Below are 115,343 nucleotides of genomic sequence, written 5' to 3' on the forward strand. Positions count from 1 at the left end.
CTCGTCCTCGGTCATGTCTCCGTCGGCGGCCACCTGGGTGAGCGCCTCGTTGATCAGCGGGAAACCGGCGGCCAGGTCGAACGTCCACCCCGAATCGGTGCGAACGAACTCCCAGTCCGCGCCCGCGGGCTCACCGTCGACCAACATCGGTGCATAGGCGCGGTCCCCGTCGACACGCACCTCGCCGATGGAGTTTCCTTCCAACGCATCGGAGTCGATCATGCCCTCGTCTACGCCGTAGACCAGCAGATCGGTCCCGTCCATCGAGTCGAAATCCGGCGGCACCTCGACCCGCATGCGGGCGATCATCAGGCGGTCCATCATCCCGACGGTGGCGACCTCGGCCGGTCCGGCCGTCCGCGCCAGCTTCACCACCGTGTCGTAGTGCGCGATGGTGTCGGGACTGATCAGCGCCGGGACCGCCGCACCGTTCTGCGCCGCGGCCTCGTCCCGGTACTTGTCGAAGACCGTCTGCACGGCCTTGGCATCAGCCTCTGGATCGACGACGGGTTCAGCGGCGGTGCTCGCGGAGCCGACCGGCGAACCCTGGACCTCCCGGTCTCCGCCGCAACCGCTGAGCAGCGCAGTCAATGCCAGGAAACCCGCCGCCAGGTGCAGACGCACCGGAACCACCTCCGCGTCACAGATATCGTCACGATGTCGTTGCCATCGCAAACTCTAACGCGTCCTCACATCCCGATGGGACCCAACATGACAGCGGGCCTGGGCACCCGCCACCGCGCACACCCGTCATCGATGGACTCATCGACCGCCGACGCCATCGCCATCAGCTGGTGCTTCTCGGCGCGCAGCCAAGTCCCGGCCGAACCGCCGGCCAGACTCATCCGCGTCACCTCCACGCCGTCACGGCGGAGGCCGGCGATGTGCCCCAGCAACCGATGCGCGGCGGCCGCCCAGGCGTCGGGATCGGCGGAGGCGACGGTGACATGCATGCCGACCACATCGACACCCGCGGGCGGGCCGCCGGCCAACAGGCAGTCCGGGTCGAGATGCACCGACGCCACCCCGCCGGCCAGGTCGGACAGGATGGTCAGATGTCGGCGCGTCGACGCCACGAAGCGGGTGACACCGCAGGCCAGCGCTCCCGAGGTGGCCACGGCAGACTGGCCGCACCGCCACAAGACCTGATCGGCCGGCACACCCCCGGCCCGCACCAGACCCAGTTCACCGGCATCACCGACATGCACCGTCACGCCATGGGCGCGGACCCATGCCGAGACCAGCGGGTCGATCAACAGGGCCGCAGGCAGCCCACAACCAGATTTCGGCAGCACTCGTCGCACAGTGCGCACGGCGACCCGCAGCCGGTGCGGATGTCCCGCGTGCGTATCAAGATCGGTCATCAATCCGGTCTACGCCCGCAGACTGTCCGCAGGCTGTGCGCAGACCAAGACCACGCCCAGAACGCCGCGGGTGTAGAGACCGCGTAAAGATGCCGGTGCCACCCGTCAAGGAACCGTCAATGCCCAGCTCAGCGGCCGAACACGGTCGTAGCTTTGCCTTCGCCCCCACGCCGTTCCGGCCGGGGGTGTCAACAAAAAAGCAGGAGTGCTGATCCGTCGTGACGACCCTCGCGTCCACCCTCGTCTTCCTTGCGCTGACCATCGCGGTCTTCGCGCTGCTCGGCCTGGTGCAGAAGCTGGTCGAGCGGCTGTGAACCTCGCCAACAGCGTCGGCCTGGTGCTGGCGATCCTGACCGCGGTTTTCCTGTTCGCCGCACTGCTGTTCCCGGAGAGGTTCTAGTGTCCACGACCACCGCGGGGATCGTCTTCCTCGCCGCCCTCGTCCTCGCGCTGGCCCTGACCCACGTGCCACTCGGCGACTACATGTACCGCGTCTACACCCGCGCCGAGGACTCCCGCCTGGAACGCGGCATCTACCGGCTCATCGGGGCAGACCCGAAAGCCGAACAGACCTGGGGCGCCTACGCCCACAGCGTGCTCGCCTTCTCCGCGGTCAGCATCCTGTTCCTGTTCGTTTTCCAGCTGGTGCAGGGCAGACTGCCCCTGCACCTGAACGATCCGGCGACCGAGATGACACCGGCCCTGGCCTGGAACACCGCGGTCAGCTTCGTGACGAACACCAACTGGCAGGCCTATTCCGGCGAGACGACCCAGGGTCATCTGGTGCAGATGGCGGGCCTGACGGTGCAGAACTTCGTCTCCGCCGCCGTCGGTATGGCCGTCGCCATCGCATTCGTGCGCGGCCTGGTCCGGCGCAGCACCGGTGACCTCGGCAACTTCTGGGTCGACCTGGTGCGTGGCAGCCTGCGAATCCTGCTGCCGCTCTCGGTGATCGGCGCGATCGTCCTGATCGCCGGGGGCGTCATCCAGAACTTCGCGCTGCATGATCAGGTGGTCGACACCATCGCCGGCGGACAGCAGACCCTGCCCGGCGGCCCGGTCGCCAGCCAGGAGGTCATCAAGGAGCTCGGCACCAACGGTGGCGGGTTCTACAACGCGAACTCCTCGCACCCCTTCGAGAATCCGACGCCGTGGACGAACTGGGTGCAGATCCTGCTGATCTGCCTCATCCCATTCGCACTGCCCCGCACGTTCGGCCGGATGGTCGGCAACAAGAAACAGGGTCTGGCGATCGTCGCCGTGATGGCGACCATCGCGACACTGAGCGTCGGCGTGCTGATGCTGGTGCAGCTGCAGGCTCACGGCACCGTACCCACCGCGGTCGGCGCGGCCACCGAAGGCGTGGAACAGCGTTTCGGCGTCGCCGATTCGGCGGTGTATGCCGCCGCCACGACGTTGACCTCCACCGGCGCGGTCAACTCGTTCCACGACTCGTACACCAGCCTCGGCGGGCTGATCACCATGTTCAACATGCAGCTCGGCGAGGTCGCACCCGGCGGCGTCGGGTCGGGTCTCTACGGCATGCTGATCCTGGCCATCATCACCGTCTTCGTGGCGGGCCTGATGGTCGGGCGCACCCCGGAGTACCTCGGCAAGAAGATCACACCGCGGGAGATCAAGTTCGCCGCAACGTATTTCCTGATCACACCGCTGCTGGTGCTCACCGGGACCGCGCTGGCGATGGCGATGCCGGGCCAACGCGACGGCATGCTCAACACCGGACCGCACGGTCTGTCCGAGGTGCTCTATGCCTTCACCTCGGCATCCAACAACAACGGATCGGCCTTCGCCGGTATCAGCGTCAACACCGAGTGGTACAACACCGCGCTCGGTCTGGCCATGGTGTTCGGCCGCTTCCTGCCCATCATCCTTGTGCTGGCGCTGGCGGGATCGTTTGCCGCGCAGGCCCGCACACCCGAATCCGCAGGCACCCTGCCCACCCACCGTCCGCAGTTCGTCGGGATGGTCACCGGCGTCACACTGATCCTCGTCGCCCTGACCTTCCTGCCGATGCTCGCGCTCGGCCCCCTCGCCGAAGGAATCCACTGATGTCCACCGCGACCGTCGACACCGCTGCCACCACCGCGCCGCACACCCCGAAGCGGTCCGTGCAGAGCGGGCTACTGGACCCGAAGATGTTGTGGACCTCGGTTCCCGACGCGCTGCGCAAACTCGATCCCCGCACGTTGTGGCGCAATCCGGTCATGTTCATCGTCGAGATCGGGGCCGTGTGGAGCACGTTGCTGGCCGTCACCGATCCGTCCTGGTTCGCCTGGCTCATCGTCGGATGGCTCTGGCTGACCGTGGTTTTCGCCAATCTCGCCGAGGCCGTGGCCGAGGGTCGCGGCAAGGCGCAGGCCGATAGCCTACGCAAGGCCAAGACCGACACCATGGCGCGCCGGGTCACCGCCTCGGGTGGTGAGGAACAGGTGGCCGCACCGCTGCTGCAGCAGGGCGACGTGGTGATCGTCGAGGCGGGACAGACGATTCCGGGCGACGGTGATGTCATCGAGGGCATCGCCTCGGTGGACGAATCGGCCATCACCGGCGAGTCGGCACCCGTCGTCCGGGAGTCCGGTGGTGACCGGTCCGCGGTGACCGGTGGCACCACGGTGCTCAGCGACCGCATCGTCGTCAAGATCACCCAGAAGCCCGGCGAGAGTTTCATCGACCGGATGATCGGCCTGGTCGAGGGCGCCAACCGGCAGAAGACACCCAACGAGGTGGCGCTGAACATCCTGCTCGCCTCGCTCAGCATCATCTTCGTCTTCGCCGTCGCCACCCTGCAGCCGCTGGCCATCTACTCCAAGGCCAACAACCCCGGCGTGCCGGATTCGTTGTCCCTCACCGGTGACGGGATCACCGGCATCGTCCTGGTGGCCCTGCTGGTGTGCCTCATCCCAACCACCATCGGTGCGCTGCTGAGCGCCATCGGCATCGCCGGGATGGACCGGCTGGTGCAGCGCAATGTGCTGGCGATGTCCGGCCGCGCCGTCGAGGCCGCCGGCGATGTGAACACCCTGCTCCTCGACAAGACCGGCACCATCACGCTGGGCAACCGGCAAGCCGCGGCGTTCCTGCCGCTGTCCGGTGTCGGCGCGGACGAGTTGGCCGATGCGGCGCAGTTGTCCAGCCTGGCCGACGAGACACCCGAAGGTCGTTCGATCGTGGTGTACGCCAAGCAGGCTCATGGCCTGCGCACCCGCGCACCCGGCGAACTGAGCCACGCGCACTGGGTCGAATTCAGCGCCACCACAAGGATGTCCGGCGTGGACATCACCGATGACGGGTCCGAGCGCAAGTTGCGCAAGGGTGCGGCCGGCTCCCTGGCCGACTGGATCCGCGCCGAGGGCGGCACGGTGCCCGCCGAACTCGGCGACCTCGTGGAGCAGATCTCGGCGGCAGGTGGCACCCCGCTGTCGGTCGGTGAGGTACGTGACGGCCGGGCCCGCGCGCTCGGCGTCATCCACCTCAAGGATGTGGTCAAGCAGGGCATGCGGGAACGATTCGACGAGATGCGCCGCATGGGCATTCGCACCGTCATGATCACCGGCGACAACCCGACGACCGCCAAGGCCATCGCCGCCGAGGCCGGGGTCGACGATTTCCTTGCCGAGGCGACGCCCGAGGACAAGATGGCGTTGATCAAGGCCGAACAGGCCGGCGGCAAGCTCGTCGCGATGACGGGCGACGGCACCAATGACGCACCGGCATTGGCCCAGGCCGATGTCGGAGTGGCGATGAACACCGGCACATCGGCGGCCAAAGAAGCAGGCAACATGGTCGATCTGGATTCCGATCCGACCAAGTTGATCGAGATCGTCGAGATCGGCAAGCAGCTGCTGATCACCCGAGGAGCGTTGACGACCTTCAGTATCGCCAACGACATCGCGAAATACTTCGCCATCATCCCTGCGCTGTTCGTCGCGGTGTTCCCCGGGCTGGACCTGCTGAACATCATGCGGCTGCACAGTCCGCAATCGGCGATCCTGTCCGCGGTGATCTTCAACGCGATCGTGATCGTCGTGCTGATCCCGCTGGCCCTCAAGGGTGTCCGCTATACCCCGAGCAGTGCCTCGAAGCTGTTGAGCCGCAACCTGTTCATCTACGGTCTCGGCGGTGTGGTCGCGCCGTTCATCGGCATCAAACTGATCGACCTCGTCGTCCAAATCTTCCCAGGAATGTGACATGAATTTCGCCAATCTGCTCCGTCAGCACACCGCGGCGCTGCGGGCGCTGCTGGTACTCACCGTGATCCTCGGGCTGGCCTACCCGGTCCTGATCTGGCTGGTGGCCCAGTTTCCCGGCCTGCGCGACAAGGCCGACGGCTCGCTGCTGGAGGCCGACGGAAAAGTACTGGGCAGCAGCCTGATCGGGCAGCCGTTCACCGATGCCGCAGGAAACCCCCTGCCGCAGTACTTCCAGTCCCGCCCTGGCGGTTACGACCCGCTGGCCACCGGCGCATCCAACCTGGGGCCCGAGGACATCATCGACACGGCCACCGCCGCCGATCCCACCGGTGGTCGCACCAGCATGCTGACCGAGGTGTGCACCCGCAGCCTGGCGGTCGGCGAACTGGAGGGGGTCAACGGTGCCCGGCCGTTCTGCACGGCCGAGGGTGTCGGCGCGGTGCTGTCGGTCATCGGTCCCCGCGATGCGCGCGGCACCGTCACCGAGCCGGTCAGGGTGGTCAGTGTGAACCAGGTCTGCCCGGCCGTCCCGTTCGTCGCCACCTACGAGGGGGTTCGGGTCGAATGCGCCGAACCGGGCGCGGACTATGCGATCGGCCAGATCGTGCCGGTGGCCGGTACCGCGGCCGACCCGGCGGTGCCTGCCGACGCCGTCACGGCCAGTGGCAGCGGACTGGACCCGCACATCTCCCCCGCCTATGCGGCGGTACAGATCGACCGGGTCGCCGCGGCGCGCGGTATCAGCCCCGAGCAGGTGCGCACACTGGTCGACGAGCACACCGAGGGCCGCGCGCTGGGCTTCTTGGGCGAACCGCGGGTCAACGTGGCGCAGCTGAACCTGGCGTTGGATCGGTTGGGGGGATGATGGGCTGGTGACCGACCGACCGAGACGTGGGGAGCTGCGCATCTACCTCGGCGCGGCTCCCGGCGTCGGCAAGACCTACGCCATGCTCGGCGAGGCGCACCGGCGACTGGAGCGCGGCACCGACCTGGTGGCCGCCGTCGTCGAAACACATGGTCGATCCAAGACCGCCGAGCTCCTCGACGGTATCGAGATCATCCCGCCACGACTGGTCGAGTACCGCGGCGCCACGTTCGGTGAACTCGATGTCGACGCGGTGCTGGCCCGCCGCCCGCAGGTGGTCCTGGTCGACGAACTGGCCCACACCAACACCCCGGGCAGCGCGAACCCGAAGCGCTGGCAGGACATCGAGCAGCTGCTCGCGGCGGGCATCACGGTGATCACCACCGTCAACGTGCAACATCTGGAAAGTCTCAACGATGTCGTCGCCCAGATCACCGGTATCGAGCAGCAGGAGAAGGTGCCCGATGAGGTGGTGCGCGCCGCCGATCAGATCGAGCTGGTCGATATCACCCCGGAAGCGCTGCGCCGCAGGCTTTCCCACGGCAACGTCTACGCACCGGACCGGATCGACGCGGCGCTGTCGAACTATTTCCGGCGGGGTAACCTCACCGCGCTGCGCGAGCTGGCGCTGCTGTGGCTGGCCGACCAGGTCGACGCCGCGCTGGCAAAGTACCGCTCCGACAACAAGATCACCGCGACCTGGGAGGCCCGCGAACGGGTCGTCGTCGCGGTCACCGGTGACAAGGAATCCGAGACCCTGGTACGCCGGGCGTCGCGCATTGCGTCGAAATCCAGCGCCGAACTGATGATCGTGCACGTGGTGCGTGGTGACGGGTTGGCCGGTGTCTCGGCCCCGATGATGGGTGCGGTCCGCGATCTGGCGACCAGCCTCGGAGCCAGCGTGCACACCGTCGTCGGCGATGACGTGCCCGCCGCCCTTTTGGATTTCGCGCGCGAGATGAACGCCACCCAGCTGGTGGTCGGGACATCACGGCGCACCCGGTGGGCGCGCATCCTCGACGAGGGTATCGGCGCCGCGGTGGTGCAGAACTCCGGCAGCATCGACGTGCACATGGTGACCCATGAGCAGACCGGGCGCGCGACCGAGCGATCCGGGCATCGGAACTGGCAGCAGCACGCCGCGTCCTGGCTGGCCGCCGTGGTGGTGCCCACTGCACTGGCTGCCGTCGCGGTGCTGTGGCTGGACCGCTATCTGGGCGTCAGCGGCGAGAGCGCGTTGTTCTTCGTGGGCGTGCTGGCGGTGGCACTGCTGGGCGGCGTCGCGCCCGCCGCGCTCTCGGCGGTGCTGTCGGGCCTGTTGATCAACTACTTTCTCGCCGAACCGCGCTACACGTTCACCATCTCCGAACCCGACAGCGCGATCACCATCGCGGTGCTGCTGATGGTCGCCGTCGCGGTGGCCGCGCTGGTCGACAGCGCCGCCAAACGGGCCCGCGAGGCGCGCCGCGCCTCCCAAGAGGCCGAGCTGCTGGCGCATTTCGCCGGTTCGGTGCTGCGCGGTGCCGACCCCGCGGCCCTGCTGGAGCGGGTGCGCGAGGTGTACTCGCAGACCGCGGTCAGTCTGCTGCGCGAGCGCGCCGGTGACACCGAGGTGGTCGCCTGCGCAGGCACCGATCCCTGCACCGATGTCGACGACGCCGACACCGCCATTGAGGTCGGTGACGACGAGTTCTGGCTTTTGCTGTCCGGCCGCAAGCTGCCCGCCAGGGATCGCCGGGTGCTCAGCGCCGTCGCCAAACAGGCCGCCGGACTGGTCCGGCAGCGCGAGCTGATCTCCGAGGCGGGCCGGGCCGAGGCCGTCGCGCGGGCCGACGAACTGCGCCGCTCACTGCTCTCGGCGGTCAGCCACGATCTGCGCACCCCGCTGGCCGCCGCCAAGGCCTCGGTATCGAGCCTGCGCAGCAGCGATATCGACTTCTCCCCCGAGGACACCGCCGAGCTACTGGCCACCGTCGAAGAGTCCATCGACCAGCTGACCGCACTGGTGGGCAACCTGCTGGACTCCTCCCGGCTGGCCGCCGGGGTGGTCAAGCCCGAACTGCGCCGGGTGTACCTGGAGGAGGCCGTGCAGCGGGCTCTGCTCGGAATCAGCCGCAGCTCCAAGGACTCCGGCTGGGATCGGGTCAAGGTGGACGTCGGTGACGCGGTCGCACTCGCCGACCCCGGTCTGTTGGAACGAGTGTTGGTCAACGTGATCGACAACGCGCTGCGCTACGGGGGCGACAACCCCGTCCGGGTGAACGCCGGACGCGTCGGTGAAAGGGTGTTGATCACCATCGCCGATGAGGGACCGGGTATTCCGCGCGGCGCCGAAGAGCAACTCTTCGCGCCGTTCCAGCGTCTCGGGGATCAGGACAACAGCACCGGTGTCGGGCTCGGCCTGTCGGTGGCCAGCGGCTTCGTCACCGCGATGGGCGGCACCATCTCGGCGACCGACACCCCCGGCGGCGGGCTGACGGTGGTCATCGAACTGGCGGCACCCCAGGAAGGACCGCAGCCGTGACACGGGTTCTGGTGATCGATGACGAACCGCAGATCCTGCGGGCATTGCGGATCAATCTGTCGGTGCGCGGGTACGAGGTGCACACCGCGGCCACCGGCGCCGAGGCGTTGCGCGCGGCCGCCGATCACCGGCCCGACGTGGTGATCCTGGACCTCGGTCTGCCCGATATGTCCGGCATCGACGTGCTGGCCGGGTTGCGCGGCTGGTTGACCGTCCCGGTGATCGTGCTCTCGGCGCGGACCGACTCCTCGGACAAGGTGGAGGCGCTCGACGCGGGGGCCGACGACTATGTGACCAAGCCGTTCGGCATGGACGAGTTCCTGGCTCGGCTGCGCGCCGCGGTCCGACGGGCCAGCGCGGCCACCGAGGATGATCAGCCTGTCATCGAAACATCTTCGTTCACAGTCGATCTGGCCGCTAAGAAGGTCACCAAGAGCGGCACCGAGGTGCATCTGACCCCGACCGAGTGGGGCATGTTGGAGATGCTGGTGCGCCACCGCGGCAAGCTGGTGGGCCGCGAGGAGCTGCTCAAGGAGGTGTGGGGTCCGGCCTATGCCAAGGAGACCCACTATCTGCGGGTGTACCTGGCACAGCTGCGCCGCAAGCTGGAGGTCGACCCGTCGCGGCCCAAACATCTGATCACCGAGGCGGGGATGGGATACCGCTTCCAGGAGTAGCCCCGCGGGGGATGATGGGCGGGTGAGCATCCTCGGTCGCAAACGCGCGGATCTGCGCATCTACCTGGGTGCCGCGCCCGGCGTCGGCAAGACGTACTCGATGCTCGGCGAGGCGCAGCGCCGGATGAGCCGCGGCACCGATGTCGTCGCCGCGGTGATCGAGACGCACGGCCGCCGCCACACCGCCCAGCAGCTCGCCGGTATCGAGGTGGTCCCGCCGATCGTCATCGAGTACCAGGGCGCCCGGCACGCCGAAATCGACGTCGAGGCGGTGTTGGCGCGGCGGCCCCAGGTCGTCCTGGTCGACGAGCTGGCCCACACCAACACCCCGGGCAGCCGCAACGCCCATCGCTGGCAGGATGTCGAGGAGTTCCTCGATGCGGGCATCACGGTCATCAGCACCGTCAACGTCCAGCACCTGGAGAGCCTGCACGATGTCGTCGGTCATATCACCGGCATCACCGAGCAGCACCGCATTCCCGACGGGATCGTGCGCGCGGCCGACCAGATCGAGCTGGTGGACATCACCCCGGAAGCGCTGCGGCGCAGGATCACTCACGGCAATGTGTTCGGCCGTGACCGTATCGAGGCGGCTCTGGACGACTACTTCCGGCCCGGCAACCTGTCGGCGCTGCGGCAGCTGGCGCTGCTGTGGCTGGCCGATCAGGTCGATGCCGCGCTGGCCAAATACCGCACCGACAAAAACATCACCGATACCTGGGAGGCCCGCGAACGCGTGGTCGTCGCGGTCTCCGGCGGGCCCGAATCCGAGACGCTGGTGCGCCGCGCCTCGCGGATCGCGTCGCGCTCGGGCGCGGAGCTCAAGGTGCTGCACATCGTGCAGGGTGACGGATTGGTGGCCATCACCCCACAGCAGAAGAAAATGCTGCGCGAACTGGCAGCCAGCCTCGGTGCGACCATGCACACCGTCGTCGGTGAGGATGTCGCGGCCACCCTGCTGGACTTCGCCCGCAGCGCCAATGCCACCCAGCTGGTGATCGGCACATCGCGGCGCTCGCGCTGGGCGAGGATGTTCGACGAGGGTATCGGCGCCCAGGTGATCGCCCAGTCCGGCAATGTCGACGTCCACATGGTGACCCACCCGGAGGCCCATACCGGCATCTCGTGGTCGCGATCGTCGTTGCACCGCAAGCGGTTCTGGTCCTGGCTGACCGCGGTGGCCATCCCGGCGATCATCTGCGCGGCCACCACCGGACTGCCCGAGGGCACGCTGGGCATCGGCGGACAGAGCGCGCTGTTCTTCACCGGCGTGGTCGCCGTGGCACTGATCGGCGGGATCGCCCCCGCCGCGCTGTGCGCCGTGCTGTCCGGTGTGTTGCTCACCTATTTCCTGGTCAGCCCGGTGCACAGCTTCGCGGTCTACGACAGCGACAGCGTCGTCACCATCGCGGTGCTGCTGGTGGTCGCGGTGGGCGTCGCGTTGGTGGTCGACCGTGCCGCCCATCGGGCAGCCGAGGCGCGGCGGGCGGCCCGGGAGGCCGAACTGCTGGCGCTGTTCGCCGACGCGGCGCTACGCGATGCCGATCTGCACGTACTGCTGGATCGGTTGCGGGAGGCCTACGGGCAGCGCGCGGTGAGCATCGTCGCGGCCGACGGGACGGTGTGGGCCGGTGTCGGGCACGATCCCTGCACCGATGTCGAGGCCGCCGATACCGCGATCGATGTCGCCGATCACGACCACTGGCTGCTGCTGTCGGGAAAGACGTTGACCACCAGGGACCGCCGGGTGCTCAGCGCCGTCGCCGAGCAGGCGGTGTCGATGATCAAACGTCAGTCGGCGTAGCGGGCCGCGAACGCACCCGGCGTCTGTCCGGTGACGCGGCGGAAGTCGCGGCTCAGGTGCGCCTCGTCGGCGTAGCCGAGATCGGCCGCCACCGCCGCCATAGTGGTGGCACCGGTGCGCAGCCGCCAGCTCGCGTCCTGGATGCGGCGCCGGCGCACCAGCCACTTCGGGCTCAGCCCGATCCGGTGCCGGGTCAGACGTTGCAGACTGCGCTCGGAAATCCCGAACTGTGCACACACATCGGCCACCCGGCTGACCTCGGGGTTGTCCTCGATATGGGCGACGATGTCGTTGACCGTGCGCCCCTGCTCGTCGACCGGGCCGAAGCGGCGCAGGAACGCCGCATAGCAGTCGACGGCCGCCGATTGTGACTGCGGCGCGGCGGGATCATCCGCCATGATCGAACGGATCTGCGCGGTCAACGCGGCGCCCGCGGCACCGAGCAGGTCGGCGAGCTCGACGTGGGTGTCGGTCCATCGGGACACCGCGCCTCCGGTGATCAGGGTGCCCGCGGCCGGCTCGAACATGACCCCGGCGGCCCAGCCGTCCCCGGTCAGCGGGGTGCCGGCCAATCCCGAGGCGGGCCCGTAGAAGCGGGCGTATACGTCGGTGATCACCATCAGGCACACCGGGTACTGCAGTACCTGTTGGGTGAAGGTCTGCCCCGCAGGCACCCGCCACACCGGGAACCAGAACCGCCGCACCAGACCGTCGAGATCGGTGGGCGCGGCCGGTCGAGCGATGTGGATGGCGGCGCGGTGTGCCGGGTCGAGCAGGTGCGCGGGTTCGTCGGCAACGGTGTTGTCGGTTCTGTCGGGTTTGTCCAATCCGCTCGCCATCTCGCCGCCTAACGTCTGGCCCATGACGGATTCGAGTGTTGCAGAAACCTATGCCGACCTGGCCGACGGGATGGCAGGCGTAATCGCCTCGGTGGCCCCGCAGCAGTGGGACGCCGCCAGCGCCTGCGCGGGCTGGTCGGCCCGCGATGTAGTGGCCCATCTGATCGACACCCAGCGCGAGTTCTTCCAGCGTCACGAATTTCCGCTGCCACCGCGACCGGACCTTGCCGATCCGGTGGCCGCCTGGTCGGCCCACACCGCCGCGATCGGCCAGATCCTGGCCGACCCGCAGGTGCCCGCGCGCCCCTTCGACGGCCATTTCGGTCCGACCACCATCGGCGAGACCCTGCTGCGTTTCTACGGATTCGACCTGATCGCGCACCGCTGGGATATCGCCGCGGCGACCGCGTCGCACTACCGATTCACCGACGCCGAACTGGATCGGTTGCAGGACGGCATCGCCGCGTTCGGTGACGGCATCCGCATGGAGGGTGTCTGCGGCCCGGCCGTGGAGGTCGGCCCCGACGCGGACCGGCAGAGCCGGGTGCTCGCGGTGCTGGGCCGGCACGGCTGACGGACATGCCGTCAGAGCGCTGGGGCGAGATCGGCACCAGGGTCGTCCGTGGGCGGCGCCGCCGCTCATACCGCGACCCTCATGCCGATCTCGGTCGAGCATGCGTGGGGGTATACCGGACCCGGACGCGGTTTCCGACCGTTGCAACCACGTTGCAACGTGACTCAGATTACGGTTCTCCCCATGTCCGGATACCGCGCGATCTTCGACGCCTCCATCTCCGACCCGGAGACGTTCTGGGCCGACGCCGCCAAGGCCGTCACCTGGACCAGGGAACCGCAACGGGTGCTCGACGACAGCAATCCGCCGTTCTACCGCTGGTTTCCCGACGGTGAGCTCAACACCTGCGCCAACGCGCTGGATCGACACATCGACGAACGCGGTGACCAGGCCGCGCTGATCTACGACTCGCCGGTGACCGGGACCAAGCGGACCTACACCTATCGCGAACTGCTCGAGGCGACCGCCCGGTTCGCCGGTGTGCTCAAGGGTCTGGGCGTCACCAAGGGCGACCGGGTGGTCATCTACATGCCGATGGTGCCCGAGGCGGTCATCGCCATGTTGGCCTGCGCCCGGCTCGGCGCGGTGCACTCGGTGGTGTTCGGCGGTTTCGCCGGCCATGAGCTCGCGACCCGCATCGACGATGCCCGGCCGACCGTGGTGGTATCGGCCTCCTGCGGTATCGAGCCGACCCGCACCGTCGAGTACAAGCCGATGCTGGACACCGCGCTGGAACTGGCCGAGCACTCCACCCCGAAATGCGTGATCCTGCAGCGCGAGCAGCATCCGTGCGAGCTCGTGGCGGGCCGCGATATCGACTGGGCCGAGGCCATGGCGACGGCCGAGCCCGTCGACCCGGTGCCGGTGGCCGCGACCGACCCGCTCTATGTGCTCTACACCTCCGGCACGACCGGCAAGCCGAAGGGCATCGTCCGCGACAACGGCGGACACGCGGTCGCGCTGTTGTGGACCATGCGCAACATCTACGACCTCAATCCCGGTGAGGTGTTCTGGGCCGCCTCCGATGTCGGCTGGGTGGTCGGGCATTCCTATATCGTCTATGCGCCGCTGTTGTTCGGCGCCACAACGGTTCTCTACGAGGGCAAACCGGTCGGCACCCCCGACGCCGGCGCGTTCTGGCGGGTGGCCGCCGAGCACAAGGTGAAGGCGTTGTTCACCGCGCCGACCGCGATCCGGGCCATCAAGAAGGACGATCCGGACGCCCGCCATCTCGGAGACTACGACCTGTCCGGGCTGAAGTACCTGTTCCAGGCGGGCGAGCGGCTGGACCCGGGCACCTACGAATGGGCCTCGGACAAGCTCGGCATCCCGATCATCGACCACTGGTGGCAGACCGAGACCGGGTGGGCCATCGCCGCCGATCCGATGGGCATCGAGCAGTTGCCCGTCAAACCGGGCTCGGCGACCGTACCGATGCCCGGCTACGACGTCCGGGTGGTACGCCCCGACGGGTCCGAATGCGATGCGGGCGAAGAGGGTTCGATCGTGGTGAAGCTGCCCTTACCCCCCGGCACGCTACCGACGCTATGGGGTGAGGACGACCGCTTCGTGTCGTCCTACCTGCGCGCGTTCGACGGCTACTACCTGACCGGCGACGGCGGGCACATCGACTCCGACGGCTACCTGTTCGTGGTCGGCCGCACCGACGACGTCATCAACGTGGCAGGCCACCGGATGTCGACGGGGTCCATCGAAGCCGTGCTGGCCACCCATCCGGCGGTCGCCGAGTGCGCGGTGATCGGTGTGGCCGACGATCTCAAGGGACAGGTGCCGCGCGCGCTGGTGGTGCTCAAGTCCGGGTTCAGCGCCGACGGACTCGATACCGAACTGGTCGAGGCGGTCCGCAACGACATCGGTGCGGTCGCCAGCTTCAAGCTCGTGGATGTCGTTGCCGCGCTGCCCAAGACACGCTCGGGCAAGATCCTGCGCAAGACCATGCGGGGTATCGCCGACGGCAAGGACGAGCCGGTGCCCTCGACCATCGAGGACCCCTCGGTGCTGGAGGCGCTCAAGCAGACGTTGCGTCCTCACCTCGGATAGGCCAGCACCGGCCCGTCCACCACGAGTCCGACTCGCTGCCCGGCCGAACAGCCTCGGGTGGCGGGCATACGCAACACCAGTGCGGTCCCATCGCCCAGCACCACGTGCACACCGAGTTCCGGTCCGTAGAAACGGCATTCGGTCACCACGGCCTGTGCGCCGCAGGCCGGGTCGACGACGTGCACCCGTTCGGGGCGCACCACCACCGTGACCGGTCCGTCGGCCGGCGCGACGTCCGGTCGGTGCGTGCCCAGCGCGCAGGTGAGCGTGCCGCCGCGGATATCGCCGTCGAGTTCGACGGTGCCCCCGACGAATCGGGCCACCTCCAGATTCACCGGCCGGTCATACAGCTGCGCCGGCGGCCCGTGCTGGGCCACCCGCCCGGCGATCAGCAAGGCCACCGAGTCCGCCAGCGAGAGCGCCTCGGCCTGATCGTGGGTCACCAGCAGCGCGGTGGTCTGTGTCGCGCGCAGAATGGTCGCGATCTCCTCGCGAACGCGCACCCGCAGCCCGGCGTCGAGTGCGGCGAACGGCTCGTCGAGCAGCAGCACGCTGGGTTCTGCGGCCAACGCGCGCGCCAGCGCCACGCGCTGTTGCTGGCCGCCGGAAAGCTGATGTGGCCGGGCGTCGGCGAGGCCGTCCAGGCCGACCACGCCCAGCCAGTGTTCGGCGATGGCGGTATCGGATCGGCGCGCGCGGGGCAGGCCGAAGGTGACGTTTCGCCCCACACTCAGCTGCGGGAACAGCGCACCCTCCTGCGGCATCAGCCCCACCCGCCTGCGGTGGGCGGGTACCGAGCCGTCCCGGCGGCCGGTGCCCGCGCCCACCACCGGCACACCGCCGACGCTCACCGCACCGCCGTCGGGTTCCTCGAATCCGGCGATGACACGCAGCAGCGTGGTCTTACCGCATCCCGACGGCCCGAGAACCGCGGTGATGTGGCCGTTCGCCACCTCCAGATCGATCCCGTCCAGGACGGTGCGATCCGCGAAGGATTTTCTGACACCCTCGACCCTGATACCACTGGGTAACCCGGTCGCCGGCTCAGTCACGGCCATCTCCGGTACCGATGTCGGCGCTCCACAGGCCGAGGACGGCGGTGGGGATGGCGGCGAACACCAACAGCGCGGCCGCATACGGTGCGGCGGCCGCGTAATCGCTGACGAAGCTGTGTCCCCACAACTGGGTGGCCAGTGTGCTGGTCCCGGTGGGATGCAAGAGCAGGGTGACGGGAAGCTCCTTCATGCAGGTCAGCAGCACCAGGGCGGCACCGGCCGCGACGGCGGGTGCCGCGCCGCGGGCGGTGACGGTGCAGAACGCGGAAAGTGGGCTGCGGCCCAGCGATCGGGCCACCTCCTCCAGCCGGATGGGTGCGGCTTCCACCGCCGAGCGGATCGACCCGACGGCCAGCGGCACGAACAACACGGCGTAGGCCAGGATCAGCAGCGGCTCACGCTGATAGATGGGGCGCAGCAACAACACCCCGACCGAGACCATGGCGATCGCCACGACGATCGAGGGCAACCCGTGGGACAGATAGGCCGCCCCCTCGAGCATCCGGGTGGTGCGGGTGCGGTACCGCGCGGCGAGCACGCCGAGCGGCAGGGCGGCCGCGGTGCACACCACCGCGGCGACACCGGACAACCAGACCGTCGCACCGAGTGCCGACCACCACCGCTGCGCGTCGAAGCGCACACCGCCGGCCAACAACCAGTCCCCCAGCGCGACGAACGGCACGATCAGAGCCGCGGTCAGCACCACCGCCACCGGCAACCACGCGAGAACCGTCCAGCGCCCGAGGCGATTGACCGGCGCCGGCCGCGGCGCGCCCGATCCGATCCGCGCGGCCGCCGCCCGGCCGCGCGCCCGGTGCTCGGCCAGCACCAGCGCGACCGCCAGGACCAACAGCACCAGTGACAGCACCGCAGCCCTGGCCGGATTGAATCCCGACCGGTAGGACCCGTAGATGACAAAGGTGAAGGCTTCGTATCGCATCGCGGCCACCGCCCCGAAGTCGCTGAGAACGTAGAGCGCGACCAGCAGCGCCCCGGCGGCGACGGCCGCCCGAGCCTGCCGCAGGGTGACGCGGCACAGCACGGCAAAACCGTTGAGTCCCAACGACCTCGCCACCTCCTCTTGGGCCGGGTCGCTGCGCGCCAGCGCGGCCAGGGTGGGCATCATGATCAGCGGATAGCTCACCAGCGTCAGGACCAGCGCGGCTCCCCAGAAGCCGGCGATACCGGGGGCGGTGGACACCCACAGGTAGCTCAGCAGATAACTCGGCATGGCCAACGGCAATGTCAGGGCGATCGTCAGCGCCCGGCGCGCCGGGATATCGGTCCGCCGGATCAGGACCGCGAACCCGACGCCGAGCACCACACAGGCGACGGTGACCACGACCACCAACAGCGCCGACCGTCCCACCAGTGCCGCGGTGCGCGGCTGGATGAGTTCGCGGACAACGAATCCGAGACCGCGCTCGTTGGCGCGCTGAGCCAGATACCACAGCGGCAACAGCAACCCGGCCACGACGACGGCGGCCGCGGCCACCAGTGTCAACGGTGCCCGCGGCCGCCCGTCGCGGCGCGATCTGATCAGGTTCAGTTGGTGAGCAGCCCGGTCTCGACCAGCAGCTCCTGCGTCGTCTCGACATCGTCGAGTTGCGAGAGATCGACGGCGGGAGGCTGTAACTGGGCCAGCGGGGGCAGCGCCGCGCTGGGCGTGACGCCCTCGATCAGCGGGTATTCGGCGGTCTCGGTCGCGAAATACTCCTGCGCGGCGGTGCCGACCAGGTAGGCGGCGAATTCGTTGGCCTGCTCGGCGTGCGGCGCGGACTTCAGCACACCGACCCCGGCCACGTTCACCAATCCGCCCGGATCCCCGGCGGCCATGAACTGGTTCTTGGCGACGACGTCGTCGGCGGAGGTGCTGTCGATCAACTCGTAGAGGTAATAGTGATTGGTCAGACCCATGGGCAGCTCGCCGGAGTTGATCGCGTCACGCATCGGTCCGTTACCCTCGAACGCGCGAGGATCCTGTGCCGCAAAGGCTTCCAGCCAGTCCTTGGCACCCTGCTCACCGCGCAGGACCCGCAGACCGGTGACGAACGACTGCCAGGATGCGTTGCTCGGCGCGTAGCCGATCTTGCCTCGCCACTGCGGGTCGAGCAGACCGTCGATCGTATCGGGCACGGTGGGGGCCAGTTCCGGGTTGTAGGTGAGCACCCGCGCCCGGCCCGACACCCCGACCCACGTCCCGTCGGCCGCCGAGTACGCCGCGGGCACCGCCGCCAGCGTCTCGGCTTCGATTGGCGCGAACAGTCCGGCCGCCGACACCGCCCCCAACGCGCCGGCATCCTGGGAGAGGAACACATCGGCAGGTGACGCGTCGCCCTCGGTGATCAGCTGTGCCGCAAGCTCTCCGGATCCGGCGTAGCGCACCTCGACGCCGATACCGGTGGCCTCGGTGAAGCGTTCCAGCAGCGGGCCGACCAGATCCTCACTGCGACCCGAGTACACCACCAGCTGATCGCTCGCGTCGGCCTGCGCACCTTCGGACTGCCCGGAGTCCGAGCCACATGCGGTCAGCGCGACGGCGAGCGCGGCGACTCCGGCCAGCGCGGTGGCTTTGGCGGCCGAACGAATTCTCTTCACCGACATATGGGCGCAGTGCCACCTTTCGCGGAAAGCCGATCACGGTTGAACATGGCTAGCCTATCCGAACAAGCCGTTCGTTCCTGAGTGTCTTCTCAGCGGGCAGGCGCCCCATATCCGGCCCGACAGCGGGTTTCGGCGCCACCGCGTGACTGACGAACGGCCATGAACCAGGCCCTGTCCCGCAACAGCCGCAGTCCGTTGAGCGCGACGATGATGGTCGATCCCTCATGCCCGGCGACGCCCAGCGGCAGCGGCAGATGCCAGAACAGGTCCCACACCACCAGCACCGCAATGAAGCTCGCGGCGATGACGAGATTCGCGATCACCACCCGCCGCGCCCGCCGGGCCAGCGCCAGCGCGGCGGGGATGGTCGCCAGGTCGTCACGCACCGTGATCGCATCGGCGGTCTGTAGCGTGACGTCGGAACCGCTGCGGCCCATGGCAATCGAGACATGGGATGCGGCCATGGCCGGGGCATCGTTGACACCGTCGCCGACGACCAGGACCCGCTCGGCATGTGCGCGCACCGCGGCGACCTTCTGGCCGGGAAGCAGCTCGGCACGTACCTCCATACCGAGTTCGTCACCCAGTCGTGCGGCGGCACAACGGTTGTCACCGGTCAGCAGCAGCGGTGGACACCCGGTGGACCGATGCAGATCGGCGACGACATCGGCGGCACCCTGGCGCACCGTGTCGCGCAATCCGATCACCCCGGCACATTCACCGTCGACGGTCACCACCACCGCGGTGTCGCCCGCGGACTCCAACGCGGCCACCGACTCCGGCGCCGGCCTGCCGAGCGCGGCCGGACTCACCACCTCGACCCGCCGCCCGCCCACCAGCGCGCTGACACCCCGACCCGGGAGCGCGCGGAACCCAGTTGCGGGCGCTATCGGCAGTGCACGTTCGTGCGCCGCTGCCACGATGGCTCTACCCAACGGGTGCTCGCTGAGTTGTTCGGCGGCCGCCGCGAGCGCGAGCACCGCCGCCGGCGGCTCGCCGACCACCCTCGGACGGCCGGTGGTCAGCGTGCCGGTCTTGTCGAAGGCGACGGCCTGGACGGTGGCCAGTCGCTCCATCACCACGGCCGATTTCACCAGCACCCCGTGCCGGCCCGCAGTGGCGATGGCCGACAGCAGCGGCGGCATGGTCGCCAGCACCAGCGCGCACGGGGAGGCAACGATCATGAACGTCATCGCCCGCAGCAGCGCGCTGCGCAGATCCGCCCCGAACAGCAGCGGGACCGTGAACAACGCAAGGGTGGCGCCGACCATCACCATCGAGTAGCGCTGTTCGATCTTCTCGATGAACAGCTGCGTGCGCGCCTTGGTCGCCGAGGCCTGTCCCACCATCGCCACGATGCGCGCCACCACGCTGTCGGACGGATCACGGATGACCTCGGCGGCCAAGGCACCCGTCCCGTTCAGCGTGCCCGCGAAGATCTCGTCGCCGACGTGCACCGCTACCGGCAGCGGTTCGCCGGTGATGCCGGCCTGGTCGACATCGCTGGCACCCTCGATCACGGTGGCATCGGCGGATACCCGTTCGCCGGGCCGGACCAGGATGCGGTCCCCGACCCTCAGCTCCGACACCGGCACCTCGGTCTCGACGCCGCGGTCGACGCGAACAGCGCGCTCGGGGGCGAGGTCGAGCAGCGCCCGCACCGAGTCCTCGGTACGCCGGGTGGCGACGTCTTCGAGGGCACCGGAGGTCGCGAAGATGACGATCAACAGCGCACCGTCGAAAACCTGACCGATGGCGGCGGCACCGAGGGCGGCGAGCATCATCAGCAGATCCACGTCGAGCCGGCGCTGCCCAAGCTCGGTGAGCCCGTCGACGGCCGACCGCCAACCGCCGGCCAGGTAACACCCCAGATAGGCTGTCCACCAAATCAATTCGGGCGCGCCACTGATCTGCAGAACCAACCCGGCAACGAAGAGCGCGAGCGCACCGGCCGCCCAGCGCACCGAATCCAGCGACCATGCCGACCGGCGCCGTTGGGCACCGACCAGCCTTTGCGAACGTTCCACCCCGGTCATCACACACACATCCAAACATGTAGAGTTCTACATGTCTAAATGTGCGGGTCACACGTGGTTCAATTGAGCACATGGGTCACGGAGTCGAGGGACGCACACCGCCGGTGGCATCACTCGACGCCGCCGCCGCGGTCAAGGTCGCCGAGACACTGCAGGCCCTGGCCTCCCCCAATCGGCTGCTGATCCTCACCCGACTGCGCCAGGCGCCGTGCACGGTCACCGAACTGTCCGGCGCCGTCGGCATGGAGCAATCGGCGGTGTCCAACCAACTGCGCCTGCTGCGCGCCCTGGGCCTGGTCGCCGGAGACCGCGCCGGGCGCAACATCATCTACCGGCTGTACGACGCGCACGTCGCACAGCTACTCGACGAGGCCGTGTATCACATCGAACACCTCCGCCTGGGCGCCCGCGACACCACCGCCTGACCGGATTCGCTCAGCGCTTTCCACTTGACACCGAACCTCGCATACTCGCCCCGAGCAAAGCTCGACGAGTTTGCGCAGCGTCGCGCCGATAATGTGGCTGACCTTTGCAGCAAATGGCTCCAATACGCGTGAATTGTTTGCTCAGGTGCCGCATCGCGAGCCCTCGCAGCCATCGCACATCGCACATCCAGCCGGTGAGCAGGGTCGGCGGCGGTTCCATCACCCCACGCCACCTGCTAACTTCGGTCTGTGATGCACCCCATCGGGGGGATGCCGTCAATCTGACGACTCAGGAGTGGAATCACCGTGAAGACCACGAGCATTGGAGCCGCGTTTGCGGCCGCTGCCATAGCTGCCGCCGGGGCGATCACCGCCTTCACCGCACCGGCCGCCATCGCCGACGATCACAGCGCCGTCACCACCACCCATCTGGGTAGCCAGGCGCAGCTGCACGACGGCAACATCGTCCAGGGCTGGACCATCACCGGACTCAAGGTCAGCACCGACGTCATCCCGGCCCAGATCCACGGCACCTTGTGGGAAGCAACCGCGACCGATGAGGCGCTGCAGGGCGACGCCACCCCGATCGTGTCCAACCTCAACGCCCGCGCCCGCAATGGTGAGACCTACCGCGCGCTGTGGGGCGTCGCGACCGCCCAGGGTGTGAACCCGTCGACCCTGGCGCAGGGCCAGAAGACCACCGGCAAGGTGTACTTCGACGTCACCGGCGAGGCGCCCGACAGTGTGGTCTACGCCAACAGCGCGGCCGATTTGATCGTGTGGGTCACCCCGCCGCCGGCCGCCAGCACCGGGTCCGGCGGCAGCGCCCGCACCTACCAGGCACCGGCCGCAGCCGAGGCCGCCGACGCGACCACCAGCACCGAGACCCCGGCGCCGGGCGAGCCGGGTGCCGAGACGACCTCCACCCCGGCCACTCCGGCACCGACCACGGCGCCGGCAGGCAGCCAGGGCACCCCGTTGCCCGCCGGTGCTCCCGAGACCGCTCCGGCTCCGGCCGGCAGCCAGGGCACCCCGCTGCCGGCGGACCAGCCCGGGATGACCCCGGCCGGCGTGCAGGCCGAACCCGTCCCCGGTGCCCCCGCCGCGGCGGCGGTCCCCGGTGCCCCCGCTCCGGCGGCGGTCCCCGGAGCTCCGGCACCCGCGGCCGCACCGGCCCCCGGCGCTGTCCCGGCCGCGGCCCCGGCACCCGCCGAGGGCACCGCTCCGGCGCCCGCCGAGGCAGGCAGCCAGGGCACCCCGCTCCCGGCCGGCGCCGCGCCCACCACGACCCCGGTGATGGCTCCTCCCGCCTGATACGCACGTCCTGCAACGCCGGCGCCCCGGGTCCTTTCGGACCCGGGGCGCCGGTGCTTCTGTCTGGGAAGAGAACTCAGGAGTGGGTGCTCCACCAGGCATAGAGGTTGTCCAGGGTCGGGCCCGCCGGGCGCCCCTGCACCACCGCGAACATCTGGTCGTCGACATTGGTCCACGCCAGCATCGGGTTGTCGTTCTGAATACCGCACATCAGCGTGCCACTGACCTCGTGCAGCGACGCATTGTGTCGCCACGGGCCCGGCGATTGGATCCGGCCCGGGCAGTCGACCACGGTCGAGATGGTCCCCAGGTTGTCGATCGCGGCCTTGAGTGCCGCACTGTCCACCAGCAGCGAGTACGTCGCCGACATGGGCCCGCCGGGATCCTTGTTGACCGTGCAGGCGATGGTCGCCAAGGCGCCGTCGAGGCGGGCCACCGGCGTGCACGCCCCGTCGGGATAACCGCGCGGCAGCACCTTCATCAGACGGTCGTTGTCGTTCTCGTCCTGCTCCGACGTCTGCTCCGACATCTGCTCAGACGTCTGCGCCGACACCGAACTCTGCTGTCCGGCAGGCTCATCCGGATCGTTCGGACTGAGCACGAAATAGGCGACACCGCCCCCGATGGCCAACACCGCCGCGGCTATGCCGGCGATCAGCGCCACGTTCGGACCGCCGCGCGACGGCGGACGCGGGACGATCGGCGGCGGCCCTCCGCCCGAATTCCACGTGCTCACGCCTCTCCCTCCTTCAGCCTCACCGGTACACGCTAGGCGATGGACAGCGCAATACCGTCCAGGATGTCGTGCTCGCTGACCACCAGTTCGTCGATACCGGCGCGGTCGGCCATCACCCGGGCCAGCTCCTGCACCACGATCGCACCGCCGGCGATAACATCGGCGCGACCCTCGTGCATGGGGCCCAACGCAAGCCGCTCCTGCGCTGTCATCGCCAGCAGGTCGGCGCACACGGTCGACAGATCACCGAAACCGGTGCGGGACAGATGAATCGCGGCCGGATCGTAGACGGGTAGCCGGTGCGCCAGCGCCGCCAGCGTCGTGAACGTGCCGGCCACCCCCACCCAGGTGTGCGCGCGTTCCACCGGGACGGCCCGCAGCGCCTCGGCCAGGGCGGTGCGCACCACGGTCCGGGCGGCCTCGATCTCCTCGGCCGGCGGCGGGTCCGAGGGCAGGCAACGCTCCTTGATCCGCACACAACCGATGTTGGCCGAGAACGACGCGCTCACCCCGGCACCGTCGCCGAGGACCAGTTCGGTGGAACCGCCGCCGAGATCGACGACGATGAACGGTGCCCCGGCCGAATCGAGCTCGCCGACCGCGCCGCGAAAGGACAGCTCGGCCTCTTCGGTCCCGCTGATCACTTCGGCGACCGCCCCGTCGCTGACGGTCCCGAGCAATCGGGCTGTCATGGCGAAGAATTCGTCACGGTTACCCGCGTCGCGGGCGGCCGACGTCGCGACCATCCGGACCCTGGCCACGTCGTGCTCACGCATGAGCGCGACATAATCTGCCAGCGCGGTCTCGGTGCGCGCCAGCGCTTCCGGCGCGAACTCTCCGGTGGCGTCGACCCCCTGGCCCAGCCGGACGATGCGCATCTCACGGTGCACGTCGACCAGCCCGGCCGGACCGCCCTCGGCGATCAGCAATCGGATGGAGTTCGTACCGCAGTCGATCGCGCCGACCTTCACGCCCACACCTTCCGGTCCAGGATGCCTGCCATCCCTGGCTCGACGGCCAGCACGGCCAGTGCCTCGTCCCCGAACGGGTTGAGCCCAGGGCCTTTCGCCAAGGAGTGTGCGATGACCACATGCAGACACTTCACCCGGTCCGGCATACCCCCACCGGTGAAGTCGGTGCCCAGCGACTCGATGGCGTCGCGCTCGGCCAGATAGGACTCGTGTGCGCGCCGGTAGGCCGCCGCCACCTCCGGATCCTCGGCGAGCCGTTCGGTCATCTCACGCATCAGACCCGAGGACTCCAGCCTGCTCGCCGCGGCGGTCAGTGCCGGGTGGGTCAGGTAGTACAGCGTCGGGAACGGGGTGCCGTCGGGCAGTTTCGGCGCGGTCTTGACCACCGCGGGGTCGCCGTTGGGGCAACGGTATGCGATCTCCAGGACACCGCGCGGTTCGCGTCCGAGCTGGCGTGCGACGGCGTCCAGGTCGGCCTGCTCAACCACCGGCGGGCACCGGGGTGAGAGTGCTGCCGGGCGCCGGTGGTGCCGGTGGCACGGCCGGGGTGATGCCGTGCGGCTGATCGGCGATGGTGTGCCACAGCGAGGTGTACCAGGGATCGGTGTTGATCGCCGTCGGCGCCTCGGGACCGGTATCGGGTTCCACGGCGGCGGTCGGTGGCAGTTGCACCTGATAGGGAATGTCGCCGGGCATCACGAAGCCCAGCCGTTCGCGTGCCTGTGCGGCGATGAACACCGGGTCGGCCAGCTTGATCTTCTGTTGTTCGAGATCCGCGATCTGTGAACGCAATTGTGCCTCAACCATTTTCAGTTGGTTCATCTCTGTGCGCTGAGCGAAGTAGGTGCGGACCGGTCCGGCGATCGTCAGCGTCAACACGCAGACGACGGCGGCCAGGATGGCCGCTCGCCGGGCCGCCGACCCGAAGCGCTGCTCCGAGTGGGTGTCGGCGTTCTCGGCGACGGAGCGCCGAATGGCCTCCGCGACCGTGTCGGGAGCCCCGGTGTCATCGGCGAAGCCGGCGGCATCGGCGGTCTGGCGGGACTTGCTGCTCTCGATCGCCTTGGGCTCGCGGGCCTTGGGGTCGCGCCGCACCGACGACCCACGCGGACGGCCCGCCCCGCCCGCCTTGCCCGGCCTGGGGGCAGGGCCGCGGCTCGACTTCCGCTGCGGATCGGGCCGTTTCGCGTCGGGCATGAACCGAAGTTACTGGCTCGCGGGCGTGAACCGCGGGAAGGCCAGGTCACCGGCATAGCGGGCGGCATCCCCGAGCGCCTCTTCGATGCGCAGCAGCTGGTTGTACTTGGCCACCCGCTCGCTGCGGGCCGGGGCGCCGGTCTTGATCTGGCCGCTGCCCACGGCGACGGCGAGGTCGGCGATGGTGGTGTCCTCGGTCTCCCCGGACCGGTGGCTCATCATGGTGCGGTATCCACTGTTGTGCGCCAGCGCGACGGCATCGAGGGTCTCGGTGAGCGTCCCGATCTGGTTGACCTTCACCAGCAGTGCGTTGGCCGCACCCTTGTCGATGCCCTCCTCCAACCGTTCGGGGTTGGTGACGAACAGGTCGTCGCCGACGAGCTGCACGCGGTCACCGATGGCGGTGGTCAGCTCCACCCACCCGTCCCAGTCATCCTCGGACAGCGGGTCTTCGATCGAGACCAGCGGGTAGGCGTCCAGCAGTCCGGCGTAGAAATCGGCCATCTGCGCCGCCGTGCGGGTCTCCTTCTCGAAGGCGTAACCCTTGCCCTCGGTGTGGAATTCGGTGGCGGCAACGTCCAGCGCCAGCGCGACATCGGCGCCCAGCTTGAATCCGGCGCCCTCGATGGCGGTGCCGATCAGCTCCAGCGCGGCCTTGGTGCCCGGCAGATCGGGGGCGAAACCACCCTCGTCACCCAGCCCGGTGGACAGGCCCTGCTTCTTGAGCACCGACTTCAGCGAGTGATACACCTCGGCACCCCAGCGCAGCGATTCCTTGAAGGTCGGGGCGCCGATCGGGGCGATCATGAACTCCTGCACGTCCACCCCGGTATCGGCATGCGCGCCACCGTTGATGATGTTCATCATCGGTACCGGCAGGATGTGGGCGTTCGGGCCGCCGACATAGCGGAACAGCGGCAGCCCGGCCGACTCGGCGGCCGCGCGGGCGACCGCCAGCGACAGACCGAGGATCGCGTTGGCGCCGAGGCGGGACTTGTCCGGGGTGCCGTCGAGGTCCAGCAGCGCCTGATCCACCAGCCGCTGGTCGTCGGCCGACAGACCGATCACGGCGGGGGCGATCTCGTCGAGGACGGCCTCCACGGCCTTCTCGACGCCCTTGCCGAGGTAGCGGGGGCCACCGTCGCGCAGCTCGACCGCCTCGTGCTCACCGGTGGATGCGCCGGAGGGCACCGCCGCACGGGCGACGGTTCCGTCGATCAGGGCCACCTCGACCTCAACGGTCGGGTTTCCGCGCGAATCGAGGATCTCGCGGGCTCCGACCTGTTCGATGATGGGCACGGGTTCCTCCTGGAAATCGGTCATGGGCTGGCATGCGAACGGTTAAGAGCCTAAGGGTTGCGCCGGGGTGGTGTGTTCCAGGTCGTCGCTGTTGGCGGTGTCCGTGCCTAATCAGAAGCCTGTCGGGACGACATCCAGGGGCCTGTCGGGACGACATCTAGGAGGTCGACGCGTCGGCATAGGTGGTCGCCCAGTCCCGCACATTGCGCGCGTATTGGTTGGACAGGTTGTAGGCCCGCAACGCCTCCATCCAGCCCCGCGGCGTGGACAGGTCCTTGCCGCGCCAGCACAGGTAGCCCGCCGCCGACAGGGCCGCATCGTCGAAATTGTCGGGGCTGATCACCCCGTCGTTGTTCGCGTCGACGCCGTAGAGCCGCCAGGTCTCGGGGATGAACTGCATGGGGCCCATGGCCCTGTCCATCGTCGGGTCACCGTCGAGCAGACCTTGATCGGTGTCCAGGATCTCCATGTTGCCCATCGTGCCGTCGAGCTGGACACCCCGAATGGGCGGCCGCACATCACCGTTGGGTGCGATATCCGCGCCCTTGTAGGTGCCGTGATGGCTTTCGACCATGCCGATGCCGGCCAGGGTGGGCCAGGCCAGGTTGCATTTGGGATTGACCACCTCGGCCACCCTGGCGGCATAGGCGTAGGCCTGCAGGGCCTGCTCGGGGATGCCGGTCTTGGGCGCCAGCTCGGCGGCCCAGTCCCGCAGCTGATCCGCGGGACGGCCGGCGGCGTTGGTGTCGATGGCGGGGACGGCGGCACCGCGCGGCGGCGGCACCCCGTCGGGAATGTGTTCTCCGCGATGCCAGGAACAACTGGAGGCGAGCAACAACAGTGCCGCCGCGAGGACCAACGCGGCCCGCACCCAACGGGCGCGCCAGAATGCCGTGATCGAGTGGCCGGGGGCCGGTGGCTCCGGGGCGACGGTCGGTGCCGGGGAGGACACACTCCCAGCCGCACTCCGCACGTCCGACAAAGCACTCCCTCAAAACCACCCGCTGTGACAACGCAACGGAGTCTCACGCCCCCTGGTCAAGAGTAGCGGTGAGAACGCCGCCGACAGTCCAGTGATGACGTCGACTCAGGTATGCCTACCCAACACTGGTCGAACATGTACTGTGCTCGATGTCCCACAAGGAGGCTCGATGAAACGGCATTTCGCCTGGCAGCTACCGATCGCCGCGATCGCACTCGTGCTCAGCGCATGTTCGAACGGTGATTCGAACACCGCAACCGACAGCGCGAGCGGCAGTCCGACCTCGGGCGCGTCGACCAGTAGTTCGGCGGCAGCAGCCCCGAATCCGCTGACCGAGAAGGCCGCCGTCGAGTACAAGGCGTACGCCACCGCCCAGATCGACGAGCTCGTCGGCGCGGTCAAGGTGTTCACCGACGCGGTCCGCGCCGGTGACCTCAAGGCAGCCCAGGAGGCCTACGCCCCCTCGCGCGCGCCGTGGGAGCGCATCGAACCCATCGCCGGCCTTGTCGAGAAGATCGACGGCAAGATCGACGCCCGCGTCGACGACTTCGCCGGTGTCGACGACCCCGGGTTCACCGGCTGGCACCGGCTGGAATACCTGCTTTTCGAGAAGAACACCACCGACGGTGGCGCGCCCTTCGCCGACCAACTCGACGCAGATATCGCCGAGCTCAAGGCCCAGTTCCCGTCGGTCGAGGTGAAGCCGGTCGATGTCGCCACCGGGGCCGCCGAACTGATCGAAGAGGTGTCCGAGGGCAAGATCACCGGCGAAGAGGATCGGTACGCCAAGACCGATCTGTGGGACTTCGACGCCAACGTGCAGGGTGCCCGCGACGCCATCGGCAAGCTCAACCCCGCTCTCGTGCAGGCCGACCCGGCACTGCTCGGCAAGATCGAGGCCGGTATCAACTCGGTGTTCGACACGCTCGGCCCACTGCGCCGAGGGGACGGCTGGGTGCTGTTCTGCACCGAGAACGACCCCTATCCGTCGGCGCGCTGCCCGGAGGTCACGGTGACCCCCGACGTCATCGACACGCTCAAATCTGAACTCGCGGGCCTCTCGGAGAACCTCTCCCAGGTCTCGGGAGTGCTCAAACTGCAGTGAACCGCCCTCGAGGCATCTCTCGGCGCGGGTTCGTGGCCGGCGCGCTGGGCGCCGGGGCGGCTGTCGGCGCGGCCGGCCTGGCAGGTTGTGGCCAGGAACCGGCCGCCCCCGCCGACGCGGCGCGGTTCGTCGAGTTCGAAGGTGCGCACCAGGCCGGTATCACCGCGCTGCCCATTCCCGAGCAGGGACTGATCGCATCGTTCAACGTGCACGCCAAGAATCGTGCGCAGCTGAGATCGACGCTGCAGGAACTGACCGACGAGATCCGCGGACTGATGGCCGGCCGCCCGCCCGAGCAGCGCGACCCGGCCTACCCGCCGGTGGATTCCGGGATTCTCGGTGAACACCCGCCCCCGGACAACCTGTCGATCGTGGTCGGCGTGGGCGCCTCGCTGTTCGACGGCCGGTTCGGCCTTGCCGACCGCAAGCCGCGCGAGCTGGAGACCATGCCGTTCCTGGCCAACGATCGGCTGGATCCCAAGCTGTCACACGGGGACATCTCGATCATCTTCGAGTCCGGCCACAACGACACCATGCAGTTCGCGTTGCGGCAGCTGATGCGGCGCACCCGCAGCGATCTGGTGCTCAAGTGGATGATCGACGGATACGCCCGCGGCATCGGCGCGGGCAAGGCCGCCTCCCAGGACGGTGTCCAGGCCACCACCCCGCGTAATCTGCTGGGCTTCAAGGACGGCACCGCCAACCTCGATGTCAGCGATGCCGCCGTGATGGACCGCCACGTGTGGGTGGGCCCCGATGACGTCGGCCCCGGCCGCGAGCCGGAGTGGACGGTCGGGGGCAGCTATCAGGCGGTCCGCATCATCCGTAATTTCGTCGAGTTCTGGGACCGCACCCAACTCGTCGAGCAGGAGGCGCTGATCGGGCGGTCCAAGGTCAGCGGGGCGCCGCTGGGCATGACCGGGGAATTCGACGACCCGGACTATGCCGGCGACCCCGACGGTCTGCGGATCAAGCTCAACGCCCACATCCGGCTGGCCAACCCCCGCACACCGCAGACCGACGAGAACCTGATCCTGCGCCGCGGGTTCAACTACTCGCGCGGGTTCGACGGCGCCGGGCGCCTGGACCAGGGATTGGCCTTCGTGGCCTACCAGCGCAGTCTGCAGAAGGGCTTCCTGACCGTGCAGGAGCGCCTCAAGGGCGAACCGCTGGAGGAATACATCATGCCGGTGGGCGGCGGCTTCTTCTTCGTCCTTCCCGGCGTGACCGGCGGTGACCGGTTCCTCGGCGACACGCTCGTCGACTGAGCACCTACTAGGCGTCGTAGTAGAGTCCCGCTGGTGAGCACGCCGACCACACACGCGCACGGGGTGCGCGCCGTGCTGGTCGGGATCAGCGCCGCGGCCACCACGGTCGGTGCGCACGCTGCGGCCGCGGGCACCGTCCCGCACGGTGCAGCCCTGATCGCCGCCCTGCTGGTGTGCGCCACCTCCGGTGCCGCCGCGGGCAGCCTCACCGCCTCCGGTCGATACGCCGGGGTGATCGTGCCGGCGCTGGCGCTGGGTGCCGCCCAGGTGCTGAGCCACCTGGTGTTGACCGTCGCGGGCGGGCACCACGGCGACATGGGTCTGACACCATCGATGATCGCCGCCCACGCGGTCGCCGCGGTGCTACTGGGCTTCGCGATCGCCGCCGTCGAACACCTGTACCGGGTGTGCGCCTCGGTGCTGTGCTGGCTGCGGCTGTTCGCCACCGCGCATGCGCCCGTGCCCGCACAGCGGGCACGGCGCCGCACCGACAACGTTGTCGCGCAATCTGTTCTGCTGGCTCCTGGCCTCGGCATGCGGGCCCCGCCGAGGGGTGCTGTCGCGACCGTCTGACGGTCGACGACTCCGACGAATCGAAACGCCCGTGACCGGTCCCCCGGTCACGGCGCGCTGCGTGCGTCTGCACACCCCTCTGTCGTTTCCAGCCGAAGGCATGTCATGACCATTCCCGACGACACCGTCGATATCGACCCGACCACCACCACAGCACCGTCCACCGTCGCCCACCGAAGAAGTTGGCGCCCCTTCGTGGTTCGCCTGCACTTCTACGCGGGCATCCTGATCGCGCCGTTCATCCTGATCGCCGCGACGACCGGCGGCCTCTATGCCATGGCGCCGACGATCGAACGCATCATCTACGCCGACGTCCTGACCGTCACCCCGGCCGGGCAGGCACTGCCGCTGGCCGAACAGGTCGCCGCCGCACAGCAGGCGTTCCCGGCGTTGACCGTGACCGGCATGCGGCCACCGGCCGCCGCGGACGCATCCACCCGGGTGGAGTTCGCCGACCCCGCACTGGACCCCGAGTTGTTGCGGTCGGTGTTCGTGGACCCCTACACCGGTCGGGTCCTCGGTGACGAGGCCACCTGGCTGGGCTACCTGCCGGTGAGCACCTGGCTCGACGGTTTCCACCGGCACCTCCAGCTCGGCGAACCCGGCCGCGTGTACAGCGAGCTGGCCGCCTCCTGGCTGTGGGTGGTGGCCCTCGGTGGGCTCGCGCTGTGGCTGAGCAAGGCCGCCGCGCAGCGACGCCGGGGACGGCCGGGCCGCATCCTTCGGGTGGATCGCAGCAGCAGCGGCCGCGCCCGCACCATGAATTGGCATGGCGCCACCGGTGTCTGGTTGCTGGCCGGACTGCTGTTCCTGTCCGCCACCGGCATCACCTGGTCCACCTACGCCGGAGAGCATGTCACCGAGCTGCGCTCGACCATGGACTGGAAGCGACCGGTGCTGGACACCACGCTGCATCCCGCCGCCGCGGTCGCCGGTGGGCACGGCGACCACACTGAACACGGCGACAACACTGAACACGAGGGCCACGGTCAGCACGGGGCCGAAGCCCCGGGCACCCCGGCCGGTGCGATCGACTACGAGGCCGTGCTGCAGGCGGCGGCCACCGCCGGTGTCCACCAGCCCGTCGAACTGGCCCTGCCCACGGCGGCGGGCAACGGGGTGCGGGTCGCCGAGCTGGACAAGCCCTACCGGCTCACCACCAACGTGGCCTCGGTCGATCCGGCCACCAACACGGTCAGCAGCAAGATCGACTACTGGCGCGACTATTCGGTGGTCGCCATGTTGGCCGACTGGGGTATCCGCGGCCATATGGGTCTGCTGTTCGGGCTGGCCAACCAGCTGATCCTGCTCGGTGTCGCGGTCGCCCTCGTCGCCGTGATCATCGGCGGCTACCGGATGTGGTGGCAGCGCCGCCCTACCCGCGGATCCGGTTGGGCAGTGGGCAGACCGCCCCTGCGTGGGACGTGGAAACGACTGCCGCCGTGGGCAATCGGCACCATCGTTGTCGCAGCGGTGGCGATCGGATGGTTCTTGCCCCTGCTCGGGCTCTCGCTGGCCGGCTTCGTCCTGGTCGACGCAATCGTGGGAGCGGCCAAGGCCCGGAAGGAGAACGCCGATGCCTAAGGTGCTCATCCTCGCCGTGACCCTGCTGCTGGCGGCGTGCGGCTCCCCCGCCGCACAGGACTCTCCGATGGCCGAGCGCGTGACGGTCACCGACCAGTGGGCCGCCGGGACCGACGGCGGGATGGCCGCGCTGTTCGGGACGTTGTCCAATACCGGCAGCAGCGAGGTACGGATCACCTCGGGTACCTCACCCTCGGCAGGCATGGTGGAACTGCACGAGGTCACCGGCGCGGCGGGCAGTAAGACCATGCGCCCCAAGGCCGGCGGATTCGTGATCGCCCCGGGTGGTACCCACGAGCTGGCACCCGGCGGCGACCACGTGATGCTGATGGACCTGACCGGGCCGCTGTCACCGGGCAGCGATGTCACCGTCACCCTCGAGTTCGAGGACGGTTCGACACTGCCGGTCACCGCTCAGGTGCGTGACTTCGCCGGCGCCAACGAGCAATACCAACCCGGCCACGGCAGCCATGGTTGACGTCAACCGGCGGCGCCTCCTCACCGGAGGCGCCGCCGCCCTGGCCGCCGGAGCCGCCCTGACCCAGTGCAGTGCCGCACATTCGGCGACGGTCGACGGTTTCGGCGGCACGGTCGAGCCCTTCCACGGTGCGCATCAGGCCGGGATCGACACACCGCCGCAGGCACACGCATTGTTCGTCGCGCTGGATCTGCGTGACGACCCACACCGCAGTCCGCGCGACACGCTGACCGCAATCCTGCGATTGTGGACCGCCGACGCCGCACGGTTGACCCAGGGCAGGCCGGCGTTGGCCGACACCGAACCCGAGCTTGCCCTTCGTCCGGCCCGCCTCACCGTCAGCGTGGGACTCGGCCCGGCGGTGTTCGACCGAATCGGCATGGCGCACAAGCGGCCCCCGACCGCGATCGACATGCCCCCGTTTCGGACCGACCGGCTGGAATCACGGTTCGTCGGCGGCGACGTCATGTTGCAGATCTGCGCCGACGACCCGATGGTGGTCGCGCACACCAGCCGGGTGCTGCTCAAGAACGTCCGTGCCATGACGGTGCAGCGCTGGCGCCAGCGCGGTTTCCGCAACGCCCATGGCGCGGACGTGTCCGGGGCCACGATGCGCAATGTCATGGGGCAGGTCGACGGTACCGCGAACCTGCGGACCCCGGCCGAGTTCGACCGCTACGTATGGGACGACGGAGCGGCCCGACCATGGTTCGCCGGCGGCACAATCCTGGTGCTGCGCAGGGTGCGGGCCGAAATGGACACCTGGGATGAACTCGACCGTGCCAGCAAGGAATTCGCGGTGGGCCGCCGGCTGGACACCGGGGCGCCGCTGACCGGCACCCGGGAGAGCGATGTGCCCGACCTGGATGCCCGGGTCAACGGGATTCCGGTGATCCCACCGAATTCGCATATCGCGCTGGCACATCACCGCACCGATGATGAGCGGTTCCTGCGCAGGCCGTACAACTACGATGATCCGCCACCGGTGGGGGCGACCACCGACAGCGGGCTGGTGTTCGCCACCTACCTCGCTGATCCGGTGCGCCAGTTCATTCCCGTGCAGGCGCGGTTGGCCGAGTCCGACGCGATGAACCAGTGGATCACCACGGTGGGCTCGGCGACCTTCGCCATGCTCCCCGGGGTGGCCGAGGGCGACTGGCTGGGCTCGGGATTGCTGGCCTGACCCGATCGCCGAGAAGTGGGCGGGATCGGTCGATGCGTGCGTTCACCGAAGGTCATCGGCGGTGAAACCGCGCTCCAGCCGGCGCTTGACGGCCGTCAGATAGCGGGCGGCGTCGGCACCGTCGACGGTGCGGTGATCGTAGGACAGTGACAGATAGGCCATGGAGCGCACCCCGATCTCGAGTGCGGGGACCTCGCTCCGAATCGGCACCACCCGATCGACCACTGCGCCCACACCGAGAATGGCAGACTGCGGCTGGTTGATGATCGGGGTGTCGAACAGTGCACCTCGGCTGCCGGTGTTGGTGATGGTGAAGGTGCCGCCGGCCAGGTCATCGGGTCGTATCGTGCCGAGCCGGACTCGCTCCGCGACCGCGGCAATGCCCTGTGCCAGCTGCACGAGGCTCAAGGCCGCGGCATCGCGGAGCACCGGAACCATCAGTCCTTTGTCGCTGTCGACTGCCATTCCCAGGTGCACGTCGGCGTGGTAGGTGATCTCGGTGCAGTCGGCGTCCAGCGAGGAATTGAGCACGGGATGCTCGGCGAGCGTTTCCACCGCGGCGGCGACGAAGAACGGCAGGAAGGACAGTTTCACTCCGGTTCGCCGGTGGAAATCTTCCTTCTCCTGCGCGCGCAACCCTGCGATGGTGGTGACATCGACCTCGACCACCGTCGTCAACTGTGCCGACGTCTGCAGTGATTCGAGCATTCGCCGCGCGATCGTCTGACGAACTCGGGACAGCCTCTGCACCGTGGGGATTGTGGCCGGCTCCACCGCGACCGACGGCGGTGGATCGGCCGGCACCGGTACCGGAACAGGAATCGCCCGGGTCTGCGCGGGAACGGGATCCGCGACCTCGGAACCGCTCAGCACTGCCAGCGCCGCCCCGATCTGGACGACCTCGTTCTCGGGCGTCAGGATCTCCAGGAGCGTTCCCGCACCCGTCGCGGGGATCTCGGTCTCGACTTTGTCCGTGGACACTTCGAGCAACGGCTCGTCGTGCTCGAAGTGCTCACCGGCGTTCTTGAGCCACCGGGTGATGGTGACCTCGTCGACATGATCGCCGAGTGCCGGCAACACCAGCATCGTGGTGGTTTCTGGATTGGGCATGCCTGTGGTCCCTTGTGGTCAGTCGACGAGGTCGAGAGCGGCGCGAACGATGCTGTCGGTGTCGATACCGTGATAGCGGTAGACGTCGTCGAGGGATCCGACCTGCCCGAACCGTGTGACACCGAGTGCGGCGGCCGGAACACGATTGATCCCTGCCAAGAACGCCAAGGTGTGCGGGTGCCCGTCCAGCACCGTCACCATGGGTACCGCCCGGTCGGGCGGAAACACCTGATCGAGGATCCACGACGGCCCGTCCCCCAGACCGCGGCGCGCCTGCACCGCCTCGAACAACAACCCGGCGCTGGTCACACACACGACATCGGCATCGAGCCCCAACTCCGCCAACCGATCGGCGGCAGTGAGAGTCTCGGTGATCACGGCTCCCACCCCGACCAACATGACCGCAGGCCGCTCGGCCCGGCGCAGCGGGTAGGCGCCGGCGACAACCTGACGTCGTCGCCGTTCTCGCGCCGCAGGATCGGTCGGGACGCCGGCCAACGTCTGGTCGACGGGGCGGGTCGACAGGCGCAGATACGAGGATGATCCGTCCGGACGGCCCAACCGGGAAATGCTGTCGAGCAGCGTCCATTCGACATCGACCGCGAAGGCCGGCTCATAGCTGACACAGCCGGGCTGCTCGACTCCGATCGAGGGGGTCTTGATCGATTGGTGCGCACCGCCCTCGGCCGCGAGGGTGACCCCCGACGGCGTCCCGACCAGGATCGACTGCCCGCCCGCGTAGATGCCGTAGGACCACGGTTCGAGAGCGCGCTCGACGAAAGGGTCGTACATGACGCCGATCGGGAACAGCGGCTGCCCCCACCGACTCCAGGTGGCCCCCAGTTCGCCCATCAATCCGACCAGATTCGTCTCGGCGATACCGAGTTCCATGTGTTGTCCGGTGGGCTTCTCCCGCCAGTGCATGATCGTTTCGGCATCATCGTCGAACCAGTTTCGCCGTTCGTTCGGCGACCACACGCCCACCTTGTTCAGCCAACCCGCCAGGTTGGTGGTGGAAGACACGTCCGGACTGACGGTGACCACACGTTTCGCCGCTTCCGGAGCCAGCCGGGACAGGTCGAGCAGTGCTCGTCCCAGAGCGGCCTGCGTGGTCGACACCCCGGACGGGGTGCGGCCGATGTCCGCGGGAATGACCGGCGCGGTGGCCAACTCGACGGACTCTCGGTGCAACCGCTGCGCAGCGGCAGCACAGACCCGACCGGGGATGCTGTCCGGTTCGAAGCGCACCCACGGGTGTGCAGGATCCATGCCGAGTTCGGCCGCCAACTGTTCATACTGCTCGATCGTCAACAGTGACGAATGGTTCTGCGGGTGGCCCTGGGTGGGCAACCGGTGTCCTTTGATGGTGTAGGCGATGATCACGGTGGGTCGGGTGTCGTCGATCTGTTCGTACGCGCCACGCAGCGTGTCGAGATCATGGCCGCCGAGATTCCGGATCGCCCGCAGAAGCGTGTCGTCATCGAGGTCGTCCAACAGCGACGCGATCTCGGCCGCATCAGAACCATTGCCGGGCAGACGAACCCGCAGTGCAGCCGCATCACAGCGCAGCAAACGCTGGTATTCCGGGTTGGGCATGGTGAGGATTCGGGAGCGCAGCGCCCGGCCACCGGCCCGCGTGAACAGATCCTCCAGGAGCCTGCCGAACATCACGGTGATCACCTGCCACCCGGCGGCCGAGAACATCGCCTCCAGACGACCTGCCGCAATGTTCGGCACCACCCGGTCCAGAGACTGCCGGTTCAGATCGACGATCCAGACGATCTCGCCGAGTTCGGCGACCGACGTGTCGAGGATCGCCTCCCACACCGCACCCTCATCGAGCTCGGCGTCGCCGACCAGCGAGTACTGCCGGCCCGTGCCGGCATCACCGAACACGGTGTCCACGTAGCGTCGAGCGATGGCACCCCAGATCGGCGCCGTCGCGCCGATGCCCACCGACCCCGTCGAATAGTCCACCGGATCCGGGTCTTTCGCCCTGCTCGGGTACGACTGCAGGCCGCCGAACTCCCGGAGCGTGGTGAGATACTTCTCCGCCAGCTCACCGAGCAGATAGTTGATGCCGTGCAACACGGGCGACGCGTGGGGCTTCACCGACACCCTGTCGCCCGGCCGCAGCTGTTCGAACCACAACGAGGTCATGATCGACACTATCGAGGCACACGATGCCTGGTGACCGCCGACCTTCAGTCCCGTGGGATTGGGACGGACACGGTTGGCATGATGGACCATCGCCGTCGACAACCAGAGGACGCGGTTCTCGATCTCCACCAGAGCTTCTCGATCCACAGCGCCCGACGCCTGCAGCGACGCGGGTGGGTCGATCGTGCGAACACCGTTCATCATTGTGATCCTTGCCTGTGTGTATGGAGATCAGACCCACCCCAGACATCGTGGTGAGTGGGACCGATCGGACGTGACAGGTACGCGGTCCCCACGGCGGGCCACGTCGCAGTGACTGTTCTCCATTGCGGAAAACTCGAGATCCGTTGCGAGAAATCGGTGTTCAGTTGACCACGGGATCGCACTCCGGGCAATACCGACTGCTTGCTTTGAGCATTCTGCGCACCATCTGGGCCCGCCGCCCGAACGGCGTTGTCACAATGCCAAGGCAGTCCGCCATCGACCCACCTGGTCGCGCGTCGGGCACCGGGCCGACGCACAGCAGCCACGCCGATCGAAAGTTAACGCGCATTAACCTCAGGGGAACACGCCCGAAGCGATACACATGTTCCATATGCAGACGTGACAACCGGCCCATCGGGACGAAACAAGCTGTTCAATAGCGCATTTCCGTCGATCACATCGCCTTTCGACACCGGGATCGACCTCAGTGTTGACAACATCACACCACGACCCTAGGTTAGTGCTACGTCACATTCGAGGGATGCCCTTTTCATCCAGGCATTGCCGGCCGCGCCGGTATGGCGAGAAGCGTTCCCAGACAAGCTGTCCCGATGCTCTCGTCGGACGTCCGCAGTTCGTCGTGGTCGGTGACCGCCAGAGCATCACGACGGTAGACGCGTCACTGCCGGTTGACGGCACAGCACGCCGAGGCGCAACGATTCCGGCGTCGACCGCCCGACACATTCGCCCCGTAACTCAAAGACCATGACTGACGAGGACAAGCTTCATGCATCTACGTGAACTGCGCACTGCGGACCACAAGAACGGAACACGGGCAAGCGCGATCATCGCGACGGCGGTCTCGTGCGTCGCGGCGTTCAAGGGCCTCAACGAATCGGTGACGCCACCGGCACTGCCCATCTTGCAGAACGAATTCCACGTGCCCAGTTCGACGATCTCCTGGGTCCTCACCGGCGTACTGCTGACCGGAACCATTGCGACACCCATCGTGAGCCGGCTCGGCGAAGTGTGGGACAAGCGCAGGGCACTGCTGGGCGTATTGGCGATCGTCGCCGCGGGAACGCTGATATCGGCGCTTTCGATATCCATCGAGATGTTGATCGCGGGCCAGCTTTTACAGGGCATCGGGCTGAGCAGCGCCCCGCTGGCCATCGGCATCATTCGTGATACGCAAGGTGAAGCCAGAACCAAGCATGCCAACGGGCTGATGGTCGGAGCCATTTTCGGCAGCACCGCGGCCGGAACCATGATTGCCGGTCCGATCGCCGACCACCTCTCCTATCGCTGGTTGTTCTGGGTGCCGTTCCTTGCCTTGCTGGGGTGCATGACCGCCGTCTGGCTCCTCGTCCCCCCGACGCCGAGGACCAGCGACGGGCGGGCGCGCGTAGACACGTTCGGTGGTGCGCTGTTGGCCTTGGGACTTGCGGCGGTCTTGCTCGCGCTGACATTCGCGCCCGCGTGGGGCTGGTCGTCACCCGGGTTCTTCCTCTTGCTCGGCGCCGGGGTCGGCACACTCTTTCTCTTTGTCCTCGTCGAACTGGCAGTCGACGAGCCCCTCGTCGACCTCCGGCTGATGCGCAGTTTCACCGTGGTGGCCGCATCCGGGCTGATGTTCTTGGCCGGATACTGCATCAACGCGATTCTCTTCTGCGTTCCCATGCAGATGCAGTTGCCCGCGTCGACCGGGTACGGCCTTGGCGCTTCGGCGACGGTGACCGCCCTGCTGCTGGTGTCGGCGATGCTGATAGGGCTCACCGCCCCGTTCATTTCCGCCCTGGACAGAGCCATCGGTTCCCGGATCCCGTCGTCGATCGGTCCGATCGCGATCATCGCCGGCACGCTGGTGATGCTCACGATGGGACAACGCGGCAGCATCGCCGTCATCTTCATCGCCACCTTGGCCGTGAACTTCGGCCTGAGCGTCGCGATGACGCAATCCCTGAACCTTGTCATCAATGGCGTCCCAGCCGACAAGGTCACACAATTCAACGGATTGAACTTCGCGATTCAAGCCGTTGCAGGAACCGTCGGCGCCCAGGTGTCCGGCGCTGTTCTCACCGTGGACCCGGATGCGGTGCCGAGCTGGGATGCGTTCGCCATATCGTGGGCCGCCTCAGGCACCCTGGCGATCGCGACCCTCGTGCTTGTCCTGGCGGTCCGCGCGCCGAAGACTCCCGACCGCCTTCCCGACCTCCAGTAGCGCCGTTCTACGGAATCGCGGTGAGCGCCTGGATCGCCGCATAGGACATCGTCGACACGATGGCCCCGTGGTCGAGACCCTTGTTCAGGGTGGACACCGCATTGAGCATGGAGAACACGGACTGGGTCAGCAGACGAACCTGCGGTTCGGACAGGTCCGGCCGCAGTGGCGACACCGTCGAGATCCACTCTTCGGCATAAAGATTCATCTCACGGCGGATCCGTCGACGATCCGCCTCGGGAAACGCGTGTTCGTTCTTGTGGAAGATCAACGGGGTCGGCGGCGCGTCGATGACGGACAAGATGTGATGCTCGACCATGATCGCCAGGGCTGTCGCCGGATCCGGCTCGGACTCCACCGTCTCGCGCGCAAACCGATGAAGCGATTTCAGGTCTTTTTCCACCACCGCGATGAGCAGCGCCTGCTTGTTCTGAAAATGACGGTAGAGCGCGGGGCCGGAAATACCGGCCTTCGCGCAGATCATCTCCACGGTGACCGAGTCGTAACCGTTGTGCAGAAACAATTCTGCGGCAACCGCGAGCAGCTTCTCCCGCCGCGGCGAATCGGTCGCGGTGGCCTCGGCTGCCCCCTTCTCAGATCTCATAGCTCCACACGTTAACCCCGCAAACACCGATGCTCCGCATCGTGGCCGGCCCGAACCCCGCTCGGCTCCCACTCTGCACGGCGGACGTGTCCTTCGGCGATCTCAACATGTCTCGTACGTTAACACTCATTAACCTCGCTTGACCTCGACTCCGCGCGAAACGGCGCCCCTCATGCAGGCTCGAATATCGCGAATTCCGCCGATAGAAGGGGGTTTTAACTGGATAAATGCGGTTCAAGGCACTCGAATCCGCACCGGTTTCGGACTTTGGCATTGACAGCACCTCCAGCCGGCCTTAGGTTAATGATCACTCACACGCGGAAGGATCTAACGATGCGGTTCATCTTCATGAGCGAAGCCGAGACGGCGCCGGGTCACACCCACGAGCATCGGTACCGGGAATTGATAGACGAGGTACTACTGGCCGAGGAAGTGGGTTTCGATGCGTTCGGCACATCGGAGCAACACGTGGCGATCGGCACTGCCACCACGTCCGCACCCGAGGTCATCTACCCCTACCTGATGGCGCTGACCAGCAGGATCAGATTCGTCCACCTGGTCACCCTGTTGCCGACGCGCATCAACCACGCCCTCCGGGTCGCCGAGCGACTGGCAACCGAGGACATCCTGTCCAACGGCAGGGTCGAGCTCGGTGTCGGCCGCGGCAACACCACCCTTGCCTTGCGCGCGTTCGAAGTGTCGCCGGCAGAGAACAAGGCGCAGCAGCTCGAAGGCCTCGAGGTGATCCGCCGCGCGTTACACAACGACATCTTCTCCTTCGTGGGCGAGCACTACAAGATTCCGCCGCGCGGACTGGTCCCCAGGGGAATCCAAACGCCCTATCCGCCGATTCACATGGCGACCGGCAGCCCCGAATCCGTCAGAGCTGCGGCGGAACTCGGAGTCGGCGCCATCGTCGGTGGCTTCTACCTGGGATTTGATTTCCTGGAGAACATGCTCGGCATCTACGACGAGGCCCTTTCCTCGGCCACCCACACCTATCCCCTCCAGGCCGAAAAGCTGGTGGCCGTTGCCGGCGGTATGCACTGCGCACAAACGCGCGAGGAGGCCCATCGATGGGCGCGCCACCTGACCGAGACGGTCGCCCTCTCGACAGACGCCTATGAGCGCTTGTCGAAGCTCTCGGCCGACTACCAGTACATGGGCGCGGTCAAGAACATCGACTTCAGCGATGAGCGCTACATGTTCGAGGACTCGGCCGGTTTCATCGTCGGGGACCCCGAGGATTGCATCGCGCAGGTGCAGCGGTATGTGGATCTGGGTGCCGATGCACTGGTCATGCGCATCGACGGCCTGCCGCACGCCGAATTGATGAAGTCGATCGAACTCTTCGGCAAATACGTCATCCCGAGGTTCAAGAACCCTCGTGCCGTGGTTCGTCCCGCCGAGGCGATCCTGGACGACATCCGCGGCCTGCGGCCCGCTCACTACGCCGAACTCGAAGCATTCAAATCTGCACATGCCATGAACGGCAACACCATCCAGGTTGGAGAAAGCCGATGACCACGACAGCAGCCGATGACATCTACCGTCGCTACCCCGATGAGATCCTGATCGAGCGAAAGCCCAACGGGGTGTTGCTGATCACGCTGAATCGCCCAGACCAATTGAACTCACTGACGATGCCCATGTTCGAGTACATGGCCGATATCTGGGTCGATATCGACCGTGACCCCCTGACCAAAGTTGCCGTCATCACCGGTGCCGGCCGCGGATTCTGCACGGGGATGGACGTTTCGCAGCCGGACCCGAGTCTGGACGACGCGATCGCACTGATGGAGGTGGAGCGGCACCGCATTTCCGCGCTGCTCAACATGGACAAACCGCTCATTTCCGCGATCAACGGTCCCGCCGTGGGCTGGGGCCTTTCCATGGGACTGCTTGCCGATATCAGCGTCGCGGCCGAAGACGCCATCCTCATGGACGGCCACACTCGGGTCGGAGTCGTCGCCGGTGACCACTCCTCGCTGATCTGGCCACTCTTGGTCGGGATGGCCAAAGCGAAGTTCTACCAGCTGACCTCGGCGCGCCTCACCGGACGAGAAGCCGAGCGCATCGGGCTGGTCAGCATCACCGAACGCCCCGACGCCGTGCTGGATCGCGCGCTGGCGATCGCCGATGACCTGGCACGTGGATCCCAACAGGCGATCCGCTGGACAAAGCGCTCGTTGAACACCGGCTGGCTTACCAACGCCCTTCCCCAACAGGAGCTTTCAGCGGCACTGGAGACCCTCGGGTTCGCCGGAGCCGATTACCTCGAAGCCCGGCAAGCCTTCCGCGAGGGGCGCACTCCGATGTTTCCTTCCGCCGGTAGCCACGACGCGCAACCCGCCGACCACGCAACCGTCGGCTGAGCAGACGATGACCAGTCCCGAGGACATGCCGCCGACCGGGCTCACACTCGCCGATCACGGCGGGGTGCTCGTGGTCACGCTGAACCGCCCGCCGGCCAATGCACTGAACCGCTCCGTCATCGGCGAACTGACGCACCTTTTCGCCGGGCTCACCGCGTCTGCCGACGCCCCCGCGGTGGTCCTCACCGGCCACGGTGATCGGTTCTTCAGCGCCGGCGGTGACATCAAAGAACTCGACGGGGTCGCTGCCGATCAGATCGACGGAAGAATGCGGGATTTCCACTCGTTGCTGGTGGTGCTGGACCGGTATCCTCGTCCGGTGATCGGTGCCATCAACGGGTACTGCGTCGGTGGCGGTATGGAGATCGCACTCTTCACCGACACCGTGTTGGCGGTCGAGCATGCACAGTTCGGCTTCCCGGAGATCAAGCACGGACTCCTCCCCGCCGACAAGGGCATCCAGCGTGCCATCCGGATTCTCGGGGCGCGCGCCACCCGCGCAATGTTGTTGTCGGGAGAGCTCTTCGGTGTGCAACGCGCCGCCGCGCTCGGTCTGGTCGACAGGATCGTCGAACCCGCACAACTGCTACCGTCCGCCATCGCCGTGGCCGAGCAAGCATCAGCCGAGGCGCCCGTGCTCTACCGCGCACTCAAGCGCAGCGTGAACGGCCCGGACGACGCTGCGGACGAGAAATCACTGCGCAGTACCTTGGCCGACGCCGCCGCCTACTTCGATGATCCCGTCGCCCGCGCGCTGCGCGGAGGCTGGAGCGTCCAGCGCAATCGAGCACGTATGCACGCAGCCGCACCACAGCCGCATGACGAGCGGCCCGCAGAGGAATCACGTTGATGGCACCAGATACTCCCGCTTCATCGAACCCGGTCGAGAGCAACGGCACCCACTCGGTACCGGTACTCCAAGACGTGTCGCGATTCGAGGCGGTGCCACGAACCTTTGCCCAGCTGCTGCACGACCGAGCCCGACACGAGCCCGACACGGTCGCCTTCTACACCTGGGAATCGGGTGCCCAACACCCCACCACCTGGGGCGAGTACGCCGAATCCGTACGTCGGGCCGCGCTCGAACTGGACAATATCGGTGTCGGCGCGGGTGACCGGGTAGCCATCATGTCTTCGGCCCGCGCGGAGTGGGTGGTGGCAGCGTTGGCCATCCTCAGCGTCAACGCCGTGCTGGTCGGGGTGTACCCGACAAGCTCGCAACAGGAGCTCGCGCAGGTGCTCGAAACGTGCGGGGTATCGGCGGTCTTCGCCGATAGTCAACCGGCCCTCGAGAAGGTGGCCGCGATAGCGCCCCGGCTGGACAACCTGCGCGCGGTGATCGGGTTCGATGCACAGCCCGCAGGCCTGCCCGACAACGTCTCGGTCAGCGCGTGGCATTCGCTGCTTGCTGCCGGCGGGGTGCTGGCGGCCGCCGACCCGACCCGTTTCACCGATCTCGTGGCGGAAGGCGATATCGACCAACCGGCCGTCCTGTTCTCCACGTCGGGCTCCACCGGACTCCCCAAGGGAGTCGTGCACACCCACCGCACTCTGCAGTTCTCGGTGCTGGGTGTGGCGATGACCTACCCCGATATCGGTCGCACCCGCCACGACCTCGTCGGGTTTCTCGGTCTGTCGCACGTGGCCCCCGCCCTCATCGGGGTCTTCGCGCCGATCATGACCAAGCTCGTGATCACCTACTGCACGATGGAACAGCGGCTGCCCGCCCTCATCGGGGTGCGCCCGACCGCCGTGGTCTGGCCGCCGCGCATGCACGAGAAGCTGGCCAGCGAGGTTCTGCAGACCGTCACCCACTCGGGACGGCTCTTCGGCATCAAGTATGCGGCGGCAATGCAGATCGCGCGACGCATCGGTGCAGACAGATGGGCGGATCGCCGGCCACCCAGATACCTCGATGTGCTCTACGGCATCTGCCTGAAGACCGTGTTCCTGCCGCTGCGCGCGCGGGTCGGAATGGACCGGATCGACGTCAGCTGGACCGCCTCGGGCAGCATGCCCCCCGATGTGGCCGCGCTGTGGCACATGTGGGGCCTCGATCTGCGCGAGCTCTACGGCACGACCGAGACCTGTGGCGCGGTTCTGGCCCAGTGGGACCGGCCCTTTCCCCGGCCCGGCACCATCGGCAAGAGCATGCCGGATCCGCGCTGGGCGGCGCGGGTGTCCGCCGACGGCGAGCTGCAGGTGCGCACGCCCAGTCTGTTCACCGGTTACTGGAATGACCCTCAGGCGACATCGGAAGCGGTGCACGACGGGTGGTACAGCACCGGGGATCTGGTTGAACTGGACGCAGATTCCGAGGTGAAGATCATCGGTCGGTCCAAGGATCTGATCAAGACCAGCGGCGGAAAATCGGTCAGCCCACAACCGATCGAGGTGAAGCTGAAATCCAGTCCGCTGCTGGAAGAAGCCATCGTGGTGGGTGAGGGACGGAAGTACCTCACTGCGCTGTTGGCCGTCAGCGCGAAAACACAGTCGATGAGCACCGAAGAGCGCGATATCCTGCTGCGCCGATGGATCGACGGAGTCAACGCCGAACTCTCCCGACCATTGCAGATCAAGGACTTCCGGGTACTTCCCCGAGAACTGTCGCCCGAAGCGGGTGAGCTCACGCTCAAGGGCACCATCCGCCGCGCCAATGTGGTTGCCTCGTTCGCTCACCTCGTCGACGAGATGTACGACGGGAGCGAACAAGACGTCATCGCCGGGCAGGCCCGCCTCATCAGGGGCGACCGTGCCTAGCATCGACACAGTCCCGTCCGGGGAAGTGCGCATCGAGTACCTCACGAGCCCGGAGATCGACAGGGCTGTGACGGCGGGATACCGCACGGCGATCCTGCCCTTGGCCGCGATCGAACAGCACGGTAGCCACCTTCCGCTGTCCATGGATGCCGATCATGCAGACGAGCTCGCCGTTCTGATCGCCCGTCGGCTCGGCGACGCGTTGGTGCTTCCGACCGTCAGGGTCGGATACTCACCGCACCATCTGGAATTCGCTGGGACGCTGTCCCTTCGAGCATCCACGCTGGAGTCGATCTGTGTCGATTACACAGCCCATCTGGCCCTGCACGGGTTCGAGCGGGTCATCCTGTTCTCCGGGCACATCGGAAACTACTCTGTGATGCGGGATTTCGAGTCCCGCCTGCAGCAGCAACTGGCCCCATTGGATGTCATCGTATTCACCGACGCCGCGGCGATACTGGACTCGTGGCGGCTCTGTGCGGCCACGATCGCCGGTTTGGGCGAGAATGTCGGCGGCCACGCAGATATCGCCGAAACCTCGGTGATGCTGGTGCTGGATCCCGAGAAGGTGCGCAGCGAGCGGTTCATGCCCGGACACCCCGTCGGCGCCGACCGCACCATCGTGGACGCGGCGTTGCGGGACGGAATCCACTCGGTCTCGCCCAACGGCATACTCGGTGATCCGACCGGATCCTGTGCAGCCATCGGGACCGCCTGCCTGGAGGCGGTCTCGACGTTGATCGCCGAGTATGCGCGCGAACGTGGCGCCTGACCTCCACCGGCAGCCATCCCACCGGAAAACACTTGGCCCGAAAAGCAAAGGTGCCGTGCCGTGAACAATCTCGAACCCGTCCGAACGGGAGACCTCGCACTGGACATCTCCAGACTGCGCAGACTCTACGGTCGCTACCCCACCGGTGTCGCCGCGTTGTGTGCATTGCGGGAAGGCGAACCCGTCGGCATCGTCGCGACGTCCTTCGTGCCGGTCTCGATGGATCCCGCGCTCGTCTCGGTCTGTGTGCAACACACGTCCACCACCTGGCCGGTGCTCTCCAGCGGAAATCACCTCGGCGTCTCGGTACTGTCCTCGAAACATCAGGCGGCCTCCCGCCAGCTCTCGGCCAAGAACGCCGACCGCTTCGGCGGCCTGTCCTGGTTCAGCACGGATTCGCAGGCCATCTTCCTCCACGACGCGGCGGCCTGGTTCGACTGCAGCTTCTCGACCGCCATCGCCGCCGGTGACCACGACGTGGTCATCCTGCAGGTGAACTCCGCGGGCATCAACGAGTCGAGCACTCCCCTGGTTTTTCACGACAGCCGCTATCACAGCCTCATCGGGACCGACGCGTCATGAGAACGACGAGCCAATCGATCGTCTCCGCCGTCGGTGATCTTGCGCTGGGTCGCCCCGTCCTGCTCAGCCACGGTCGGCCGGGTACGGAACTGACCGATGTCGTGCTGGCGGGGGCCCTGGCAACACCCGCCTGGACCGCATGGGCCATCCGGTATACCTCGGGATTTCTCTGCGCCGCAATGCGATCAAGCCACGCGGATGCGCTGGGCCTACCGCCCATGGTGCCGACGACGAGCCAGAGTCAAAAGGTGCCCACATTCGCCGTCGGGGTGGATGCGGCAGTGGGCATCGGCACGGGCATCAGCGCCACCGACCGCGCACACACCGGTCGGGTGCTGGCCGACCCCCAGACGCGAGCCGAGGACCTGGTCCGGCCCGGGCACGTGATGCCGATCAGGGCCGCCGAACACGGTGTGTTGCAACGGCGTGCCGCGGCCGAAGCCGCGATCGACCTGTGCGGAAGTTCGGGACTGGCGCCGCTGGCGCTGACGGCGACACTGCTCGACGAACACAGTGGACGCCCGTTACGGGGCGACGGCGCGGTGGCTTTCGCCCGCGAGCACGGCATCACGCTGGTCACCGTCGAGGACATCGTCGTCCACCTCATCCATCACGGCAGGGGAACCTCGGGGCGCGTGAACCGCATCACCCCGTCCGGCCGGCAGGTCCGGAGCAGATCCACCCGTATCCTCGACTTCGACGACGAACTGACCGGTGCACGACACACGGTCATGGTGGGGCCGTTGCCGGCTCGACGGGTGCCCTCGGTGTACGTGGTCGGCGAATGTAGGCACCGCGATCCGTTCGGGCCGCGCTGCGACTGTCAACCACTGTTCGACGGCTACCGCGAGCGAGTAGAAAGCACCGGCGGGATGCTGATCCATCTGCGCACGGGCCAATCCGACAGGACCACTGCGGTGTCCGATGACGAGATGGCGCAGGGGTGTATCACCGCGGCCATGCGGCATTTCGGGCTCGGGAAAGCTCATGTCGTGGGATGGCCGGGCGATGGTGTGACCAGCGCATGCCGGCTGTTGCAGCTGCCGGCCGGCACGGGTTCGGCCCCCGAGTGGCCGGCGGCGATCACGAAGAGCGTCCTCGAACAGGCCTATTGATCCATCACTCATCTTGTCGCGATAGAGCCGACAGCGTCTTCATCTGGAGGAGAACACCATGGCAGGACTTGACGTCACCCTCACCCCGGTCCGTTTCCTGCAACGCGCCAGCGATGTCATGCCGGACAAGATCGCGATCGTCGACGGTGAGCGCCGATGGACCTACCGCCAATTCGCGGCCGCGGTGCAACAACTGGCCAAGGCGTTGCACGCGTCCGGTGTCGTCGATGGCCAGCGCGTCGCCGTCCTGGCCACCAACTCCGCCGAGATGTTGATAGCCCACTACGCGGTCCCGCTGGCACGGGGAGTGTTGGTCGCCATCAACACCAGGCTCGCACCCGAGGAAATCGGCTACATCTGCCGGCATTCCGGTGCGCGGATCATGTTCGGCGACCGCGATCTCCTGGGCGGCCTCGACACCGCCCACCCCGACTTCACGGGCGTCGAGGAATGGGTGGAACTACCGGCGGCCGACGGCACGACATCGGCCGCCGCTCCAGCGGTCGGCTACCCGCAGTTTCTGACGCGGGCAGACGGCGCCGACCTGCCATGGGACATCGATGCCGAGACACGCACCATATCGATCAACTACACCTCGGGTACCACCGGCCGGCCGAAGGGAGTCATGTACTCCCACCGCGGCGCCTACCTCTGCGCGCTCGGCGGCATCCACCATTCCGGGTTCACCCAGTCGACCAGGTACCTGTGGACGCTGCCCATGTTCCACTGCAACGGATGGTGTGCGACATGGGGTGTCACCGCCGCGATGGGCACCCACTTCTGCCTGCGGGCGGTCCGCGCCGAGACGGTATGGGCGGCAATCGACGAGCATCACATCACTCACCTGACCGGAGCCCCAACGGTTCTCACGATTCTCGCGTATGCCGAGCAGTCTCACCCGCTGCGCACCCCATTGACGATCTCCAACGGTGGGGCCCCGCCGAGCCCCACCATCATCGCCGCGATCCGGAAACTGGGCGCGACCATCGTGCACGTCTACGGCCTCACCGAGACCTACGGCCCGTACACCGTCTGTGAACCGCAACCCGAATGGGCCGACTACGACGATGACCGTCAGGCCGAACTCATGGCACGACAGGGAGTCGGGCTCATCACCGGTGAGCGCGTCCGCGTGGTTCGCGACGAGCTCTCTCCGACAGGAGAATTGGTCGACGTCACCGCCGACGGCACAGAGATGGGCGAGATCGTCATGCGCGGCAACGGAGTGATGAAGGGCTACTACGACGATGAGGAAGGCACCCGTGAGGCCACCGTGGGTGGTTGGTTTCATTCGGGCGACCTCGGTGTCATGCACACCGACGGATACGTCCAACTCCGGGACCGCGCAAAGGATATCGTGATCTCCGGCGGAGAGAACATCTCGACCATCGAGGTCGAGCACGCGATCCTGTCGCACCCCGCGGTACTCGAAGCCGCCGTGGTGGGCACACCCGACGACAAGTGGGGCGAGCGACCCAAGGCGTTCGTGGTGACCAAGAACGCGAAGCTCCTCGACGCGGCCGATCTCATCGCCCACGTCAGGTCGCATATTGCCGCGTACAAAGCACCGAGCGCGGTCGAGTTCGTCGCCGCCCTGCCCAAGACATCGACGGGCAAAGTTCGCAAGAACGAGCTTCGCGACGCCGAGTGGCAAGGGCATTCGACTCGCATCAAGGGATAGTCCCGATCGGCGCCGGCCACCACAGACAGAGAAGAGAAGATGAGCGCGTCAGGCAAGTCGTCATTCGAGCTATTCCAGCTACCGGAGGAGCTCCGGGAACTCCGAGCGGTGATCCGAGGGCTGGCCGAACGAGAGATCGCCCCCTACGCCGCTGAGTGTGACCGGGATTCCCGGTTTCCACGCGAGGCATCGGCGGCATTGGCGACCTCGGGGTTCAATGCCGTGCATGTACCCGAGGAGTTCGGTGGCCAAGGCGCGGACTCGGTGGCGGTCTGCATCGTGATCGAAGAAGTGGCCCGTGTCGATGCCTCGGCATCGTTGATTCCCGCGGTCAACAAGCTGGGAACCATGGGGTTGATCTTGCGGGGCAGCGAGGAGCTGAAGAAGACGGTCCTGCCCGACCTGGTCGGCGGGGCGCTGGCCTCCTACGCCCTGTCCGAACGAGAGGCCGGTTCCGATGCCGCAGGCATGAAGACCCGCGCCAAACCCGCCGGCGAGGACTGGATCATCAACGGCACCAAGGCCTGGATCACCAACGGTGGTGAGTCGACCTGGTACACGGTGATGGCGGTGACCGACCCCGAAAAGGGCGCCAACGGCATCTCGGCGTTCATGGTGCATCGCGACGACGAGGGCTTCACCGTCGGCCCCAAGGAGCGCAAACTGGGGATCAAGGGTTCACCGACCGTGGAGTTGCACTTCCAGAACTGCCGAATTCCCGGTGACCGGATCATCGGGGAGCCCGGCACCGGATTCAAGACGGCGTTGGCCACGCTGGACCACACCCGTCCGACAATCGGTGCCCAGGCGGTCGGAATCGCCCAGGGTGCCCTCGAGGCAGCGATCAACTACACCCGGGACCGTCGGCAGTTCGGAAAATCGGTCAGCGAGTTCCAGGGGGTGCAGTTCATGCTCGCCGATATGGCGATGAAGGTGGAGGCCGCCCGGCTCATGGTCTACAGCGCGGCCGCTCGGGCCGAGCGCGGCGAGCCCGACCTGAACTTCATCTCGGCCGCGTCGAAGTGCTTCGCCTCCGATATCGCGATGGCGGTCACCACCGATGCGGTGCAGCTGTTCGGGGGCGCCGGTTACACCGTGGATTTCCCCGTCGAGCGGTTCATGCGCGATGCCAAGATCACCCAGATCTATGAGGGCACCAACCAGATCCAGCGCGTCGTCATGAGCCGCGCCCTGCTCTCCTGACCCGACCGCCGAATCTGAAGTAGCTGGCGCCGTTGTGCGCAGATCTCACGATCTACTTCAGATTCGGCGTCATGACTGCCCAGGCCAGTGCGCACGCCATTCGTCGGCGCCGATCGGCTCCGGCGGGGTATCCCCGATCGGCGCGCCACCGCGGGCGGCCACCGCACTTCTCTCGGCGGCGCGTACGGAATCCATGAACTCCAATACCGCGGTGCGCAGGGCATTCTCGGCATCCGTGTCCGGACCGATGTGCACCTGCCGCAGCCCCGCGGGCACCAGATCCTCGGGCAGGCCGGCACCGGCGACCCGTTCGAGGACCTTCTGGGTCAACGCCAGCGCGGGCTGACCTGTCGGGACATCGTCCATGCAGGAGTCGCGCACCTTCTCGGCGCGTTTGCGTTCCTCCCACTGGGCCAGTTGCTGTTCCAGGGACACCGACTCGCCGGCGAGCACCCCGGCCGCACGGTGACCGAGCTTGCGCACCAGCGCGTCGGCCACGTCATCGATGTCGAAGGCACCCGCGGGGGCATCCTGGGCGATGCGGGCGTGAAAAAGAACCTGCAGCAACACGTCTCCCAGTTCGGTGCGCAGCTCGTCGAGATCCCCACTGCGGACCGCGTCGAACAACTCGTAGGTCTCCTCCAACAGATACCTGCGCAACGAGTCGTGGGTCTGCTCACTCTCCCAGGGGCCATCGGTGCGCAGCCGGTCCATGACTGCCACGGCGTCGACCAGCCGCTCCCCGACCTGCGGGCTGGGTGCCGCGATCAGGGTGGCCCCGGCGGCCAGGCTGGCCCTGACCGCGGGATGCTCGGGATCCGAGGACAACAGCACCGGCGCCAAGCTGGACGCGCTGGGCAGGTACGGCCGGGCCGAGGGCAGCGACCACGGCACCTTGATCGGCATTTCCTCGGTGTAGGCCACCTCGCCGACCAGCAGTGCGACGGCTTCCACCGGTACCAGTGACGGCCGGCGCGGATCGACGAGAACGACCGTCGTCACCGGTCCGCCCCTGGCTCGGATGTTGCTGTGCCGCCGGTGATGTCGACCTCATCGGCCGGTCTGCCGTCGAGGGCCAACAGCATCCCCGCCACCGCTTGCAGCAGGTCCAGATCGCGGATGCGCGGCGCACCGACCCCACTGCCCGCCCGCGGGATCGGGATCTGGACCGTCGACGTCGTGGCACGGTAGGCCGAGCCCGGGTAGATGCGCTTGAGCCGCAACTGGCCGGAGTCCTGCAGCGTCAACGGCGACACCTTCAGGGTGGAGTCCGAGACGGTGGACACCTCGGTGACCCCGTACTCGCGGCACAGCAGCCGCAACCTGGCCACCGCGACCAGACGCTGCGCGGGCTCCGGCAGCGGCCCGTAGCGGTCGACGAGCTCGTCGATGACGCGGGCCACCCCGGCATTGTCCGAAGCGGCGGCCAGCCTTCGATAGGCCTCCAGACGTAGCCGGTCGCTGCCGATGTAGTCGGGCGGCAGGTGCGCATCGACCGGCAGGTCGATCCGGACGTCCTTCTGTTCCTCCTGCGAGACAACGGTTTTCCCGTCGACGGCGGCACGGTAGGCCTCGACGGCCTCACCGACCAGCCGCACGTACAGGTCGAATCCGACACCGGCGACGTGCCCGGACTGTTCCACGCCCAGCACGTTGCCCGCTCCGCGGATCTCCAGATCCTTCATGGCCACCGCCATCCCGGCACCCAGGTCGTTGTTCTGGGCGATGGTCGCCAACCGATCGTGGGCGGTCTCGGTGAGCGGTACCTCGGGCGGATACAGGAAGTAGGCATACCCGCGTTCCCGGCTGCGCCCCACCCGGCCGCGCAGCTGGTGCAGCTGGGAAAGCCCGAAGGTGTCCGCCCGTTCCACGATCAGGGTGTTGGCATTGGAGATGTCCAACCCCGTCTCGACGATGGTGGTGCACACCAGGATGTCGAACTCGCGATTCCAGAAGCCCTCGACGGTCTTCTCCAGGGTCTCCTCGGCCATCTGACCGTGCGCCACCACGACCCGGGCCTCGGGCACCATCGCCTGCACCCTGGCGGCGGCCTGGTCGATCGACTTGACCCGGTTGTGGATGTAGAAGGCCTGCCCGTCGCGCAGCAGTTCGCGGCGCAGCGCGGCGGCGACCTGCTTGTCATCGTGCGGGCCGACGTAGGTCAGCACCGGGAAACGCTCCTCGGGCGGGGTGAGGATGGTCGACATCTCGCGGATACCGGCCAAGCTCATCTCCAGGGTGCGCGGGATCGGGGTCGCACTCATGGTGAGAACGTCGACGTGGGTGCGCAGGCTCTTGATGTGTTCCTTGTGCTCGACGCCGAAACGCTGCTCCTCGTCGACGATGACCAGGCCGAGGTCCTTCCAGCGCACCGCGGTCTGCAGCAGCCGGTGCGTGCCGATCACGATATCGACCGAGCCGTCGACCATTCCGTCCAGCACGGCCCTGGATTCGCTTCCGTCGGTGAACCGCGACAGTCCCTTGACCGTCACCGGGAAACCGGCCATCCGCGCGGTGAAGGTCTGCAGATGCTGGTCGGCGAGCAGCGTCGTGGGCACCAGCACCGCGACCTGCTTGCCGTCCTGCACCGCCTTGAACGCCGCGCGCACCGCGATCTCGGTCTTGCCGTAGCCGACGTCACCGCAGATGACCCGGTCCATCGGAACCGGTTTCTCCATATCGGATTTGACCTCGGCGATGGCGGTCATCTGGTCCATGGTCTCGGTGAACCCGAACGCATCCTCCATCTCGGCCTGCCACGGGGTGTCCGGGCCGAAGGCGTGACCCGGTGCGGCCTGGCGCTTGGCGTACAGCGAGACCAACTCACCGGCGATCTCACGAACGGCCTTGCGCGCCTTGGTCTTGGTGTTGGTCCAGTCGCTGCCGCCGAGCCGGCTCAGCGTCGGGGCCTGACCGCCGACGTAACGCGACAGCTGATCGAGTGAGTCCATCGGGACGTAGAGCTTGTCGGTGCCGCCGCCGCGCTTGGCTGATGCGTATTCGAGCACCAGGTACTCCCGGCGCGCGCCGCCGATGACGCGTTCGGTCATCTCGACGAATTTGCCGATGCCGTGCTGATCGTGGACCACCAGGTCACCGGCCGTCAGCGCCAACGGGTCGACGACGTTACGACGCTTGGCGGCAAGGCGTTTGCCGTCGGTGGCGGCGACCCGGTTACCGGTCAGATCGGTTTCGGTGATGATCACCAGGTTGGCGCCGGGGATGACGACACCGTCGTGCAGCGGGCCCTTGAGCACTCCGACCACACCGGCTGCCGGCTGCGCGCCGGCCTCCAACAACGTTGCGGGCGTATCGGCTTCGGCGAGCTGCTCGACGACGCGGTGCGCGGTGCCGGTGCCCGGGGTGACCACGACGCCGTAACCGCCCGTGGCGACGTGGGCGCGCAGCATCGCGAAGATCTCCTCGACCGCGTGCTGTGAGCGGGCCGACGGGGCCGGTCGCACGTCGAGTTCGACCGCCGACTCGTCGTTGAGCTGGCTCAGCGTCCACCAGTGCGCCGCACCGGCGCGCACCTCCTCGAGCTCGCGGAAGCCCGACCCGCCGAGCGCTTCGACGTCCACCGGGGCTGCGCCGCCGATGGCCGCCACCGACCAGGACGCCTCCAGGAATTCACGGCCGGTACGGATCAGGTCGGCCGCGCGCGAACGCACCTTCTCCGGATCACACACCAGCACCGGGGTGCCCTCGGGCAGATGGCTGGTCAGCAGCGTCAGCTCGGTGGGCTCCAGCACCGGCAGCAGCGCCTCCATCCCGTCGACCGGGATGCCCTCGGACAGTTTGGCCAGCATGTCACCGATGGATCCGGCGATGGTGTTGTCGGTCTGGGGCTGCGCGTCGACCAACTGGGCCGCGCGCGCCTTGACCTGTTCGGTGATCAGGATCTCGCGGCAGGCCACGGCGTCGACTCGGCGGATCTCGATCTCGCTGATGGAACGCTGATCGGCGACCGAGAACATCCGCATCTCGGACACCTCGTCACCCCAGAACTCCACGCGCACCGGATGTTCGGCGGTCGGCGGGAAGATGTCCAGGATGCCGCCGCGGACCGCGAACTCACCGCGCTTGGCCACCATGTCCACCCGGGTGTAGGCCAGCTCGACCAGCCGCGCGATCGTCTCGTCGAAATCCGAATCGGCGCCAACCGACAACGTCACCGGCTCGATCTCACCGAGACCGGCCAGCATCGGCTGCATCAGCGACCGGGCCGTGGTGACCACCACCTGCAACGGCGGACCCAGGTGCTCGTCGTCGGGGCGGTCCAGCCGGCGCAGCACCAGCATCCTGGCGCCGACCGTCTCGACCCCGGGTGAGAGCCGCTCGTGCGGCAGCGTCTCCCAGGACGGGAACAGCGCGACGGCCTCCCCGAACACGGCCTTCAGTTCGGCGGTCAGGTCATCGGCCTCGCGGCCGGTCGCGGTGACGACGAGCAGCGGGCCGGTACGAGCCAGCGCCGCCGCGGTGAACAGCCGCGCGCTGGCCGGACCGACCATCGCCAGGGTGTCCGGCCGGCCCTGGGCGCGGTCGATCAGATCCAGAAAGGTGGGCGAGGTGAGCGCCAGGTCGACGAGCCCCGCGATCGGGATTTGGACATGAGTGTGCCCCGGTGCGGTCATGATGACTCCATCGTAGGCGGCCTGCGGCCGGTCCGAAATTCGGTGCGCAATCGCCCTGACCGGCTAGTCCGCGGTATCGGTCAACTGCGGGTCGGCCTCCAGATGGGTGAGCCCGTTCCACACCACGTTGACCACGTGTGCGGCGACCACTTCCTTCTTGGGTTCGCGGACGTCGAGCCACCACTGCGCGGTCATCGACACCGACCCGACCAGCGCCTGGGCGTACAGCGGCGCCAGCTCCGGGTCCAGGCCGCGGCGCGAGAAATCCCCGGCCAGGATCGAGGCCACCTGGTTGACGGCGTCGTTGAGCAGCGTCGCGTAGGTGCCCGAGGTGATGGCCGCCGGCGAGTCCCGGATCAGGATGCGGAAACCGTCGGTGTGCTCCTCGACGAAGGTCAGCAGAGCCAGCGCGACGCGCTCCACGCGCACCCGTGAGCGGTTGTTGGTCAGCGAGGAGGTGATGCCGTCCAGCAGTGCGGACATCTCGCGGTCGACGACGACGGCATACAGGCCCTCCTTGCCCCCGAAATGCTCGTACACCACGGGCTTGGAGACATTGGCCCGCTGGGCGACCTCCTCGATGGAGGTACCGTCGAATCCCCGCTCGGCGAACAGCGACTTGGCGATCTCGATGAGCTGCTGACGGCGTTCACTGCCGGTCATCCGGGCGCGCGGCGCACGGACGTCTTTCTCGGGTGCTGCCACGCCCATGACCTTAGTCGGCTTGCACTAGAGTCTCGGAGTGATCGGTCCGTCGTGGTGTAATCGGCAGCACCTCTGATTTTGGTTCAGATAGTTCAGGTTCGAGTCCTGGCGACGGAGCTCAACAGCCGCGAGCGACCCCAAACCACAGCGTCGACGGTGTGTCCGCGGGCAGGCACTCCTCGGTCGCGGAGGAGGAATACGTGTCCACCGAAACAGCCGTGATCATTCTCGCCGCGGGCGCGGGCACCCGGATGCGCTCGGCCATCCCGAAGGTCCTGCACCCGCTCGGCGGCCGCACCATGCTGGGCCACACCCTGCACGCCGTCACCGCCCTGAACCCGCAGCACGTCGCCGTCGTCATCGGCCACGGACGGGAACAGGTCAGCGCCGAGATCGACCGGTTCGCCGGTGGCGCGGTCACCGTCACCGCCGTCGTCCAGGAGGAGCAGCTGGGCACCGGCCACGCCGTCGGCGTCGGGTTGACCGGGCTGCCCGACGATTTCGCCGGGACCGTCATCGTCACCACCGCCGATGTGCCCCTGCTCGACGGTGCGACGCTGTCCGGCCTGGCCGCAGTGCATGCCGGCGCCGGTGTGACGATCCTGACCACCACACTCGACGACCCGACCGGTTACGGCCGGATCATCCGCGACGACGACGGCGGTGTCACCGCGATCGTCGAACATGCCGATGCCGATGCCGCCCAGCGCGCCGTCGCGGAGATCAACTCAGGGGTGTACGCCTTCGACGCCTCGGCACTGCGCTCGGCGCTGACCCAGCTGCGCACCGACAACGCTCAGGGCGAGCTGTATCTCACCGACGCGATCGCGCTGATCCGCCACCAGGGTCTGCCCGTCCAGGCCGAGCATGTCGCCGACACCGCACTGGTCTCCGGCGTCAACGACCGGGTTCAGCTGGCGGCGCTGGCCGCCGAGTTGAACCGGCGCACCATCATCGGACACCAGCGGGCCGGGGTCACCGTCACCGATCCGGCGACCACCTGGATCGACGTCGACGTCGAGATCGGCCCCGACACGGTCATCGCGCCCGGCACCCAGCTGCTGGGCGTCACCACCATCGGCGCCGACTGCACCATCGGACCGGACACCACCCTGACCTCGATGGAGGTCGGCGACGGTGCCACCGTGATCCGCACCCACGGTGAGCTGTCGGTGATCGGTCCGGGTGCCACCGTCGGTCCGTTCACCTACCTACGGCCCGGGACCACACTGGGTGCCGGCGGCAAGCTGGGCGCGTTCGTCGAGACCAAGAACTCGACCATCGGGGCGGGCACCAAGGTGCCGCACCTGACCTACGTCGGTGACGCCGACATCGGCGAGCACAGCAACATCGGCGCATCCAGCGTCTTCGTCAACTACGACGGTGAGACGAAACAGCGCACGACCATCGGATCGCACGTCAGGACCGGCTCGGACACCATGTTCGTGGCACCGGTGAGCGTCGGCGACGGCGCCTACACGGGGGCGGGCACGGTGCTGCGTGACGATGTTCCCCCTGGTGCGCTCGCGGTCTCGGACAACACCCAACGGACCATCGAGGGATGGGTGCTGCGCAAGCGCCCGGCGAGCGCGTCCGCCGAGGCCGCGCGCAAGGCCGGAGCCGGCGAACCCGACGCCTGATGTTGGCAATCTGGTAACCCGTGCACGACCGCCAGGAAAAGCTACGTACGATTGGCGCGTAATCGACCCCCGACTGGCAGGGCACAACAGATGAGCCACGACTGGACCGACAATCGTAAGAACCTGATGCTCTTCGCCGGCCGGGCGCACCCAGAGCTGGCCGAGCAGGTGGCCAAGGAACTCGATGTCCCGGTGACCGCGCAGACCGCGCGCGATTTCGCCAACGGTGAGATCTTCGTCCGATTCGACGAGTCCGTGCGCGGTTGCGACGCGTTCGTCCTGCAGTCCCACCCGGCCCCGCTGAACCAGTGGCTGATGGAACAGCTGATCATGATCGACGCCTTGAAGCGCGGCAGCGCCAAGCGCATCACCGCGATCCTGCCGTTCTACCCCTACGCCCGGCAGGACAAGAAGCACCGCGGCCGCGAGCCGATCTCGGCCCGCCTGGTCGCCGATCTGCTCAAGACCGCCGGCGCCGACCGCATCGTCACCGTCGATCTGCACACCGATCAGATCCAGGGCTTCTTCGACGGTCCGGTGGACCACATGCGCGCCCAGAAGCTGCTCACCGGCTATATCGCCGAGAACTACGCCGATGACGACAAGGTCGTCGTCTCCCCCGACTCCGGCCGCGTCCGGGTCGCCGAGAAGTGGGCCGACTCGCTCGGCGGCGTCCCGCTGGCCTTCATCCACAAGACCCGCGATCCGCTGGTCCCCAACCAGGTCAAGTCCAACCGTGTCGTCGGCGATGTCAAGGGCAAGACCTGCATCCTGACCGACGACATGATCGACACCGGCGGCACCATCGCGGGCGCGGTCAACCTGCTGCGTCAGGACGGTGCCAAGGATGTGATCATCGCCGCGACGCACGGGGTGCTGTCCGACCCGGCCGCCCAGCGGCTCGCCGACTGCGGTGCCCGCGAGGTCATCGTCACCAACACGCTGCCGATCGGCGAGGAGAAGCGTTTCCCGGCGCTGACGGTGCTGTCCATCGCGCCGTTGCTGGCCAACACGATCCGCGCGGTCTTCGACAATGGTTCGGTGACCGGCCTGTTCGACGGGTCGGCCTAGCGTCGAGCGTTTGTGCGAGGAGTGATTCAGTTATGACGGCCCGCATCTTCCACAATCCGAAGTGCTCGACCTCACGCAAAACACTGGATCTGTTGCGTGAGAACGGGATCGAACCGGAGATCGTGCTGTACCTGAAGACACCGCCCACCCGGGCGGAGTTGGCCGCGATGATCGCCGATGCCGGTATCGAGGTGCGCGATGCGGTGCGCAAACGCGAATCCCTCTACAAGGAACTGAATCTGGCGCAGGCGGGCGACGACGAACTGCTCGACGCGCTCGTCGAGCACCCGATCCTGATCGAGCGCCCGTTCGTGGTCACCGATAAGGGCACCCGGCTGGCCCGCCCGATCGAGAACATCCGCGAACTGTTGTGAGGAAGTTCGCCGCGGGTCTGTTGGCGTGCCTGGCGCTGGCCGGATGCGGTGACGCCACGCCCGACTACCAGTCACTGTTGGCCACCACGCCCACCCGCCCGACGTCACAGCCCACCTCCGACGAGACGGTCCCGCTGTCGGCGTATCTGGAGAGCGTCGGCGTGGAGGGCAAGCCGGTCGCCCCGGAAAAGCTGACCGACCTCGCCGTGACGGTGCCGCGCCCCGAAGGGTGGCAGGACTACACCAACACCAACCTCGCGGCGGGCACCCGGGTGATCGCCGACGGCGACACCTATCCCACCGCGATGCTGATGGTCTTCACGCTCAACGGCGAGTTCGACACCGCCGAGGCACTCAAGCATGCCGACGTCGATGCCGAGGTGTCACCGAACTTCAAGAAGCTCAACGGTTCCCGCGATGACTTCAAGGGCTTCCCGTCCTCCATGATCGAGGGCACCTACGAGCTGAGCGGGCAGCTGATGCAGAGCTACAACCGCATCGTGTTCGCCACCGGGACCATGCCGGACAAGCCCGCACCGGGCAAGCTGGAGCCGGAGGCCCAGAAGTACCTGGTGCAACTGACCATCACCAGTTTCGCCGATGACGCCGAGCAGCACGGTCCGGACATCGAGAAGATCATCTCCGGGTTCGACGTCACGGCCAAGTAGCTACTGTGGCTGCCATGAGCTCATGGACCGCCGCCGATCTGCCCTCCTTTGCCGGTCGTCGCGTCATCGTCACCGGCGCCAACAGCGGTCTGGGGCTGGTGACCGCGCGGGAGTTGGCCCGCGCGGGCGCGGCCGTCACCCTGGCGGTGCGCAACACCGACAAGGGCGCCGAGGCCGCCGCGCAGATGACCGGCGACATCGACGTGCGTCGCCTCGACCTGCAGAGCCTGGCCTCGGTGCGTGAGTTCGCCGACGGCACCGAGGCCGTCGACGTACTGATCAACAACGCCGGGATCATGGCCGTGCCCTATGCCAGGACCGAAGACGGTTTCGAGAGCCAGATCGGCACCAACCACCTCGGCCATTTCGCACTGACCAGCCTGCTGCTGCCCAAGATCACCGACCGGGTGGTGACGGTGTCCTCGGTGATGCACCTGCTCGGCGTCATCAGCCTCAAGGATCTGAACTGGCGGGCCCGGCCCTATTCGGCGTGGCTGGCCTACGGACAGTCCAAGCTGGCCAATCTGCTGTTCACCACCGAGCTGCAGCGGCTGCTGAGCGCTGCGGGCTCCCCGGTACGCGCGGTGGCGGCCCATCCCGGCTACTCGGCGACCAACCTGCAGGGCCAGACCGGCAACGCGACCGGCGACAAGATCTTCAAAGCGGCCAACAAACTGGCCACCGACGCCGACTTCGGGGCCCGCCAGACGCTGTACGCGGCGGCCGCCGACATCCCCGGCGACAGCTTCATCGGTCCGCGCTTCGGCATGCGCGGAGCCACCGGCCCGAGCCCGCGCAGCCCACTGGCCCGCAACACCGCGACGGCGTCGGCATTGTGGGCGTTGTCCGCGCAGCTCACGGATACCGAATTTAGGATCTGAGGCATCCGTGGGCTACCCTTGACGACGTCACGGCGAGGGTGGTTACCAAAACACCGTTATCGACGGGAAACCATTTCGTTGGACCCTGGCCGTGTGTGAACCGGCTACAGGAGAGACAACATGGCTGCCAAGAACTCGGTCCCCAACAAGCTGACCGCCACGGTGCGCACCCGCACCGGCAAGGGCGCCTCGCGCCAGGCGCGTCGCGACGGCAAGATCCCCACCGTGCTCTACGGCCACGGCACCGACCCGCAGCACCTGGAGCTCAACGCGCGTGACTTCGCCGCCGTGATGCGCCACTCGGGCACCAACGCCATCCTGACCCTGGACATCGACGGCACCGAGCAGCTCGCGCTGACCAAGGCCCTCGACATCCACCCGGTGCGCCGCAACATCCAGCACGTCGACCTGCTCGTCGTGAAGCGCGGCGAAAAGGTCGAGGTCGACGTGAACATCGTCGTCGAGGGTGACGCCGCGCCCGGCAGCCTGGTGACCCAGGAAGCCAACACCATCGCCGTCGAGGCCGACGTGCTGTCCATCCCCGAGCAGCTGGTGGTGTCGGTGGAGGGTGTCGAGATCGGCACCCAGATCACCGCGGCCGATGTGGAGCTGCCCGAGGGCGTCAGCCTGATCGTCGACCCGGAGACCCTGGTGGTCAACGTCGTCGCCGCCCCGACCGAGGCGGACCTCGAAGCCGAGGGCGCGGGCGAGGCCGCCGAGGGTGCGCCTGCCGCCGAAGCCGCCGGCGACGAGGCCGAGGCTGCCGAAGCCGAAGCCGCCGAGTAACCGGCGCTGCTGCCGTCATGGCCGAGCCGCTGCTGGTGGTCGGCCTGGGAAATCCCGGGCCCAACTACGCCAAGACCAGACACAATCTCGGTTTCATGGTGGCCGACATCCTGGCCGCACGCATCGGGTCAGGGTTCAAGGTGCACAAGAAGTCCGGTGCCGAGGTGACCACGGGTCGCCTCGGCCACCGGCCTGTTGTGCTCGCCAAGCCGCGCGTCTACATGAACGAGTCGGGTCGCCAGGTCGGCCCGCTGGCCGCGTTCTATTCGATCGCCCCCGCCGATGTGGTGATCCTGCACGACGAACTCGATATCGATTTCGGCCGGATCCGGCTCAAGCTCGGCGGCGGCGAGGGCGGTCACAACGGGTTGAAGTCGGTGGCGGCGTCGTTGGGCACCAAGAACTTTCAGCGGGTGCGCATCGGCGTCGGCCGCCCACCCGGGCGCAAGGACCCGGCCGCCTATGTGCTGGAGCAGTTCAGCTCCATCGAGCGGCCCGAAGTTCCGATCATCTGTGAGCAGGCCGCCGACGCAACCGAGCTGCTGCTCGAGCAGGGCCTTGAGCCCGCACAGAACATCGTCCACGCCTGGTAGAAGCGTTCTGGTCCCGTTCCCGGCGAGCGTGCGTGTCTGCTGCCCGACACGCCGCTTTCAGCCCGGAGTCAGCGCACGCTCGTCGCGAAACTGCCCGCGGATCAACCAGACTCCCAGGGCGATGACGGCCGCGACCTCGAAGGCGACGATCCCCCGCTCGACGATGCCGAGCGGGATGATGCGATACCACCGCAGATCGGTGACCATGCTCACCGCGATCGCCCCGAACAGCACCGCCAGCCAACCGATCGATCCGTAGGCCAGCCAGGTCGCATGCCGGGCACTGCGCCGCCGCCGGGTGATGGCCAGCACCGCCGCGGGCAGCGAGACGAAGGCCACCAACGTGGCCATCCGATGGATGGAACCGCTTGTGCTGGGCCCGATCTCCCAGTTGTGCTTGGGAAACACGGCGACCCCGACCAGACCGATCACCCACAGCGACATCAGGATCGAACCGGGCGACAGTGCAGCGACCAACCCGGCGTGGACGAGTCCGATGAGCAGCAGGACCGAACCGAGGGCAAGCGCCAGCACACCGGTCAGGAACGCCCAGTCACCACCGGTGTAGATGTACTCCGAGATGGTCGCCATGCGCAGCGTGCGGCCGGGCCGGTGCGACTGCCCGCCGATGATCGCGTCCAGGGACAGGATGGCGGCCACCGAGATGGCGGCACCGAGCACACCGAACCAGCCGAGCAGGACGTGGGTGGACCGCTGCATCACACCAGGATACGGACTGCCCGAGTCTGCCGAGCGTGCGAGAACTCTGCGCGTGCAGCGGCGTGTTCAGCCGCAGACACGCACGCTCGCCGGAACGTGAGGAGCGGATCTAGCCGGTGACCAGGGCGACCGAGTTGGCCCGGCGCAGCTTGCCCGACGGCGTCTTCGGGATGGTGCCCGGTCCGAGCACGACGACATTGCGCGGGCGCACGTCGACCTCGGTCACCACCTCGTGGGCGACCTGGTGCTCGATGCGGCGCACCGCTGCGGGATCCTGGTAGGCGTTGGATTCGACTGCGACGGCGAAGGTTTCGCGCGAGTGACCGGCGTCGAGGCGCACCGCGACGGCGCAGCCGGGGCGGACACCCTCGACCCGGCCGGCGGCCCGCTCAATATCGGTCGGATAGATGTTGCGCCCGGCCATGATGATGACGTCCTTGACGCGACCGCACACCACGACGTTGCCCTCTTCGGTGATGTACCCGAGGTCGCCGGTGTCATACCAGCCGTTCTCGTCCTGGGTCGGCAGGAAGCCGGCCATCGTGATGTAGCCCGGGGTGACCGATTCACCGCGCAGCTGGATGACACCCACGCCGCGGGTCGGCAGCACGGCACCGTCCTCGTCGACGACACGGGCGTCCAGGTCGCGCAGCAGCGGGCCCAGCGAGGCCAGCCGGCGGGTGTTGCCCTTGCTCGACGGCACCGCGCGGCGCAGCGCGGCCAGCAGGTCCGCGTCGACCTCGTCGACGACCAGACCGGCGTTGCACGGCGAGAAGGAGACGGCGAGGCAGGTCTCGGCCATACCGTAGGCGGGCAGGATCGCCGAGGCCTTCAGGCCGAACGGCTTGCCCGCGTCGATCAGGTCCTCGACGTCGGCGGGCTCGACGGGCTCGGCGCCCGAAAGCGCGAAGCGCAGCGTGGACAGGTCGAACTCGCCCGGCTTGGCCTGGCGGCGCAGGCGCTTGGCGAACAGCGCGTAGGCGAAGTTCGGGGCGGCCGTCATGGTGCCCTTGTACTTGTCGATGAGGCGCGCCCACAGCAGGGTGTCGCGCAGGAAGTCCATCGGGGTGACCTTGACCAGCTCGGCGCCGAAGTACATCGGGATGGTCAGGAAGCCGACCATGCCCATGTCGTGGAAACAGGGCAGCCAGCTGACCATGACGTCGGTGGCGACGTCGTACTCGGCGCCGATGAACATGGCCTCGGCGTTGGAGTGGATGTTGCGGTGGGTGATCTGCACGGCCTTCGGCGAGCCCGTCGACCCGGAGGTCAGCTGCATCAGGGCCAGATCGTCCTCACCGGTCTCGACGGGGTCGATCGGCTCGGCCGCCAGCAGATCGGCCACCTTGAGGACCTTGATGCCCTTCTCCTCGAGCACCGGGATGGCGGCGATGAAGGGTTCGGAGACGATGACGGCCTTGAGCTCGATCATGCCGATGACGGTCATGGTGTCCTCGGCCCAGACGGCGAGGTCGGTGCGCGGGGTCGGCTGGTGCAGCATGGTGAGGCTGCCGCCGCGCATCCACACGCCCTGAGCGGTCGGGGCGATCTCCACCGGGAAACCGGCCAGCACGCCGACGGAGTCGCCGTGGCCGATGCCGGCGGCGGCCAGGCCACCGGCCACCCGGCGGGCGCGCTCGTGCACCTCGGCCCAGGTGTGCCGAACCGGCTCGTAGGGTTCGCCGGTAACCATGCCCCGCGTGCTTTCCTTGGCGCTGCGGTACATCTTGTCGGTAAAGCGGCTCACGGCAACCTCCTGGGGTGTCTGGGGCCGAAGCGACGTCGTCGTCGGCTCCAGGTTCCTCGCGCGTTTCCCTATATTCCGCCTGCAGGTGCACTCTTCAGGAGAGGCGCGCACACACAATTGGGACGCAGTTGTGTCTCATTCCGGTGGTCACAGGCCTTTTGTGGACAGCCCAGTTTCCACCGCACCCATCTTAAAGAACCCTTAAGTAACTGCCAAATGGATGAGCCGATTGAGGCATGTGTCACACCGTGCGCGGGTTTGATTTCCCGCGGATCGGGCTCATCGGACGGGTTCGGAGACCACCCGGGCTCCGTGCACCGGCCCGCTGGCCACGCGGACCGTCCGGCACACACCGGCCCCCGACAATGCGGTGCCGACATCGACCGCGTGCGCCGCGGAGGCGCACAGGAATGCGCAGGTCGGACCCGATCCAGAGACGATACCGGCCAGGGCGCCGGCCTCCTGGCCCGCCCGCAGGGTGCGGCGTAGATCGGAGCGCAGGTTCAGCGCCGCCGGTTGCAGATCGTTGCCGAGCAGCGGAGCGAGGGCCTGCGGGTCGCCGGTCGCCAGCGCGGCGAGCAGCGGTTCGGCATCGGTGAGCCGGGGCGGACCGCTCCACTGCGTATCGGCGCGCAGCCGGTCGATCTCGGCGAACACCGCGGGTGTGGACAGTCCGTCATGGGCGAACGCGAAAACCCAGTGGAAGGTGCTGCGGGCCAGGACCGTGGCGAGTTCCTCGCCGCGGCCGGTGCCCAGGGCGGTGCCGCCGTGTAGGGCGAACGGCACATCGCTGCCCAACTGCGCGGCCATCGCGTGCAGATCGCGGCGCGGCACACCCAGATCCCAGAGGGCGTTCATGGCGACCAGGACGGCCGCGGCATTCCCGCTGCCGCCGGCCATCCCGCCGGCCACCGGAATCGACTTGGTGATCGAGATGGACACGTCAGGGGCGCGGCCGACGTGTTCGGCCATCAGTTCGGCGGCACGCCAGGCCAGGTTGCGGCCATCCACCGGCAACGCCTCGGCCCCCTCGCCGTACATCCTCAGTTCAAGGACGTCGGCGTCACGGACTGTCACCTCGTCGAAGAGGGAGACGGCATGGAAAACGGTGGTCAGCTCGTGGTAGCCGTCGACACGCTCATCGCCGACGGCCAGGTACAGGTTGACCTTGCCGGGGACACGAACGGTGACCGAACCCAGTGACTCGGTGCCGGTCCACTCGGTTGCGGCATCCCCTGAAGAAGCAGACACGGCACGAACCTACCGCTGCGCCGGTGAAATCAACACCGACCGCTCACGTGGTGAGATACCCCTCGTCGATCCCGCCGCTGACGCAGACAATAACGTTTGCCAGCAGGATGTGTCAAGGATCACATAATCCGCCTCGCCGCAGTTTTCAACGGCACTTGAAGGGCCGTTGCGGAAGCGGGGTCTCAGCTCAGAAAGTTAGCCGCGGACGGCGTTTCGAGCCGCGATTCGACCGGCGCCGGGGCGGGTGCCGGGGTGAACTCGCCCGAACGCTGCAGCAGCCGGACGAAGTCCGCGATGCTCAGCGTCTCGCCACGACGGGCCGGATCGATGCTGGCCGCCAGCAGGCGCTCGGCGGACTCGTTTCCGGAACCGGCCCACTCCGCGAAGGCATTGCGGGAGGTCTTGCGCCGCTGCGCGAAACCGATATCGATCAGCTCGAACACCTGCTCACGGAAGGCGGCGTCGGTCGGCCACGGCGAATTGTCGTAGCGGTCGATACGCACCAGACCGGAGTACACCCGCGGGATCGGCCAGAACACCGTCGGCGAGACCATCCCGTAGCGGCGCACCTCGCCGTAGAAACGGACCTTCGCACTCGGCACGCCGTAGTCCTTGCCACCGGGCTCGGCGGCGAGCCGCTCGGCGACCTCGGCCTGCACCATCACCATGACGGTCTTGATGGACGGGAACTCGGCCATCAGGTGCAGCAGCGCGGGGACCGCGATGTTGTATGGCAGGTTGGCGACCAGCGCGGTCGGCTGCTCTTCCAGATCACTCGACTTCAGCGTGAGGATGTCGCGGTTGAGCACGGTCAGTCGGCCGATCTCGCTGTGCGAGTGGTTGGCGACCGTCTTGGGCAGCTGCCGGGCGAGTACCGGATCGATCTCGACCGCGGTCACGCGGGCACCGCGGTCCAGCAGACCGAGGGTCAGCGAACCGAGGCCCGGACCGACCTCGACGACACAGTCCTGCCGGTGAATCCCGGATGCGGACACGATTCGGCGTACGGTGTTGGCATCGTGCACGAAATTCTGCCCGAATGCCTTCCTGGGACGGAAGTCGATCTCCCGTGCCAGATGCCTGATCTCGGTACGCCCGAGCAGCCGGATGGTCATCTTGACCCCAATCTCGCGCTACATGTCGGCCAGGCACCCCAACCCTGGCGCGCCCTCGTTACTTCAGCTATCGCGATCTGCTCTTCTCGAGTTGCCAGATCCGCGCGCTGAGCATAGCGCAAACCACCCTGTCGCTCCCAGGTGTTTTGATCAAATTGGACGCCACCGTAAAATCCGTTACCTGTGTTGATGGCCCAATTACCTCCGGATTCGCACCCGGCGAGGGCGTCCCAGACATGACCGTTGGACACAGGCGGCACCTCGGTGCCCGGTTTCGTCCCTACTCTCAGCACCGCTTCGCGCGCGGGATTGACGACGACATTGGCTACTGGCAGCCTGCCGGTCTCCTGACCGTTGACGCGCGCGACAGCAAAAGTGACATCCTGCAGGCCCGGGGTACCCGGATCCTCGACGATCTGGCGGCTCTGATTCAGCGTCGGATCCTCGATCCGTTCGCTGGCCGGCGGCAGCGCGATCTGCTCGGTGACCTTCTCGATCCGCATCCTGGTCACCGCGATCTGCATGCCGTCGACCACCGGTGACATCGCCGCCGGCACCACGGTGTCGCGCTGCTGCAGCGGCGCTCCGGCGGCCTCCAGCAGGCCCGCGACGGTGGGCGCGGCCAGCCGCACGGTCCTGATGTTGCCACCATCGTTGATCTGCACCGTCTTGGCGCTCACCACCGGCAAAGACATGCCCGCCAACGGAACACGACTGCCGCGCGAGGCCGCGGCGGGGGCGGTATCGGTCATCGACAGCTGGGCCAGCGCCTCCTGAACGGTCCCCGCGGTGGTCCAGACCTCGGTGCTGCCCTGCCCGTCCCTCGATATCTGCAGGGGTCGGCTGCGCCGCAGCACGATGGTGTCGGCATCGTGCACCCGAGCGTCGGCCACCGGGAACAGATCATCGCGGTCACCGACGGTGAAACCGTTCTCCTCCACGACGTCGATGACCCGGTTCTTCATGGTGGCCACGGTGATCGGCGAACCGTCCACGCTCAGGGTCACGGTCTTGTGCGAGGCCACCGCCACACCTCCGGCAAACACCAAGGTGAGCAGCAGCGCACCGACCAGAAGATGCAGCGCCGGCGAGCGCGTTTCATGCAGTTTGTTCAAGACATTCAATGCTGTGTTTCCCGACTAGTTGAGCGCGGCATCTGCGTCAGCCCAACCGGCCCGCCGCGTTCGATAACAGGACGGTAACGAAGTTACGTCAACCGCGCCAACTCGTGAGGGTACCGAAGCCGTAGGTCCGGACCGCATTCTCGAAGGTCGCGCGGGCCACCTCGGTGGCCGGCCGATCCAGGATCTCGGCCAGCGCGCGCACCGTGTACGGCAGGCAATAGGACTCGTTGGGCGCCCCGCGGTACGGGTGCGGGGTCAGGAACGGGGCGTCGGTCTCGACGAGGAGCAGCTCGTCGGGGATGACCGTGGCCGCCTCGCGAAGGGCGTGGGCATTGCGGAAGCTCACCGTCCCGGACAGGCTCATCAGCCAGCCGTTGTCGGCACAGGTGCGGGCCATCTGCGCGTCGGAGGAGAAACAGTGGAAGATGACCGTCTCGGGGGCGCCCTCGGCCGCCAGCACGTCCAGCACCTCGGCGTCACCATCGCGGTTGTGGATCATCAGGGGCTTACCGGTGCGCTTGGCCAGGTCGATATGCCAGGCGAAGGCCTCGCGCTGCTGATCCGGGGCTGCGCAGCCGTCGAGGCGGCCCGGCCAGTACATGTCGATACCGGTCTCCCCCACCGCCACCACCCGCGGGTGCGCGGCCAACGCCGCCAACTCCGCCCTGGCGGCGTCGTCGAGGGTGTGCGCCCGGGTCGGATGCAACGCCACGGCGGCATAGACCCGCGGATCCCAGTCGGCGGCCGCGGCCGCCCAGCGCGCCGCGTCGAGGTCGTCGGCGATGGTGACGACGGCCTGGACACCGACCGCACCGGCACGATCGAGGATGGCGGTGACATCCTCGGCGGTCTGCGCACCGCAGGCATCGAGATGGGTGTGCGCGTCGATCAGCGGGGTCAGCGGCTCGGGGGCGGGCGGCTTCTCTCTCTTGGCGCTCACCACAGACACCTTAAGGTGAGAGCCAAATGACTACGTCCATCCCCGGCGCGGGGACGCGCACCCCAGGCGCCCCTTTCTACATCACCACTGCCATCGCCTACCCCAACGGCGACCCGCACATCGGGCACGCCTACGAGTACATCGCCACCGACGCCATCGCCCGGTTCAAGCGTCTCGACGGGTATGACGTGCGCTACCTCACCGGCACCGATGTGCACGGCCTGAAGATGGCCGAGACGGCCGCCAAGCTCGACATCACCGCCGCCGAGCTGGCCACCCGCAACTCCGATGTCTTCGAGCGCATGCAGGAACGCCTCGGCGCCTCCTACGACCGGTTCATCCGGACCTCCGACGCCGACCATTACGAGGCCTCCCGGGAGATCTGGCGCCGGATGAACGAGGCAGGCGATATCTACCTGGGCAGCTACCAGGGCTGGTACTCGGTGCGCGACGAACGCTTCTTCGCCGAGGACGAGACCCAGGTGGGCGAGAACGGGACGCGCACCGCCATCGAGACCGGCACCGAGGTCACCTGGACCGAGGAGCAGACCTACTTCTTCCGGCTGTCGGCCTACACCGAGCGATTGCTGGCGCTCTACGCCGAGCACCCCGAGTTCATCGGGCCCGACGTGCGCCGCAACGAGATCGTCAGCTTCGTTTCCGGCGGCCTGCGCGACCTTTCGATCTCGCGCACCACCTTCGACTGGGGCGTCCCGGTGCCCGATCACCCCGATCACGTCATGTACGTCTGGGTGGATGCGCTGACCAACTACCTGACCGGTGTCGGCTACCCGGACACCACATCCGAGGCGTTCGAGAAGTACTGGCCCGCCGATCTGCACATGATCGGCAAGGACATCATCCGGTTCCACACCGTCTACTGGCCCGCGTTCCTGATGTCGGCCGGACTGGCGCTGCCGAAGCGGATATTCGCCCACGGGTTCATCAACGTCAAGGGCGAGAAGATGAGCAAGTCGCTGGGCAATGTGGTCGATCCCCTGGTGCTCGTCGACGAGTTCGGGGTGGACGCGGTGCGCTACTTCTTCCTGCGCGAGGTGCCCTTCGGACAGGACGGCAGCTATAGCGAAGAGGCGATCATCGGGCGGATCAACGCCGATCTGGCCAACGAATTGGGCAACCTGGCGCAGCGATCGTTGTCGATGGTGAACAAGAACCTCGACGGGGTGGTGCCCGTACCGGGTGCTTTCACGCCCGAGGACAACGAGCTGCTGTCCGCCGCGGATGCCCTGCTGGATCGGGTGCGCGACTGCTACGACCAGCAGGCCATGCACCTTGCGCTCGACGCCGTCTGGTCGGTCCTCGGCGCGGCCAACCGCTACTTCTCGGCACAGGAACCGTGGGTGCTGCGCAAAACCGAAACACCGGAGGCACAGCAGCGTTTCGGCACGGTGCTCTATACGACGCTGGAAACCGTGCGCATCGCCACCCTGCTGACGCAGCCGGTGATGCCGACCGCGACCGCCAAACTGCTCGACCTGCTCGGCCAGCCGGCCGAGGCACGCGATTTCGGTGCGATCGGTACCCGGCTCACGCCGGGTGTCACATTGCCCAAACCCGAAGGCGTGTTCCCCCGCTATCAGACGGATGTGTGATGACCAGCCTGCACGAGAAGCTCCATGACATCTACGACGAAGTGGCCCAGCGCAATCCGGGCGAGACCGAATTCCATCAGGCCGTCTACGAGGTGCTCACCAGCCTCGGACCGGTGGTCGCCAAGCATCCGGAGTACGCCGACAACGCGGTGATCCATCGGCTCTGCGAACCGGAGCGCCAGATCATCTTCCGGGTGCCCTGGGTCGACGATTCCGGTGCCGTGCAGATCAATCGGGGTTTCCGGGTCGAGTTCAACTCCGCCCTGGGTCCCTACAAGGGCGGGTTGCGCTTCCACCCGTCGGTGTACCTGGGCATCGTGAAATTCCTTGGCTTCGAACAGATCTTCAAGAACTCGTTGACAGGTCTGCCAATCGGCGGCGGCAAGGGTGGATCCGATTTCGACCCCAAGGGTCGCTCACCCCAGGAGGTCATGCGGTTCTGCCAATCGTTCATGACCGAGCTCTACCGCCACATCGGCGAATACACCGATGTGCCCGCCGGAGATATCGGCGTCGGCACCCGCGAGATCGGTTATCTGTTCGGCCAGTACAAGCGGATCACCAACCGGTGGGAGGCCGGCGTGTTCACCGGCAAGGGTCTGACGTGGGGCGGCTCCCAGGTCCGCACCGAGGCCACCGGATACGGGACGGTGTTCTTCGTCGACGAGATCCTGCGGGCCGCCGGCGACTCGTTCGACGGCAAGCGGGTCGTGGTGTCGGGATCGGGCAATGTGGCCGTCTACGCCATCGAGAAGGTGCAGGCCCTCGGCGGAATCGTGGTGGCCTGTTCGGATTCCGGCGGCTACATCGTCGACGACAAGGGCATCGACCTCGATCTGGTCAAGGAGATCAAGGAGGTGCGCCGCGGCAGGATCGACGAGTACGCCGATGCCCGCGGCAACGGTGCGCGCTTCGTGGCGAAGCAGAGTGTGTGGGAGGTGCCCTGCGATATCGCCCTGCCATGCGCCACCCAGAACGAGTTGACCGGCTCCGACGCCGGCGCGCTCATCGAATCGGGGTGCCGCATCGTCGCCGAGGGCGCCAACATGCCGTGCACGCCCGACGCTGTCAAGTACTTCAGCGAGGCGGGCGTGACGTTCGCACCGGGCAAGGCCGCCAACGCAGGCGGGGTGGCGACCAGCGCGCTGGAGATGCAGCAGAACGCCTCACGGGATTCCTGGACGTTCGAGGAGACCGAGGCGCGATTGGCCGAGATCATGGGCCGCATTCACCACACCTGCCTCAGCACTGCCGACGAGTACGGTCAGCCCGGCAATTACGCGGCCGGCGCCAACATCGCCGGTTTCATCAGGGTGGCCGATGCGATGCTGGCGCTGGGCCTGGTCTAGCCGCCGCGCGGCTGGTTGAGTAGCGGGCCGATCCGATAATCCACCAGCCGCCGCATGACCAACCCGGTGGTGGTCTTCTCGACGCCGTCGATGTCGAGGATCTGCCCGGCCAGCCGATACAGGTCGTCGGCGTCGCGGGCGACGATCTGCACCAGCAGGTCGGTGACACCGCTGAGACCATGCACCTCAAGCACTTCGGGGATGCCGGCCAATGCGTCGCCGATGGCGCGCAGCCGGCGCTGGGTGACCGTGACCATGATGAAGGCCGTCAACGGGTAACCCAGTGTCGCCGGATCGATCCGCCGCTCGAACGATTGCAGCACACCGTCGGTATCGAGTCTCGCCAGCCGCGAGTGCACGGTGTTCCTGGCCAATCCGGTGGCCTCCGCCAAGGCGACCGTGGTGGCCCGCGGCTCGTGCACCAGTGCACGCAGAATCCGCACATCGACGTCGTCGACGACCCGGTCCGGATTGATCGTCATGCGCAGCTCCACTCGTCGGAATCGGTCCTATAGAAGCACTATGGTCAATTCGAGGCAATCGTATTGAACGAAACTATCGCAAAAGTTGCGCTAAATGATCTATCTGCGCACGCCGATCGAGGGAAGGTCATGGCAGCGATTCCCCCGCCACCGATCCGCGAGAGCGTGACCTACGTCACGTAATGTCACATTCCCGGGCGCACCGGTGTCTTGAGGGCATCATTGGCCCACCCAAGGAGACATCATGACCGAGATCGTGGCTCGCATCGTCGTCATCGGCGGCGGTTACGCCGGCACACTGGCCGCCAACCATCTGCTCCAGCGCGATGACGTGGACATCACCCTGGTCAACTCCCGCCCGCAGTTCGTCGAGCGGATCCGGCTGCACCAGCTGGCGATCGGCAATGACGACGCCGTCGCCGATTACGCCGAACTGCTCGGCGCACGCGTACGACTGGTGGTCGATACGGCCAACAGGATCGACACCGCCGCCCGCCGCGTCGAGCTGACCTCCGGTGCCACGCTGGACTATGACCAGCTGATCTATGCCGTGGGAAGCACCGGGGGCGCCGCACCCGAATTCGCCTACCGGCTGGGCGATTTGGAGGATGCACAACGCCTGGCGGTGCGCCTGCAGGACCTGCCGGCCGACGCACCGATCGTCGTCGCCGGTGGTGGGTTGACCGGTATCGAGGCCGCGGCGGAGTTCGCCGAAGCAGGCCGCGCCGTGACGCTGGTCGCCGGGGCGGCCCTCGGGCCCGCACTGAGCGGTCCGGGTCGCCGGTCGGTGGCCAGGCAACTGCACAAGCTCGGTGTGACGGTCATCGAAGGGGCTACGGTCGATGCCGTCGGCGCAGCGGAGGTGACGCTGTCCGACGGACGCACACTGCCCGCTGCCGCCACCGTCTGGACCGCCGGATTCGGGGTGCCCGCACTGGCCGCCGCCAGCGGACTGCGCACCGACACGTTGGGCAGGTTGCTCACCGACGAGACGCTGACCAGCATCGACGATGACCGCATCGTCGCGGCCGGGGATGCGGCCGCCCCGTCCGGGGTACCGCTGCGGATGAGCTGCCAGGCGGCGTTGCCGTTGGGCGCTCAGGCCGCCAACACCGTGCTGGCCCGGATCGCCGGAACCGATCCCGCGCCGATCAGCCAGGCCTTCACCGGCCAGTGCATCAGCCTGGGGCGAACCGGGGGCACCATCCAGCTGGCGCGGACCGACGACACCCCGATCCGGCTGTACCTCGGCGGCCGGGCCGCGGCGATGGTCAAGGAACAGGTGTGCAGGGGCACACTGGCGTTCCTGCGCAAGGAGGCCCGCAAGCCCGGCGCTTACTTCTGGCTCAAGAGCGCCAAGCGCGCCAAGGCTCTCGCACCGGAACCGGCACCGGCGTGAGCACCGGTGAGCACGCCGAGCGCTTCACGGCGCTACGTCCGCTGCTGTTCACCATCGCCTACGAAATACTGGGATCGGCAACCGAATCCGATGACGTCCTGCAGGAGAGCTATCTGCGCTGGGCCGAGGTGGAGCTGGCCACCGTCCGCGACACCAAGTCCTACCTGGCCCAACTGGTGACCCGGCAGTCACTCAACGCGCTACGTGCGCAGGCCCGCAGGCGCGAAGAGTACGTGGGGCCCTGGCTGCCCGAGCCGCTGCGGGTGCAGGACACCGACGCGAGCTCGGATGTCGTGCTGGCCGAATCGGTGTCGATGGCGATGATGGTGGTCCTGGAGACGCTGTCACCGGACGAGCGTGCCGTGTTCGTGCTGCGCGAGGTGTTCGGATTCGGCCACGACGAGATCGCCGCTGCGGTCGGCAAATCCGCGGCCGCGGTCCGCCAGTTGGCGCACCGGGCCCGCGAACACGTGCACGCCCGGCGGAAACGCTACGAGCCGGTCGACAGCGCGGCCAGCGAGGCGCTGACCGCACAGTTCCTGCTCACCGCGGCCACCGGGGATATCGCCGGGCTGGTCGAGATGCTGGCCCCCGATGTGGTGTGGACCGCCGACAGCGCGGGCAAGGTCAGCGCGGCCCGCCGCCCGGTGCACGGTGCGGACCGGGTGGCGCGGCTGATCATCGGCCTCTTTCGGATGTCCGGCGAGCAGGGCCGGGTCGAATACACCACGTACAACAATGCTCCCGCGCTCAACCTCTACCTGGGTGAGAGCTTCGAGGGCGTCATCACCGTGGAGTTCACCGCGGGCAAGATCTCGCACTTCTACGCCATGCGCAACCCGGACAAGCTCACCACCGCGGCCATCCCGAGAGCCATCGGCCGTTAGCTTCTGGAAAGCTGAACCGGTGCGCATCGACCCGCTCGGCAACCTCGGCAACGCCCCCGAGGTGTTGCGGTGGATCGCCGATGCGGCGGCGCGTCACGGGAAGCCGGCGCCGGCCGCGCTGATCGGCGACTGGTTCGGCTCACGAGCGGTGATCGCCCCCTCGCTGGCGGCCGAACCGCTCCCGGAGTTGTTCGAGGCCTACCCGGGCACTTCGACGGCGGTCGGCGGCGGCTGGTTCGGTTACCTGTCCTACCCCGACGGACCGGGGCAACCGCGTATCCCGGAGGCCGCGGGCGGCTGGTCGGACTCGGTGTTGCGCCAGGACGCCGACGGGCAGTGGTGGCATGAGAGCCTCACCGACACAACATTTCCCGATTGGCTGTCCGGGATATCGAGCACGCCTGCCCGACCGTACCGGTTGGCGTGGACCGCACCAGACCGTGATCGGCACCTCGCCGGTGTGACCGCCTGCCTGGACGCGATCGGCGCCGGCGAGGTCTACCAGGCCTGCGTGTGCACCCAGTTCCGCGGCAACCTCACCGGAGATCCACTGGACTTCTTCGTCGACGCCGTCACGCGCACCGCACCGGCGCGCGCGGCCTATATCGCGGGCAGCTGGGGTGCGGTGGCCTCGTTGTCGCCGGAGCTGTTCCTGCGCCGCAGCGGCGAGGCGATGTCGTCGAGCCCCATCAAAGGCACACTGCCGCTGCATGAGTCGCCGGCGCTGCTGCGCGCCTCGGCCAAGGACGTCGCCGAGAACATCATGATCGTCGACCTGGTGCGCAACGACCTCGGCAGGCTCGCCGTCACCGGCTCGGTGTCCGTCCCGGAGCTGCTGCGGATCCGGCCCGCGCCCGGGGTGTGGCACCTGGTGTCCACTGTCGCCGCGCGCATCCCGGTCACGACGCCGATGTCGGCCGTGCTGGACGCGACGTTCCCGCCCGCGTCGGTGACCGGCACACCGAAGGGCCGGGCCCGCGAGCTACTCGGCGACTGGGAACAGCATCGCCGCGGAATCTATTGCGGCACAGTCGGCCTGGCCTCACCGTCGGCGGGTACCGAGCTGAACGTGGCCATCCGCACCGTTGAATTCGACGCCGAGGGGAACGCGGTGCTCGGCGTCGGCGGCGGTATCACCGCCGACTCAGACCCGGCCGCCGAATGGCAGGAGTGCCTGCACAAGGCGGCCTCCATCATCGCGCTGGGCCAAGACCGCGAAGTTCAGGACGACGCCCGCAGCCCGGTCAGCGCCGTCACCCAGGCCGCATTGCCGGACAAGACTTAGAACGCGATCTCCCCGGCAGGCTCAGTCGCGCGACTTCAATACCGCATCGTAGAGCTCACGCTTGGACGGTGCGCCCGGATTGGCCGCCACGACCTGGGCACATGCGTCCTTTACCCGCATACCGTCGTCGACCAGATCGCCCACCTGGGCCACCAGGGTGTCCAGATCGGCCGTCGGCGTCGCCCCGGCCAGTACCACCGTGATCTCGCCGAGCACCCCGCCGGCAGCCCAGTCGGCCAACTCGGCCAGCGTCCCGCGCCGGATCTCCTCGTGGGTCTTGGTCAGCTCTCGGCACACCACGGCGCGCCGGTCACCGCCCAGGGTGTCGACGGCGTCGGTCAACGTGTCGGCCAGCCGCCGCGGCGACTCGAAGAAGACACAGGTGCGCGCCTCGGCGGCCAGACCGGTCAGCCAGTTGCGCCGGGCGACCTGCTTGCGCGGGGAGAACCCCTCGAAACAGAACCGGTCGGCGGGCAGTCCGGACACCGCCAGCGCCGTCGTCACCGCCGACGGGCCCGGCAGACAGCTCACCGTCAGCCCGGCCTGCACGCAGGCGGTCACCAGTCGATAGCCGGGATCGTTGATCAGCGGCATCCCCGCATCGCTGATCAGCAGCACGGTGGCCCCGGCGGCGATCTCGTCGACCAGCATCGGCACCCGCGACGCCTCGTTCTGGTCGAACAGGCTGAGCAGCCGTCCGGCCGGTGTCACCTCCAGCGCCGACGCCAGCGTCCGCGCCCGGCGGGTGTCCTCGGCGGCGATGACATCCGCGGTGGCCATGGCGCGGACCAACCGCGCCGACGCATCGCCGGGCTGACCCAGCGGAGTGGCACCCAGCAGCAATCGACCGTCGGGGTTTTCGGCGGGTGGGGACGTAGCGAGCGGGGGTTCCACAACTGCAAAGCCTACGATCGTCGGTGATGACCGCTCCTGACACCGTGCAACCGGAGCGCGCCGCACCCATGATCAGTCCGGGACCGCTCGTCCCGGTTCCCGACTTCGGGCCCGTCGACCGGCTGCAGGGCTGGGTGATGACCGCGATCATCGGGGCGCTGGCCGCGCTGACCCGCTTCCTGAACCTGGGCTCGCCGACCGACGCCGGCACCCCGATCTTCGACGAGAAGCATTACGCGCCGCAGGCCTGGCAGATGCTGCACAACAACGGCGTCGAGGACAATCCCGGTTACGGCCTGGTGGTCCACCCGCCGATGTCGAAGATGCTTATGGGCATCGGTGAGTGGCTTTTCGGCTACACCGGGCTGGGCTGGCGGTTCAGCGGCGCGGTGTGCGGCGTCATCATCGTCATCCTGGTGGCGCGGATCGTCCGGCGGATCAGCCGGTCCACGCTGGTCGGCGGCATCGCCGGGCTGCTGATCATCGCCGACGGGGTCAGCTTCGTCTCATCCCGCACCGCGCTGTTGGACGTGTATCTGGTGGTGTTCGTGGTCGCGGCGTTCGGAGCGGTGATCGTGGACCGCGACCAGGTCCGGGAGCGGATGCACATCGCGCTGCTGGAGGGTCGCATCACCGATACCCCGTGGGGGCCGCGCCTGGGTGTGCGGTGGTGGCGGTTCGGCGCCGGTGTGCTGCTGGGCCTGGCATGCGCGACGAAATGGTCGGGGCTGTATTTCGTCGCCTTCTTCGGGTTGCTGACACTGGCCTTCGACATCGCCGCGCGCCGGGCCTACCGGGTGCAGCGGCCGTGGCTCGGTGCGGTGCGCCGCGACGTCGGGCCGTCGCTGTACGCGTTGGTGCTCATCCCCTTTGCGGTGTACCTGGCGTCGTACGCCCGCTGGTTCGCCTCCGAGACCGGGGTGTACCGCCACGAGGTGGGCCGCACCATCGGCGAGGGCGGCTTCCTTCCCGATGCCATCCGCTCGCTCTGGTACTACACGGCCTCGGTGTACCGCTTCCATTCCGGGCTGACCAACGCCGCGGGTAATCACCACCCGTGGGAGTCCAAGCCGTGGACGTGGCCGATGTCGCTGCGCCCGGTGCTCTACGCCATCGATCAGCAGAACGTGCCCGGCTGTGGCGCCGAGTCCTGTGTGAAGGCCGTGATGCTGGTCGGCACCCCGACCATGTGGTTCATCGCGGTGCCGGTGCTGCTGTGGGCCTGCTGGCGGACGTTCGTGCGAATGGACTGGCGGTACGCGGCGGTGCTGGTCGGCTACTGCGCCGGATTCCTGCCGTGGTTCCTGGCCATCGACCGCCAGATGTACTTCTTCTACGCCACCGCGATGGCGCCGTTCTTCGTGATGCTGATAGCGCTGATCCTGGGCGACATCCTGTATCAGCCACGGCAGAACGCCGAACGACGAACGCTGGGCGTGATCGCGGTGAGTTTCTACGTGGCGCTGGTGATCACGAACTTCGCCTGGCTGTACCCGATCCTGACCGGGCTGCCGATCTCGCAGTCGACCTGGCATATGCAGATCTGGTTGCCCAGCTGGCGGTGAGCGGCTCGCGTTGAGGTGGTCCGCAATGCTTAGTCAGCTCGGCGGGTGACCGCGATGACTTACCAACGCGACATTGGCCTTTCTTCAAGATCGCTGTGGTTATGCTGAACTCCGCCTGTGAATCTCAGGCATGGCAAGTTGCAGTGCATTGATGACTTAGCAGAGCGGGGGGGCGTAATGACACAGCCAACACCGGGTTGGTATCCAGATCCTTCTGACACGACCCGCCAACGTTACTTCGACGGCAGGGTCTGGACCGAAAGCTATGCTCCGTTCCCTGCACCGCCGGTGGGCGTCGCACGACCGGCGAAAGCCGGACTCTCCAAAGGGGGAAAAGTTGGTCTCGGCGTCGCAGCAGCCGTCTTCGGCCTAGTCGTGATTGGTTCTTTGGGCGACAGCGACAAAGGTTCCGAAACCGGGTCGTCTCGTTCGGACGCCTCAACGGCTTCAGCATCAGATGCATCGACATCCGCTGCGGCACCGTTGATGGATGCAGATACCCCTGCGGCAGCAGGTTCCACCGTTCGCGACGGGAAGTTCGAGTTCCGAGTTCTCGGTGTTGAACGTGGCCAGAAGCGCATAGAGGATGCATTCGCCCCGGAGATCGCCAAGGGCGAGTTCTTCATTGTCAAGCTGCGGGTGACCAACATCGGAGATGACGCACGATCATTCTCTGCCACAAACCAAAAGCTCGTGATCAACGGCAATGAGTACGAGGCCACGAGCATCTTGGGTGACAACAGCTGGATGGAGGACATCAATCCCGGTCTAGGTATCGAGACCCAGGCGGTGTTCGACATCCCGCCAGGTGCGGTCCCCACAGCGATCGAATGCCATGACTCAATGTTCTCCGGCGGAGCTTTGTTAGCGCTCTGAACACTAGAGAACGAGGGCGAAGGATTTGGGTAGTCAGCGCCTCCACCTGATCGTGTTTCGTAGCGCGGCAAGGGCTACCCAACCAAGACGAGAAGCCCCGAGGCAGCCTCGGGGCGAGCGTGCGCGTTCTCCGCGGCGAACACGGCGTGTCGGGGTGCAGACACGCACGCTCGCCGGGAAGGGGAGTCAGCGGATGGCGTCGTAGCGGCGCAGCGCCTCCTTGCGCTCGGCGCTGTGATCGACCATCGGCTCGGGGTAGTCAGGAGTGCCGTATTCGGGCACCCAGCGCTGCACATACGAACCGTCGGGGTCGAACTTCTTGCCCTGGGTGTCGGGATTGAACACCCGGAAGTACGGAGCGGCATCGGTGCCGCAGCCGGCGGCCCACTGCCAGCCGTGCTGGTTGCTGGCCATGTCCCCGTCGACCAGCTGCTCCAAAAACCAGCGCGCGCCCCACTGCCACGGCAGGTGCAGATCCTTCACCAGGAATGACGCGGTGATCATCCGGACCCGGTTGTGCATGAACCCACTCTCGGCGAGCTGGCGCATCCCGGCGTCGACGATTCCGAAACCGGTCTTGCCGGCCTTCCAGGTCTCGAACCGCCGTTCGGCGTCCGCGTCCTCGTCCACCGCGATCGCGTCGAAGGCCTTGTTCCAGTTCCACCAGACGCTGCGCGGCCACGAATCCAGCACCGTGGCATAGAAGTCGCGGAACGCAAGTTCCCGCAGATAGGCCTGCGGGCCCTCCCCCGACGTCAAATCGGCGGCCATGGTGCGCGGATGGATGGCGCCGAATTTCAGGTGCGCCGACATCCGGCTGATGCCCTCGATATCGGGGCGGTTGCGGTCATCGCCGTAGTCGGCAATCTTGTTCTCGACGAACGATTTCCACGCCTTGCGCGCGGCGGTCTCCCCCGCCGGCAGGTCCAGCTGCGCCACCCCGTCGGGGATGTCGGTGGCCTTGGCGGCGCGGCCGACATCGCTCGGGTCGATCCACGTCGCACTCTTCGGCCCGGTCTTGGCCGGGGCCCGCCAGCCGTGCTCGCGCCAGGCCCGAAAGTACGGGGTGAAGACCTTGTAGGGGGTCCCGTCATCCTTGGTGACCCGCCCCGGGGAGACCAGATACGGCGAGCCGCTCTCCTCCAGCGGGATATCGCCGAGGGCCTCGCGCACCGCGGCGTCGCGGCGCTTCCCGTAGGGCGAGAAATCACCGGAGACGTGCACCGCCGAGGCCTCGATCGCCTTGGCCAGCGCGGGGATTCGCTCCTGCGCCCGGCCCTCGGTGACCAGCAGCCTGCCGTCGAGCTGTTGGTGCACATCGCGCAACGCGTCGTAGAGGTACTGCAACCGGCGCGGGCCCGAACTGGCGTGCAGCCGCGGATCCAGCACGTAACAAGCCAGCACCTCGCTGTCCTCGGCGGCCGCGTCCAGTAGGGCGGGCAGATCGCGCAACCGCAGGTCGCGCCGGAACCACAGCAACGTAGGCATGCCCTTCATGCTGCCCCGCGCGCGGTCTCGGCAAACCTCGCCCTACAGCGGGTCACGCGCCGCCGGGCACGACATGCAGCGCGGACCACCGCGACCGGTGCCCAGCTCCGATGCCGCGATCGGCAACACTTCGATTCCGGAGTCGGCGAGCCGGGTGTTGGTCTCGGTGTTGCGTTCGTATGCCACCACGACACCGGGCGCCACAGCCAGGGTGTTGTTGCCGTCGTCCCACTGCTCGCGTTCGGCGGTCACCGGATCCAGCCCGGTGTCGATGACGCGCAGCTTGCCGATGCCCATGGCGTCGGCGGCGGCCTCGACGAACGGCGCCGCCCGGTCGATCTTCACTCCCCCACCGTCGACCTTGTGAATGGTGAACGCCGACAACGAGTCCACGATGTTCGGGTACATGACCACGGCATCGGCGTCGACCATGGTGCAGACGGTGTCCAGATGCATCTGGGCGCGTTCCTGCGCGATCGGCACAGCCAGCACCGTGTGCGCCAGATCATCGTCGAACAGGCTGCGGGCCAGGGCCTCGGCGCCGGCCGGGGTGGTGCGCTCGCCGACGCCGACGGCGACCACCCCGGGGGCCAGCAACAGCACGTCACCACCCTCGACCGGGGCCGACCGAGATTCGTAGGCCCGCCGCACGCCGAGGAACCGCGGATGGTGGGCATAGATCAAGTCGGTCAGCGAGGTCTCGCGGACCCGCGCGGGCAGCGCCAGCGATGTGATGGCCACCCGCGGTCCGATCCAGAACGACGAATCGCGGGTGAACAGCAGGTTGGGCAGCGGGTCGATGACGAAGTCGCCGTCGTGGTGCATGCGGCGCACCAGCGAGAACTCGGTGGAGGCGAACGGCAGTTCGTCGAAGGTCATGCCTGCCATCAGCACGTGCGCCAACGCATCCGGCTCGAGCGTTCGCAGATACGCCGAAAGCTCCTGGGCCAGTGGGATTCCCAGTCGACGGGGGTCGACGGCGGCGGAGATGCCATGCATCCGGGCCGCACCGGAGGCCAGAGCCTGGGCCAGGAGATCACCCAGCAGCAGCACCTCGACCCCGCGCGAGGCCAGCAACCCCGCGAACGCGTCGTGTTCCTCTTGGGCCTTGGCAACCCAGGGCAGACCGTCGAACAACAACGTGTCGTTGTTGCGCGGGGTGAGCCGCTGCAACTCCGCGCCGGGTCGGTGCAGGATCACCGTCCGCAGCCTGCCGACCTCCGAATTGGATCCCAGCGGTATCGCTTCCACGTTCAGAACGTTAACTCAACTATGGTTGAGGTGTATGGAGACACTTGAGCTCACACCCGGTGAGATGGCCCTGCGCAGCGGGGTGGCCGTGTCTGCGCTGCACTTCTACGAGCGCGAGGGTCTCATCGTCTCGCGGCGCACATCGGGCAATCAGCGCCGCTATCGGCGCGAGACCCTGCGTCGGGTGGCCTTCATCCGGATGTCGCAGCGTCTGGGCATTCCACTGGCCCGCATCCGCGACGCGCTGGCCACCCTGCCGGAGGACCGGGTGCCCACCAGCAAGGACTGGGCGCGGTTGTCGGCCGGGTGGCGCGAGGACATCGACGCACGGATTCTGCATCTGCAGCGTTTGCGCGACAATCTCGCCGGGTGCATCGGGTGCGGATGCCTGAGCCTGAAGGCGTGCCGGCTGGCCAACCCCGACGACGTGCTGGCAGATCAGGGGCCCGGCGCGGCCAATCTGTGATATCGAACGTCTGTGCGATAGTCTTGGTTCGTGTCACTGGCCGTCCAGGGGTCGCTCTTCGACCATTCGGAACGTCGGAGCCTGGGTGCGGGCGCCTGGATCGACGTGCGTGCGGGCTGGCTCAACGGCTGGTTGGACGATGACAAGACGCTGTTCGACGAGCTGCTGACCGCCATCCCGTGGCGCGCCGAGCGCCGACAGATGTACGAGCGGGTGCTCGACGTGCCGCGTCTGGTCAGCTTTCACGATCTGACCGCCGCCCCCGCCCCACATCCGGCCATCGCCCGGTTGCGGGTCCGGCTCAACGACATCTACGCGGGCGAACTCGGCGAACCGTTCACCAGCGCGGGCCTGTGCCTGTATCGCGACGGCACCGACAGCGTGGCCTGGCACGGCGACACCGTCGGGCGCAGCAGCACCGAGGACACCATGGTGGCCATCGTCAGCCTCGGTGCGCGCCGGGTGTTCGCGATGCGCCCGCGCGGTGGCGGTCGAAGCCTGCGGTTGCCCCAGGCCCACGGCGACCTGCTGGTGATGGGCGGCTCGGCGCAGCGGACCTGGGAGCACGCGGTGCCCAAGACGGCCCGGCCGACCGGACCGCGGATCAGCATCCAGTTCCGGGTGCGCGACGTCCGCTAAGCCCGCCCGGCCCGGACGTCCTCGACCGCCGCGGTGAGCATCTCGCGGGCCTTCTCGGTGTCCACCGGGACCACCGGGGTGTTCGGCACCACGAGCGGATTGGCGGTCACGATGACCATGAAGCTGTCGAAGTTCGCGACGTAATTGAACAGTTCGCCGCTACGGGGCTTGCCGTCGACGGTGGTCTGCACGACGCGATGGGTGCCGAGCACGCGGGCACCCTCGATCTGCGGGGACTCCACGACCTCCACCAGGCCGCGCACACCCGGCCCGCCGAACGCGACCTTCTGACAGTCGGGGCCCGGGTCGTTGGGGGGCACCGGCTCGGAGGTCTGCACCGCGATGGCGATGAACCGGTTGCCCTTACCCTCTGCGGTGGTGGCGGCCATATTGCCCTGCGCGCCTTCGGGAATGGCCAGGCCTGAAGCGAATTTCGCGCAGGCCGCCGGTTCGATCGTGACCCCGGCGGGCACGTTCTGCGGTGCCAGCATCTTCGGGTCGATACCGGTCGGGCCCGTGGTGGTGACCTGAAAGCCCGAGTCGAAGACCGATTTCACGGCGAAGACCCCGGCGATATCGGCTTTCGGCGAGTCGGCGGAGGAGCACGCCGTCAAGGCGGCAGCACAGGTAACCAGGGCCAGCGCCCGTGACGTCAGCATCGCCGCCAATCTACCCGGCCGCCTGCGCACTCCCGGTGATCTCGTGGGTCGCCGAGATCAACAGCCGACCCGCGACGTCCGGCCCGAGCTCCGGCAGCGCCGAGCCGGGATCGGTGACGACGGTGATGGTGACGACGTAGCCGGCACTCGGGTAGGCGATCGCGGTATCGGCGTGGGAACGGGTTTCGGTGCCACCCTCCACCACGGTGGTGGCCACGGTGGACATGGCCGCGGTGGGTGTGCCGGGGATGTCCGGGGCGGCGGTCGCGGTGACCGTCGCGGTGGTGCGACCGCCCCGCAACGTCCAGACCTCACAGCCGGACGGGATGGCGGCGACGGGTCCGGGGCCGGCCACCACGGCGTGAATGATGCCCCCGGGCCCGGAGGCCGACCAGCCGTGCGTCGGCGCACCCGCGCCCGGGTCGGCCAACACCGCGCATCGTTCGGGTTCGGCGGCCCAACCCGCCGTGATGCCCCAGAAGCCGGCCGGCGCGGCATTGCCGTCGAGCGGGGTGACCTCGTATCCAGATGGAAGATCGGCCTGAACACGCTGCACCGCAGCGGGATTCACCACCTCCACGGTCGGCGCACCCGAACCGTCCGTCTGCTCGGTCGGCGGGGCGGGCGCGGGGGCGGCGCAGCCGCTGATCACCAGCACCGCGCCAAGGCCCATCACGTAGCCACGCACATCGCCTGTGTTACCACACCGACGCCCGGGTGTGGATCGCGAAACGCGTTTCCCGACATGCCGTCGGTTTCCGTCCCGCCCTGTAACGTCCGATCCGAGATTCGACGGACAGGAGAACCGATGAACAAGCAGACCACAGCCCGGGGCGCGGCCGTCGCGGTTGCGGTGCTCAGCCTCGCCCTGGCCGGCTGCGGATCCGACACCAAGACCGATACGAGCTCCAGTGCCGAGGAGACCTCCACCTCCACCTCGGCCGCCGCCGCACCGGGAACCGACACCGACGCGCCTGCCGCCGCCGGCGAGAATCTGACCATCGCGCAGTACATCCAGCAGAACGGCATCAGCGAGGCGCAGGTCAAACGTGGCACGCCCGGGTCGCCGTCGGTGAACCTGCCGGCGCCGCAGGGCTGGGTCGACGCCGGTCCGGCCACCCCGGAATGGGCATGGGGCCAGCTCGTCTACGCCGATCCGAGCATGCCGCCGCCTCCACCGACGATCACCGCGATCCTGTCCAAGCTGACCGGTGATGTCGAGGGCGCCAAGATCCTGGAGTACGCGCCCAACGAGCTGAAGAATCTCCCCGAGTACAACGGCGGCAATGACGGGCAACCCGGCAAGCTCGGTGGTTTCGACGCCGTGCAGGTCGGCGGAACCTACGTCAAGGACGGCAAGACCCTGCTGGTCGCGCAGAAGACGACGGTCATCCCGGCCGACGACGGATTGTTCGTCCTGCAGATCAACGCCGAGGGCACCGAGGAGCAGATGGGCCCGCTGATGGACGCCACCGCCGCCATCGACGAGCAGACGACCATCACGCCCAGCTGATCACGCCCGCGACATCGCCGAGGCCGCCGCGATCTGCGCCGGGCTCGGCCGTACCCCGGTGTAGCGCTCGAACTGTTCGGCCGCCTGCAGCGCGATGACCTCCGCCCCGGTGATCACCGGGACGCCCGCCCCGCGGGCGGCGGTGATCAACGGTGTCTCCGAGGGCAGCGCCACCACGTCGAACACGGTCGCCGCGGCGCCGATCGCGTCCTCGTCGAATGACATGGCCGACTCCTCGGGACCGCCGGCCATCCCGATCGGGGTGACATTGACCAGGATCGGTGCCCGCAGATCCTCCGGGGAAGTGGCGTGCTCCCAACCGATCCGGTCGGCCAGTGCGCGACCGGTGCCGGGGTTCCTGGCGACGACCACCCCGTGGGTGAATCCGGCTCCGACGAAGGCGGCGGCGACCGCGTTGGCCATCCCACCGCTGCCGCGCAGCACGACCGCGTCGTCGGGATTGAGCTGATGCTCGGCGATGAGTTGTTGTACCGCAAGGTAATCGGTGTTGGATGCGGTGAGGTAACCGTCATCGTTGACGATGGTGTTGACCGATTCGATCACCCGCGCGGACGGCTCGATATCGTCGACCAGCGCCATCACGTCGGTTTTGAACGGCATCGAGACCGAGCAGCCGCGGATGCCCAGGGCCCGCACCCCGCCGATGGCGCCGGCGATATCGGTGGTGGTGAACGCCTTGTAGAGGAAATCCAGGCCCAGTTCCTCGTACAGATAGTTGTGGAACCGCGTGCCGATGTTGCTCGGCCGCGCGGCCAGCGAGATGCACAGCGTGGTGTCCTTGTTCAGCGGCGGCCGGCCGGCACTTCGCGCTGGGTGCGACATCAGCCCACCGATCCCATCACCCGCCGGGCCAGGCCGGCGATCTCGTCGTAGATTTCCGGACGCAACGACAGCGCTTCGGCCGGCGGGACGTCGATCTCGGTGACCACCACGTTCAGATCATCGCGCACCCAGTGTGCACCGGCACGATCCAGGATGGCGCGCATCGCGTAGTTGTCGGTCAGCACCCGCGCCGAGAAGCGGGTGACGCCCCCGACATGCGCGGCGACGGCCAAAGCGTCCATGAGGAATGTGCCGATGCCGTGGCCCTGGTAGATGTCGGCGACGATGAACGCCACCTCGGCGGTGCTCACGCCGTGGCCTTCGCGGACGAACCGGGCGTCGGCGACCACCGGACCGTCCGGTCCCGCCGTCATCACCCAGACGAAGTGATCGACGTAGTCCACCTCGAACAGGTAGGCCATCAGCGAGGGCGTCGGGACCCGGGTGCTCTGGAACCGCCGATACAGCGTCTCGGCGGAGAACTCGATGGGTCCGTCGATCGTGCGCACGTTGTCACCGGGTAGCACCGGGCGCAGATGCAGGACGAGGTGGTCACGCAACGCGATCTCGATCGGCGTCAGATAGGCCGCCAGCCGCTGGCGGGCGGTGCGCACCAGGCGAGGCATCACGCCCGGCAGTTCGACTAGGGCGGCAAAGGCTTCGGGGCCGCCGACCCATCCGGTCAACGACGTGGCGGCCACCACGGTCGCGCTGCGCCGGGTGTGCCGCAGCAAGGCGATCTCACCGATCACGACGCCGGGATCGATGGTGACGGTGACCGTCTCACCGCCGTCACCGACATGGGTCACCTCGGCCTGTCCGGTGGCGATCAGCAGGAAGGTCAGCGCCGTCTCACCCTGCCGCATGAGGACCTGTCCCGGGTCGGCGACCAGCGGCTGCAGCTGGGCCGCCAGGGGGCGCAGCGAGTCGGCCGCGCACCCGGCGAAGAACTCAAGCGCAGCCAGTTCGTCGGCACGGTCAGCGGTCACTCCGGACACCTCACGAGGCTACGGCGCGGTCATCGGGGTCGGCAACAGCGGTCAAGATCAGGTTTGCTATAGATGTGGGTAGGTACCGGCTGAATATGTTTTCTACGCACCAGTCAGTAATTTGTGGCAAACTCCGCGTATGACACAAGCGCTGCGCCGCACTCGGGGGCGCCCACGAGCAGCTAACGGAGCGGAAACCCGCGAACGAATCATCTTCGCGGCTCGCCAGGTTTTCAGCGAACTTGGCTACGATGCGTCGACATTCCAGGAGATTGCCGAGCGCGCCGACCTGACCCGCCCAGCAATCAATCACTACTTCTCCAACAAGCGCGATCTGTACCAAAACGTGCTGGATACGACCCACACCGGACTTATCGAGGCCGGGATCGCCGCAGCGGCCGGCCAGAGCACCCTGCTGGACAAACTGACCGCGTTGATGAGCGGCATGCTGGCCGCGCACCGCGAGACCGACTCCGCCGCAGCTTTCCTTGTCACCTCGATGCTGGAGGCCCATCGCCACCCCGAGCTGAAGAACGACCAATATGCCCCGCGCGACGGAATCCGCACCTTTTTGGCCGATGCCGTCAGCGACGCGATCGCAAATGGTGAGTTGGCCGATGAAACCGATGGCAATGCACTCATCGCGATGTTGCTGGTGTTGATGTTCGGCATGGGCTTCTACGCCGGGTTCGTCGGCACCGACGATGAGGTCGCCGCCGTCATCGACAGATTGCGCCGGCTGTTGTCCAACGACCTGTGGGCGCTGCGGGAGCCTGCCGCCAGCTGAGCCCGTATTCGGCCGTGCCGCGACGGTGCGGCGGCCTAGCCGCGCGGCTGTTGGAGCACGGTGACGAACTCGCGCAGCGGGTCGGCGGAGGTCGCCGCGTCCCCGATGAACGGGTGGGACAGCTGCATCACCAGGAACAGGTTGGTCGCCACCAGCACACCGACGATCGCCACCATCGGGTAGTGCATCGAGGACCGCTCGACGCCGTAGATGATGGCGGTGCCCAACACCAGCGTGCTGGTCAAGAAGATGACGCCCCACAGCGGCCACGGCGCCCCGTCGTCATCGCGCGCCTGCAGCAGCCGCACCGTGCGGGCCTGGCTCATCTTGTCCAGGTTGGTCAGCGATGTGGTCAGCCGGCTGCGCTGGGCATCGGTGCCCGGTTGGAGCTCACCGTACGCCCGGTACACCGCCTCCAGTGCCCGGTCGGCCTCCGGCGTGGTGGTCGCGTTCCCGCCGGGCCACTCCCGCAGTGCCGCCTGCCCGTAGTCGAGCAGGACACCGCGCAGCCGGTGGGCATCCACGCCGGCGAAAGCCGTGGTGTCCCTGGCCAATTGCACCGCCTCCGCACCCTCTGCCCTGACATTGGCGTCCGCGGTGTTGATATGCCCCCACATGGATGAGACGACGAACCCGATGAAGAAGGCGTAGACGAAACCGATCACCCCGTAGGTGAATCTGACGACGTCATTGTGGTCGTCGCCCTGCAATCCCGGTAACCGACGGCGCACCAGCATCTGCAGCAGCACAGCCCCACCGGCGATCACCACCACCAGGGCGACCAGCAGTGCACCGGCGGGAACATGCTCGACCAGCCAAGCGCTCATCGGCTGACTGTAGAGCGATCCGGTCGCGTCCGGGTGGTCAACCGGTTGCCAGCACCGACAGCAGTTGCAGTTTCTCCTAACTCGGACTGCCGGGCGCGGCGGTGTAGACCAACAGCGTGTGCGACGCCTCCGCCGCTCGACGGTATCGGCCTATCCTGTCGACATGCCGTCGCGGGTGGACCTGCTGCCGACCGCCGGACGCTGGCATCAGTGGGGAGCGGCGGCCTATCTGGCCATGCTCGCGCTCTATGCCGGGGTCGCGACGTCCCAGGGGACGGGCTCCTCGGGTTTGCGTCGGCTCTACGTCATGCTGGCCGCGGCGGCTGTCCTCGCCGTCGCGGCCCTCGTCATCGGTCACCTACTCGGCTGCGGACGTCGCGGTGCGTTGCTCCTCGGCTGGCCGATCGCGGCGTTGGTCACGACGACGGTGGCCGGCCTGCTCGCCCCGGCCGCCACGCGCGAACTCCCCGGCGCCATCACCATCATCTTCGCCTATGCGGGGCTGACCAACCCGCCCCGGCGATCGTTGTTCCTGTTGCCCCTCGGTGTGCTCGCGTTCATCGTCGGTGGCGAACACACCCTTCCCGCCGCGATCCCGAGGGTCGCCGCCGCGGCCGTGATGTGGGTGCTCATCGCCGAAGTGCCGGCGTGGCTGATCGCGCGCCTCGACCAGCAGAGCAGACAACTGCGCGTGATCGCCCAGACCGACGCCCTGACCGGCTTGCTCGACCGCACCACGCTGGCGCCGCAATTGGCCGCCCACAGCGCTGATTCAGCGGTGTTACTGATCGATCTCGACGGCTTCAAGCGCTACAACGACGCCCACGGCCACCACGCCGGCGACGAGGTGCTGGTGCGATTCGCGGATACCCTGCGCGCATCGATCCGTCTCGGCGACATCGGTTTTCGGATCGGTGGCGATGAATTCCTGGCCATCCTCGTCGGCGCCGATGAGGACGAGGCCCAGCGGGTGATCGATAGGATCCGCAGTCGATGGTCGGTGGCCGGAGAGCCGGTGTCTTTCAGCGCAGGTATCGCGACGGGGCCGACCGATCTGCTCAAGCTCGCCGATGAGCGGATGTATCAGCAGAAGCGGCTGCGCCGGGAGCAGCGCGACTGAGCGCTGGGTTCCGGCAGCCTTTACGGGGGATTTCCCCCTGGTGGATCCGTCGGCCGCACAGCAGAGTTGCCCGCGTGCTCACACTCTCCGCTCGATCGGCGTGGCGTTCCCGGTGGACCGTTGCGCTGAGCGCAGGGACCGGCGCGCTCCTGGTGGCCGCATTCGTCCGAGGACCCGCCGTACTGTTGCACCGGTCGTTTCCCGAGTATGCGGATGTCGACGGGATGCCCGACGCGGTGACCTCGGCACTGACACGGTTTCTCAGTTCATCCACGGCCACCCTCCCACCGGAGCTGGCTCGGCTTTCCGACTATTGGTTCCAGTGGCACGCCATCAAGATCGGGATCAGCATCGCGCTGGTGATGTCCTTCGCGATCCTGGCTGGCGCATGGTGGACGCGCTACCTGAGCGGGTCGGGCCGAGGCACCGCGTCCTACGGGTTCGCCGCCAATATCGCAGGAACGCTGGCCATCCTGGCCGGCTGGCTACTGACCATCAATATCCAGGCCACTGCCGTCCCGCTGGTCGCGCTGTTGCCGTGGATACCGCCGGGCGCGCTGCCCGCCGACGCGCTGGCCGACAGTCCCCCAGTGACCGAACTGCTGGAGCAGGTGAGTCGGTATCACTGGGTGCTGGCGGTGGGCACCGCAGCGCTGGCGGCACTGTCCGCGGCGGGTGCGGTGACGTCGTGGCTCCGGCGCACCACCGCACGTGGCCGCGACCGGCGCGCCGTGCGGATGTATACGGCGCTGCTGAGCCTGACCTCTCTGAATGCGGCGGCCGGACTGCTGGTCACCGCTTACAGCGTCCTCTCGGCGATGGAGCCCGACGCGTCGCTGCGCGCGATCCTGGGAATGGGTTAGGGCCCCTCAGCCTTCAGCTTCCAGGTAGGCCACCAGGGCGTTGGTCAGCCCGCGCCGCGCAAGATCCAGGTCGGAGTAGGAACCGAGCTGGCGTTCCGAGACCAGACCGCGCATCGCTCCCGGGATCAGCGTGGCGACCTCGCGCACGCGTTCCGGGTCGGCACCGAGGTCTTCAAATGCGTTGCGGCAGATCTCCAGCCACGACTGGCCCCATGAGTACAGCTCGGCCGCGGTCCTCGGATACAGCCGCTCCAGCTCGGCATGGTCGCGCGGCAACGCCGCGCGCAAGTTCTCGATGGCCCGCGAATCCGGTGCGTCCAGACCCGCGAAGAGCGTGTCGATGATGTTGGCGACGCGGTTGCTCAACACCGGGTCCGCGCCGAACGATGCGAACACATCGGCTCGGCGTTGTGCCGTGCGATGCAGCACGGCCGCCCAGAAGCCGTCGGCGTCGCCGAATTGGTACTGCACGGCGCCCCACGTCGCGCCGATGTCCTTGGCTATCCGGTTGGCCGATACCGATGCGGGGTCACCCGAGGCCAGCGCCTTCAACGCGGCCTCCAACATGTTTTCCCGCGTCGCCTGGCCACGCCGATTCGGGCGTCGCGCCGGTATCGAGGCCTCGGCCGTATCGGTCATCACCCGAGGATATCGCCTATCACCGAAAATCATAAAGGGCACTATGCAACTTTCATTGATTATTCTATGCTTCCCAGCATGGCCAAGCCGCCCCTTTCCATGAAGCCCACCGGCTGGTTCCAGGTCGCCTGGTCCGACGAGGTGGGCGTCGGCGATGTCCACGCCATGAAGTACTTCGATCAGGAGTTGATCGCCTGGCGCTCCGAGTCGGGTCAGGTCACCGTGATGGACGCCTACTGCGAGCATCTGGGCGCGCACCTCGGATACGGCGGCACGGTTCACGGTGAAGTGCTGCAATGTCCCTTTCACGGATGGCAGTGGAATCAGCAGGGCCGCAACGTCTGCATCCCCTACGAGAACCGGCCGAACCGCGGGCGTCGCATCAAGACCTACCCGGTGACCGAGCGCAACGCATCGATCTACATCTGGCACGACATCGAGGACCGCGAACCGTTCTTCGACGCCCCCGACGTGTTCGCCAGTTTCGGTGATGACAGCAGCGAAGCCGACTACTACCCGCAGCAGCGACTATTCGAGCCGGGCCGCGAGATGCATCCGCAGTACGTGTTGGAAAACGGCGTGGATTTCGCCCATTTCAAGTACGTACACGGCACGCCCATCAATCCCATCTTCACCCGACACGACTTCGACGACCCGGTGTCCTACGTCGATTTCACCATCACCTTCGAGGGTGATGACGGGCAGCGGATCGAGGACATCAACAGCGGCGTCGAGGCGATCAACGGTGGCCTGGGCATCGCGGTGACCAAGAGTTGGGGAATGATCGACAACCGCACCATCTCGGCCATCACCCCGGTCGACGAGCGCACCTCCGACATCCGGTTCATGGTCTACATCGGACGACCGAAAGCGCAGGTTCGCAACCCGGAGCGTGCCCGTGTGAAGGCCGAGGAGTTCGGCGCCGAAGTCATCCGACAGTTCCGCCAGGACATCCACATCTGGTCCCATCAGCGCTATTCCGATCCGCCCGCGCTGGCCAGTTCAGAACTCGAAGGATTCACCGCGATCCGTAACTGGGCGCTGAAGTTCTACCCGGATGGCAAGGGTGGCAGTGCCGCCGACCTGGCTGCCCGAGCCACCCACTGACCGAACGAACTGACCCAGAAAGGTTTTCGATGGCAATCAAGGTTTTCCAGGTCGCGACCGGCAACGTCGGCTCCGAGATGATCAAGCGGATCGCCGATCAGCCGGATCTCGAACTCATCGGTGTGCACTGCTATTCGCCGGACAAGATCGGCAAGGATGCCGGTGAGCTGGCCGGGATTGCGCCCAACGGCGTGATCGCCACCGGCACCGTCGAGGAGATCATCGCCGCCAAGCCCGATGTGCTGACCTTCCACGGCGTGTTCCCCGATGAGGATCTGTACGTCAAAGTCCTTGAGGCGGGGATCAACATCGTCACCACCGCCGACTGGATCACCGGGTTCCACCGCGACACCAATCACCCGCACCACTCCGGTAAGCCCGTCAGCCAGCTGCTCCAGGAGGCCTGCGAGAAGGGCGGTGCGACGTTCTATGGCACCGGCATGAATCCTGGCGTGAACCAGATTCTCGGCGTGGTGTGCTCGGCCGACGTCGCCGAGATCGAGAACGTCACCACCATCGAGTCCGTCGACGTGTCGTGCCATCACTCGAAGGACACCTGGATCGAGGTCGGCTATGGGCAACCGGTCGACGATCCCTCGATCCCGGACAAGCTGCGCAAGTACACCGAGGTGTTCGCCGACTCGGTGTACATGATGGCCGACTGTTTCGGACTTCAGCTCGACGAGGTGAAGTTCGAATACGAGCTGGGCGCGTGCACCAAGGACGTCGACCTGGGCTGGTACCAGCTACCCAAGGGCTCCCTCGGCGGCAGTTACATCAAGTACGTCGGCACGGTCGACGGCGTGCCGCGGGTCGAGACCCACCTGGAATGGCAGATGACCCCGCACACCGACCCCAGCTGGGATATCAAGGGCTGCTACATCACTCAGATCAAGGGCGACCCGAACATCTACAACAAGCACATGATCTTCCCCAAGCCCGGTGTCGACCTGTCCAACCCGGACAACTTCGCCTCCATCGGCATGACGGTCACCGGCATGCCGGCGCTGCACTCCATCAAGTCCGTGGTCGCGGCCGAACCCGGCATCATCACCAGCGCCGACCTCCCGCTGCGTGGCTTCGCCGGCCGGTTCAAGCTCTAACAGCACCGGATCTTGAGGAGGGCCTAGGACGATGCCACACGCCAAAGCCGTTCTGCGCGTCGTGCAATGGACAACCGGCAACGTCGCCGCCGAAGCGGTGCGCGCGGTTCTCGCCCGACCCGATCTGCAGCTGGTGGGCGCCTTCGCCCACTCCCCCGAGAAGGTCCGGGTGGATGTGGGGCAGTTGTGCGGCCTCGTCGACGTCATCGGTGTCCGGGCCACCGATGACGTCGACGCGCTGCTCGATGCGCGGCCGGACTGCATCGTCTACAACCCGCTGCACTTCAATCCCGCGGAGGTACAGCGGATCCTGCGCGCCGGTGTCAACATCGTCACCAGCGCGGAGTTCCTCACCGGCCGCAACCTCGGCGACGACGAGCGCGCCGATATCGAAGCCGCGGGCCGGGCCGGCGGAGCGACGCTGTTCGGCAGCGGCATGAATCCCGGTTTCGCACAGCTGGTGGCCGCCATCTCCAGCGGGGTGTCGACCGACGTGCGGCGGGTGTCGATGACCGAGTCGGTCAACGTCGCCCAGTTCATCGGTGATGCCAACTTCCAAGCGGTGGGCTGGGGTCGACCCAAGGACGATCCGGGCCACGTCGAGGATGTGCGCCGCGGCACCGCCGTGTTCGCCGAGGCGGTCGACGTCCTCGCGCGCCTCACGAACGTCGAGCTCGACAGCATCGACTGCACAGTCGATTTCGCCCACACGACCGAGGACGTGGTCGCCGACGGGGTGTCCCTGCCCAAGGGCCACGTCGGCGCCATGGACGTTCGGTGGTTCGGCGTGGTCGACGGTCGCGAGGTCCTCACGGTTACACAGCGCTGGGTCGCCACCGAAGCACTCGACCCGCCGTGGACCGTCGAGCACGGATACCGCATCGAGGTGGTCGGCGACCCGAACGTGCACGTTCGGGTCGATCTGATGCCCACCGACGCCGATCTCGCCGATCTCACCCCGCAGCGGATGCGCAGCATCGGCCTGCGGATCACCGCGGGTCCGTTGATCAATGCGATTCCGGCGGTGTGTGCGGCCCGGCCGGGTATCGCCACCTACGCCGATCTGCCCGCCATCGCGGCACACATTCCGGCTGCGGCGGCTTTGCGGAAGAGTCTCTGATCGACAGGCCCGGATCGGGATAGAGCCGGTGAGGGATGCGCTCACCGGACAACGTCATCTGGAGTGGAGCTGACTTGAAGTGGAGCTAAGGGGAATCGAACCCCTGACCTTCTCGATGCGAACGAGACGCGCTACCAACTGCGCTATAGCCCCTTGACCGGTTAGGAGGCTACCAGGAAGACCCTCGGCAACCGAAACCGGCTGCTACTGACCGGCCGCGCGCGGCAGATCGTAATGCCGCGCGAACGATGCGTAGTCCAGATGCTCGAAGATCGGATCCTCGTCATCGATGTCCAGCACGGCCGCCCCGGGGCGGCGCAGGCGTGCGGGCACCACGTCGAATTCGCCGTCCTCGGTGTTCTCGACACCCAGGCGGGACCGCATCATCCGCTGGGCGCGGCGGCGGCGCAGCTGCTCCTCGATACGCGTCTGACGCCGCAGGTATGCCAGGTACAGCACGGTGACCGCACCGGCCACGCCGGCCAGCCACCACAGGCTGGGTGAGGCCACCAGGGCCAGCACCGTCGAGATCATCAGCGTCACCGACATGCCCAGCAGCATCCGCTTGCGGAAGGTGTACTTGCGGGCGCTGACGGCCTGCGCCGTCTTGGATTCGTAGCGGTTGCGGCGGGCGCTGGCCATCGATTCGGCCAGCTCCGGGTCGCCGGCGACATCGTCGTCCTCGACCTCAAGGCCCGCGGTGTCCTCGACGTACTCGTAGTCGTCGGCACCGGGGTCCTCGGACGCCGATTCCTCGGCAGCTTCCTCGGTGGCGCGCTCGACGGTCGGTTCGGCCTTTGCCTCGGCGCCGTCGAAGTCGAGGGTCAGTTCCTCGGTCACCGGCGCCTCGGGATCCTCGACACGCAGGGAGCCCATGGGCAGCGCACCGGAGTCCTCGTCGACGACGTCGACATCCAGATACGGCGATTCGGCGGGCTCCTCGGCGGCCGCGGCGAGCACGACGGCGCGCTTGCGCTGTCCGGTCTGCTCGTCGAGCTCGGCCTCCAGGTCGGCGTCGAACTCATCGTCGGCGGCGGGTTTCCAGTCCGGGTCGCTGTGGTGCCCGGCGCTGGCTCGCGGCCTGCGCAGGCGCGCATTGCGTCCCGAGTTGAGCACCCGAGTCGCCAGGGCGACGTCACTGGTGCGCCGGACATTGTCGCGTTTGCTCACCAACATCGGCACCAGCACGAAAAGCCAGAGAACGACGAGGGAGATCCACAACAGAGATTGGGGGATGCTTGGCATGTCGCCTGCTCCTTTCCCCATCAGGCTAGGTCGGTGACCTGCGCATCCATGTGCGGCGCGCCGAGGTCAATTACACACCTGTAATTCACCAGATACAAGCACCATTAGTCACTTAAGTCACATCAGTAACAATTGTCGTCTCCGAGTCGCGAATTCTCGGCGCAGCGGGAGCTCCACGACCCCCAGTTGCGCGCGTTTTACCGGTCAGGTCCAGCTGGCCCGGCCGGCGCGCACCAGGGTTGCGGCCACCGAACCCTGGACCTCTTCGATGGTCAGCGCCACCAGCAGGTGATCGCGCCACGCACCGTCCACGTCGAGGTAGCGCTTGAGCAGCCCCTCCTCGCGGAATCCCGCCTTCGCCAGCACCGCCCGGCTGGCCGCGTTCTCCGGCCGCACGGTGGCCTCCACCCGGTGCAACATGACCGGCCCGAATGCATGGTCCAGGCCGAGCGCCAGCGCCGCGGTCGCCACACCCGCGCCATTGGACTGTTTGGTCACCCAGTAACCGATCCATGCCGAGCGCAACGCGCCGTGCGTGACGTTTCCGATCGTGAGCTGCCCGGCGAACTGACCGTCCAACTCGATGACGAACGGCAACATCCGACCCCTCCGGGCCTCACCGCGCAGACCCGAACACACCGCGGGCCACGACGAAATGGTATGGCGCGCTTCCCAACTCACCTCCGAGCTGGGCTCCCACGGCTCGAGATGGGCACGCTCGGCCAACCGCAATCGGCTCCATTGGGCGCCGTCGCGCAATCGCACCGGCCGCAGTGTCACCACCCCGGCAGGCACACGCAGCGGACCCACCGGCACCGGCCAGCCAGGATGAGCGGGGCTGGTGCGCCAGCGATTCACGCGCTTACCCGCGTTGCGCCAGGAAGGCGACGTCGACGACCTCGCCGGTACGAATCTGCTCGGCCTCACTGGGCACGATCACCAGACAGTTCGCCTCGGCCAGGGTGGCCAGCAGATGTGACGACGCGCCGGGCGCGCCGCCGAGGGCCTGCACCAGATACTCGCCGGTGTCCTGATCGCGCATCAGCTGGCCGCGCAGATAACCCTTGCGCCCGGCGACCGAAGATATCGGCGCCAATGTCCGCGCCTGGATCACCCGACGCAGCGGCTGCCGCTTGCCCAGCGACATCCGGATCAGCGGGCGCACCATCACCTCGAAGACCACCAGCGCGCTCACCGGATTGGCCGGCAGCAGGAACACCGGCACCCCGTCGCGACCCAGCTGCCCGAAACCCTGGACCGAACCGGGATGCATCGCGATGCGTGCGACCTCCATCTCGCCCAGTTCGGCGAGCACCGCCCGCACCGATTCGGCCGCCGCTCCCCCGACCGCGCCGGCGATCACGACCACCTCGGATCGGCTGATCTGCCCCTCGACCACCTCACGCAGGGCCGCCGGATCGGTGTCGACGATGCCGACCCGGTTCACCTCGGCGCCGGCATCGCGGCCGGCCGCGGCCAGCGCATAGGAGTTCACGTCGTAGACCTGGCCGTTGCCCGGCGTGCGCGATACGTCGACCAGCTCACCGCCGACCGACAGCACCGTCATCCGGGGCCGCGGATGGACCATCACCTTGTCGCGTCCGACGGCGGCCAGCAGACCCACCTGGGCCGGGCCGATGATGGTGCCCGCCCGCACCGCGACATCGCCGGGCTGCACATCATCACCGGTGCGCCGCACATACGCCCCGGAGCGGACACCGCGCAGCACCCGCACCCGGGACTGCCCGCCGTCGGTCCAGCGCAGCGGCAACACCGCATCGGCCAGCGTCGGCATCGGCGCACCGGTCTGCACCCGCGCAGCCTGGCGCGGCTGCAGCCGACTCGGGGTCCGCGCACCCGCCTCGATCTCGCCGACCACCGGAAGACTGACCTCACGGTTCAGGCCGTCGTCATCGGTACCGCCGACCGACAGCACATCGACACTGCGCACGGCGTAGCCGTCGATGGCGGCCTGGTCGAACCCCGGAAGGGGTCGTTCGGTGACGACCTCCTCGGCACACATCAGCCCCTGGGATTCGGCGATGGCGACGCGCACCGGCCGCGGAGCCACCGCAGCGGCCGCTACTCGAGCCTGCTGCTCCTCAACCGAACGCACTGCATGCCTTTCTCCTCTTCGAAGACCCGCCTTGCGTCGTCAGTTTCCGGCCAGGCCCAATCGCTCGACCAACCAGCGCCGCAGCTCCGGTCCGTAGTCGTCGCGTTCTAGCGCAAAGTCAACCGCAGCCTTGAGGTACCCGCCGGGATTTCCCAAGTCGTGTCGGGAGCCGCGGTGCACCACCACGTGCACCGGATGCCCCTCGTCGATCAACAACTGGATGGCATCGGTGAGCTGTATCTCCCCGCCGACGCCGCGGTCGACGCGCCGCAACGCATCGAAGATGGCGCGGTCCAACACGTAGCGGCCCGCCGCGGCATAGGGCGAGGGCGCGTCCTCGGCCTTGGGCTTCTCGACCATCCCCTTGACCTTGAGCACATTGGGGTTCGCCGCATCGGGTACCACCTCGACATCGAAGACGCCGTAGGCGCTGATCTCGTCGCCGGGCACCTCGATGGCGCACAGCACCGAGCCGCCGCGCTTGGCGCGGACCTTCGACATGGTCTCCAGCACACCGGTCGGCAACACCAGGTCATCGGGCAGCAGCACCGCGATGGCGTCCTCGTCGGGCAGCAGCACCTCCTCGACACAACCGACGGCGTGGCCGAGGCCCAACGGCTCGGCCTGCACGACGGCCTCGACCTTGATCAGTGCCGGTGCGCGGCGCACCTTCTCCAACATCACGTGCTTGCCGCGGGCCTCCAGCGTGCCCTCCAGGATGAGGTCCTCGACGAAGTGCGCGACGACACCGTCTTTGCCTTCGGAGGTCACGATGATCAGTCGCTCACCGCCGGCCTCGGCGGCCTCGGCGGCCACCAACTCGATACCCGGGGTGTCCACCACCGGCAACAGTTCCTTGGGGACGGTCTTCGTGGCGGGAAGAAAACGGGTCCCCAGACCAGCCGCCGGGACGACGGCCGTCCGCGGAATCGGTACCTCTGCCTGTGTCATCGTTGACACATTAATCCCCATCGGGGGTTCAGGCGAAGGGTGTCGGCGCAAAGGTGGCAATCCTGACGAAACCGGACTTGCGACGACAGATCTCGGCGGCTCGCCGCGCACTGCCTGCCGCGGTCCGTGAGCGCGAAACACGGTCACTGCAAACGCACATGGCGCAGTTGACCGCGGATGTCGAGACCATCGCCGCTTATATCCCGGTCGGTTCGGAACCGGGTGCCGCTGCCGATGCGGTACCACTGCTCGACGGTCTGCCCGGCCTGCGCATCCTGCTGCCGATCGCCCGTGCCGGGCAGCCGATGCAGTGGGCCGTGTACCACCGCGACGCGCTGGTGCCTGCGCCGTTCGGCCTCCGCGAACCGGCACCGCCCTGGCTCGCCCCCGAGACGATCGCGCAGGCCGACCTGGTGGTGGTCCCCGCGCTCGCCGTTGCCCGCGACGGCACCAGACTGGGCCGTGGCGCGGGTTTCTATGACCGGGCGCTACACCTTGCCGACCCGACGGCCGCACTGGTCGCGGTAGTGCGTGACGACGAGCTGCTCGACACCATCCCCGCCGAATCGCACGATGTCCCCGTGACGCACGCCCTGACGCCCGGCGGTGGACTCATACCGTTGGGTCATCGGGAATGACCGGGGCCACATAGCGGTTTTGGCACTTGGGCCGGTAGAGTGCCAATCAGTTTTACTGTCTCGGAGGGTTGTCGTGCCTACCTATTCCTATGCGTGTACCGAGTGTGACAATCGGTTCGACGTGGTTCAGGCGTTCAGTGATGATGCGCTGACCGCGTGCCCGAAGTGCAACGGACGGCTGCGCAAGCTGTTCGGCAAGGTCGGCGTGGTCTTCAAGGGCAGCGGCTTCTATCGCACCGACAGCCGCGACTCGTCCAAGTCATCGAGCTCGAGCTCCAAGAGCAGCAGCAGCGAGAGCTCATCAAGCAGCTCGTCGGACTCCGGTTCGTCCTCGAGCTCGTCCTCGAGCTCCCCGTCGGGCACGTCGTCCACGAGCACGTCATCGTCGAGTTCGTCTACCCCGGCGGCCGCCTCCAGCTGATCCCGCAGGGGTTATCCACAGGCCCACCGGTGCGCTCTTCCGCCGTCTGCCCCACCGTCTTAGCGTGGCCGGATGGGGGAATCGCTCGATCCGACGGTCCTGACGCGGATGCGCGCCGCGCTACGGCCCGACTGGACGCGGACCGTCGCCGCACGGCGCACGGCGGCCGGGATGCTGGTGGTCTTGGCCGCGGTGCTCGCCCTGCGCCCAGATCCAGCCGGTGAGCGCATCGATGTGGTCATCGCCGCGGCCGATCTGGCACCCGGTTCCCCGCTGGCCGCCGGCGATCTGACGGTCGAGTCCCGGCTGACGGCCACCGTGCCCGACGGTGCGCAGACCGATATCGGTGATGTCGTCGGCGCGCACCTGACCGCACCGGCGCGCCGCGGTGAGGTGCTCACCGACGTCCGACTGCTGGGCACGCGCCTCACCGAGGCCACGGCCGGTCCCGACGCGCGGGTCGTGCCCATACCGCTGTCCGACGCGGCCGTGGTCGAGCTGATCCGCCCCGGTGACATCCTCGACGTGCTGGCCGCACCCGACTCCGGCTCCCCACCTGAGCTGATCGCCACCCGTGCCGTGGTCGCGATGGTGTCCGCCGAGGCCGACGGACCGTCCCCGGGAACACAGCGCGTCGTCATGGTGGTGTTGCCCCGCCAGGCCGCCACGGCGGTGGCCGGTGCCGCGCTCACCGGACACCTCACCGTGACGTTCCACTGATCCACCACCGCACCGTGCACTGCCATACTGTTTGCGGAAACTGGCTCAACGAACTGCTGGAAGGGTCCCCGCATGCTCAAGGGTTTCAAGGAGTTCCTGCTCCGCGGCAATATCATCGACCTCTCGACCGCGGTCGTCATCGGTACCGCGTTCACCGGATTGGTCACCGCGTTCACCGACAGCATCATCCAACCGCTGATCGACCGGATCGGCGCCGGCGGCGACTCCGATTACGGCATCCTGCGCATCCCCATCGGCGGCAATCAGACCATCGATCTGAACGTGCTGTTGTCGGCGACCATCAACTTCGTCCTGATCGCCGCCGTGGTGTACTTCGTGATCGTGCTGCCGTTCAGCAGGTTCCGGAAAGAGAAGGAAGAGACCGTCGAGGCCGAGGTGGTGCTGCTGACCGAGATCCGCGATCTGCTGGCCCAGCGCCCGGGGCCGACGGCCGAACAACGCCTGGATCCCGACTCGCCCAGGCCGACCGTCTGACGAAGCCCCACTCGTGGAGAATGCCCGACCGGATACCGGTCGGGCATTCTTGCGTCTGGAGTCGTACTGCGAATGCAGAGAACCCCGCCTTGCCGGAAACCGGCGAGGCGGGGTTCTCTATGTCAGTGCGGTGACGACCTACTGCAGGCCGCGGCCGGTGGCGCCGGGGGCACGCACCAGCGAGCACTGCGGGCCGGTGTTGGCGCCGTTGAAGAACGAGGCGTTCCACGGGCTGGAAGGGTTCACGTTGATCGAGATCCAGCCGTTCGAGCCGACCTCCGAAGGACCCTTCTCGTCGACCGTCTGCTTGGGGGTGTTGCCATCCGGCACGTACACCGACGCGGTGCTCAGGGTGCCCGCGCTGGTCTCGCACCGCTTGGCCGCCGCGGTGGCTGCCGACTGCGGCGAGGACACGATGCCCTGTGATCCGATCTCGGTCGGGGCGGGCCCGGTGTCATCATCGGCGATAGCGGTACCTGCCCCGAAGGTCAGTAGTGCGCAGGATGCGGCAAATGCACCGAGGCCGACGATTCCGGCCTTCTTGACGCGATCAATGGCTTCGGCCATCAGTGAAACACCTTCCATTTCCGAGACACGCACGGACTGTGGCCCGAGCCGTTAATTGCAATAAGAGAATAGCAGGCAAACCCCCGTCGCGCTTGCCGAACAAGCACCCAACACAGCGCGGGAATGCGGCTGGCGTGTAACGCTGCGGATGCCGAAACATCAAGTCGCCAAAACGATTTCACCAGCCGCACGGCCCAGGCGACGGATCCGGCCGCAACGGCTGGTCGTCGAAAATGAAGATCGGCCCCCGGTATACACCGGGGGCCGATCGTCAGCGTGAGAGAACGAACGTCAGTTCATGTTCCACGGTTCACCGTAGGTGGTGACGCTGTCGCCCAGGCTCGAGACCAGTCGAGCAAACGGACGGAGCAGCACACCACCGGCGGCACCGGTGACGGTTCCGTGAGCGTTGGACACCGCGACGGCACCCTCGGGGCCGGCGACCTCGGTGGAGAAGGTCGCGACTTCCTGGATACCCGGGCCGTTGCCGAGGTCGGCGCTGATCGAGGCACCGGGCAGCAGCGGCGGGGTCGCGATCTCACCGACGAGCGGCAGGCCACCGATGCCGATGACACCGAAGCCGGGGTCACCGCTCAGGGCGACGTTGGGGGTGGTGTAGCTGAAGTTGATACCGACACCCAGCGACCACGGGAAGCCAACCTGGTAGCCCAGCTCCAGGACACCCTCGAAGTCCTCGGCACCCGGGCCGGCGACCATGTACTTGGCCTTGCCGGAGTGGAACCACTCACGGGTCAGGCGGTTGCGGTCGAGGGGGAACACACCGTTGAGGAAGGTGTCCCACTGCTGGATCGTGAGGGTGCGATCCTTGCCGTCGACGAGGCTGAGCTCGTTGTCCAGGCCTGCGTTCGAGGTGCCAGTGCTCACGAACATCGCCGCGATCGCCGCGATCATCGCGAGAAACACCCGACTGATTGTCTTCATGTTCTCCCTAAGCTGTGCCGACGGTTTTGTCCACCGTGTTGTTGATGTGCCACCCCGGCCCTAAGCCGGAACTTCACACCCCGCAAGAGCTTCATGTGACCGGAATTAGAAACTTCACATTTAGTTCTTACGGATTGCTCATCGTTGACCAGAGCAACATAACGGTGTGGCATCCACCCGGCAACGCGTACGTACAACCGATCGGACGGCGCGCGAACGGGCCGAGGAGTTTGCTGGCGTTGCGGATCACCTGCATCTTGGGCGGCGGGAAGGACGCGGCAACATAGCGCGGCCTATGTTGCTCCGCACCCGGGGGTGAATACCAAGAACGGCTGGAATCAGGACGATTCCAGCCGTTCGAGGCGAAAGTACTGCTCAGCCGTGGTGCGGCGGCACGTTGTCGCGGAGCCACCGATCACGGTCGGTGTAGTCCTCGCGCTGATCGCTGTCACGCTCATCGCGCGTCGTGCTCGGAAGTTCCTCTCCGAAGACAACGTTAACTACATCCCTCGGAGCCCGTTGCGGGCCGCTCACAGTCGGACACCCGTTGTGACCAACATCACTTTTTGGCCGGGAATTCTGTTCACCTGACCGTAACCTTCCGGACTCGAAAAGAATGCGCCCACCTGCATGATTACCCCCTGCGACCATCCACGCGAGCGTCAGATGTCCAACCGGGAGAGCTGACCGATGACCTGTACCGCGAGCGGTGAGAGCGTCGCCATGCCATCGCGAACCGCGGCCCGCGAACCGGCGATGTTGACCACCAGCGTGCTGCCCGAGATACCGGCCAGCCCGCGCGAGACCCCCGCGTCGACGATGCCCGCCGACAGGCCCGATGCCCGCAACGCCTCCGAGATGCCCAGCAGCTCGCGGTCCAGCAGGTCCACCGTGGCCTCCGGGGTCACATCACGCGGACTGACCCCGGTGCCGCCGACCGAGATGACCAGGTCGACACCCCCGATCACCGCGGTGTTGAGTGCGTTGCGGATCTCCACCTCGTCGGCGGAGACCACCACGACACCGTCGACCAGGAACCCGCTCTCCGCCAACAGCTCGGTGACCAGCGGTCCGCTGTGGTCTTCCTCATCCCCGTGTGCCGTGCGATCGTCGACGACGACGACGAGCGCGCGGCCGACCATGTCCCCTGGTTTCTCCATGCCTGTCACCGTATATCCGGCCGACGACAGCGACGCAGACAAGGTGGCCGCCAGCTCGGTCACCATTGCCGGAGCAAGGTCGATCTCGTTGGTCACTTGTCGGCCTTGCCCAGGGTCACGTCCATCGTCTGTGACCCGCCGGGACCATCGAAGGTCAAGGTCACCTTGGTGCCGGGGGCCTTGGACCGCACGGCGGCCACCAGCGCATCGGCACTGTTGATCACCCGACCGTCGACCTTGGTCACCACCACACCGCTGGGCAGTCCGGCCGCGGCGGCCGCCCCACCCTGGGTCACCTCGACGATCTTGGCGCCGTCGACGGATGCGTCGTTGCCCACCTGCACACCCAGCGAGGCATGCGAGGCGGTGCCGTTCTGCACCAGCTCATCGGCGATGCGCTTGGCCTGGTCCACCGGGATGGCAAAGCCCAGCCCGATCGAACCGCTCTGCGAGCCGCCCGAGGAGCTACCGAGCGTGGCGATCGCCGAGTTCACGCCGACCAGCTCGCCGTTCATGTTGACCAGCGCGCCGCCGGAGTTACCGGGGTTGATGGCGGCATCGGTCTGGATGGCGTCGAGCACGGTGTTCTGGTTTTTGCTGTCACCACCGGCGGCAACCGGGCGGTTGAGCGCACTGACGATACCGACGGTCACCGTGCCCTCCAGACCGAGCGGCGAACCGATCGCGACGACGTCCTGTCCGACGCGCAGGTCCGAGGACGAGCCGAGCGTGATCGGCGTCAGGTCCGAGACACCCTCGGCCCGGACCACGGCGATATCGCTGCTGGGGTCGGTGCCGACCACCCGGAACGGCGCGGTGCGGCCGTCGGCGAAGGTCACCTTGGTCTCTGCCCGTCCGCCCGGTGCGTCACCGGTGGCCACGACATGGTTGTTGGTCAGGATCAGCCCGTCGCTGGACAGGATGATGCCCGATCCCTCCTCGGAGGCCCGGCCCAGATTCGTCTCCAGTTTGACCACGCTGGGCACCACCTTGGCCGCGACCTGCTCGACCGATCCGGCCGGAACGCTGGCCGCGGGCTGGCCCGGGGTCGCTCCGCTGCTGCTGGAGAAGCTGGTGGCCGGCCGATCGGGCGTGGCCAGCACCGCGACGCCACCGCCGATACCGGCGGACACCACCGCGATCGCGAGCGCACCGGCGAGCAGACCGCCTGTGCGTGAGCGCTTCTGGCCACCGGCACCCGGTGCCTGGGCGGGCCGGTACGGGTCGTACTGCGGGCGCGGCTGCTGGCCGTGCTGCTGCTGGCCGTGCTGTTGCGACTGCTGCGGATGGGCTTGCCGTGCGTAACGCCAGTCATAGGGCTGTGTGTAGCCACCGGCGTATCCGGTGGCCCGCCCCTCGTAACCGGACTCGTATCCACTCGGGCCGCTACCCGCTTGGGACGGAGGCGGGGTGTACCTCGGGTGGTTCGTCATAGGTCTGGTCGCTCTCTCTACTCAGCGGATCAGTTACTTCGTACAACGCGTTACGCACGCTCACAGTGCCGAACTGGGCTGAGAATCCACTTAGAGAAGTACCCGGTGGTCCCCTATGAATTCGCACAGAATTCCCCCGCGGATCGCCCGCGCCGTCAATTGTGGGTCGCGGCGGCGGCACGGTCCACGATCAGTCCCCGCGTGTCGCCGCAGGCGCCATCGCACCGACGGCGTCGTCACCGTCGGGCAGCACCCGCCGGCCCGGAAGCACGATCCTGACCGTGGTCCCCGTCGGGTCACCTCCGGGGACCGCCTCTTCGACACCGATCGTGCCGCCGTGCTTGAGAACCACCTGTTTGACGATGGCCAGCCCCAGCCCCGATCCCGGCATCGCGCGCGCCGACGTGGACCGATAGAACCGCTCGAAGACCAGGTCCCGCTCGTGCGGCGGGATGCCCGGGCCGAAGTCGGTGATGGCCAGTTCGGCATGCACCGCGTCGCGCTGCCACAGCCGCACCACCACCCGGCCGTCGGTCGGGCTCCATTTGGCGGCGTTGTCGAGCACGTTGAGTACCGCCCGCGAGAGTCCCGCGGGATCGCCGTCGACCTGCCAGTCGATCAATTGCACGTCGAACTCGATATCGTTGCGGCGCCGCCTGACTCGCTCCAATGCGCGGTCCACGACGTCGGGCAGATCCACCTTCTCCCGCACCGTCACGCCGGCATCGTCGCGGGTCAGGTCGACGAGATCGCCCACCAGAGTGGACAGCTCCTCGATCTGGGCGATCACATCGGCCTGCAGTTCGGCCATCTCACCGTCGGGTAAGCGCGGCGCCCCGGGCGCCATGGCCGCCATGAGCAGCTCGACATTGGTGCGCAGCGAGGTCAACGGCGTGCGCAGCTCGTGGCCGGCGTCGGTGACCAATCGCGCCTGGCGCTCCCGGGATTCGGCCAGTGCCCGCAGCATCATGTTGAACGAATGGGTCAATCGGGCCAGTTCGTCGGTGCCGACCACCGGGATCGGACGAAGGTCATCGGTGCGCGCCACCCGCTCGGCCGCCCTGGTCAGCCGGGCCACCGGGCGAAGTCCGGCGCGGGCCACCATGCCACCGGCGATGGCGGCGACCGCCATGCCCGAGGCACCGATGATCGCCAGCGCCGTGCCCAGCCGATTCAGTAGGGCGATCGTGGCCGCCAGGCTCTTGGAGATCAGCAACGAGTTTCCGTCGGCCAGGTGCACCGCAAGAACCCGCTGGTTGTTGGTGGTGCGCAGCGACATCAGCAGCTCACCTTGGACGACGGCCTTCTCGGGAGCACCGAGCGGCAGCGTCTGACCCTGCTGGTTGGCGGTGTAGATGTAGCGGCCGGGGCTCACCAGCATCGCGTTCACGTCGGAGTAGGCGGTGCCCTCGATCGCCTTGCCCGGATCGGCGGCCAGCGAGCCGCTTTCGATGAGCAGCTGGGCGCGGCTGTGCAACTGGGTGTCGATATCGTCGTAGACCGATCGCGACACCACGGCATACACGGCGACGGCCATCAGCACGACGACCATGGCCACCATCGACATCGCCAGCAGCATCACCCGCCAGCGCAACGAGACGGTGCTGACATTGCGGCTGTAGCGCCGCTGCGTGGACTGCCCGGAATCCCGGCCCTTCGGCCGGCGCAGCCGCAGCCTCACGGCGGGGTTTCGCGCAGCACGTACCCGACACCGCGCACGGTGTGGATCAGCCGCGGCTCGCCCTCGGCCTCGGTCTTGCGGCGCAGGTAGCCGACATAGACCTCAAGGGCGTTGCCCGAGGTCGGGAAGTCGAAGCCCCAGACCTCTTCCAGGATCCGGCTGCGGGTGAGCACCCGCCGGGGATTGGCGATGAGCATCTCCAGCAGCGAGAACTCGGTGCGGGTCAGGCTGATCGACCGGTCCCCCCGGGTGACCTCGCGGGTCACCGGGTCCAGGCTCAGATCGGAGAAGGTCAGCGCCCGGTTGTCGGCGGTCTCCTCGGGGGTGGCGCGGCGGCGCAGCAGCGCACGCATCCGGGCCAGCAGCTCCTCGAGCGCGAACGGTTTGGGCAGGTAGTCGTCGGCCCCGGCATCGAGTCCGGCCACCCGCTCGGACACCGAGTCGCGAGCGGTCAGCACGAGGATCGGCATATCGTCACCGGTGCTGCGTAGATGTCTGCATACCTCGAGGCCGTCGAGCCTCGGCATCATGACATCGAGAACAACAGCGTCGGGGCGATCGCTGGAAATGGCCTCGAGGGCCTCGACACCGTCCTGGGCGAGATCTACGGCGTAACCATTGAACGACAGCGACCGGCGCAGTGATTCACGCACAGCGCGGTCATCGTCGACGACAAGAATGCGCACAGCCACAGTGTCATCCCTCCATCTGAGAGCGACCTGAGAGGCGCGCCGACCTACTTACGGTCGAGGTCGACCAGGCCCAGGCGCGCGGCCTTGAGCAGGCGACGCGGCACCTTGCGCTGCTGGCCGGCGACGGACACGGTGACCAGGCCGGTAGCCTCGGCCTTCCACTGCGCGCGGCGGCTACGGGTGTTCGAGCGCGACATCCGGCGCTTGGGCACAGCCATGATCGAGATCTCCTCTTGCGGGGTTTCCGCCGCGCAGTAAACAGCGACGGCAATGTGCACCACAGAATAGCCCGCACCGCCGGATGCCTCCAAACCGCCGAACGCGCGGCCCCCGCTGGGCAAGACTGGACCGCGGCGACGGATCCCGCCCAACCCCTTGACGCGATACCGTCGGTACCGGTTAACCTACTGACCGGTTGGTCGGAATTCGATGGGAGTGTGGGTGGCCTCGGAAGCGGTACGGATCGGCAACTGCTCGGGCTTCTACGGGGACCGGATGTCGGCCATGGGCGAGATGCTCGTGGGCGGCGAACTCGACTACCTGACCGGCGACTACCTCGCCGAACTCACCATGCTCATCCTGGCCCGCGACCGTGCCCGCAACGCCGATCTGGGTTACGCCAAGACCTTCCTCCGCCAGCTGGAGAACAACCTCGGGCTGGCGATGGACCGCGGGGTGAAGATCGTCGCCAACGCCGGCGGACTCAACCCGGCGGGCCTGGCGGCCGCCGTCCGTGAGCTCGCCGGCCGGCTCGGACTCACCGTCGACGTCGCGCACGTCGAGGGTGACGATCTGGTGGCGCGCGCCGACGAACTCGGGTTCGGGTCTCCCCTTTCGGCCAACGCGTACCTGGGGGCCTGGGGCATCGTCGAATGCCTGAACGCCGGTGCCGACATCGTCGTGACGGGCCGGGTCACCGATGCCTCCGTCATCGTCGGCCCGGCCGCCGCCCACTTCGGCTGGTCACCCACCGACTACGACGCGCTGGCCGGTGCCGTCGCCGCGGGCCACATCATCGAATGCGGCACCCAGGCCACCGGTGGCAACTACGCCTTCTTCCCGCCCGATCTCGACCACCCGGGCTTCCCCATCGCTGAGATCGGTGCCGACGGCTCGTCGATCATCACCAAACATCCCGGCACGGGCGGACTGGTCGACACCGGCACCGTCACCGCCCAACTGCTCTACGAGATCACCGGGGCGCGGTACGCCAACCCCGACGTCACGTTGCGCATGGATTCGGTGACGCTGCAGCAGGACGGGCCCGACCGGGTGCGGGTCTGCGGTGTGCGCGGCGAGGCCCCGCCGCCGACGCTGAAGGTGTCGCTCAACAGCATCGGCGGGTTCCGCAACGCGACGACGTTCGTGCTCACCGGCCTGGACATCGAGGCCAAGGCCGCACTGGTGCGCCGTCAGCTCGAAGACGCCTTGACAACCCGCCCGGCCGAACTGGAGTGGACGCTGGCGCGCACCGACCATGCCGATGCCGACACCGAGGAGACCGCCAGCGCCCTGCTGCACTGCGTGGTCCGCGACCCCGACCCGGCCGTGGTCGGCCGCCAATTCTCTTCCGCAGGAGTCGAACTCGCGCTGTCCAGCTATCCGGGCTTCACCGCGACCGCTCCCCCCGGCGACGGTCAGGTGTACGGATTGTTCACCCCCGGATACGTCGCAGCCGGTGCGGTCCCCCACATCGCGGTGCACGGCGACGGCACCCGCGTCGACATCGCGCCGGCGGCCGACACCCGCGAGCTGACACCGGTGGAGCAACCAGTCCTGCCGGACCCGCCGGACGGGGGCCCGACGGTGCGAATACCGTTGGGCCGCATCGCCGGAGCGCGCAGCGGCGACAAGGGCGGATCGGCGAATGTCGGCATCTGGGTGCACACCGACGAGGCCTGGGCCTGGCTGGCGCACTTTCTGACCGTCGATGCGTTACGCGAGCTGCTACCCGAAACTTACGCCCTGCCGGTCACCCGGCATCTGCTGCCCAATCTGCGCGCCGTCAACTTCGTCATCGAGGACATCCTCGGCCGAGGCGTCGCCTACCAGGCACGGTTCGATCCCCAGGCCAAGGGTCTCGGCGAATGGCTGAGATCCCGATATGTCGACATCCCGGAAAGGCTGTTGTGATGCGCGCGAGGCACGAGCGAGGGAGCGCCCAGTGATGAGGACGAGCATCTGGAATGCGCCCGAACGCGAGGACCTGCGAAAGACGGTGCGGGCGTTCGCCGAGCGCGAGATCCTGCCGCATGTCGACGAATGGGAACGCGCCGGCGAACTGCCCCGCGAACTGCACCTGGCGGCAGGTGCCGCGGGACTGCTCGGCGCCCCCTACCCGGAATCGGTGGGCGGCGGGGGTGGTGACAGCGCCGACGCCGTGATCATCTGTGAGGAACTGCATCAGGCCGGCGTCCCCGGCGGCGTGTTCGCCTCGCTGTTCACCTGTGGCATCTCGGTACCGCACATGATCGCCTCGGGCGACCAGCGCCTCATCGACACCTATGTGCGCCCCACCCTGCGCGGCGAGCTCATCGGGTCGCTGGCCATCACCGAACCCGGCGGCGGCTCCGATGTCGGGCATCTGACGACGAAAGCGGTCCGGGACGGCGCAGGAAACGGGGCGTTCATCGTCAACGGCGCCAAGACCTACATCACCTCCGGTGTCCGCGCCGACTATGTGGTGACCGCGGTGCGTACCGGCGGCCCGGGCGCGGCGGGGGTGTCGCTGCTGGTGGTCGACAAGGAGTCCGAGGGCTTCGTGGTCAGCCGCAAGCTGGAGAAGATGGGCTGGCGGTCCAGTGACACCGCCGAACTGTCCTACACCGACGTGCGGGTACCCGCCGAGAATCTGGTCGGCGCCGAGAACAGCGGGTTCCCTCAGATCGCCGGCGCGTTCGTCAGTGAGCGCGTCGGTCTCGCCGCGCAGGCCTACGCCAGTGCGCAGCGCTGCCTGGACCTGACGGTGCAGTGGTGCCGGGACCGCGAGACGTTCGGGCGGCCGCTGATCTCCCGGCAGGCCGTGCAGAACACGCTGGCCGACATGGCCCGCCGGATCGACGTGGCACGGGTCTACACGCACCAGCTGGTCGAGCGCGAGATGGCCGGTGAGGCCAATCTGATCACCGAGGTGTGCTTCGCCAAGAACACCGCCGTGGAGGCCGGCGAGTGGGTGGCCAATCAGGCCGTCCAATTGTTCGGCGGGATGGGCTATATGGCCGAATCGGAGGTGGAACGCCAATACCGCGATATGCGCATCATCGGCATCGGCGGCGGCACCACCGAGATCCTGACCTCGCTGGCCGCCAAGACGCTGGGATTCCAATGACCCGCCTGAAGTCGACCCTGGACCCACGCTCGTCGGCCTACACCGAGGCCGCCGACGCGATGGTGACCAAGCTGACCGAACTGGCCGCAGAACACGAGCGCAGCCTCGCCGGCGGCGGCCCCAAGTACGTCGACCGTCACCATGCCCGCGGCAAACTCACCGCGCGGGAACGCGTCGAACTGCTGGTCGACCCCGACTCCCCATTCCTTGAGCTGAGCCCGTTGGCCGCCTGGGGCAGCGATTTCACCGTCGGCGCCAGCGTCGTCACGGGTATCGGGGCCGTCGAAGGCGTCGAATGCCTGATCGTCGCCAACGATCCGACGGTCAAGGGCGGCACCAGCAATCCCTGGACGCTGAAGAAGATCCTGCGCGCCAATCAGATCGCGATCCAGAACCGGCTACCGGTGATCTCGCTCGTCGAGTCCGGCGGCGCGGACCTGCCCACCCAGAAGGAGATCTTCATCCCGGGCGGGCAGATGTTCCGTGACCTGACCCGGCTCTCGGCGGCCGGCATCCCGACCGTCGCGCTGGTGTTCGGCAACTCCACCGCCGGCGGCGCCTACGTCCCCGGCATGTCCGATCACGTGGTGATGATCCGGGACCGCTCCAAGGTGTTCCTGGCCGGCCCGCCGCTGGTCAAGATGGCCACCGGCGAGGAATCCGATGACGAATCCCTCGGCGGAGCCGAGATGCACGCGCGCACATCGGGTCTGGGCGATTATCTGGCCAACGACGAGCTGGACGCCATCCGGATCGGAAGGCGCATCGTCGCGCGGCTGAACTGGCGCAAGCAGGGCCCCCCACCTCTACCGGTGCGCGAACCCGAGTACGACGCCGAGGAACTGCTCGGCATCGTCGGCGCCGACCTGCGCATCCCCTTCGACCCGCGTGATGTGATCGCCCGCATCGTCGACGGTTCGGACTTCGACGAGTTCAAGCCGCTGTACGGGTCGTCACTGGTCACCGGGTGGGCGACGCTCTACGGCTACCCGGTCGGCATCCTGGCCAACGCCCGCGGCGTGCTGTTCTCCGAGGAATCCCAGAAGGCAACCCAGTTCATCCAGTTGGCCAACCGATCCGACACCCCGCTGCTGTTCCTGCACAACACCACCGGCTACATGGTGGGCAGGGCGTACGAGGAGGGCGGGATGATCAAGCACGGATCGATGATGATCAACGCCGTCTCCAATTCGACGGTGCCGCACATCTCCCTGCTGATCGGCGCCTCCTACGGCGCGGGCCATTACGGCATGTGCGGGCGCGCCTATGATCCCCGCTTCCTGTTCGCCTGGCCGAGTTCCAAGTCCGCGGTGATGGGCGGAACCCAGCTCGCCGGGGTGCTCTCGATTGTCAGTCGGGCCGCCGCCGAGGCCCGCGGTCAGCAGGTCGACGAGGCCGCCGATGCCGCACTGCGCGCGGCGGTCGAGGCGCAGATCGAGGCCGAGTCGCTGCCGATGTTCCTGTCCGGGCGCCTCTATGACGACGGTGTGATCGACCCGCGCGATACCCGCACCGTGCTGGGAATGTGCCTGTCCGCCATCGCCAGTGGACCGATCGAGGGGACGTCGAACTTCGGCGTCTTCAGGATGTGACTGCGATTTCGGCGCGCTCACGTTCGCTCAGCGAGCGTCAGCGCGCCCAAATCGCGGAGGGAGTTCGATGATCAGCAGAGTTCTCGTCGCCAACCGTGGTGAGATCGCCCGCCGGGTGTTCAGCACCTGCCGTCGTCTCGGTATCGGCACCGTCGCGGTCTACACCGATCCCGACGCCGGCGCCCCGCACGTCGCCGAGGCCGACTTCCGGGTCCGGCTCGAGGGCCGCAACGGCTATCTGGACAGCGCCCAGCTCATCGCGGCGGCGCGTGCCGCCGGCGCCGACGCGGTACATCCCGGTTACGGGTTCCTCTCGGAGAACCCCGATTTCGCGGCCGCGGTGGCCGACGCCGGTCTGACCTGGATCGGGCCGCCGGTGGCCGCCGTGCAGGCCATGGGCTCCAAGATCGAGGCCAAGAAGCTGATGGCCGCGGCGGGCGTGCCGGTGCTGGCCGAACTGGATCCGGACACCGTCACCGCCGACCAGTTGCCCGTTCTGATCAAGGCGTCCGCCGGTGGTGGCGGCCGCGGTATGCGGGTGGTCCGGGAGCTGTCCGACCTGCCCGCCGAGGTCGCCGCGGCGCAGCGCGAGGCGCAGTCGGCGTTCGGGGATCCGACCGTCTTTTGCGAGCGCTACCTGGCCGCCGGTCACCACATCGAGGTACAGGTGATGGCCGACCGGCACGGCACCGTGTGGGCGGTCGGGGAACGCGAGTGCTCCATCCAGCGCAGGCATCAGAAGGTCATCGAAGAGGCACCATCGCCCCTGGTGGAACGGACTCCGGGCATGCGCGACAGGCTCTTCGAAGCCGCCCGCTTGGCCGCCGAGGCGATCGGCTACACCGGTGCGGGAACCGTCGAGTTCATGGCCAGCTCTGATCCGGGGGCCGATGGCGACTTCTACTTCCTGGAGATGAACACCCGCCTGCAGGTGGAGCACCCGGTCACCGAGGAGACCACCGGCCTGGACCTGGTGGCACTGCAGATCGACGTCGCCGACGGCATCCGCCTCGATGACCGCCCGCCTGCCACCCGTGGACACTCGATCGAGGCGCGGCTCTACGCCGAGGACCCGGCCAAGGACTGGCAACCACAGGCCGGAACGCTGCACCGGTTCGCCGTCCCGGCCGCCCGCACCGAATTCGGCACCCTCGGCCGCACCGGGGTTCGGCTGGACTCCGGCGTGGTCGACGGATCGGTCATCTCGGTGTTCTACGACCCGATGCTGGCCAAGGTGATCTCGTTCGCCGATACCCGAGAGCGGGCCGCCGCCGCACTCGCCGAGGCGTTGGCCCGCGCCGTCGTCCACGGCCCCGGTACCAACCGTGACCTGCTGGTCAACGTGTTGCGACACCCGGCATTCCTTACCGGGGACACCGACACCGCGTTCTTCGACACCCACGGCCTCGACCGATTGGCAGCGGCCCAGGACATCACCGCGCCGTCGGCGCTGGCCGCCGCGCTCGCCGACGCCGCGCACAACCGTGCCACGGCAACGGCATTCGGACCCGCGCCGAGCGGATGGCGCAACCTGTTCTCCGGGTATCAGACGCGCGCCTTCCGCGATGCCGACGACCGGGAGCACCTGGTCCGCTATCGGATCGGACGCGACGGTGTCGAGGTGCCCGACGGCGATGATGTCACGGTGGTGTCCACCAGCCCTGGGCGAGTGGTGTTGTCGGTCAACGGCGTCGAAGAGTCCTTCACGGTGGCGCGTTACGGCACAGCGGTTTTCGTCGATTCGCCGCGCGGTGCCGTCCGGCTCACCAGCGTCCCCCGATTCCCCGATCCGGACTCGGCGGTGGCACACGGATCGCTGCTGGCACCGATGCCGGGCTCGGTGGTCCGCGTCGGTGCGGCGGCCGGTGATGCCGTGACCGCCGGGCAGCCGTTGATCTGGCTAGAGGCCATGAAGATGGAGCACACGATCGCCGCACCGAGCGACGGTGTGCTCGCCGAATTGAACGTACAGGCAGGCCAGCAGGTCGAGGTCGGCACGGTGCTGGCCCGAATAGAAGGAGAACAGTCATGACCGGCTTCATCGAAACCGAGGAGCAGCAGGCGCTGCGCAAGGCCGTCGCTGCGATGGCCGCCAACTACGGCCAGGACTACTACCTGGAGAAGGCGCGGGCCGGCCAGCACACCGACGAACTGTGGTCCGAGGCAGGCAAACTGGGCTTCATCGGGGTCAACCTTCCCGAAGAGTACGGCGGCGGTGGGGCAGGCATGTACGAGCTGTCGATGGTGATGGAGGAGATGTCGGCGGGCGGTTGTCCGCTGTTGATGATGGTGGTCTCCCCCGCCATCAACGGCACGATCATCAGTAAGTTCGGTACCGAAGAACAGAAGAAGCACTGGGTCACCGGTATCGCCGACGGGTCGATCACCATGGCCTTCGCCATCACCGAACCCGACGCCGGTTCCAACAGCCACAAGATCACCACCACCGCCCGCCGTGACGGCAGCGACTGGATCCTCTCGGGTCAGAAGGTGTACATCTCCGGCGTCGATCAGGCCCAGGCCATCCTGGTGGTCGGCCGCACCGAGGACCACAAGACCGGCAACCTGAAACCCGCCCTGTTCGTGGTGCCGACCGACACCCCCGGCCTGTCCTGGACCAAGATCGACATGGAGATCCTGAGCCCGGAATACCAGTTCCAGGTCTTCCTCGACGAGGTGCGTCTGCCCGCCGACGCGCTCGTCGGCTCCGAGGATGCCGCCATCGCGCAGCTGTTCGCCGGTCTCAACCCCGAGCGCATCATGGGCGCGGCCAGTGCGGTCGGGATGGGTCGTTTCGCGATCAACAAGGCCACCGAGTACGTCAAGACCCGCC

At 67.5% G+C, this 115,343-nt stretch carries 104 protein-coding genes, 2 tRNA genes and 3 pseudogenes (2 of these 109 running past the window's edge); 61 read left to right on the plus strand and 48 right to left on the minus strand.

The window, feature by feature from the left end; translation table 11 throughout:
* Both FBY28_RS07900 and FBY28_RS07905 read right to left on the minus strand, forming a co-directional pair.
* Positions 1-624: the 5' portion of a hypothetical protein gene (locus FBY28_RS07900; RefSeq protein ID WP_141865685.1), read on the minus strand. Its footprint begins 75 nt before the window's first position; the window shows 624 of its 699 coding nt (coding positions 1-624); its start codon is at positions 622-624; its stop codon lies beyond the left edge, outside the window.
* A 65-nt stretch (positions 625-689) separates the two neighbouring features.
* Positions 690-1,364 (minus strand): hypothetical protein, encoded by a 675-nt coding sequence (locus FBY28_RS07905; RefSeq protein WP_141865687.1) that lies wholly within the window; start codon positions 1,362-1,364, stop codon positions 690-692.
* 310 nt (positions 1,365-1,674) lie between these two features.
* Between FBY28_RS07905 and FBY28_RS07915 the strand changes: the two genes are divergently transcribed.
* From FBY28_RS07915 to FBY28_RS07945, 8 genes and pseudogenes are all read left to right on the plus strand, one after another.
* Positions 1,675-1,764 (plus strand): potassium-transporting ATPase subunit F, encoded by a 90-nt coding sequence (locus tag FBY28_RS07915; RefSeq protein ID WP_090558789.1) that lies wholly within the window; start codon positions 1,675-1,677, stop codon positions 1,762-1,764.
* Positions 1,764-3,434: a potassium-transporting ATPase subunit KdpA gene (gene kdpA, locus FBY28_RS07920; RefSeq protein ID WP_141865689.1), complete on the plus strand. Its 1,671-nt coding sequence runs from the start codon at positions 1,764-1,766 to the stop codon at positions 3,432-3,434. Before FBY28_RS07915 ends, kdpA begins: the two co-directional genes overlap by 1 nt.
* Complete coding sequence (gene kdpB / locus FBY28_RS07925) at positions 3,434-5,572, plus strand: potassium-transporting ATPase subunit KdpB (RefSeq protein ID WP_141865691.1); 2,139 nt, start codon at positions 3,434-3,436, stop codon at positions 5,570-5,572. Before kdpA ends, kdpB begins: the two co-directional genes overlap by 1 nt.
* Position 5,573: 1 nt before the next feature.
* Positions 5,574-5,858: pseudogene (locus FBY28_RS25995) on the plus strand (potassium-transporting ATPase subunit C); the annotation flags it as partial.
* Between the two features lie 345 nt (positions 5,859-6,203).
* A pseudogene (locus FBY28_RS26160) lies at positions 6,204-6,440 on the plus strand (potassium-transporting ATPase subunit C); the annotation flags it as partial.
* Between the two features lie 7 nt (positions 6,441-6,447).
* The gene (locus FBY28_RS07935; RefSeq protein ID WP_141865696.1) at positions 6,448-8,964 is read left to right on the plus strand and encodes a DUF4118 domain-containing protein; all 2,517 of its coding nucleotides are present in this window, start codon (positions 6,448-6,450) and stop codon (positions 8,962-8,964) included.
* Positions 8,961-9,641, plus strand: a complete 681-nt coding sequence (locus FBY28_RS07940; protein ID WP_036460494.1) for a response regulator — start codon at positions 8,961-8,963, stop codon at positions 9,639-9,641. Before FBY28_RS07935 ends, FBY28_RS07940 begins: the two co-directional genes overlap by 4 nt.
* 22 nt (positions 9,642-9,663) lie before the next feature.
* Positions 9,664-11,445, plus strand: a complete 1,782-nt coding sequence (locus tag FBY28_RS07945) for a sensor histidine kinase (protein ID WP_141865698.1) — start codon at positions 9,664-9,666, stop codon at positions 11,443-11,445.
* On the opposite strand, the gene FBY28_RS07950 is transcribed toward FBY28_RS07945, so the two are convergent.
* Complete coding sequence (locus tag FBY28_RS07950) at positions 11,433-12,284, minus strand: helix-turn-helix transcriptional regulator (protein WP_141870107.1); 852 nt, start codon at positions 12,282-12,284, stop codon at positions 11,433-11,435. The two genes, FBY28_RS07945 and FBY28_RS07950, sit on opposite strands and share 13 nt — an antisense overlap.
* A 22-nt stretch (positions 12,285-12,306) precedes the next feature.
* Between FBY28_RS07950 and FBY28_RS07955 the strand changes: the two genes are divergently transcribed.
* On the plus strand, positions 12,307-12,858 hold the full coding sequence (locus FBY28_RS07955) for a maleylpyruvate isomerase family mycothiol-dependent enzyme (protein ID WP_141865700.1): 552 nt from the start codon (positions 12,307-12,309) through the stop codon (positions 12,856-12,858).
* A gap of 159 nt (positions 12,859-13,017) precedes the next feature.
* Positions 13,018-14,919 (plus strand): propionyl-CoA synthetase, encoded by a 1,902-nt coding sequence (locus tag FBY28_RS07960; protein ID WP_524912014.1) that lies wholly within the window; start codon positions 13,018-13,020, stop codon positions 14,917-14,919.
* Here FBY28_RS07960 and FBY28_RS07965 read toward each other — a convergent pair.
* The 4 genes from FBY28_RS07965 to FBY28_RS07980 all read right to left on the minus strand — a co-directional run bounded on the left by FBY28_RS07965 (position 14,907) and on the right by FBY28_RS07980 (position 20,605).
* A complete protein-coding gene (locus FBY28_RS07965; RefSeq protein WP_524912015.1) occupies positions 14,907-15,971 on the minus strand; it encodes an ABC transporter ATP-binding protein in 1,065 nt (354 codons plus the stop codon). The two genes, FBY28_RS07960 and FBY28_RS07965, sit on opposite strands and share 13 nt — an antisense overlap.
* Positions 15,964-17,469: an ABC transporter permease gene (locus FBY28_RS07970; protein ID WP_216847559.1), complete on the minus strand. Its 1,506-nt coding sequence runs from the start codon at positions 17,467-17,469 to the stop codon at positions 15,964-15,966. The genes FBY28_RS07965 and FBY28_RS07970 overlap by 8 nt, the downstream gene beginning before the upstream one ends.
* A 50-nt stretch (positions 17,470-17,519) precedes the next feature.
* On the minus strand, positions 17,520-18,578 hold the full coding sequence (locus FBY28_RS07975; protein ID WP_141865709.1) for an iron ABC transporter substrate-binding protein: 1,059 nt from the start codon (positions 18,576-18,578) through the stop codon (positions 17,520-17,522).
* 89 nt (positions 18,579-18,667) lie between these two features.
* A complete protein-coding gene (locus FBY28_RS07980) occupies positions 18,668-20,605 on the minus strand; it encodes a heavy metal translocating P-type ATPase (RefSeq protein ID WP_286177852.1) in 1,938 nt (645 codons plus the stop codon).
* Positions 20,606-20,685: 80 nt separating this feature from the next.
* On the opposite strand from FBY28_RS07980, the gene FBY28_RS07985 reads away from it, so the two are divergent.
* A complete protein-coding gene (locus tag FBY28_RS07985; protein ID WP_141865713.1) occupies positions 20,686-21,039 on the plus strand; it encodes an ArsR/SmtB family transcription factor in 354 nt (117 codons plus the stop codon).
* A 306-nt stretch (positions 21,040-21,345) separates the two neighbouring features.
* Positions 21,346-22,353, plus strand: a complete 1,008-nt coding sequence (locus FBY28_RS07990; RefSeq protein WP_141865715.1) for an MPT63 family protein — start codon at positions 21,346-21,348, stop codon at positions 22,351-22,353.
* Positions 22,354-22,429: 76 nt separating this feature from the next.
* Here the strand turns inward: FBY28_RS07990 and FBY28_RS07995 are convergent, their stop codons facing one another.
* From FBY28_RS07995 to FBY28_RS08020, 6 genes are all read right to left on the minus strand, one after another.
* On the minus strand, positions 22,430-23,089 hold the full coding sequence (locus FBY28_RS07995; protein WP_141865717.1) for a flagellar basal body-associated FliL family protein: 660 nt from the start codon (positions 23,087-23,089) through the stop codon (positions 22,430-22,432).
* Between the two features lie 32 nt (positions 23,090-23,121).
* Positions 23,122-24,060, minus strand: coding sequence for a Ppx/GppA phosphatase family protein (locus tag FBY28_RS08000; protein ID WP_286177855.1), 939 nt, complete (start codon positions 24,058-24,060; stop codon positions 23,122-23,124).
* The gene (locus FBY28_RS08005) at positions 24,057-24,548 is read right to left on the minus strand and encodes a DUF501 domain-containing protein (protein WP_141865721.1); all 492 of its coding nucleotides are present in this window, start codon (positions 24,546-24,548) and stop codon (positions 24,057-24,059) included. The genes FBY28_RS08000 and FBY28_RS08005 overlap by 4 nt, the downstream gene beginning before the upstream one ends.
* Positions 24,541-25,257: an FtsB family cell division protein gene (locus FBY28_RS08010; RefSeq protein ID WP_141865723.1), complete on the minus strand. Its 717-nt coding sequence runs from the start codon at positions 25,255-25,257 to the stop codon at positions 24,541-24,543. The genes FBY28_RS08005 and FBY28_RS08010 overlap by 8 nt, the downstream gene beginning before the upstream one ends.
* Before the next feature lie 9 nt (positions 25,258-25,266).
* The gene (eno, locus tag FBY28_RS08015) at positions 25,267-26,580 is read right to left on the minus strand and encodes a phosphopyruvate hydratase (RefSeq protein WP_524912016.1); all 1,314 of its coding nucleotides are present in this window, start codon (positions 26,578-26,580) and stop codon (positions 25,267-25,269) included.
* A gap of 133 nt (positions 26,581-26,713) precedes the next feature.
* Entirely contained in the window at positions 26,714-27,529 is an 816-nt protein-coding gene (locus FBY28_RS08020) for a lytic transglycosylase domain-containing protein (RefSeq protein ID WP_286177856.1), read from the minus strand.
* Positions 27,530-27,707: 178 nt separating this feature from the next.
* Between FBY28_RS08020 and FBY28_RS08025 the strand changes: the two genes are divergently transcribed.
* From FBY28_RS08025 to FBY28_RS08050, 6 genes are all read left to right on the plus strand, one after another.
* Positions 27,708-28,643, plus strand: coding sequence for an EfeM/EfeO family lipoprotein (locus tag FBY28_RS08025; RefSeq protein WP_141865725.1), 936 nt, complete (start codon positions 27,708-27,710; stop codon positions 28,641-28,643).
* Positions 28,640-29,911, plus strand: a complete 1,272-nt coding sequence (locus FBY28_RS08030) for a Dyp-type peroxidase (protein ID WP_141865727.1) — start codon at positions 28,640-28,642, stop codon at positions 29,909-29,911. Before FBY28_RS08025 ends, FBY28_RS08030 begins: the two co-directional genes overlap by 4 nt.
* Positions 29,912-29,944: 33 nt before the next feature.
* Positions 29,945-30,484: a hypothetical protein gene (locus FBY28_RS08035; RefSeq protein ID WP_141865729.1), complete on the plus strand. Its 540-nt coding sequence runs from the start codon at positions 29,945-29,947 to the stop codon at positions 30,482-30,484.
* A gap of 105 nt (positions 30,485-30,589) precedes the next feature.
* A complete protein-coding gene (locus tag FBY28_RS08040) occupies positions 30,590-32,068 on the plus strand; it encodes a PepSY-associated TM helix domain-containing protein (protein ID WP_141865731.1) in 1,479 nt (492 codons plus the stop codon).
* Positions 32,061-32,546: a copper chaperone PCu(A)C gene (locus FBY28_RS08045; protein ID WP_174241568.1), complete on the plus strand. Its 486-nt coding sequence runs from the start codon at positions 32,061-32,063 to the stop codon at positions 32,544-32,546. The genes FBY28_RS08040 and FBY28_RS08045 overlap by 8 nt, the downstream gene beginning before the upstream one ends.
* Positions 32,539-33,729 (plus strand): Dyp-type peroxidase, encoded by a 1,191-nt coding sequence (locus FBY28_RS08050; protein ID WP_141865733.1) that lies wholly within the window; start codon positions 32,539-32,541, stop codon positions 33,727-33,729. Before FBY28_RS08045 ends, FBY28_RS08050 begins: the two co-directional genes overlap by 8 nt.
* Before the next feature lie 42 nt (positions 33,730-33,771).
* Here the strand turns inward: FBY28_RS08050 and FBY28_RS08055 are convergent, their stop codons facing one another.
* Together FBY28_RS08055 and FBY28_RS08060 are read right to left on the minus strand one after the other, a co-directional pair.
* A complete protein-coding gene (locus FBY28_RS08055; RefSeq protein WP_141865735.1) occupies positions 33,772-34,839 on the minus strand; it encodes a 2-oxo acid dehydrogenase subunit E2 in 1,068 nt (355 codons plus the stop codon).
* 18 nt (positions 34,840-34,857) lie between these two features.
* Complete coding sequence (locus FBY28_RS08060; RefSeq protein ID WP_141865738.1) at positions 34,858-37,200, minus strand: thiamine pyrophosphate-binding protein; 2,343 nt, start codon at positions 37,198-37,200, stop codon at positions 34,858-34,860.
* Positions 37,201-37,990: 790 nt separating this feature from the next.
* On the opposite strand from FBY28_RS08060, the gene FBY28_RS08065 reads away from it, so the two are divergent.
* Entirely contained in the window at positions 37,991-39,424 is a 1,434-nt protein-coding gene (locus FBY28_RS08065; protein WP_141865740.1) for an MFS transporter, read from the plus strand.
* A 7-nt stretch (positions 39,425-39,431) separates the two neighbouring features.
* On the opposite strand, the gene FBY28_RS08070 is transcribed toward FBY28_RS08065, so the two are convergent.
* Positions 39,432-40,028, minus strand: coding sequence for a TetR/AcrR family transcriptional regulator (locus tag FBY28_RS08070; protein WP_141865742.1), 597 nt, complete (start codon positions 40,026-40,028; stop codon positions 39,432-39,434).
* A gap of 267 nt (positions 40,029-40,295) precedes the next feature.
* Here FBY28_RS08070 and FBY28_RS08075 point away from each other — a divergent pair, with 267 nt between their 5' ends.
* Genes FBY28_RS08075 through FBY28_RS08115 form a run of 9 tightly spaced genes read left to right on the plus strand, consistent with a single transcriptional unit; the run spans position 40,296 to position 50,516 of the window.
* Positions 40,296-41,552, plus strand: coding sequence for an LLM class flavin-dependent oxidoreductase (locus FBY28_RS08075; protein WP_216847562.1), 1,257 nt, complete (start codon positions 40,296-40,298; stop codon positions 41,550-41,552).
* A complete protein-coding gene (locus FBY28_RS08080; protein ID WP_141865744.1) occupies positions 41,549-42,403 on the plus strand; it encodes an enoyl-CoA hydratase-related protein in 855 nt (284 codons plus the stop codon). The genes FBY28_RS08075 and FBY28_RS08080 overlap by 4 nt, the downstream gene beginning before the upstream one ends.
* A gap of 7 nt (positions 42,404-42,410) precedes the next feature.
* Positions 42,411-43,253, plus strand: coding sequence for an enoyl-CoA hydratase/isomerase family protein (locus tag FBY28_RS08085; RefSeq protein WP_141865746.1), 843 nt, complete (start codon positions 42,411-42,413; stop codon positions 43,251-43,253).
* Complete coding sequence (locus tag FBY28_RS08090; RefSeq protein WP_141865748.1) at positions 43,253-45,163, plus strand: AMP-dependent synthetase/ligase; 1,911 nt, start codon at positions 43,253-43,255, stop codon at positions 45,161-45,163. The genes FBY28_RS08085 and FBY28_RS08090 overlap by 1 nt, the downstream gene beginning before the upstream one ends.
* Complete coding sequence (locus FBY28_RS08095) at positions 45,156-45,935, plus strand: creatininase family protein (RefSeq protein WP_216847563.1); 780 nt, start codon at positions 45,156-45,158, stop codon at positions 45,933-45,935. Before FBY28_RS08090 ends, FBY28_RS08095 begins: the two co-directional genes overlap by 8 nt.
* A 60-nt stretch (positions 45,936-45,995) precedes the next feature.
* Complete coding sequence (locus FBY28_RS08100; RefSeq protein ID WP_141865750.1) at positions 45,996-46,517, plus strand: flavin reductase family protein; 522 nt, start codon at positions 45,996-45,998, stop codon at positions 46,515-46,517.
* Positions 46,514-47,632: a 3,4-dihydroxy-2-butanone-4-phosphate synthase gene (locus tag FBY28_RS08105; protein ID WP_141865752.1), complete on the plus strand. Its 1,119-nt coding sequence runs from the start codon at positions 46,514-46,516 to the stop codon at positions 47,630-47,632. Before FBY28_RS08100 ends, FBY28_RS08105 begins: the two co-directional genes overlap by 4 nt.
* A gap of 58 nt (positions 47,633-47,690) precedes the next feature.
* Positions 47,691-49,313: an AMP-binding protein gene (locus FBY28_RS08110; RefSeq protein WP_141865754.1), complete on the plus strand. Its 1,623-nt coding sequence runs from the start codon at positions 47,691-47,693 to the stop codon at positions 49,311-49,313.
* A 39-nt stretch (positions 49,314-49,352) separates the two neighbouring features.
* Positions 49,353-50,516, plus strand: coding sequence for an acyl-CoA dehydrogenase (locus tag FBY28_RS08115; protein ID WP_141865756.1), 1,164 nt, complete (start codon positions 49,353-49,355; stop codon positions 50,514-50,516).
* Positions 50,517-50,585: 69 nt separating this feature from the next.
* Here FBY28_RS08115 and FBY28_RS08120 read toward each other — a convergent pair whose 3' ends face one another.
* The 3 genes from FBY28_RS08120 to FBY28_RS08130 form a co-directional block, all read right to left on the minus strand.
* Positions 50,586-51,518 (minus strand): nucleoside triphosphate pyrophosphohydrolase, encoded by a 933-nt coding sequence (locus FBY28_RS08120; protein ID WP_141865758.1) that lies wholly within the window; start codon positions 51,516-51,518, stop codon positions 50,586-50,588.
* Complete coding sequence (mfd, locus tag FBY28_RS08125) at positions 51,515-55,150, minus strand: transcription-repair coupling factor (RefSeq protein ID WP_141865760.1); 3,636 nt, start codon at positions 55,148-55,150, stop codon at positions 51,515-51,517. The genes FBY28_RS08120 and mfd overlap by 4 nt, the downstream gene beginning before the upstream one ends.
* Before the next feature lie 63 nt (positions 55,151-55,213).
* Complete coding sequence (locus FBY28_RS08130) at positions 55,214-55,861, minus strand: TetR/AcrR family transcriptional regulator (RefSeq protein WP_141865762.1); 648 nt, start codon at positions 55,859-55,861, stop codon at positions 55,214-55,216.
* Between the two features lie 39 nt (positions 55,862-55,900).
* Between FBY28_RS08130 and FBY28_RS08135 the strand changes: the two genes are divergently transcribed.
* The 8 genes from FBY28_RS08135 (at position 55,901) to pth (ending at position 61,868) form a co-directional block, all read left to right on the plus strand.
* A tRNA-Gln gene (locus FBY28_RS08135) sits at positions 55,901-55,972 on the plus strand.
* Positions 55,973-56,055: 83 nt separating this feature from the next.
* The gene (gene glmU, locus FBY28_RS08140; protein WP_174241569.1) at positions 56,056-57,495 is read left to right on the plus strand and encodes a bifunctional UDP-N-acetylglucosamine diphosphorylase/glucosamine-1-phosphate N-acetyltransferase GlmU; all 1,440 of its coding nucleotides are present in this window, start codon (positions 56,056-56,058) and stop codon (positions 57,493-57,495) included.
* 90 nt (positions 57,496-57,585) lie between these two features.
* Entirely contained in the window at positions 57,586-58,566 is a 981-nt protein-coding gene (locus FBY28_RS08145) for a ribose-phosphate diphosphokinase (protein WP_019511911.1), read from the plus strand.
* Between the two features lie 32 nt (positions 58,567-58,598).
* A complete protein-coding gene (arsC, locus tag FBY28_RS08150; RefSeq protein ID WP_019511912.1) occupies positions 58,599-58,940 on the plus strand; it encodes an arsenate reductase (glutaredoxin) in 342 nt (113 codons plus the stop codon).
* Complete coding sequence (locus tag FBY28_RS08155; RefSeq protein ID WP_141865766.1) at positions 58,937-59,608, plus strand: LpqN/LpqT family lipoprotein; 672 nt, start codon at positions 58,937-58,939, stop codon at positions 59,606-59,608. Before arsC ends, FBY28_RS08155 begins: the two co-directional genes overlap by 4 nt.
* Before the next feature lie 14 nt (positions 59,609-59,622).
* Positions 59,623-60,489 carry an oxidoreductase gene (locus FBY28_RS08160; protein ID WP_141865768.1) on the plus strand — a complete coding sequence of 289 codons (867 nt, stop codon included), beginning with the start codon at positions 59,623-59,625 and terminating at the stop codon, positions 60,487-60,489.
* 120 nt (positions 60,490-60,609) lie between these two features.
* Positions 60,610-61,275, plus strand: a complete 666-nt coding sequence (locus FBY28_RS08165; RefSeq protein ID WP_141865770.1) for a 50S ribosomal protein L25/general stress protein Ctc — start codon at positions 60,610-60,612, stop codon at positions 61,273-61,275.
* A gap of 17 nt (positions 61,276-61,292) precedes the next feature.
* Entirely contained in the window at positions 61,293-61,868 is a 576-nt protein-coding gene (pth, locus tag FBY28_RS08170; protein WP_141865772.1) for an aminoacyl-tRNA hydrolase, read from the plus strand.
* Between the two features lie 57 nt (positions 61,869-61,925).
* Here the strand turns inward: pth and FBY28_RS08175 are convergent, their stop codons facing one another.
* The 6 genes from FBY28_RS08175 to FBY28_RS08200 all read right to left on the minus strand — a co-directional run bounded on the left by FBY28_RS08175 (position 61,926) and on the right by FBY28_RS08200 (position 68,765).
* Entirely contained in the window at positions 61,926-62,588 is a 663-nt protein-coding gene (locus tag FBY28_RS08175) for a DUF998 domain-containing protein (protein ID WP_141865773.1), read from the minus strand.
* Positions 62,589-62,697: 109 nt separating this feature from the next.
* Entirely contained in the window at positions 62,698-64,335 is a 1,638-nt protein-coding gene (locus FBY28_RS08180) for a fatty acyl-AMP ligase (protein WP_141865775.1), read from the minus strand.
* A 279-nt stretch (positions 64,336-64,614) separates the two neighbouring features.
* Complete coding sequence (locus FBY28_RS08185; protein ID WP_141865777.1) at positions 64,615-65,586, minus strand: 4-(cytidine 5'-diphospho)-2-C-methyl-D-erythritol kinase; 972 nt, start codon at positions 65,584-65,586, stop codon at positions 64,615-64,617.
* Between the two features lie 182 nt (positions 65,587-65,768).
* Entirely contained in the window at positions 65,769-66,701 is a 933-nt protein-coding gene (gene rsmA, locus FBY28_RS08190) for a 16S rRNA (adenine(1518)-N(6)/adenine(1519)-N(6))-dimethyltransferase RsmA (RefSeq protein WP_141865779.1), read from the minus strand.
* Positions 66,698-67,816: a resuscitation-promoting factor gene (locus FBY28_RS08195; RefSeq protein WP_286177858.1), complete on the minus strand. Its 1,119-nt coding sequence runs from the start codon at positions 67,814-67,816 to the stop codon at positions 66,698-66,700. The genes rsmA and FBY28_RS08195 overlap by 4 nt, the downstream gene beginning before the upstream one ends.
* A gap of 97 nt (positions 67,817-67,913) precedes the next feature.
* Positions 67,914-68,765: a TatD family hydrolase gene (locus FBY28_RS08200; protein WP_174241570.1), complete on the minus strand. Its 852-nt coding sequence runs from the start codon at positions 68,763-68,765 to the stop codon at positions 67,914-67,916.
* Between the two features lie 26 nt (positions 68,766-68,791).
* Here FBY28_RS08200 and metG point away from each other — a divergent pair, with 26 nt between their 5' ends.
* Positions 68,792-70,378: a methionine--tRNA ligase gene (metG, locus tag FBY28_RS08205; protein WP_141865785.1), complete on the plus strand. Its 1,587-nt coding sequence runs from the start codon at positions 68,792-68,794 to the stop codon at positions 70,376-70,378.
* Positions 70,378-71,727: an NADP-specific glutamate dehydrogenase gene (gdhA, locus tag FBY28_RS08210; RefSeq protein ID WP_019511925.1), complete on the plus strand. Its 1,350-nt coding sequence runs from the start codon at positions 70,378-70,380 to the stop codon at positions 71,725-71,727. Before metG ends, gdhA begins: the two co-directional genes overlap by 1 nt.
* Here gdhA and FBY28_RS08215 read toward each other — a convergent pair.
* Positions 71,724-72,209, minus strand: a complete 486-nt coding sequence (locus FBY28_RS08215; RefSeq protein WP_141865787.1) for an Lrp/AsnC family transcriptional regulator — start codon at positions 72,207-72,209, stop codon at positions 71,724-71,726. The two genes, gdhA and FBY28_RS08215, sit on opposite strands and share 4 nt — an antisense overlap.
* 244 nt (positions 72,210-72,453) lie before the next feature.
* On the opposite strand from FBY28_RS08215, the gene FBY28_RS08220 reads away from it, so the two are divergent.
* The 3 genes from FBY28_RS08220 to FBY28_RS08230 are packed head-to-tail and all read left to right on the plus strand — an operon-like array spanning position 72,454 to position 75,780.
* On the plus strand, positions 72,454-73,608 hold the full coding sequence (locus tag FBY28_RS08220) for an NAD(P)/FAD-dependent oxidoreductase (protein WP_141865789.1): 1,155 nt from the start codon (positions 72,454-72,456) through the stop codon (positions 73,606-73,608).
* Positions 73,605-74,495, plus strand: a complete 891-nt coding sequence (locus FBY28_RS08225; RefSeq protein ID WP_141865791.1) for an RNA polymerase sigma-70 factor — start codon at positions 73,605-73,607, stop codon at positions 74,493-74,495. Before FBY28_RS08220 ends, FBY28_RS08225 begins: the two co-directional genes overlap by 4 nt.
* A 19-nt stretch (positions 74,496-74,514) precedes the next feature.
* Complete coding sequence (locus FBY28_RS08230; protein ID WP_141865793.1) at positions 74,515-75,780, plus strand: aminodeoxychorismate synthase component I; 1,266 nt, start codon at positions 74,515-74,517, stop codon at positions 75,778-75,780.
* Positions 75,781-75,801: 21 nt separating this feature from the next.
* Here FBY28_RS08230 and rsmI read toward each other — a convergent pair whose 3' ends face one another.
* Complete coding sequence (gene rsmI, locus FBY28_RS08235; RefSeq protein WP_141865795.1) at positions 75,802-76,674, minus strand: 16S rRNA (cytidine(1402)-2'-O)-methyltransferase; 873 nt, start codon at positions 76,672-76,674, stop codon at positions 75,802-75,804.
* 26 nt (positions 76,675-76,700) lie between these two features.
* Here rsmI and FBY28_RS08240 point away from each other — a divergent pair, with 26 nt between their 5' ends.
* Positions 76,701-78,239 (plus strand): dolichyl-phosphate-mannose--protein mannosyltransferase, encoded by a 1,539-nt coding sequence (locus FBY28_RS08240; RefSeq protein ID WP_141865798.1) that lies wholly within the window; start codon positions 76,701-76,703, stop codon positions 78,237-78,239.
* Positions 78,240-78,416: 177 nt separating this feature from the next.
* Positions 78,417-79,115, plus strand: a complete 699-nt coding sequence (locus FBY28_RS08245) for a DUF4352 domain-containing protein (RefSeq protein WP_141865800.1) — start codon at positions 78,417-78,419, stop codon at positions 79,113-79,115.
* Positions 79,116-79,301: 186 nt separating this feature from the next.
* Here the strand turns inward: FBY28_RS08245 and FBY28_RS08250 are convergent, their stop codons facing one another.
* Together FBY28_RS08250 and arcA are read right to left on the minus strand one after the other, a co-directional pair.
* The gene (locus FBY28_RS08250) at positions 79,302-80,603 is read right to left on the minus strand and encodes a cryptochrome/photolyase family protein (protein WP_141865802.1); all 1,302 of its coding nucleotides are present in this window, start codon (positions 80,601-80,603) and stop codon (positions 79,302-79,304) included.
* Positions 80,604-80,645: 42 nt separating this feature from the next.
* A complete protein-coding gene (gene arcA / locus FBY28_RS08255; protein ID WP_216847564.1) occupies positions 80,646-81,854 on the minus strand; it encodes an arginine deiminase in 1,209 nt (402 codons plus the stop codon).
* A gap of 34 nt (positions 81,855-81,888) precedes the next feature.
* Between arcA and soxR the strand changes: the two genes are divergently transcribed.
* Together soxR and FBY28_RS08265 are read left to right on the plus strand one after the other, a co-directional pair.
* On the plus strand, positions 81,889-82,320 hold the full coding sequence (gene soxR, locus FBY28_RS08260; protein ID WP_141865804.1) for a redox-sensitive transcriptional activator SoxR: 432 nt from the start codon (positions 81,889-81,891) through the stop codon (positions 82,318-82,320).
* Between the two features lie 30 nt (positions 82,321-82,350).
* Positions 82,351-82,959, plus strand: a complete 609-nt coding sequence (locus tag FBY28_RS08265) for an alpha-ketoglutarate-dependent dioxygenase AlkB (RefSeq protein WP_019511940.1) — start codon at positions 82,351-82,353, stop codon at positions 82,957-82,959.
* On the opposite strand, the gene FBY28_RS08270 is transcribed toward FBY28_RS08265, so the two are convergent.
* Together FBY28_RS08270 and FBY28_RS08275 are read right to left on the minus strand one after the other, a co-directional pair.
* Positions 82,956-83,618 (minus strand): DUF5642 family protein, encoded by a 663-nt coding sequence (locus tag FBY28_RS08270; protein WP_174241571.1) that lies wholly within the window; start codon positions 83,616-83,618, stop codon positions 82,956-82,958. The genes FBY28_RS08265 and FBY28_RS08270 overlap by 4 nt on opposite strands.
* 10 nt (positions 83,619-83,628) lie before the next feature.
* The gene (locus FBY28_RS08275) at positions 83,629-84,306 is read right to left on the minus strand and encodes a DUF5642 family protein (RefSeq protein WP_216847565.1); all 678 of its coding nucleotides are present in this window, start codon (positions 84,304-84,306) and stop codon (positions 83,629-83,631) included.
* Between the two features lie 120 nt (positions 84,307-84,426).
* Between FBY28_RS08275 and lpqN the strand changes: the two genes are divergently transcribed.
* Positions 84,427-85,131, plus strand: coding sequence for an envelope biogenesis lipoprotein LpqN (gene lpqN / locus FBY28_RS08280; RefSeq protein ID WP_141865808.1), 705 nt, complete (start codon positions 84,427-84,429; stop codon positions 85,129-85,131).
* Here the strand turns inward: lpqN and FBY28_RS08285 are convergent, their stop codons facing one another.
* Positions 85,132-85,974 carry a shikimate 5-dehydrogenase gene (locus FBY28_RS08285; protein ID WP_141865811.1) on the minus strand — a complete coding sequence of 281 codons (843 nt, stop codon included), beginning with the start codon at positions 85,972-85,974 and terminating at the stop codon, positions 85,132-85,134.
* Entirely contained in the window at positions 85,974-86,963 is a 990-nt protein-coding gene (gene pat / locus FBY28_RS08290) for an acetyltransferase Pat (RefSeq protein WP_019511945.1), read from the minus strand. Before pat ends, FBY28_RS08285 begins: the two co-directional genes overlap by 1 nt.
* 139 nt (positions 86,964-87,102) lie before the next feature.
* Between pat and FBY28_RS08295 the strand changes: the two genes are divergently transcribed.
* On the plus strand, positions 87,103-87,750 hold the full coding sequence (locus tag FBY28_RS08295) for a TetR/AcrR family transcriptional regulator (protein ID WP_141865813.1): 648 nt from the start codon (positions 87,103-87,105) through the stop codon (positions 87,748-87,750).
* A 35-nt stretch (positions 87,751-87,785) separates the two neighbouring features.
* On the opposite strand, the gene FBY28_RS08300 is transcribed toward FBY28_RS08295, so the two are convergent.
* Positions 87,786-88,577, minus strand: coding sequence for a bestrophin-like domain (locus tag FBY28_RS08300; protein WP_141865815.1), 792 nt, complete (start codon positions 88,575-88,577; stop codon positions 87,786-87,788).
* Between the two features lie 163 nt (positions 88,578-88,740).
* On the opposite strand from FBY28_RS08300, the gene FBY28_RS08305 reads away from it, so the two are divergent.
* Complete coding sequence (locus FBY28_RS08305) at positions 88,741-89,697, plus strand: GGDEF domain-containing protein (RefSeq protein ID WP_141865817.1); 957 nt, start codon at positions 88,741-88,743, stop codon at positions 89,695-89,697.
* Between the two features lie 74 nt (positions 89,698-89,771).
* A complete protein-coding gene (locus FBY28_RS08310) occupies positions 89,772-90,560 on the plus strand; it encodes a hypothetical protein (protein ID WP_141865819.1) in 789 nt (262 codons plus the stop codon).
* Positions 90,561-90,566: 6 nt separating this feature from the next.
* On the opposite strand, the gene FBY28_RS08315 is transcribed toward FBY28_RS08310, so the two are convergent.
* Positions 90,567-91,199: a TetR/AcrR family transcriptional regulator gene (locus FBY28_RS08315; protein WP_141865821.1), complete on the minus strand. Its 633-nt coding sequence runs from the start codon at positions 91,197-91,199 to the stop codon at positions 90,567-90,569.
* A 78-nt stretch (positions 91,200-91,277) separates the two neighbouring features.
* Between FBY28_RS08315 and FBY28_RS08320 the strand changes: the two genes are divergently transcribed.
* Genes FBY28_RS08320 through FBY28_RS08330 form a run of 3 tightly spaced genes read left to right on the plus strand, consistent with a single transcriptional unit; the run spans position 91,278 to position 94,529 of the window.
* Positions 91,278-92,306 carry a Rieske 2Fe-2S domain-containing protein gene (locus FBY28_RS08320; RefSeq protein ID WP_141865823.1) on the plus strand — a complete coding sequence of 343 codons (1,029 nt, stop codon included), beginning with the start codon at positions 91,278-91,280 and terminating at the stop codon, positions 92,304-92,306.
* 29 nt (positions 92,307-92,335) lie between these two features.
* Complete coding sequence (locus tag FBY28_RS08325; RefSeq protein ID WP_141865825.1) at positions 92,336-93,409, plus strand: NAD(P)H-dependent amine dehydrogenase family protein; 1,074 nt, start codon at positions 92,336-92,338, stop codon at positions 93,407-93,409.
* A gap of 31 nt (positions 93,410-93,440) precedes the next feature.
* Entirely contained in the window at positions 93,441-94,529 is a 1,089-nt protein-coding gene (locus FBY28_RS08330; protein ID WP_141865827.1) for an NAD(P)H-dependent amine dehydrogenase family protein, read from the plus strand.
* A gap of 80 nt (positions 94,530-94,609) precedes the next feature.
* Here the strand turns inward: FBY28_RS08330 and FBY28_RS08335 are convergent.
* From FBY28_RS08335 to FBY28_RS08355, 5 genes are all read right to left on the minus strand, one after another.
* Positions 94,610-94,682, minus strand: a tRNA-Ala gene (locus tag FBY28_RS08335).
* A 51-nt stretch (positions 94,683-94,733) separates the two neighbouring features.
* A complete protein-coding gene (gene sepX, locus FBY28_RS08340) occupies positions 94,734-95,774 on the minus strand; it encodes a divisome protein SepX/GlpR (RefSeq protein WP_141865829.1) in 1,041 nt (346 codons plus the stop codon).
* A gap of 204 nt (positions 95,775-95,978) precedes the next feature.
* A complete protein-coding gene (locus FBY28_RS08345; protein ID WP_023986212.1) occupies positions 95,979-96,632 on the minus strand; it encodes a GNAT family N-acetyltransferase in 654 nt (217 codons plus the stop codon).
* Between the two features lie 4 nt (positions 96,633-96,636).
* A complete protein-coding gene (gene glp, locus FBY28_RS08350) occupies positions 96,637-97,890 on the minus strand; it encodes a molybdotransferase-like divisome protein Glp (RefSeq protein WP_023986213.1) in 1,254 nt (417 codons plus the stop codon).
* 39 nt (positions 97,891-97,929) lie between these two features.
* A complete protein-coding gene (locus FBY28_RS08355) occupies positions 97,930-98,841 on the minus strand; it encodes a UTP--glucose-1-phosphate uridylyltransferase (RefSeq protein WP_141865831.1) in 912 nt (303 codons plus the stop codon).
* Positions 98,842-98,894: 53 nt separating this feature from the next.
* Here FBY28_RS08355 and FBY28_RS08360 point away from each other — a divergent pair, with 53 nt between their 5' ends.
* Positions 98,895-99,479 carry a 5-formyltetrahydrofolate cyclo-ligase gene (locus FBY28_RS08360; RefSeq protein ID WP_141865833.1) on the plus strand — a complete coding sequence of 195 codons (585 nt, stop codon included), beginning with the start codon at positions 98,895-98,897 and terminating at the stop codon, positions 99,477-99,479.
* A gap of 73 nt (positions 99,480-99,552) precedes the next feature.
* Positions 99,553-99,693, plus strand: a pseudogene (locus FBY28_RS26385) (FmdB family zinc ribbon protein); the annotation flags it as partial.
* Positions 99,694-99,707: 14 nt separating this feature from the next.
* Here FBY28_RS26385 and FBY28_RS26390 read toward each other — a convergent pair.
* Complete coding sequence (locus FBY28_RS26390; RefSeq protein ID WP_353618562.1) at positions 99,708-99,851, minus strand: hypothetical protein; 144 nt, start codon at positions 99,849-99,851, stop codon at positions 99,708-99,710.
* Positions 99,852-99,972: 121 nt separating this feature from the next.
* Between FBY28_RS26390 and FBY28_RS08370 the strand changes: the two genes are divergently transcribed.
* Positions 99,973-100,620 (plus strand): SAF domain-containing protein, encoded by a 648-nt coding sequence (locus FBY28_RS08370; protein WP_019510424.1) that lies wholly within the window; start codon positions 99,973-99,975, stop codon positions 100,618-100,620.
* 72 nt (positions 100,621-100,692) lie between these two features.
* A complete protein-coding gene (gene mscL / locus FBY28_RS08375) occupies positions 100,693-101,115 on the plus strand; it encodes a large-conductance mechanosensitive channel protein MscL (protein WP_141865835.1) in 423 nt (140 codons plus the stop codon).
* A 138-nt stretch (positions 101,116-101,253) separates the two neighbouring features.
* On the opposite strand, the gene FBY28_RS08380 is transcribed toward mscL, so the two are convergent.
* The 7 genes from FBY28_RS08380 to rpmF form a co-directional block, all read right to left on the minus strand.
* Positions 101,254-101,682, minus strand: a complete 429-nt coding sequence (locus FBY28_RS08380; RefSeq protein WP_141865837.1) for a hypothetical protein — start codon at positions 101,680-101,682, stop codon at positions 101,254-101,256.
* A 291-nt stretch (positions 101,683-101,973) separates the two neighbouring features.
* Complete coding sequence (gene mspA, locus FBY28_RS08385; protein WP_141865839.1) at positions 101,974-102,624, minus strand: porin MspA; 651 nt, start codon at positions 102,622-102,624, stop codon at positions 101,974-101,976.
* A 662-nt stretch (positions 102,625-103,286) separates the two neighbouring features.
* The gene (locus FBY28_RS08390) at positions 103,287-103,880 is read right to left on the minus strand and encodes a MogA/MoaB family molybdenum cofactor biosynthesis protein (RefSeq protein WP_216847566.1); all 594 of its coding nucleotides are present in this window, start codon (positions 103,878-103,880) and stop codon (positions 103,287-103,289) included.
* Positions 103,877-105,217: a S1C family serine protease gene (locus FBY28_RS08395; protein WP_141865841.1), complete on the minus strand. Its 1,341-nt coding sequence runs from the start codon at positions 105,215-105,217 to the stop codon at positions 103,877-103,879. The genes FBY28_RS08390 and FBY28_RS08395 overlap by 4 nt, the downstream gene beginning before the upstream one ends.
* Before the next feature lie 190 nt (positions 105,218-105,407).
* A complete protein-coding gene (locus FBY28_RS08400) occupies positions 105,408-106,898 on the minus strand; it encodes a HAMP domain-containing sensor histidine kinase (RefSeq protein ID WP_286177865.1) in 1,491 nt (496 codons plus the stop codon).
* Positions 106,895-107,590, minus strand: a complete 696-nt coding sequence (locus FBY28_RS08405) for a response regulator transcription factor (RefSeq protein ID WP_216847567.1) — start codon at positions 107,588-107,590, stop codon at positions 106,895-106,897. The genes FBY28_RS08400 and FBY28_RS08405 overlap by 4 nt, the downstream gene beginning before the upstream one ends.
* Before the next feature lie 44 nt (positions 107,591-107,634).
* Entirely contained in the window at positions 107,635-107,808 is a 174-nt protein-coding gene (rpmF, locus tag FBY28_RS08410; RefSeq protein WP_023986216.1) for a 50S ribosomal protein L32, read from the minus strand.
* A 223-nt stretch (positions 107,809-108,031) separates the two neighbouring features.
* On the opposite strand from rpmF, the gene FBY28_RS08415 reads away from it, so the two are divergent.
* The 5 genes from FBY28_RS08415 to FBY28_RS08435 form a co-directional block, all read left to right on the plus strand.
* Positions 108,032-109,723: an acyclic terpene utilization AtuA family protein gene (locus FBY28_RS08415; RefSeq protein ID WP_141865845.1), complete on the plus strand. Its 1,692-nt coding sequence runs from the start codon at positions 108,032-108,034 to the stop codon at positions 109,721-109,723.
* A gap of 34 nt (positions 109,724-109,757) precedes the next feature.
* Positions 109,758-110,918 carry an acyl-CoA dehydrogenase family protein gene (locus FBY28_RS08420; RefSeq protein ID WP_141865847.1) on the plus strand — a complete coding sequence of 387 codons (1,161 nt, stop codon included), beginning with the start codon at positions 109,758-109,760 and terminating at the stop codon, positions 110,916-110,918.
* Positions 110,915-112,510: an acyl-CoA carboxylase subunit beta gene (locus tag FBY28_RS08425; protein ID WP_141865849.1), complete on the plus strand. Its 1,596-nt coding sequence runs from the start codon at positions 110,915-110,917 to the stop codon at positions 112,508-112,510. Before FBY28_RS08420 ends, FBY28_RS08425 begins: the two co-directional genes overlap by 4 nt.
* Positions 112,511-112,577: 67 nt before the next feature.
* Positions 112,578-114,542 (plus strand): ATP-binding protein, encoded by a 1,965-nt coding sequence (locus FBY28_RS08430; RefSeq protein ID WP_141865850.1) that lies wholly within the window; start codon positions 112,578-112,580, stop codon positions 114,540-114,542.
* A protein-coding gene (locus FBY28_RS08435) for an acyl-CoA dehydrogenase family protein (RefSeq protein ID WP_141865852.1) crosses the window boundary here: on the plus strand, positions 114,539-115,343 show its 5' portion. It continues 356 nt past the right edge of the window; only the first 805 of its 1,161 coding nucleotides appear in the window; its start codon is at positions 114,539-114,541; its stop codon lies beyond the right edge, outside the window. Before FBY28_RS08430 ends, FBY28_RS08435 begins: the two co-directional genes overlap by 4 nt.

It is taken from the genome of Arthrobacter sp. SLBN-53, from assembly GCF_006715585.1.
Classification (GTDB): Bacteria; Actinomycetota; Actinomycetes; order Mycobacteriales; family Mycobacteriaceae; genus Mycobacterium; species Mycobacterium neoaurum_A.

What these genes read in the sequence shown, in the direction of transcription:
- FBY28_RS07905 (WP_141865687.1), bottom strand. Translation starts at nt 1,364, where the DNA reads ATGACCGATCTTGATACGCACGCGGGACATCCGCACCGGCTGCGGGTC.
- kdpB (WP_141865691.1), top strand. Translation starts at nt 3,434, where the DNA reads ATGTCCACCGCGACCGTCGACACCGCTGCCACCACCGCGCCGCACACC.
- FBY28_RS07950 (WP_141870107.1), bottom strand. Translation starts at nt 12,284, where the DNA reads ATGGCGAGCGGATTGGACAAACCCGACAGAACCGACAACACCGTTGCC.
- FBY28_RS07955 (WP_141865700.1), top strand. Translation starts at nt 12,307, where the DNA reads ATGACGGATTCGAGTGTTGCAGAAACCTATGCCGACCTGGCCGACGGG.
- FBY28_RS07975 (WP_141865709.1), bottom strand. Translation starts at nt 18,578, where the DNA reads ATGTCGGTGAAGAGAATTCGTTCGGCCGCCAAAGCCACCGCGCTGGCC.
- FBY28_RS07985 (WP_141865713.1), top strand. Translation starts at nt 20,686, where the DNA reads ATGGGTCACGGAGTCGAGGGACGCACACCGCCGGTGGCATCACTCGAC.
- FBY28_RS08010 (WP_141865723.1), bottom strand. Translation starts at nt 25,257, where the DNA reads ATGCCCGACGCGAAACGGCCCGATCCGCAGCGGAAGTCGAGCCGCGGC.
- eno (WP_524912016.1), bottom strand. Translation starts at nt 26,580, where the DNA reads ATGACCGATTTCCAGGAGGAACCCGTGCCCATCATCGAACAGGTCGGA.
- FBY28_RS08025 (WP_141865725.1), top strand. Translation starts at nt 27,708, where the DNA reads ATGAAACGGCATTTCGCCTGGCAGCTACCGATCGCCGCGATCGCACTC.
- FBY28_RS08040 (WP_141865731.1), top strand. Translation starts at nt 30,590, where the DNA reads ATGACCATTCCCGACGACACCGTCGATATCGACCCGACCACCACCACA.
- FBY28_RS08045 (WP_174241568.1), top strand. Translation starts at nt 32,061, where the DNA reads ATGCCTAAGGTGCTCATCCTCGCCGTGACCCTGCTGCTGGCGGCGTGC.
- FBY28_RS08050 (WP_141865733.1), top strand. Translation starts at nt 32,539, where the DNA reads ATGGTTGACGTCAACCGGCGGCGCCTCCTCACCGGAGGCGCCGCCGCC.
- FBY28_RS08055 (WP_141865735.1), bottom strand. Translation starts at nt 34,839, where the DNA reads ATGCCCAATCCAGAAACCACCACGATGCTGGTGTTGCCGGCACTCGGC.
- FBY28_RS08060 (WP_141865738.1), bottom strand. Translation starts at nt 37,200, where the DNA reads ATGAACGGTGTTCGCACGATCGACCCACCCGCGTCGCTGCAGGCGTCG.
- FBY28_RS08065 (WP_141865740.1), top strand. Translation starts at nt 37,991, where the DNA reads ATGCATCTACGTGAACTGCGCACTGCGGACCACAAGAACGGAACACGG.
- FBY28_RS08070 (WP_141865742.1), bottom strand. Translation starts at nt 40,028, where the DNA reads ATGAGATCTGAGAAGGGGGCAGCCGAGGCCACCGCGACCGATTCGCCG.
- FBY28_RS08080 (WP_141865744.1), top strand. Translation starts at nt 41,549, where the DNA reads ATGACCACGACAGCAGCCGATGACATCTACCGTCGCTACCCCGATGAG.
- FBY28_RS08085 (WP_141865746.1), top strand. Translation starts at nt 42,411, where the DNA reads ATGACCAGTCCCGAGGACATGCCGCCGACCGGGCTCACACTCGCCGAT.
- FBY28_RS08090 (WP_141865748.1), top strand. Translation starts at nt 43,253, where the DNA reads ATGGCACCAGATACTCCCGCTTCATCGAACCCGGTCGAGAGCAACGGC.
- FBY28_RS08105 (WP_141865752.1), top strand. Translation starts at nt 46,514, where the DNA reads ATGAGAACGACGAGCCAATCGATCGTCTCCGCCGTCGGTGATCTTGCG.
- FBY28_RS08110 (WP_141865754.1), top strand. Translation starts at nt 47,691, where the DNA reads ATGGCAGGACTTGACGTCACCCTCACCCCGGTCCGTTTCCTGCAACGC.
- FBY28_RS08115 (WP_141865756.1), top strand. Translation starts at nt 49,353, where the DNA reads ATGAGCGCGTCAGGCAAGTCGTCATTCGAGCTATTCCAGCTACCGGAG.
- mfd (WP_141865760.1), bottom strand. Translation starts at nt 55,150, where the DNA reads ATGACCGCACCGGGGCACACTCATGTCCAAATCCCGATCGCGGGGCTC.
- FBY28_RS08130 (WP_141865762.1), bottom strand. Translation starts at nt 55,861, where the DNA reads ATGGGCGTGGCAGCACCCGAGAAAGACGTCCGTGCGCCGCGCGCCCGG.
- FBY28_RS08145 (WP_019511911.1), top strand. Translation starts at nt 57,586, where the DNA reads ATGAGCCACGACTGGACCGACAATCGTAAGAACCTGATGCTCTTCGCC.
- arsC (WP_019511912.1), top strand. Translation starts at nt 58,599, where the DNA reads ATGACGGCCCGCATCTTCCACAATCCGAAGTGCTCGACCTCACGCAAA.
- FBY28_RS08160 (WP_141865768.1), top strand. Translation starts at nt 59,623, where the DNA reads ATGAGCTCATGGACCGCCGCCGATCTGCCCTCCTTTGCCGGTCGTCGC.
- FBY28_RS08165 (WP_141865770.1), top strand. Translation starts at nt 60,610, where the DNA reads ATGGCTGCCAAGAACTCGGTCCCCAACAAGCTGACCGCCACGGTGCGC.
- pth (WP_141865772.1), top strand. Translation starts at nt 61,293, where the DNA reads ATGGCCGAGCCGCTGCTGGTGGTCGGCCTGGGAAATCCCGGGCCCAAC.
- FBY28_RS08175 (WP_141865773.1), bottom strand. Translation starts at nt 62,588, where the DNA reads ATGCAGCGGTCCACCCACGTCCTGCTCGGCTGGTTCGGTGTGCTCGGT.
- rsmA (WP_141865779.1), bottom strand. Translation starts at nt 66,701, where the DNA reads ATGACCATCCGGCTGCTCGGGCGTACCGAGATCAGGCATCTGGCACGG.
- metG (WP_141865785.1), top strand. Translation starts at nt 68,792, where the DNA reads ATGACTACGTCCATCCCCGGCGCGGGGACGCGCACCCCAGGCGCCCCT.
- gdhA (WP_019511925.1), top strand. Translation starts at nt 70,378, where the DNA reads ATGACCAGCCTGCACGAGAAGCTCCATGACATCTACGACGAAGTGGCC.
- FBY28_RS08215 (WP_141865787.1), bottom strand. Translation starts at nt 72,209, where the DNA reads ATGACGATCAATCCGGACCGGGTCGTCGACGACGTCGATGTGCGGATT.
- FBY28_RS08220 (WP_141865789.1), top strand. Translation starts at nt 72,454, where the DNA reads ATGACCGAGATCGTGGCTCGCATCGTCGTCATCGGCGGCGGTTACGCC.
- FBY28_RS08240 (WP_141865798.1), top strand. Translation starts at nt 76,701, where the DNA reads ATGACCGCTCCTGACACCGTGCAACCGGAGCGCGCCGCACCCATGATC.
- FBY28_RS08245 (WP_141865800.1), top strand. Translation starts at nt 78,417, where the DNA reads ATGACACAGCCAACACCGGGTTGGTATCCAGATCCTTCTGACACGACC.
- FBY28_RS08250 (WP_141865802.1), bottom strand. Translation starts at nt 80,603, where the DNA reads ATGCCTACGTTGCTGTGGTTCCGGCGCGACCTGCGGTTGCGCGATCTG.
- soxR (WP_141865804.1), top strand. Translation starts at nt 81,889, where the DNA reads ATGGAGACACTTGAGCTCACACCCGGTGAGATGGCCCTGCGCAGCGGG.
- FBY28_RS08270 (WP_174241571.1), bottom strand. Translation starts at nt 83,618, where the DNA reads ATGCTGACGTCACGGGCGCTGGCCCTGGTTACCTGTGCTGCCGCCTTG.
- lpqN (WP_141865808.1), top strand. Translation starts at nt 84,427, where the DNA reads ATGAACAAGCAGACCACAGCCCGGGGCGCGGCCGTCGCGGTTGCGGTG.
- FBY28_RS08285 (WP_141865811.1), bottom strand. Translation starts at nt 85,974, where the DNA reads ATGTCGCACCCAGCGCGAAGTGCCGGCCGGCCGCCGCTGAACAAGGAC.
- FBY28_RS08295 (WP_141865813.1), top strand. Translation starts at nt 87,103, where the DNA reads ATGACACAAGCGCTGCGCCGCACTCGGGGGCGCCCACGAGCAGCTAAC.
- FBY28_RS08300 (WP_141865815.1), bottom strand. Translation starts at nt 88,577, where the DNA reads ATGAGCGCTTGGCTGGTCGAGCATGTTCCCGCCGGTGCACTGCTGGTC.
- FBY28_RS08305 (WP_141865817.1), top strand. Translation starts at nt 88,741, where the DNA reads ATGCCGTCGCGGGTGGACCTGCTGCCGACCGCCGGACGCTGGCATCAG.
- FBY28_RS08315 (WP_141865821.1), bottom strand. Translation starts at nt 91,199, where the DNA reads ATGACCGATACGGCCGAGGCCTCGATACCGGCGCGACGCCCGAATCGG.
- FBY28_RS08320 (WP_141865823.1), top strand. Translation starts at nt 91,278, where the DNA reads ATGGCCAAGCCGCCCCTTTCCATGAAGCCCACCGGCTGGTTCCAGGTC.
- FBY28_RS08325 (WP_141865825.1), top strand. Translation starts at nt 92,336, where the DNA reads ATGGCAATCAAGGTTTTCCAGGTCGCGACCGGCAACGTCGGCTCCGAG.
- FBY28_RS08330 (WP_141865827.1), top strand. Translation starts at nt 93,441, where the DNA reads ATGCCACACGCCAAAGCCGTTCTGCGCGTCGTGCAATGGACAACCGGC.
- sepX (WP_141865829.1), bottom strand. Translation starts at nt 95,774, where the DNA reads ATGCCAAGCATCCCCCAATCTCTGTTGTGGATCTCCCTCGTCGTTCTC.
- FBY28_RS08355 (WP_141865831.1), bottom strand. Translation starts at nt 98,841, where the DNA reads ATGACACAGGCAGAGGTACCGATTCCGCGGACGGCCGTCGTCCCGGCG.
- FBY28_RS08370 (WP_019510424.1), top strand. Translation starts at nt 99,973, where the DNA reads ATGGGGGAATCGCTCGATCCGACGGTCCTGACGCGGATGCGCGCCGCG.
- mscL (WP_141865835.1), top strand. Translation starts at nt 100,693, where the DNA reads ATGCTCAAGGGTTTCAAGGAGTTCCTGCTCCGCGGCAATATCATCGAC.
- FBY28_RS08380 (WP_141865837.1), bottom strand. Translation starts at nt 101,682, where the DNA reads ATGGCCGAAGCCATTGATCGCGTCAAGAAGGCCGGAATCGTCGGCCTC.
- mspA (WP_141865839.1), bottom strand. Translation starts at nt 102,624, where the DNA reads ATGAAGACAATCAGTCGGGTGTTTCTCGCGATGATCGCGGCGATCGCG.
- FBY28_RS08395 (WP_141865841.1), bottom strand. Translation starts at nt 105,217, where the DNA reads ATGACGAACCACCCGAGGTACACCCCGCCTCCGTCCCAAGCGGGTAGC.
- rpmF (WP_023986216.1), bottom strand. Translation starts at nt 107,808, where the DNA reads ATGGCTGTGCCCAAGCGCCGGATGTCGCGCTCGAACACCCGTAGCCGC.
- FBY28_RS08420 (WP_141865847.1), top strand. Translation starts at nt 109,758, where the DNA reads ATGAGGACGAGCATCTGGAATGCGCCCGAACGCGAGGACCTGCGAAAG.
- FBY28_RS08425 (WP_141865849.1), top strand. Translation starts at nt 110,915, where the DNA reads ATGACCCGCCTGAAGTCGACCCTGGACCCACGCTCGTCGGCCTACACC.
- FBY28_RS08430 (WP_141865850.1), top strand. Translation starts at nt 112,578, where the DNA reads ATGATCAGCAGAGTTCTCGTCGCCAACCGTGGTGAGATCGCCCGCCGG.